At 63.6% G+C, this 113544-nt stretch carries 105 protein-coding genes, 1 tRNA gene and 1 pseudogene (2 of these 107 running past the window's edge); 50 read left to right on the top strand and 57 right to left on the bottom strand.

The window, feature by feature from the left end; genetic code table 11:
* Positions 1 to 139 carry the 5' end (the start) of a pyridoxamine 5'-phosphate oxidase gene (pdxH, locus tag LQ232_RS03135; RefSeq protein WP_230178896.1) on the bottom strand. The gene continues 512 nt to the left of window position 1, outside the view, so 139 of the gene's 651 nt are visible here — the first part of the coding sequence; the start codon lies at positions 137 to 139; the stop codon falls past the left edge of the window.
* A gap of 137 nt (positions 140 to 276) precedes the next feature.
* Between pdxH and LQ232_RS03130 the strand changes: the two genes are divergently transcribed.
* The 3 genes from LQ232_RS03130 to LQ232_RS03120 all read left to right on the top strand — a co-directional run bounded on the left by LQ232_RS03130 (position 277) and on the right by LQ232_RS03120 (position 2854).
* Entirely contained in the window at positions 277 to 912 is a 636-nt protein-coding gene (locus tag LQ232_RS03130) for an NTP transferase domain-containing protein (protein ID WP_230178893.1), read from the top strand.
* A gap of 229 nt (positions 913 to 1141) precedes the next feature.
* Entirely contained in the window at positions 1142 to 1822 is a 681-nt protein-coding gene (locus tag LQ232_RS03125) for a hypothetical protein (protein WP_230178892.1), read from the top strand.
* 330 nt (positions 1823 to 2152) lie between these two features.
* A complete protein-coding gene (locus LQ232_RS03120; RefSeq protein WP_230178891.1) occupies positions 2153 to 2854 on the top strand; it encodes a hypothetical protein in 702 nt (233 codons plus the stop codon).
* Between the two features lie 100 nt (positions 2855 to 2954).
* Here the strand turns inward: LQ232_RS03120 and LQ232_RS03115 are convergent, their stop codons facing one another.
* The 3 genes from LQ232_RS03115 to tyrS all read right to left on the bottom strand — a co-directional run bounded on the left by LQ232_RS03115 (position 2955) and on the right by tyrS (position 6571).
* On the bottom strand, positions 2955 to 4055 hold the full coding sequence (locus tag LQ232_RS03115) for an OmpW family outer membrane protein (RefSeq protein ID WP_230178890.1): 1101 nt from the start codon (positions 4053 to 4055) through the stop codon (positions 2955 to 2957).
* 177 nt (positions 4056 to 4232) lie between these two features.
* Positions 4233 to 5057, bottom strand: a complete 825-nt coding sequence (locus tag LQ232_RS03110; protein WP_230178889.1) for a PEP-CTERM sorting domain-containing protein — start codon at positions 5055 to 5057, stop codon at positions 4233 to 4235.
* A gap of 254 nt (positions 5058 to 5311) precedes the next feature.
* Positions 5312 to 6571 carry a tyrosine--tRNA ligase gene (gene tyrS / locus LQ232_RS03105; RefSeq protein ID WP_230178888.1) on the bottom strand — a complete coding sequence of 420 codons (1260 nt, stop codon included), beginning with the start codon at positions 6569 to 6571 and terminating at the stop codon, positions 5312 to 5314.
* A gap of 107 nt (positions 6572 to 6678) precedes the next feature.
* Here tyrS and LQ232_RS03100 point away from each other — a divergent pair, with 107 nt between their 5' ends.
* Together LQ232_RS03100 and LQ232_RS03095 are read left to right on the top strand one after the other, a co-directional pair.
* Positions 6679 to 8109 carry a M23 family metallopeptidase gene (locus LQ232_RS03100; protein ID WP_230178887.1) on the top strand — a complete coding sequence of 477 codons (1431 nt, stop codon included), beginning with the start codon at positions 6679 to 6681 and terminating at the stop codon, positions 8107 to 8109.
* Positions 8110 to 8116: 7 nt separating this feature from the next.
* Positions 8117 to 9235 carry an anhydro-N-acetylmuramic acid kinase gene (locus tag LQ232_RS03095; protein ID WP_230178886.1) on the top strand — a complete coding sequence of 373 codons (1119 nt, stop codon included), beginning with the start codon at positions 8117 to 8119 and terminating at the stop codon, positions 9233 to 9235.
* 9 nt (positions 9236 to 9244) lie between these two features.
* Here LQ232_RS03095 and erpA read toward each other — a convergent pair whose 3' ends face one another.
* The 6 genes from erpA to rplM form a co-directional block, all read right to left on the bottom strand.
* Positions 9245 to 9628: an iron-sulfur cluster insertion protein ErpA gene (erpA, locus tag LQ232_RS03090; protein ID WP_230178885.1), complete on the bottom strand. Its 384-nt coding sequence runs from the start codon at positions 9626 to 9628 to the stop codon at positions 9245 to 9247.
* A gap of 47 nt (positions 9629 to 9675) precedes the next feature.
* Positions 9676 to 10071, bottom strand: a complete 396-nt coding sequence (locus LQ232_RS03085) for a polymer-forming cytoskeletal protein (protein ID WP_230179708.1) — start codon at positions 10069 to 10071, stop codon at positions 9676 to 9678.
* A gap of 19 nt (positions 10072 to 10090) precedes the next feature.
* Positions 10091 to 10813, bottom strand: coding sequence for a DUF6776 family protein (locus tag LQ232_RS03080; protein WP_230178884.1), 723 nt, complete (start codon positions 10811 to 10813; stop codon positions 10091 to 10093).
* Positions 10813 to 11850: an N-acetyl-gamma-glutamyl-phosphate reductase gene (gene argC, locus LQ232_RS03075; protein ID WP_230178883.1), complete on the bottom strand. Its 1038-nt coding sequence runs from the start codon at positions 11848 to 11850 to the stop codon at positions 10813 to 10815. The genes LQ232_RS03080 and argC overlap by 1 nt, the downstream gene beginning before the upstream one ends.
* A 135-nt stretch (positions 11851 to 11985) precedes the next feature.
* Positions 11986 to 12378, bottom strand: a complete 393-nt coding sequence (gene rpsI / locus LQ232_RS03070; RefSeq protein WP_230178882.1) for a 30S ribosomal protein S9 — start codon at positions 12376 to 12378, stop codon at positions 11986 to 11988.
* A gap of 9 nt (positions 12379 to 12387) precedes the next feature.
* Positions 12388 to 12816 carry a 50S ribosomal protein L13 gene (rplM, locus tag LQ232_RS03065; RefSeq protein WP_230178881.1) on the bottom strand — a complete coding sequence of 143 codons (429 nt, stop codon included), beginning with the start codon at positions 12814 to 12816 and terminating at the stop codon, positions 12388 to 12390.
* A 329-nt stretch (positions 12817 to 13145) separates the two neighbouring features.
* Between rplM and LQ232_RS03060 the strand changes: the two genes are divergently transcribed.
* Positions 13146 to 13844, top strand: a complete 699-nt coding sequence (locus LQ232_RS03060) for a GNAT family N-acetyltransferase (RefSeq protein ID WP_230178873.1) — start codon at positions 13146 to 13148, stop codon at positions 13842 to 13844.
* A gap of 91 nt (positions 13845 to 13935) precedes the next feature.
* Positions 13936 to 14634, top strand: coding sequence for a DUF2726 domain-containing protein (locus LQ232_RS03055; RefSeq protein ID WP_230178871.1), 699 nt, complete (start codon positions 13936 to 13938; stop codon positions 14632 to 14634).
* 21 nt (positions 14635 to 14655) lie between these two features.
* Here LQ232_RS03055 and htpG read toward each other — a convergent pair whose 3' ends face one another.
* Positions 14656 to 16536 carry a molecular chaperone HtpG gene (gene htpG, locus LQ232_RS03050; protein ID WP_230178870.1) on the bottom strand — a complete coding sequence of 627 codons (1881 nt, stop codon included), beginning with the start codon at positions 16534 to 16536 and terminating at the stop codon, positions 14656 to 14658.
* A 172-nt stretch (positions 16537 to 16708) separates the two neighbouring features.
* On the opposite strand from htpG, the gene LQ232_RS03045 reads away from it, so the two are divergent.
* From LQ232_RS03045 to miaB, 9 genes are all read left to right on the top strand, one after another.
* On the top strand, positions 16709 to 20344 hold the full coding sequence (locus tag LQ232_RS03045) for a PAS domain S-box protein (protein WP_230178867.1): 3636 nt from the start codon (positions 16709 to 16711) through the stop codon (positions 20342 to 20344).
* A gap of 60 nt (positions 20345 to 20404) precedes the next feature.
* Positions 20405 to 20481: transfer RNA gene (locus tag LQ232_RS03040), tRNA-Met, on the top strand.
* A 680-nt stretch (positions 20482 to 21161) separates the two neighbouring features.
* Positions 21162 to 21659, top strand: coding sequence for a GAF domain-containing protein (locus LQ232_RS03035; RefSeq protein WP_230178865.1), 498 nt, complete (start codon positions 21162 to 21164; stop codon positions 21657 to 21659).
* Complete coding sequence (locus LQ232_RS03030) at positions 21649 to 22065, top strand: response regulator (RefSeq protein ID WP_230178859.1); 417 nt, start codon at positions 21649 to 21651, stop codon at positions 22063 to 22065. Before LQ232_RS03035 ends, LQ232_RS03030 begins: the two co-directional genes overlap by 11 nt.
* Entirely contained in the window at positions 22062 to 22763 is a 702-nt protein-coding gene (gene murU, locus LQ232_RS03025; protein ID WP_305878419.1) for an N-acetylmuramate alpha-1-phosphate uridylyltransferase MurU, read from the top strand. Before LQ232_RS03030 ends, murU begins: the two co-directional genes overlap by 4 nt.
* 267 nt (positions 22764 to 23030) lie before the next feature.
* The gene (locus LQ232_RS03020) at positions 23031 to 23858 is read left to right on the top strand and encodes a PEP-CTERM sorting domain-containing protein (protein WP_230178857.1); all 828 of its coding nucleotides are present in this window, start codon (positions 23031 to 23033) and stop codon (positions 23856 to 23858) included.
* Between the two features lie 195 nt (positions 23859 to 24053).
* Positions 24054 to 24872 (top strand): PEP-CTERM sorting domain-containing protein, encoded by an 819-nt coding sequence (locus tag LQ232_RS03015; protein WP_230178855.1) that lies wholly within the window; start codon positions 24054 to 24056, stop codon positions 24870 to 24872.
* A 178-nt stretch (positions 24873 to 25050) separates the two neighbouring features.
* Positions 25051 to 25440, top strand: a complete 390-nt coding sequence (locus LQ232_RS03010; RefSeq protein ID WP_230178852.1) for a hypothetical protein — start codon at positions 25051 to 25053, stop codon at positions 25438 to 25440.
* Between the two features lie 10 nt (positions 25441 to 25450).
* Positions 25451 to 26812: a tRNA (N6-isopentenyl adenosine(37)-C2)-methylthiotransferase MiaB gene (miaB, locus tag LQ232_RS03005; protein ID WP_230178844.1), complete on the top strand. Its 1362-nt coding sequence runs from the start codon at positions 25451 to 25453 to the stop codon at positions 26810 to 26812.
* A gap of 10 nt (positions 26813 to 26822) precedes the next feature.
* On the opposite strand, the gene LQ232_RS03000 is transcribed toward miaB, so the two are convergent.
* From LQ232_RS03000 to LQ232_RS02985, 4 genes are read right to left on the bottom strand one after another with little or no spacing between them, the layout of a single operon-like run.
* Entirely contained in the window at positions 26823 to 27095 is a 273-nt protein-coding gene (locus LQ232_RS03000; RefSeq protein ID WP_230178841.1) for a DUF4404 family protein, read from the bottom strand.
* A gap of 30 nt (positions 27096 to 27125) precedes the next feature.
* A complete protein-coding gene (bioF, locus tag LQ232_RS02995) occupies positions 27126 to 28358 on the bottom strand; it encodes an 8-amino-7-oxononanoate synthase (RefSeq protein WP_230178839.1) in 1233 nt (410 codons plus the stop codon).
* 29 nt (positions 28359 to 28387) lie between these two features.
* Positions 28388 to 29566 carry a PLP-dependent aminotransferase family protein gene (locus tag LQ232_RS02990; RefSeq protein WP_230178836.1) on the bottom strand — a complete coding sequence of 393 codons (1179 nt, stop codon included), beginning with the start codon at positions 29564 to 29566 and terminating at the stop codon, positions 28388 to 28390.
* Positions 29566 to 30504, bottom strand: a complete 939-nt coding sequence (locus tag LQ232_RS02985; protein WP_230178828.1) for a DMT family transporter — start codon at positions 30502 to 30504, stop codon at positions 29566 to 29568. Before LQ232_RS02985 ends, LQ232_RS02990 begins: the two co-directional genes overlap by 1 nt.
* Positions 30505 to 30601: 97 nt before the next feature.
* Here LQ232_RS02985 and LQ232_RS02980 point away from each other — a divergent pair, with 97 nt between their 5' ends.
* Positions 30602 to 32047, top strand: a complete 1446-nt coding sequence (locus LQ232_RS02980) for a PLP-dependent aminotransferase family protein (RefSeq protein ID WP_230178826.1) — start codon at positions 30602 to 30604, stop codon at positions 32045 to 32047.
* Positions 32048 to 32096: 49 nt separating this feature from the next.
* On the opposite strand, the gene LQ232_RS02975 is transcribed toward LQ232_RS02980, so the two are convergent.
* Positions 32097 to 33131 carry a nitronate monooxygenase family protein gene (locus LQ232_RS02975; protein WP_230178824.1) on the bottom strand — a complete coding sequence of 345 codons (1035 nt, stop codon included), beginning with the start codon at positions 33129 to 33131 and terminating at the stop codon, positions 32097 to 32099.
* Positions 33132 to 33275: 144 nt separating this feature from the next.
* Here LQ232_RS02975 and LQ232_RS02970 point away from each other — a divergent pair, with 144 nt between their 5' ends.
* Positions 33276 to 34922, top strand: a complete 1647-nt coding sequence (locus LQ232_RS02970) for a GMC oxidoreductase (protein ID WP_230178822.1) — start codon at positions 33276 to 33278, stop codon at positions 34920 to 34922.
* Here the strand turns inward: LQ232_RS02970 and LQ232_RS02965 are convergent.
* A complete protein-coding gene (locus LQ232_RS02965; RefSeq protein ID WP_230178820.1) occupies positions 34900 to 36387 on the bottom strand; it encodes a PLP-dependent aminotransferase family protein in 1488 nt (495 codons plus the stop codon). The genes LQ232_RS02970 and LQ232_RS02965 overlap by 23 nt on opposite strands.
* 121 nt (positions 36388 to 36508) lie before the next feature.
* Between LQ232_RS02965 and LQ232_RS02960 the strand changes: the two genes are divergently transcribed.
* On the top strand, positions 36509 to 37165 hold the full coding sequence (locus tag LQ232_RS02960) for a pyridoxamine 5'-phosphate oxidase family protein (protein WP_230178819.1): 657 nt from the start codon (positions 36509 to 36511) through the stop codon (positions 37163 to 37165).
* 9 nt (positions 37166 to 37174) lie between these two features.
* Here the strand turns inward: LQ232_RS02960 and bioD are convergent, their stop codons facing one another.
* The 5 genes from bioD to LQ232_RS02935 are packed head-to-tail and all read right to left on the bottom strand — an operon-like array spanning position 37175 to position 40564.
* Entirely contained in the window at positions 37175 to 37846 is a 672-nt protein-coding gene (gene bioD, locus LQ232_RS02955; RefSeq protein WP_230178817.1) for a dethiobiotin synthase, read from the bottom strand.
* A complete protein-coding gene (gene bioA / locus LQ232_RS02950) occupies positions 37843 to 39216 on the bottom strand; it encodes an adenosylmethionine--8-amino-7-oxononanoate transaminase (protein ID WP_230178815.1) in 1374 nt (457 codons plus the stop codon). The genes bioD and bioA overlap by 4 nt, the downstream gene beginning before the upstream one ends.
* A 19-nt stretch (positions 39217 to 39235) precedes the next feature.
* Positions 39236 to 39613 (bottom strand): 6-carboxytetrahydropterin synthase, encoded by a 378-nt coding sequence (locus LQ232_RS02945; RefSeq protein ID WP_230178813.1) that lies wholly within the window; start codon positions 39611 to 39613, stop codon positions 39236 to 39238.
* A 14-nt stretch (positions 39614 to 39627) separates the two neighbouring features.
* On the bottom strand, positions 39628 to 40290 hold the full coding sequence (gene queE / locus LQ232_RS02940) for a 7-carboxy-7-deazaguanine synthase (protein WP_230178811.1): 663 nt from the start codon (positions 40288 to 40290) through the stop codon (positions 39628 to 39630).
* A 4-nt stretch (positions 40291 to 40294) separates the two neighbouring features.
* Positions 40295 to 40564: a hypothetical protein gene (locus LQ232_RS02935; RefSeq protein WP_230178809.1), complete on the bottom strand. Its 270-nt coding sequence runs from the start codon at positions 40562 to 40564 to the stop codon at positions 40295 to 40297.
* A 49-nt stretch (positions 40565 to 40613) separates the two neighbouring features.
* On the opposite strand from LQ232_RS02935, the gene hemA reads away from it, so the two are divergent.
* The 7 genes from hemA to LQ232_RS02900 all read left to right on the top strand — a co-directional run bounded on the left by hemA (position 40614) and on the right by LQ232_RS02900 (position 46428).
* Positions 40614 to 41939 (top strand): glutamyl-tRNA reductase, encoded by a 1326-nt coding sequence (gene hemA / locus LQ232_RS02930; RefSeq protein ID WP_230178807.1) that lies wholly within the window; start codon positions 40614 to 40616, stop codon positions 41937 to 41939.
* A gap of 8 nt (positions 41940 to 41947) precedes the next feature.
* Complete coding sequence (prfA, locus tag LQ232_RS02925) at positions 41948 to 43048, top strand: peptide chain release factor 1 (RefSeq protein WP_230179706.1); 1101 nt, start codon at positions 41948 to 41950, stop codon at positions 43046 to 43048.
* Between the two features lie 31 nt (positions 43049 to 43079).
* Positions 43080 to 43871 (top strand): peptide chain release factor N(5)-glutamine methyltransferase, encoded by a 792-nt coding sequence (prmC, locus tag LQ232_RS02920; RefSeq protein WP_230179705.1) that lies wholly within the window; start codon positions 43080 to 43082, stop codon positions 43869 to 43871.
* Between the two features lie 104 nt (positions 43872 to 43975).
* A complete protein-coding gene (locus tag LQ232_RS02915; RefSeq protein ID WP_230178805.1) occupies positions 43976 to 44677 on the top strand; it encodes a hypothetical protein in 702 nt (233 codons plus the stop codon).
* 61 nt (positions 44678 to 44738) lie between these two features.
* Positions 44739 to 45056 (top strand): Grx4 family monothiol glutaredoxin, encoded by a 318-nt coding sequence (gene grxD, locus LQ232_RS02910; RefSeq protein ID WP_230178803.1) that lies wholly within the window; start codon positions 44739 to 44741, stop codon positions 45054 to 45056.
* A complete protein-coding gene (locus LQ232_RS02905; protein ID WP_230178801.1) occupies positions 45053 to 45631 on the top strand; it encodes a UbiX family flavin prenyltransferase in 579 nt (192 codons plus the stop codon). Before grxD ends, LQ232_RS02905 begins: the two co-directional genes overlap by 4 nt.
* A 74-nt stretch (positions 45632 to 45705) precedes the next feature.
* Positions 45706 to 46428 (top strand): superoxide dismutase, encoded by a 723-nt coding sequence (locus tag LQ232_RS02900; RefSeq protein ID WP_230178799.1) that lies wholly within the window; start codon positions 45706 to 45708, stop codon positions 46426 to 46428.
* A 21-nt stretch (positions 46429 to 46449) separates the two neighbouring features.
* On the opposite strand, the gene LQ232_RS02895 is transcribed toward LQ232_RS02900, so the two are convergent.
* Positions 46450 to 47106, bottom strand: coding sequence for a lytic transglycosylase domain-containing protein (locus LQ232_RS02895; RefSeq protein ID WP_230178797.1), 657 nt, complete (start codon positions 47104 to 47106; stop codon positions 46450 to 46452).
* A gap of 4 nt (positions 47107 to 47110) precedes the next feature.
* Positions 47111 to 48871: a proline--tRNA ligase gene (locus LQ232_RS02890; RefSeq protein WP_230178795.1), complete on the bottom strand. Its 1761-nt coding sequence runs from the start codon at positions 48869 to 48871 to the stop codon at positions 47111 to 47113.
* A 94-nt stretch (positions 48872 to 48965) separates the two neighbouring features.
* On the opposite strand from LQ232_RS02890, the gene LQ232_RS02885 reads away from it, so the two are divergent.
* Positions 48966 to 49589 (top strand): RNA pyrophosphohydrolase, encoded by a 624-nt coding sequence (locus LQ232_RS02885; RefSeq protein ID WP_230178793.1) that lies wholly within the window; start codon positions 48966 to 48968, stop codon positions 49587 to 49589.
* A 62-nt stretch (positions 49590 to 49651) separates the two neighbouring features.
* On the opposite strand, the gene LQ232_RS02880 is transcribed toward LQ232_RS02885, so the two are convergent.
* The 10 genes and pseudogenes from LQ232_RS02880 to LQ232_RS02835 form a co-directional block, all read right to left on the bottom strand.
* Positions 49652 to 50689 carry a putative solute-binding protein gene (locus LQ232_RS02880; protein ID WP_230178791.1) on the bottom strand — a complete coding sequence of 346 codons (1038 nt, stop codon included), beginning with the start codon at positions 50687 to 50689 and terminating at the stop codon, positions 49652 to 49654.
* Positions 50690 to 50862: 173 nt separating this feature from the next.
* Entirely contained in the window at positions 50863 to 51981 is a 1119-nt protein-coding gene (proB, locus tag LQ232_RS02875) for a glutamate 5-kinase (protein ID WP_230178790.1), read from the bottom strand.
* A gap of 384 nt (positions 51982 to 52365) precedes the next feature.
* Positions 52366 to 53341: pseudogene (gene cgtA, locus LQ232_RS02870) on the bottom strand (Obg family GTPase CgtA); the annotation flags it as partial.
* Positions 53342 to 53513: 172 nt separating this feature from the next.
* Entirely contained in the window at positions 53514 to 53771 is a 258-nt protein-coding gene (gene rpmA / locus LQ232_RS02865; RefSeq protein ID WP_230178788.1) for a 50S ribosomal protein L27, read from the bottom strand.
* A gap of 19 nt (positions 53772 to 53790) precedes the next feature.
* Positions 53791 to 54102 carry a 50S ribosomal protein L21 gene (gene rplU / locus LQ232_RS02860; protein WP_230178785.1) on the bottom strand — a complete coding sequence of 104 codons (312 nt, stop codon included), beginning with the start codon at positions 54100 to 54102 and terminating at the stop codon, positions 53791 to 53793.
* A gap of 136 nt (positions 54103 to 54238) precedes the next feature.
* The gene (locus LQ232_RS02855) at positions 54239 to 55594 is read right to left on the bottom strand and encodes a patatin-like phospholipase family protein (RefSeq protein WP_230178783.1); all 1356 of its coding nucleotides are present in this window, start codon (positions 55592 to 55594) and stop codon (positions 54239 to 54241) included.
* A gap of 51 nt (positions 55595 to 55645) precedes the next feature.
* Positions 55646 to 56578: an arginase gene (gene rocF / locus LQ232_RS02850; RefSeq protein WP_230178780.1), complete on the bottom strand. Its 933-nt coding sequence runs from the start codon at positions 56576 to 56578 to the stop codon at positions 55646 to 55648.
* A 35-nt stretch (positions 56579 to 56613) separates the two neighbouring features.
* Positions 56614 to 57519 carry a TIGR00730 family Rossman fold protein gene (locus LQ232_RS02845; protein ID WP_230178778.1) on the bottom strand — a complete coding sequence of 302 codons (906 nt, stop codon included), beginning with the start codon at positions 57517 to 57519 and terminating at the stop codon, positions 56614 to 56616.
* On the bottom strand, positions 57494 to 58294 hold the full coding sequence (locus LQ232_RS02840) for a HesA/MoeB/ThiF family protein (protein WP_230178776.1): 801 nt from the start codon (positions 58292 to 58294) through the stop codon (positions 57494 to 57496). Before LQ232_RS02840 ends, LQ232_RS02845 begins: the two co-directional genes overlap by 26 nt.
* Positions 58291 to 59733 carry a S41 family peptidase gene (locus LQ232_RS02835; RefSeq protein ID WP_230178775.1) on the bottom strand — a complete coding sequence of 481 codons (1443 nt, stop codon included), beginning with the start codon at positions 59731 to 59733 and terminating at the stop codon, positions 58291 to 58293. Before LQ232_RS02835 ends, LQ232_RS02840 begins: the two co-directional genes overlap by 4 nt.
* A gap of 262 nt (positions 59734 to 59995) precedes the next feature.
* Here LQ232_RS02835 and LQ232_RS02830 point away from each other — a divergent pair, with 262 nt between their 5' ends.
* Entirely contained in the window at positions 59996 to 62776 is a 2781-nt protein-coding gene (locus tag LQ232_RS02830; protein WP_230178772.1) for a CHASE domain-containing protein, read from the top strand.
* A 3-nt stretch (positions 62777 to 62779) separates the two neighbouring features.
* Here the strand turns inward: LQ232_RS02830 and LQ232_RS02825 are convergent, their stop codons facing one another.
* Positions 62780 to 64642 carry a nucleoside-diphosphate sugar epimerase/dehydratase gene (locus LQ232_RS02825; protein ID WP_230178770.1) on the bottom strand — a complete coding sequence of 621 codons (1863 nt, stop codon included), beginning with the start codon at positions 64640 to 64642 and terminating at the stop codon, positions 62780 to 62782.
* A gap of 52 nt (positions 64643 to 64694) precedes the next feature.
* Positions 64695 to 65912: a DNA polymerase IV gene (gene dinB / locus LQ232_RS02820; RefSeq protein WP_371820133.1), complete on the bottom strand. Its 1218-nt coding sequence runs from the start codon at positions 65910 to 65912 to the stop codon at positions 64695 to 64697.
* Positions 65913 to 65944: 32 nt separating this feature from the next.
* On the opposite strand from dinB, the gene LQ232_RS02815 reads away from it, so the two are divergent.
* A complete protein-coding gene (locus LQ232_RS02815; protein ID WP_230178752.1) occupies positions 65945 to 66559 on the top strand; it encodes a hemolysin III family protein in 615 nt (204 codons plus the stop codon).
* Positions 66560 to 66790: 231 nt separating this feature from the next.
* Positions 66791 to 67006, top strand: coding sequence for a cold-shock protein (locus tag LQ232_RS02810; protein ID WP_230178750.1), 216 nt, complete (start codon positions 66791 to 66793; stop codon positions 67004 to 67006).
* A gap of 45 nt (positions 67007 to 67051) precedes the next feature.
* Here the strand turns inward: LQ232_RS02810 and LQ232_RS02805 are convergent, their stop codons facing one another.
* Both LQ232_RS02805 and LQ232_RS02800 read right to left on the bottom strand, forming a co-directional pair.
* Positions 67052 to 68077 carry an STAS-like domain-containing protein gene (locus LQ232_RS02805; protein ID WP_230178748.1) on the bottom strand — a complete coding sequence of 342 codons (1026 nt, stop codon included), beginning with the start codon at positions 68075 to 68077 and terminating at the stop codon, positions 67052 to 67054.
* An 89-nt stretch (positions 68078 to 68166) separates the two neighbouring features.
* Positions 68167 to 68430, bottom strand: a complete 264-nt coding sequence (locus LQ232_RS02800) for a DUF1653 domain-containing protein (RefSeq protein WP_230178742.1) — start codon at positions 68428 to 68430, stop codon at positions 68167 to 68169.
* Between the two features lie 147 nt (positions 68431 to 68577).
* Between LQ232_RS02800 and LQ232_RS02795 the strand changes: the two genes are divergently transcribed.
* Positions 68578 to 70791 carry a hypothetical protein gene (locus LQ232_RS02795; RefSeq protein ID WP_230178740.1) on the top strand — a complete coding sequence of 738 codons (2214 nt, stop codon included), beginning with the start codon at positions 68578 to 68580 and terminating at the stop codon, positions 70789 to 70791.
* Between the two features lie 6 nt (positions 70792 to 70797).
* On the opposite strand, the gene LQ232_RS02790 is transcribed toward LQ232_RS02795, so the two are convergent.
* Both LQ232_RS02790 and LQ232_RS02785 read right to left on the bottom strand, forming a co-directional pair.
* Positions 70798 to 71883 carry a diguanylate cyclase gene (locus LQ232_RS02790; protein WP_230178738.1) on the bottom strand — a complete coding sequence of 362 codons (1086 nt, stop codon included), beginning with the start codon at positions 71881 to 71883 and terminating at the stop codon, positions 70798 to 70800.
* Between the two features lie 3 nt (positions 71884 to 71886).
* On the bottom strand, positions 71887 to 74736 hold the full coding sequence (locus LQ232_RS02785) for a GGDEF domain-containing phosphodiesterase (RefSeq protein ID WP_230178736.1): 2850 nt from the start codon (positions 74734 to 74736) through the stop codon (positions 71887 to 71889).
* Between the two features lie 178 nt (positions 74737 to 74914).
* Here LQ232_RS02785 and LQ232_RS02780 point away from each other — a divergent pair, with 178 nt between their 5' ends.
* Complete coding sequence (locus LQ232_RS02780; RefSeq protein WP_230178734.1) at positions 74915 to 75130, top strand: hypothetical protein; 216 nt, start codon at positions 74915 to 74917, stop codon at positions 75128 to 75130.
* Positions 75127 to 75672: a DUF1415 domain-containing protein gene (locus tag LQ232_RS02775; protein ID WP_230178732.1), complete on the top strand. Its 546-nt coding sequence runs from the start codon at positions 75127 to 75129 to the stop codon at positions 75670 to 75672. The genes LQ232_RS02780 and LQ232_RS02775 overlap by 4 nt, the downstream gene beginning before the upstream one ends.
* On the opposite strand, the gene arfB is transcribed toward LQ232_RS02775, so the two are convergent.
* Genes arfB through LQ232_RS02750 form a run of 5 tightly spaced genes read right to left on the bottom strand, consistent with a single transcriptional unit; the run spans position 75669 to position 83228 of the window.
* Positions 75669 to 76070 (bottom strand): alternative ribosome rescue aminoacyl-tRNA hydrolase ArfB, encoded by a 402-nt coding sequence (arfB, locus tag LQ232_RS02770; protein WP_230178730.1) that lies wholly within the window; start codon positions 76068 to 76070, stop codon positions 75669 to 75671. The two genes, LQ232_RS02775 and arfB, sit on opposite strands and share 4 nt — an antisense overlap.
* Before the next feature lie 7 nt (positions 76071 to 76077).
* The gene (locus tag LQ232_RS02765) at positions 76078 to 77007 is read right to left on the bottom strand and encodes a Tim44 domain-containing protein (RefSeq protein WP_230178728.1); all 930 of its coding nucleotides are present in this window, start codon (positions 77005 to 77007) and stop codon (positions 76078 to 76080) included.
* 17 nt (positions 77008 to 77024) lie between these two features.
* The gene (locus LQ232_RS02760; RefSeq protein ID WP_230178726.1) at positions 77025 to 78533 is read right to left on the bottom strand and encodes a hypothetical protein; all 1509 of its coding nucleotides are present in this window, start codon (positions 78531 to 78533) and stop codon (positions 77025 to 77027) included.
* A complete protein-coding gene (locus LQ232_RS02755; RefSeq protein ID WP_230178724.1) occupies positions 78530 to 79678 on the bottom strand; it encodes a GGDEF domain-containing protein in 1149 nt (382 codons plus the stop codon). The genes LQ232_RS02760 and LQ232_RS02755 overlap by 4 nt, the downstream gene beginning before the upstream one ends.
* The gene (locus LQ232_RS02750) at positions 79671 to 83228 is read right to left on the bottom strand and encodes an indolepyruvate ferredoxin oxidoreductase family protein (RefSeq protein ID WP_230178722.1); all 3558 of its coding nucleotides are present in this window, start codon (positions 83226 to 83228) and stop codon (positions 79671 to 79673) included. Before LQ232_RS02750 ends, LQ232_RS02755 begins: the two co-directional genes overlap by 8 nt.
* 271 nt (positions 83229 to 83499) lie before the next feature.
* On the opposite strand from LQ232_RS02750, the gene LQ232_RS02745 reads away from it, so the two are divergent.
* The 8 genes from LQ232_RS02745 to LQ232_RS02710 all read left to right on the top strand — a co-directional run bounded on the left by LQ232_RS02745 (position 83500) and on the right by LQ232_RS02710 (position 92023).
* Positions 83500 to 84216, top strand: a complete 717-nt coding sequence (locus LQ232_RS02745) for a TetR/AcrR family transcriptional regulator (RefSeq protein ID WP_230178720.1) — start codon at positions 83500 to 83502, stop codon at positions 84214 to 84216.
* Between the two features lie 3 nt (positions 84217 to 84219).
* Positions 84220 to 85824 carry a carboxyl transferase domain-containing protein gene (locus LQ232_RS02740; protein WP_230178718.1) on the top strand — a complete coding sequence of 535 codons (1605 nt, stop codon included), beginning with the start codon at positions 84220 to 84222 and terminating at the stop codon, positions 85822 to 85824.
* Positions 85825 to 85840: 16 nt separating this feature from the next.
* Positions 85841 to 86635: an enoyl-CoA hydratase/isomerase family protein gene (locus LQ232_RS02735; RefSeq protein ID WP_230178715.1), complete on the top strand. Its 795-nt coding sequence runs from the start codon at positions 85841 to 85843 to the stop codon at positions 86633 to 86635.
* Entirely contained in the window at positions 86635 to 88620 is a 1986-nt protein-coding gene (locus tag LQ232_RS02730; protein WP_230178713.1) for an acetyl/propionyl/methylcrotonyl-CoA carboxylase subunit alpha, read from the top strand. The genes LQ232_RS02735 and LQ232_RS02730 overlap by 1 nt, the downstream gene beginning before the upstream one ends.
* 12 nt (positions 88621 to 88632) lie before the next feature.
* Complete coding sequence (locus LQ232_RS02725; protein WP_230178711.1) at positions 88633 to 89565, top strand: hydroxymethylglutaryl-CoA lyase; 933 nt, start codon at positions 88633 to 88635, stop codon at positions 89563 to 89565.
* A 39-nt stretch (positions 89566 to 89604) separates the two neighbouring features.
* Positions 89605 to 90786: an isovaleryl-CoA dehydrogenase gene (locus LQ232_RS02720; protein WP_230178709.1), complete on the top strand. Its 1182-nt coding sequence runs from the start codon at positions 89605 to 89607 to the stop codon at positions 90784 to 90786.
* A gap of 82 nt (positions 90787 to 90868) precedes the next feature.
* Positions 90869 to 91705, top strand: a complete 837-nt coding sequence (locus LQ232_RS02715; RefSeq protein WP_230178707.1) for a PEP-CTERM sorting domain-containing protein — start codon at positions 90869 to 90871, stop codon at positions 91703 to 91705.
* Positions 91706 to 91708: 3 nt separating this feature from the next.
* The gene (locus tag LQ232_RS02710; RefSeq protein WP_230178704.1) at positions 91709 to 92023 is read left to right on the top strand and encodes a hypothetical protein; all 315 of its coding nucleotides are present in this window, start codon (positions 91709 to 91711) and stop codon (positions 92021 to 92023) included.
* Here LQ232_RS02710 and LQ232_RS02705 read toward each other — a convergent pair.
* The 4 genes from LQ232_RS02705 to LQ232_RS02690 form a co-directional block, all read right to left on the bottom strand.
* Positions 91940 to 93109, bottom strand: coding sequence for a poly(3-hydroxybutyrate) depolymerase (locus LQ232_RS02705; protein ID WP_230178702.1), 1170 nt, complete (start codon positions 93107 to 93109; stop codon positions 91940 to 91942). The genes LQ232_RS02710 and LQ232_RS02705 overlap by 84 nt on opposite strands.
* Positions 93110 to 93204: 95 nt before the next feature.
* Positions 93205 to 93810, bottom strand: coding sequence for a PEP-CTERM sorting domain-containing protein (locus LQ232_RS02700; RefSeq protein WP_230178692.1), 606 nt, complete (start codon positions 93808 to 93810; stop codon positions 93205 to 93207).
* 25 nt (positions 93811 to 93835) lie between these two features.
* Positions 93836 to 94417: a CHRD domain-containing protein gene (locus LQ232_RS02695; protein ID WP_230178690.1), complete on the bottom strand. Its 582-nt coding sequence runs from the start codon at positions 94415 to 94417 to the stop codon at positions 93836 to 93838.
* 75 nt (positions 94418 to 94492) lie between these two features.
* The gene (locus LQ232_RS02690; RefSeq protein WP_230178689.1) at positions 94493 to 95038 is read right to left on the bottom strand and encodes a hypothetical protein; all 546 of its coding nucleotides are present in this window, start codon (positions 95036 to 95038) and stop codon (positions 94493 to 94495) included.
* A gap of 148 nt (positions 95039 to 95186) precedes the next feature.
* Between LQ232_RS02690 and LQ232_RS02685 the strand changes: the two genes are divergently transcribed.
* Both LQ232_RS02685 and LQ232_RS02680 read left to right on the top strand, forming a co-directional pair.
* Positions 95187 to 96044: a DUF6502 family protein gene (locus tag LQ232_RS02685; protein ID WP_230178686.1), complete on the top strand. Its 858-nt coding sequence runs from the start codon at positions 95187 to 95189 to the stop codon at positions 96042 to 96044.
* Positions 96037 to 97008, top strand: coding sequence for a DUF5666 domain-containing protein (locus tag LQ232_RS02680; protein WP_230178684.1), 972 nt, complete (start codon positions 96037 to 96039; stop codon positions 97006 to 97008). Before LQ232_RS02685 ends, LQ232_RS02680 begins: the two co-directional genes overlap by 8 nt.
* 11 nt (positions 97009 to 97019) lie before the next feature.
* On the opposite strand, the gene LQ232_RS02675 is transcribed toward LQ232_RS02680, so the two are convergent.
* Both LQ232_RS02675 and LQ232_RS02670 read right to left on the bottom strand, forming a co-directional pair.
* A complete protein-coding gene (locus tag LQ232_RS02675) occupies positions 97020 to 97502 on the bottom strand; it encodes a DUF1854 domain-containing protein (protein WP_230178682.1) in 483 nt (160 codons plus the stop codon).
* On the bottom strand, positions 97499 to 99766 hold the full coding sequence (locus LQ232_RS02670) for an ABC transporter ATP-binding protein (RefSeq protein WP_230178680.1): 2268 nt from the start codon (positions 99764 to 99766) through the stop codon (positions 97499 to 97501). The genes LQ232_RS02675 and LQ232_RS02670 overlap by 4 nt, the downstream gene beginning before the upstream one ends.
* Positions 99767 to 99904: 138 nt before the next feature.
* On the opposite strand from LQ232_RS02670, the gene cphA (LQ232_RS02665) reads away from it, so the two are divergent.
* From cphA (LQ232_RS02665) to LQ232_RS02635, 7 genes are all read left to right on the top strand, one after another.
* Positions 99905 to 102112 (top strand): cyanophycin synthetase, encoded by a 2208-nt coding sequence (gene cphA / locus LQ232_RS02665; protein ID WP_230178678.1) that lies wholly within the window; start codon positions 99905 to 99907, stop codon positions 102110 to 102112.
* A 31-nt stretch (positions 102113 to 102143) separates the two neighbouring features.
* On the top strand, positions 102144 to 104720 hold the full coding sequence (gene cphA, locus LQ232_RS02660; protein WP_230178676.1) for a cyanophycin synthetase: 2577 nt from the start codon (positions 102144 to 102146) through the stop codon (positions 104718 to 104720).
* A 1-nt stretch (position 104721) separates the two neighbouring features.
* Entirely contained in the window at positions 104722 to 105051 is a 330-nt protein-coding gene (locus tag LQ232_RS02655) for a hypothetical protein (RefSeq protein ID WP_230178673.1), read from the top strand.
* Positions 105052 to 105145: 94 nt separating this feature from the next.
* Positions 105146 to 105445, top strand: coding sequence for a flagellar basal body protein (locus LQ232_RS02650; protein ID WP_230178671.1), 300 nt, complete (start codon positions 105146 to 105148; stop codon positions 105443 to 105445).
* A gap of 55 nt (positions 105446 to 105500) precedes the next feature.
* Positions 105501 to 106661, top strand: coding sequence for a class I SAM-dependent methyltransferase (locus LQ232_RS02645; RefSeq protein ID WP_230178669.1), 1161 nt, complete (start codon positions 105501 to 105503; stop codon positions 106659 to 106661).
* Between the two features lie 16 nt (positions 106662 to 106677).
* Positions 106678 to 106893 (top strand): oxidoreductase-like domain-containing protein, encoded by a 216-nt coding sequence (locus LQ232_RS02640; RefSeq protein WP_230178667.1) that lies wholly within the window; start codon positions 106678 to 106680, stop codon positions 106891 to 106893.
* Between the two features lie 690 nt (positions 106894 to 107583).
* A complete protein-coding gene (locus LQ232_RS02635; protein ID WP_230178666.1) occupies positions 107584 to 110430 on the top strand; it encodes a peptidoglycan-binding protein in 2847 nt (948 codons plus the stop codon).
* Positions 110431 to 110433: 3 nt separating this feature from the next.
* Here the strand turns inward: LQ232_RS02635 and LQ232_RS02630 are convergent, their stop codons facing one another.
* The 6 genes from LQ232_RS02630 to LQ232_RS02605 all read right to left on the bottom strand — a co-directional run.
* Positions 110434 to 110901, bottom strand: a complete 468-nt coding sequence (locus tag LQ232_RS02630) for a hypothetical protein (RefSeq protein WP_230178664.1) — start codon at positions 110899 to 110901, stop codon at positions 110434 to 110436.
* Between the two features lie 46 nt (positions 110902 to 110947).
* Positions 110948 to 112033, bottom strand: coding sequence for a phospholipase A (locus LQ232_RS02625; protein WP_230178661.1), 1086 nt, complete (start codon positions 112031 to 112033; stop codon positions 110948 to 110950).
* Positions 112034 to 112044: 11 nt separating this feature from the next.
* A complete protein-coding gene (locus tag LQ232_RS02620; protein ID WP_230178659.1) occupies positions 112045 to 112575 on the bottom strand; it encodes a hemerythrin domain-containing protein in 531 nt (176 codons plus the stop codon).
* A gap of 41 nt (positions 112576 to 112616) precedes the next feature.
* Positions 112617 to 112775, bottom strand: a complete 159-nt coding sequence (locus tag LQ232_RS02615; RefSeq protein WP_230178651.1) for a DUF3309 domain-containing protein — start codon at positions 112773 to 112775, stop codon at positions 112617 to 112619.
* An 11-nt stretch (positions 112776 to 112786) separates the two neighbouring features.
* The gene (locus LQ232_RS02610) at positions 112787 to 113005 is read right to left on the bottom strand and encodes a glycine zipper 2TM domain-containing protein (protein ID WP_230179704.1); all 219 of its coding nucleotides are present in this window, start codon (positions 113003 to 113005) and stop codon (positions 112787 to 112789) included.
* Between the two features lie 87 nt (positions 113006 to 113092).
* Positions 113093 to 113544: the 3' portion of a membrane integrity-associated transporter subunit PqiC gene (locus LQ232_RS02605; protein WP_230178648.1), read on the bottom strand. Its footprint extends 169 nt past the window's final position; the window shows 452 of its 621 coding nt (coding positions 170–621); the start codon falls outside the window, past its right edge; it ends in the stop codon at positions 113093 to 113095.

Below are 113544 nucleotides of genomic sequence, written 5' to 3'. Positions count from 1 at the left end.
CCGACAGCTTGGCCTGCACGGCGTCGTCAAACCATTGGTGAAATTGCGCCAGGGGATTGGTCTGCACATGCTCTTCGTCAAGGGCTGCACGTTCATAGCTCTGGCGCATCTGCGCCAAGTCGTGTGATGTTTTTTCCATCCATCAAGTATCGGCCAGTCTGCCCCTTGCGGCGAAGCAAAACGGCTTAAACCCGTCTGGGGTATTTGCCTAAGTAATGGTGCTCTGGTGCATTGCAGCAATTTGGCTCACACTTTGTTGCAAGTCCTTGCCGAACCATGAACCATCAGCCCACCCTCATCATCCTGGCCGAACCCACGCCCGCTGGCGCCGGGGTGCCGGGCACGGCCGGCCCATCAGCGGCCAACGGGCAGGCATTGGGGTTGTTCTCGGTCATGGACAGCACGGTTCGCCGCGGTTTGGCCAGCGGTCTGCCCATGGTCGTCGTGGCGCCCCCTGACATGGCCAGGCAAGCCCGCCAGCTGCTGCCGGGCAACGATGTGATCGAACTACCGGACATGCCCCCATCTCGGTCGCGCGCCGATCGGTTGGCCAGGGCAGTGGCGGCGGGGGTTGAGGCCAGCGCCAACGCCCCTGGTTGGCTGCTGCTTCCCGCCGACATGCCCATGCTGCAAGTGGACACCCTGCGCGCTGTGGCCAACGCCGTTGCGCTGTACACCGTGGTGTTTCCTCAATACCGCCACCGCCGAGGCCACCCCGTGGGCTTCTCGGCCGAGTTGTTCTCTGAACTCATCCGCCTGGACAGCGAGCGCGATCTGGCCCGCCTGACCGCCCGTTACCCCGCCATGGGCGTGGATGTGGACGACCCTGGCGTGCTGATGGCCCAAGACGCCCAAAGCGGCCTGGCGCAACTGCGCGTGCAATTGCATAGCACCAACTTGGCACCTCGCTGAGGCCTAGCAAGGCACCAGCAGCGCCCATGGCGCTCGCAAATGGTCGCAAAAAGCCCCAACTAGTGGAATCCCGAGGAACGACGGATGTTCCACGCTCCATGGTTTCCCTAGTTTTCCGGGCTTTCACCAAGCAAAGCCCCCCACTCACGGGGGGACCTCAATTCGGTGCTGCGGCACTATTCATTCACTAAATCTTGCAACCCGCAAGCACTTCCAAAGGAGCTACTAAATGAAACTGCGTTCCATCTCTTTCGCCGCCGCCACCCTCGTTCTGGCCGCTTCCGCCAATGCCTTGACCATTGACTGGACCAAGATGCAAGGCACGTCCAGGCTGGACTTCTCGGCCAACGCCATCAGCCTGTTCCAGGCTAACGGCGGCAAGCTGGTTGCATTGGGCAACACCACCCCCGTCGGCACCAGCGCCTGGAGCTTCTCGCTGCCCATCACCAGCATCGAAATCAACGGCTCCCTGAAGGTTGCTTCCGGTCAAGCCAGCGGTTCGGCTCTGGACATCGTCCGCCGCACCCTCGACGAAGACACTGGTGAAGTCATCACCTCGGGCATCGTTCTGGCCAACTTCAAGCTGGACTACATCGCCAAGAAGGTTCTGGCTGACGCGACACCTCGTGGTGGCGCAACTCAAGCCATGTTTGCTGTGTACGACTTCAACGTCGCCACGCCTTTGGCCTTGAAGTACAAGTTCCCCCTGACCGTGACTGGCCATGAAGTGCTGGACAAGATGATCCTGACTCCCGCCGCCGTGAACCTGTTCGCCTCGTCGCTGGGCCTGTCGGGCGATGCCGTTCTGAACTTGGTGGCCACCACCGACTTCGGCACGCTGACCCAAGACATCAGCACCAACGCTCGCAAGCCTGCCGTGTCGAAGACACCTTACGTCCCTGCTCCCTGAATTTCAACGATGGGGTTGGCCGAGTAGCTCCGTCGGTCAACTCGTCAAAGATTTTCATGCTGCAAAAAGGCTCCCAATTGGGAGCCTTTTTGCATTTTGCGTTTGATTGAATAAGCTTAGTTGCGCGAGGCGCCGGCAAAATCGGGAAATAGTGAAATCCCGTAGTCTCCCGCCCACTTACAACCACCTGGTTACCCCAATTTTTCACACTATCCAGGGGGGCGGACGCCTCGACCCCCTGTTTGCGGGGGGCATTGGAAAATTGCTTTGATGCAACATTGAGTCATCCAATCACTTGCATCAAGCAAGCTTGTTCACCAAGGAGCCAAAATGAAACTGCTGACCATCCGTTCTATCTCTTTCGCTGCCGCCACCCTCGCCATGGCCGCATCCGCCAACGCGTTGACCATCAACTGGAGCGGCCTGCAAGGCACCTCCACGTTGAACTTCTCGGCCGACGCCATCAGCCTGTTCAAGGCCAACGGCGGCAAGGTGGTTGCCCTGGGCAACACCACGCCCATCCTCGAAACCGGTGCCACCAGCGCTTGGTCGTTCAGCCTGCCCATCACCAGCATCACCATCACACCTTCGCTGAAGATTGGCGCCGGCCAAGCCAGCGGCTCGGCCTTGGACATCGTCCGTAAGACCTTGGATGAAGACACTGGCGCTGTGATCACCTCGGGCATCGTCCTGGCCAACTTTAAGCTGGACTACATTGGCCACCAAGTGTTGGCCGATGCCACCACCCACGGTGCCACCACCAAGCCCATGTTCGCGGTCTACGACTTCCACGTGGCCACGCCTCTGGCTTTGAAGTACAAGTTCCCCCTGAGCATCACCGGCCGCGAAGTGCTTGACCAGCTGAAGCTGACCCCCGCCGCCGTGGATCTGTTCGCCACGTCCCTGGGTTTGTCGGGCGATGCCGTGATCAACTTGGTTCGCAGCACGGACTTCGGTACCCTGACGCAAGAAATCGCAGTCAAGGTGCGCAAGCCTGCTGTGTCCAACACGCCTTACGTTCCTGCTCCTTGATTTGAATACAGAAGGCCTGCGCAAGTGGGCTGACTGATTCAAAGCCCAAAATAAAAAAGCTGCCATTTGGCAGCTTTTTTATTTTGGGCTTGGGTTTACTTTAGAAGTTGTACCCAACGCTCACCATCATCACATATGGGTCCAACGTTTGGGTTTGTTTCCGCGTGAACGTTCCCAGATTGGCACCGCCATTAACGCGATTTGCGGGATCAGAGTTACGGTAAGCCTTCATACCCACCAATTGAGTATTAAGAATACTACCGGCGCCGCCAAACTGCAATGACCGGATATTTTCCCCTAACTGCCCAGGCCAATACGTGAAAATAGGTGAGTTCCACGTAAAGTTCGTGTCGTAAGTGACAAGAGTAGTCTCCAACTTGGCTTTAAATTGGCCGAAATTGAAATTCAAATCCCACCGGTCATTAATGGCATATTTACCCCCCACCAACCACCCAAGGCCAAGAGAGCCTTTGCTTGAAACTTTTGTACGCCCGCCAGTCCAGCGCTCCAACTCTGACGTGGCATGCATATCATAGGGAAGCAAATAATTAGCCGACAACGAAACCGAAGGACGAAACTTGTCAGCCTTTTGGCCAAAATAGTAGTGCCCAAATACAAAAAAACCAAGTGTCTTAGCAGAGATAATCTTCCCTGCATTCTGAAAAGTACCAGCACCATAAATATCTGCTTCAAAAGGCAACGCCATCACAGGAACTTCGATCGCCCACTTGTGTTCCTCATCAAAATACATCCCAACGGTACCAACCATACCTGGCTTGGGATCAGAAACATTGGCTTTGACGTTATCAGGCAAACCAAGAACATCCACCCCTGTGCCATTGAAGAGCGTACCCTCCGTTGCCGTTCCATAAATGGTACTTACATCGCCATTTGAATTATCACACGCTGCGATACCACCAGTACAAACCCACCCGCGATCACCAGGCGTAAGAACTTGAGGCAAACCAGAAGCGCCAATAACCGCAGGACGCGACAACACCGGCCCACTGACATCTCTGGCGGCCTCTGATTTATTATTCATCTTGAACCCAAGCACACCAAACCGCGCAAATATATTGCGCGATGGCTCAATCTTGAGCTCCTTACCATACCGGTCGGTCGTAGTTTCAGCGCCGGCACTGGCCATGGCACCCAAGAAAATCAATCCAGCAACTGCACTCAAACGGAACGGCATTGTCATATTGTCTCCAGCGATGATAGGTTCTTTGGGGTCATGCCCCAATTATCGTCAATCGACCCAACCCTGATGTAAAAAACCGCTCTGTACCACAGAGCGGTTTTATGAGGGAAAGTTTTTATGCTTTCCCTGCCAAGTACTTCAAAGTCCTGGCGTTAAAGCGCAAGCAAGCGCTTTAACTTAGGCAGCGCGGCGGCGGCGAGCCACTGCGGCGATACCGGCCAAGCCCAGGCCCATCAACACGTAGGTCGAAGGCTCAGGGATAGGAGCAGGAGCCGTGAAAGTACCGGAAGCGTTGGTCGTGCCCCAGTTGGCCGTGCGCACCAAGGTGGCGACAGGGTCAGTGGCTGCAGTCGACAGACCCAGCGAAGTCAACACGGTGTCGGCCGTGGTGCCATTCATGCGCAGGCTGCCAGCCAAGCTACCGCTGGCCGTGCCGTTGGCCACACCACCAGCAACCGAAGTCACTTGGATGTTGCCGCCCGTGCCGCCCACGACGCCAGGAACGTCAGCCGTGAAGATGGCTTGCTTGCCGTAGCTGATCAGCGCGCCGGAGTCAGTACGCGAGTACAGGTTGGCGAAAATCGTGGAGTTGCTCAGGTTCACGTCGAAGTTAGCCATGAACACGCTGCGGGTGGTCGTGGTTTCGTCGTCGTTGAACGTCGTGCGGCGGATTTGAACCAACGAGTTCGCGGCTTGCAGCGAAGTCAGTGCGTCACCAGTGATGGTGGCGGTGTTGAACGACAGGCTCACGTTACCGGTGGCCTTGGTGTAGACCGCGGTGTTGGTGGCACCAGCGCCGGGCAGGCCGGTGATGGTGGGGATGGTGGCAGCAGTCACCACTGTCGAGCCAGAAGCGCTCAGAGCCGACAGAGCGTCAGCCGAGAAAGTCAGGCCGCCCGAACCGGAGACAACGCTCCAGGTGCCGGCATAAGGAGTCGCGCTAGCAGCACCGACAGCAACAAACGCGGCGGCAGCCACGATGCTCTTGAATGCAAATTTCATATTTATCTCCACACAAAAGCGGTCCCTTTTTTCGAAATCCAAAAATCTAGAGAGGCGTCCGCGTATTCCTCTTGTCGACTCACAGACTTTACCGATCTGTCTAGCTTAAGCATAAGGGCCTTTAGTCTGGGCAGACAACGGGACAGGTGCGAATTGCCCTCCTTTGGCGGTCAGGGAAACCCCCGGCCGAGCCTGTCGCCCCCCTGACTAGGGGTGGGGTTGACCCTAGAACCAGTGACAACCCTCGGCGGTATTCAAGCCAAAAACACCTTGGCGAACTTGCGCTTACCCACCTGGACCACAAAAGTTCCCTTGAGCAGCTTCAAAGTTTTGTCACCGACCACGCCGCCGTCCACCCTCACACCGCCCTGCTCGACCATCCGCATGGCCTCGCTGGTGGATGGGACCAAACCAGCCTGCTTGAGCAATGCGCCCACACCCAGCCCCGCGCCATCGGCAGGCAGCGCCAGATGAACCTCTGGGATGTCATCCGGCACACCGCCTTTAGATCGGTTCACAAAGTCAGCCAGTGCGCTTTCAGCGGCCTGCGCGCCGTGGAAGCGACTCACCACCTCCTGGGCCAGCAGCACCTTGGCATCCCGAGGATTGCGCCCGGCAGAGCATTCTGCTTTGAGCTGCGCGATGCTGGACAGCGGCGCAAAGCTCAGCAATTCAAAATAGGACCACATCAGTTCATCAGAGATGCTCATCAGCTTGCCAAACATGCTGTTGGCCGCCTCGCTGATGCCCACATAGTTGTTCTTGGACTTGGACATCTTTTCGACGCCGTCCAAGCCCACCAGCAAAGGCATGGTCAAGATGCACTGGGGCTCTTGCTCATACTCGGATTGCAGATGCCGCCCCATCAGGAGGTTGAATTTTTGGTCAGTGCCACCCAATTCCAGGTCGGACTTGAGGGCCACCGAGTCGTAGCCCTGCATCAAGGGGTACAGAAACTCATGCACGCTGATCGGTGTGTTCGCCTTGAACCGCTTGGTGAAATCGTCGCGCTCCATCATGCGGGCCACGGTGTAACGCGAGGCCAACTGGATCATGCCGCGCGCGCCCAAGGCGTCGCACCACTCGCTGTTCTGGCGGATTTCAGTGCGTTCGGGATCCAGCACCAGACTGGCCTGCTTGTAGTAAGTCTCGGCGTTGACCTTGACTTGCTCGGCGGTCAGAGGCGGACGGGTGCTGTTGCGGCCAGACGGATCGCCAATCAATGACGTGAAATCGCCTATCAAGAAAATGACCGTGTGGCCGATATCCTGGAGTTGACGCAATTTGTTGAGCACCACGGTGTGGCCCAGGTGGATGTCTGGCGCAGTGGGGTCCATGCCCAACTTGATGCGCAAAGGCACCTTGGTGGCCTCGGAGCGCGCCAGCTTTTTCACCCATTCGCCCTCCGGCAGGAGCTCATCGCAACCACGGCGAGTGATGGCCAAGGCCTCCATGACCCGGTCGGTCAGGGGATGAGAAAGCGATGCTTCAGGGGGTTTTTCAGGGGGCAGCATATTTACCGATGGGTGAAAATCTTACGGCAGGTGACAAGAGCGTGACAGCTATACTTGCTTTTCAGGGATTTTAGGGGACAGCCCCCTATGTAGCGGGAATTCGAGTTTTGGCTTCTAACAACGACCTGTTCACCACGCTGAAGTCTTTGCGCAGTTCCGCTCTTTCGGGCCTGCAAGCCACCCAGGATGCCCTGCACCAGCATCCTCGCCGCGTCGCCGCCGCTGTGCTGGCGCTGTTGGCGGGCTCCACCATGACGGCGTTCGGTGTCGCCCCGCTCACGGCGGCTCAACTCAATACCCCCCCCAGCATTTCGCAAATCAGCGAAGCCCTGCCCCTGCCAGATTTGGCCGGGCAAGTTGTGCAACTGGATGAACAGGGGCTGTCCCTGTACCGCAGCGATGTCTCGCGCGCCAGCGACACGGTCGACACCCTGCTTCAACGCCTGGGCGTCAGCGACCCGCAAGCAGCCGAGTTTTTGCGCACCGACCCCGTCGGGCAGACCTTGCTCTTGGGCCGCCCCGGGAAAATGATCAAAGTGGTCACCCTGCATGGCCGATTGATGGAGCTGGTGGCACGCAGCCCCGCGCATCAATCCGAGCAGTTGGACTCGCACTTCACCCGTCTGACGGTCAGCCGTGCCGACGACCACGCACCCTTGTCCGCCCACACCGAGCAAGCGCAGCTGCAGGCCAGCACGCAACTGGCCACGGGCACCATCTCATCCTCCCTGTTCGCGGCAGCCGATGAGGCGAACATCCCTGACTCGATCACCAACCAGGTCGCCGAAATCTTTGGCAGCGACATCGATTTCCGCCGCGAACTCCGCAAGGGTGACGCCTTCAGCGTGCTCTACGAAGCCCACACCGCCGATGGCGAGCCCATCACCTGGGGCGGCTCAGCCGGCCGGGTGCTGGCGGCCCGCTTCATCAACAAAGACAAAGTCCACAACGCGATCTGGTACCAAGAGGCCGGCCACAAGGGTGCCTACTTCGACATGACCGGCGTGAGCAAGACCCGCTCTTTCCTGGCTTCGCCCTTGGCGTTTTCTCGGGTCACCTCCGGTTTTTCCATGCGTTTTCACCCCATCTTGCAGCGCTGGAAGGCGCACCTGGGCGTGGACTACGGCGCCCCCAATGGCACGGCGGTGCGGTCGGTCGGCGATGGCCGGGTGAGCTTTGCCGGACGGCAAAATGGCTACGGCAACGTGATTCAACTGCAGCACTCCGGCGACCGGATGACCGTGTATGCACACTTGAGCCGAATCAACGTGAGCGTGGGGCAGACCGTGGCGCAAGGCCAGCTGATTGGTGCCGTGGGCGCCACTGGCTGGGCCACTGGGCCACACCTTCACTTCGAATTCAAGGTCAATGGCCGCCAAGTGGACCCGATTGCCATTGCCCGCTCATCCGAAAGCACGCAGCTGTCGCCCCAAGCCCTGGCTCAATTCAAGCAGATGGTGGTGAGCATTGCTCAAAGGCTTGACGCGGCCGAGCAGCAAAGCCTGGCAGGCGCCCAGTCCACGGCACGTTTCGAATAAACGTCGGATGAAACCTGCCCGCAGCGAGCTCTACATTGGCTTGATGTCGGGCACTTCGCTGGATGGCATTGATGGCGTCCTGATGGATTTGGGCTCGTCGCCACCATGGCGTTCGCTGGCCCATGCGCATCAACCATTCGACCCTGCCCTCAAGCGCACGCTGCTGGCCCTCAACACAGCCGGCCCGAATGAATTGCACGAAGCCGCCCTGGCCGCCCAAGACCTGGTGGCCAGTTGCGCGCAAGTCGTGAAGGCCGTCTGCGCCCGAGGCGGGGTCACACCCCAACAAGTGCGTGCCATCGGCGCCCATGGCCAGACTGTTCGCCACCGGCCAGAGCTGGGTTACACGCTGCAGCTCAATGCGCCGGCCCTGCTGGCTGAATTGACGGGCATTGACGTGGTCGCAGATTTCCGCAGCCGCGATGTTGCCGCCGGCGGACAAGGCGCCCCCCTGGTGCCAGCCTTTCACCAGGCCTTGTTTGAAAGCCCGAAAGACACGGTGGTGGTACTGAACGTGGGCGGCATGGCCAACCTCAGCATTTTGCGGTCCGGACAAGCTCCACTTGGTTTTGATTGCGGCCCAGGCAACGCCTTGATGGACGCCTGGTGCGAACAGCACACTGGCCAAGCTTATGACGAAGACGGCGCCTGGGGCGCCCAGGGCACGGCGGACCCAGCCGCCCTGGAGGTGGCGCTGTCAGACCCGTTCTTTGCCCTGCCGCCCCCCAAGAGCACTGGACGAGACCTGTTCAACGCCAGCTGGCTGCAGCAATGGCTGACCACCGCAAGCCTGACAAACTGCCCGGCGCAAGATGTTCAGGCCACCCTGTGCGAGTTGACTGCACGCAGCGCTGCACTGGCCACGCAGGCCTTTGCGCCCATGGCCACTCAATTGGTGGTGTGTGGAGGGGGGGCTCTCAACGGCGCACTGATGCAACGATTGCAAGCCAACTTGCCCGGCGTGGCCGTTCAGCCATCAGATGCCCGCGGCCTGCCTGTGATGCAGGTTGAAGCCGCCGCGTTCGCCTGGCTGGCCCACCGCCATGTTCGCCACCTGGCTGGCAATGTGCCGCAAGTGACGGGAGCCAAGGGCCCCAGAATCCTGGGCGCCCTCTATCCAGCTTGATCCGCCTGATCAGGCCGAGAAGCTGGAACCACAACCGCAAGTGGTGGTGGCATTGGGGTTGCGGATCACGAACTGAGCGCCTTCCAGGTCATCCTTGTAATCGATTTCGGCGCCCACCAGGTACTGCAGGCTCATGGCATCGATCAGCAAGGAAACGCCGTTCTTTTCCATGCGGGTGTCGTCTTCGTTCACGATCTCGTCGAATGTGAACCCATACTGGAAACCCGAGCATCCGCCACCTTGGACGAACACACGCAGCTTGAGGTCAGGGTTGCCCTCTTCGGCGACCAATTCCGCCACCTTGCCTGCCGCGCTGTCAGTGAAAACAATGGGGGCTGGGGGCACGTCGCCAGCCAGGGCTTCGGGGGCAGTGGTTTCAAGAACAGCGGTCATTGGGATTACTCCAGGTACAAATAAGAGGCGAAAGAGGCGAGCCTTGCTCAGCCGTTGTTCGACGCCAGCTTCAAAGCTGCGGGCTTGTCGTCAGATTTCAAGGGATGCAACTCACCATCGATGGTGGCGCCTTGGTGCATTTCCAGAGCCTCGTAGCGTACATCACCCACGATGCGCGCTTTGGGTTGAAGCTCCAGCAGGTCTTCAGCGATCACCGGACCGTTCACCGTGCCGTTGATGATGACATGGCCAGCCCTGACCTTGCCGGTGACCTTGGCTTTGTCACTGATGACCAAGAGGGAACGGCCTTCGCCTGTGCAGGTGATATTGCCCACGACCTCGCCATCGATGCGCAAACCATCGGCAAAGCGCAATTCGCCAGTGATGACGGTGCCTTCACCCACCAGGGTGCGGATAAGGGGGGTTTTCTTCCAACCAAACATCATGGGCATTCCTTCGTGATCACATCCGCAGGGATTGCGTGGCGACTTCCTTGCCATTGTCGTCAAGCACCCGCACCTGAACCTGCTTCACCACAGCATTGGCAGGGTATTGAACTGTGCCATCTACACGGCGATATTGTTTGAATTGCAAAGGCTGGCTCACCACAGGCCCTGGCTGAAGCCAAGGCTTGCCATCGAAGGTGCCCGACAGCAGCAGCTCGTAGCGCCCCTTGAACTCAGGCTGCACGCGCCCGCCATGCTGCATGACCAGCACCTGAAAGCGCAACTGCCCCTGGGCAGGCAAGTCGGCCTGCAGTCCACGAACAGACAGGCCTTCACTGGTGGAGGCCGGCAGCAAACGCTCGAAGAATCCAAGGTCATCCTTCAGGGCCTGGTTTTCAGACTCCAGGGCCTTGACCTGTTCCGTCAGGCGCATTTGGGTGGCCCGCTCGGCCTTGATGAGGCTGTCGGCGGCGTTCGCCAGCGACTGCGCGCGGTCACGCTCTTGGCGGGTGTCATCCAGTTGCTGGCGCACCTGCAACAGATCGTCGGATACCGGGCGAGCGCCGGGGTTCAAGCCGGCGATGTTGCGGCCGAACTCAAAGGCCCAAAGCCCGATCGCCCCCGAAAACCCCAGCACAAGCGCCGCCAGCACCCACCGCACGGGCCATGGCAAGTGACTGCGCACCGACATGCGCGGCGCGCTGATGGACAGGCGCCGCCTGATCAGCCGCCAGCGCATCAGGGCAGGACCGGCACGTGGGTCAGCCCCAGGTGTTCTTCCAGGCCACACATCAGGTTCATGCACTGCACGGCCTGGCCCGACGCGCCCTTGGTGAGGTTGTCTTCCACCACCAGCACCATGACCGTGTCGGGCAAGGGGCGGTGCACTGCGATGCGCACGGTGTTGCTCGCGCGCACGCTGCGGGTCTCGGGCGCGCTGCCAGCCGGCAACACGTCCACGAAACGCTCACCTTGGTAGAAGGACTCGTACAAAGCCTGCAGATCGGCCGCCTGGCCTTCGCTGTTGAGGCGTGCGTACAAGGTCGAATGGATACCGCGGATCAATGGCAGCAGGTGCGGCACAAACAGGCAGTTCACGCTGTCGTCGCCCGCGATGATGCGCAATTGCTGGTTGATCTCCGGACCGTGCCGGTGGCCTTTGACGCCATAGGCCTTGAAGTTGTCGCTGGCCTCGGCCATCAATGTGTGGACCTCGGCCTTGCGCCCTGCCCCAGACACGCCCGATGCGCAGTTGGCGATCAAGTGCGTGGGGTCGATCAGCTTGTGCTTGAGCAGGGGTGCATAACCCAGCTGCACTGAGGTGGGATAGCAGCCTGGGTTGCCAATGATGCGGGCCTTCTTGATGGCCTCGCGGTTGATTTCGGGCAGGCCATACACCGCCTCGGCCAGCAGATCGGGGCAGCTGTGCGCCATGCCATACCACTGCTCAAACTCGGCCAGGTTTTGCAGGCGGAAATCAGCCGCCAGGTCGATCACCTTGACACCGGCAGCCAGCAGCTCGCGCGCTTGCGCCATGGCCACACCATGCGGCGTGGCGAAAAACACCACGTCGCACTCCGACAGCTTCGCTTCGTCCGGCGTCACAAAGGGCAGATCGACATGGCCGCGCAGGCTGGGGTACATGTCGGACACCGGCATGCCCGCTTCCTTGCGGCTGGTGATGGCCTGGATCTGGACCTGGGGATGCTGCGACAGCAGGCGCAGCAATTCGACGCCCGTGTAGCCCGTGCCACCGACGATGCCGACCTTGATCATGATGATTCCTTTGATGCCTGGAGCGAGAAGCTCGCCATTCTAGGGTGAATGAAAAAAAACCCGCCACAGTTGCCTGGGCGGGTTTTTCTTGTCAGACAAGCCTGCCCCAACAGCAGCAGGCTCTGACCAATCGGATCAGCGCTTGCTGAATTGCTTCCGGCGACGAGCACCGTGCAGACCGACCTTTTTACGTTCGACTTCGCGAGCATCGCGGGTCACGAAGCCGGCGCGGCTCAAGTCAGGCTTGAGTGCTGCGTCGAAATCGATCAGAGCACGGGTCACGCCGTGGCGCACAGCGCCGGCTTGACCAGACTCGCCGCCACCCTTGACGCTGACCTTGATGTCGAAAGCTTCGACATTGTTGGTCAGGAACAGAGGTTGCTTGACGATCATGATCGAGGTTTGACGGCCGAAGTAGTCTTCGACAGGCTTACCGTTGACGATGATCTGGCCGGTGCCCTTCTTGATGAAGACGCGGGCGATGGACGACTTGCGACGTCCGGTGCCATAGTTCCAATTACCGATCATGGCCGCTCCTTAGATTTCCAGGGGCTTCGGGCTTTGCGCGGCGTGCGGATGAGCACTGCCTGCGTAAACCTTCAGCTTCTTGATCATGGCATAGCCCAGGGGGCCCTTGGGCAGCATGCCCTTGACTGCCTTTTCAATGGCACGACCAGGATGCTTGGCTTGCATGTCCTTGAACGTGGTGGCGTGGATACCGCCGGGGTGACCCGAATGGCGGTAGTACACCTTGTCAGTGGCCTTGTTGCCAGTGACACGAATCTTGTCCGAGTTGACGATGATGATGAAGTCACCGGTGTCAACGTGTGGCGTGTAAATGGCTTTGTGCTTTCCGCGCAGACGGAGAGCGACTTCGCTGGCCACTCGTCCTAACACCTTGTCGGTGGCGTCGATCACAAACCACTCGTGCGTCACTTCGGCCGGCTTGGCGCTGAAGGTATTCATGAATTTTCCTAAGTGGTGAAACTGACTGACTGTCATCATTGGTGCCACTTCTTGGAAAATTGTGGTGGCCTCTCAGACAACGCCGCTGTTCTATAAAACGTCTATAGACAATAGCTGGATTTGAGCAATCCATCCCCGGCAGTCAAGTCGGGAACCCGAAATTCTACTTCGATAACCACTCTTAGCGCAATAGCGAGGTAAAACCTTGTTTCACGGACGCATCCCTGCCTTGCCAACCCCGGGCCCTGCCCCTACCATGGTGTTAACCCTCGATCGAGGGTGGGGGTGACAACCGGTTGCCTCCGCCACGGCCAGGAAGGGGTCACACAATGACCGCTCAAAAGTCTGAATCATCATCGTCGCTGGACAAGTTTGGACTGGCCCACCCGACAGGTGGCACGCCGGACAAACACTCACGCGCTGATTTGATCCATCACTGGGTGCCGATTCGCGATCTGAAGCCCCACCACCGGCGGCGAATCCTTGACCATCTGCTCTCGCTGAACGAGCACGATCGCTACCTGCGCTTTGGCTTTCTGGCACCCCTGGAGCAATTGTCCAGGTATGTGGCCTCCATTGATTTCCGCCGCGACGAGGTGTTCGGCATTTTCAGCCGGCGCCTGCAGCTTCTGGCCGTGGCCCACCTGGCGGCCATGCCCCGCGGGCATGTGCGGGGATCGGCCATGGAATTTGGCGTGTCGGTGCTGCCCGAAGGCCGAGGCAAGGGGCTTGGCCTGCGGCTGTTCCAGCACGCAATCACCCATGCCCGCAATCGAGGGGCCAGCCACCTGGTCATCCATGCTCTGACCGAAAATGCGCCCATGCTGCGCATTGCCACCAAAGCGGGCGCCACGGTCGAACAGTTTGGCCAGGACACTGAGGGTTGGCTGAAGTTACCCAAGGACACGGTGGCCACCCATTTGGAAAGCTCCTTGCAATCCATGGCGGCCGAGGCCATTTACCGGGTCAAATATTGGACGGCACATTTCAGCGATTGGCTGAGGATGCTGGTGTCTTCCGCGTCGTGAAAACGGGCTCCCGCGTTCGAGCGCCCCTTTCTTGGGGGTTGGAACATCGGCAAAACTGAGTACTATTACCACCACTTATTCAAGGGGTAGTATGCAGTTGGATCCGTTGCTGATAGGCGTCATGGTGCTGGCCGCGACCGCGGGTGTGCTGCTGGGCGTCGTCTCGCAACGTCGCCGCCCGGCCAGCCAACGCGAGTGGCCACGGCGCTGGAACCTCAACGCCCGCCCCATATTTACCACCGACGAGCGCATCCTGTTCAAGGAACTGCGCGCGGCCCTGCCCAACCACGTCGTGCTGGCCAAGTTGAATCTGCTGCGCTTTTGTCAAGCGGCCGATGAGTTCGAAGCCCGGAGCTGGTATGACCGGCTGCACACCTTGCACGTGTCGTTCGCGGTCTGCACGCCCAACGGGAGCGTGGTGTCGGTGATCGACATCGAATCGCCCAACAAGGCGTCATCGGCACGATCGCAGCGCATGAAGGAGGCCGTGCTGGAGGCTTGCCGCGTGCGCTATGTGCGCTGCCGCCCAGGGCAATGGCCGCACCAGGCCCTGATCGCGGCGTGGGCGCTGGGCCACAGCCAGATTGGGCCCGCACCCAACACGATCAGCGATTCACTGCACGATGCCAATGACGAGGTAGCGCGCAAGTTGCGCCAGCGCCGCGCCGAGCGGGCCGCGCGCTGGGCCGAGTCCAGCTTTGCACAGGACTCGTTCTTTGCGTTTGACAGCCGCCTGGAGGGAAGCCTTCACACGGAGCCGACGCCGCTTCAGGTGTCTGGCAAACGGTGAAAGCCCCCGCCCATCAGGCCATCACGCGGCCAAGAGGGCGTTGACCCGGCGCACATAAGCCGCCGGATCGTCCAGGTGCCCACCTTCGGCCAGCATGGCCTGGTCGAACACGATGTGGGCCAAATCATCGAATTGCTCGCTGGTGTCGAGCTTCTTGAGCAAGGCATGTTCGGGGTTCACCTCGAGCACGGGCAAGCTGGTCGGCGCCTCCTGCCCTGCTTGCTTGAGCAAACGGGCCAGGTGCCCACTGATGTCACCTTCTTCCACGACCAGACACGCGGGTGAATCCACCAGGCGGGTGGTCACGCGCACGTCCTTGGCCTTGTCCTTCAGAGCGGTTTTCAGGCGCTCGAGCAAAGGCTTGAAGGCGGTCGCGGCTTCTTCGGCCTTCTTCTTTTCTTCCTCGTCTTGCAGTGTGCCCAGATCGACGGCGCCCTTGGCCACGCTTTGCAGTGGCTTGCCTTCGAACTCGAAAAGGTGGGAGAGCATCCACTCGTCAACGCGGTCGACCAGCAGCAAGACTTCGATGCCCTTCTTGCGGAAGATCTCCAGTTGCGGGCTGCTCTTGGCGCCGGCCAAGGTTTCGGCGGCCAGCACGTAGATGGCGGCCTGGCCTTCCTTCATGCGGCTGACGTAGTCAGCCAGCGACACGCCTTCGTCGGCGTGCGTGGAGGCAAAGCGGAAGAGCTTGGCCAAGCGTTCGCGGTTGGCGAAGTCTTCACCAATGCCTTCCTTCAAGACCGAACCGAATTCTTTCCAGAAGCTCGCGTACTGGTCTTTCTTGGCCTGGTCTTCGTTGTTCGCCAGGTCCTCCAGCATCGACAACACACGCTTGGTGCAGCCTTCGCGGATGACCTTGACGTCGCGGCTTTCCTGCAGGATTTCGCGGCTGACATTCAAAGGCAAGTCGGCGCTGTCGACCACGCCCTTGATGAAGCGCAAGTAGGACGGCAGCAGGGCTTCTGCGTCGTCCATGATGAAGACGCGCTTGACGTAGAGCTTAAGGCCACCGCGCTTCTCGCGGTTCCACAGGTCGTGCGGGGCGTGGGCAGGCACGTAGAGCAGCTGAGTGTATTCGCTGCGGCCTTCAACGCGGTTGTGCGTGTAGGCCAATGGTGCCTGGCTGTCATGGCTGATCTGCTTGTAGAACTCCTGGTATTGCTCTTCGGTAATCTCGCTCTTGGAGCGCGTCCACAGGGCGGCGGCCTGATTGACGGTGTCCCACTCGTCCTTGAGGACTTGCTCTTGTTTTTCCTGGTCCCATTCTTCCTTTTGCATCAGGATGGGCAGGGAGATGTGGTCCGAGTATTTATTGATGATGCTGCGCAGTTTCCAGCTGGACAGGAACTCGTCTTCGCCTTCGCGCAGGTGCAGGATCACGTCGGTGCCACGGGAGGGCTTGTCGATGGCTTCGACTTCGAAGTCGCCAGCGCCTTCGCTGGTCCAGCGCACGCCTTCGGAAGGCGAGGCGCCAGCACGGCGGGTTTCGACGGTGAGGCGGTCGGCCACGATGAAGCCGCTGTAAAAGCCCACGCCGAACTGTCCGATCAGTTGCGAATCTTTTTGCTGATCGCCTGATAGCTTGCCCATGAACTCCTTGGTGCCGCTCTTGGCGATGGTGCCCAGGTGGTCAATGGCCTCTTGCGAGCTCATGCCGATGCCGTTGTCGCGGATCGTGATGGTGCGGGCAGCTTTGTCGACCAGCACGCGCACTTCCAGGTTGGGCGCGTCCTCGTACAGGCCGCTGTTGTCCAGAGCTTCAAAACGGAGCTTGTCGCAGGCGTCAGACGCATTGGAAATCAACTCGCGCAGGAAGATTTCCTTGTTGGAATACAGCGAATGGGTGACCAGGTGCAGCAATTGCTTGACCTCGGCCTGGAATGAAAGCGTTGTTTTGTCCATGGTCTATTTTTAATGTGGGCAACAAAGAAGCCCAGAAGATAAGGCAGCCGCCGCGGATTTCAAGGCCCCACGCCGCAAATCATCGTCATGTGCGATGACTTCGGGCCATGGAACAATGAGACGAATGACGGGTAGGTCGCCCGGGTAAAAAATGCCAGGCAACTGATTAACCATGTCACTTCGATTTCTAGACGGCGGTGGCGCCATGGGCGCCTTGATCCGAAACCGGGATTGGGCAAGCACCCCTCTGGGCCGGCCGGCCGACTGGCCGCAACCACTCAAGACCATCGTGGGCGTCATGCTGGGGGCCAACCAGGCCATGTTCGCGGCCTGGGGGCCACAGCAGGTCATGTTCTACAACGACCTGTACGCCGACATTCTGGGCGGCCACCACCCTGCAGCATTGGGGCGCCCCTTCGCCGAGGTCTGGTACGACATCATTGATGAAGTTGGCCCCATCATGGCGAAGGCCTACGCTGGCGTGCCCACGTCGATGGACGACATCGAACTGACCATGCTGCGCCATGGCCGCGCCGAAGAAACCCACTTCTCGTTTTTCTACACCCCGCTGCGCGATGAAAACGGCGAGGTTCAAGGCGTTTTCTGCGCCTGCAACGAGATCACCGCCCAGGTTTTTGCGGAACGTGAGCGGGTGGCCGAACTGCAGCGCTTCCGCGGCTTGTTCGAGCAATCACCCAGCTTTGTGGCGGTGCTGCGGGGGCCTGAGCACGTCTTCGAGCTGGCCAATCCGGCTTACCTGAAAATCGTTTCGCGCCAGGACATTGTGGGCAAAACGGTGTTGCAGGCCCTGCCCGAAGTCGCCGAGCAAGGCTTCGTGAGCTTGCTGGACGAGGTGTACCGCAGCGGCAAGCCCTTCCTGGGCCGGGCGGTGCCGGTGCTCCTGTCCAGCCAACCTGGCATGCCCCCCGAGCGCCGTTTCCTTGACTTTGTCTATCAACCCATCCACGACAAGCCAGGCCTGGTCAGCGGCATTTTTGTGGAGGGCGTAGACGTGACCGCCACGCACGAGGCGGCCCAGGCACTGGCGGCCTCGAACGACCAATTGGCCCGGGCGCAAGCGGCCGGCGGCGTGGGTATTTTCACCTTGGACCTGATCCGGAACGTGCTGACGGTGACACCAGAGATGTGCCGCATTTTTGGCCTGCCCGAGCAATCGACCATGGCGCCAGAAATCGTCGAGCAACTGGTCATCGCTGAGGACGCGGAAAGGGTGTCGAGCCTGGCCACGCGCGCCCGCGGCGATCTGCCCCTGAAAACCGAATACCGCATACGCCGCCCGGACAACGGCCAGATCCGCTGGATCGCCCGATCCGCCGAGTTCCAGTGTGACGAGCAAGGACGGCGCGTTCGATTAGTGGGCGTGGTCCAGGACGTGACCGAGCGCCACCAAGCTGAACAGGTTCTGCGCGAAAGCGAAGAAAAATTCCGCACCTTTGCCCAGGTGATGCCCAACCACGTGTGGACCTCGCCACCCAGCGGCGAGCTGGACTGGTTCAACGAGCAAACCCTGGCTTACAGCGGTTTGGACCACGATCAACTGGCTGGCGAGGGTTGGGCGCGGATCGTGCACCCTGACGACCTGCAACGCGCCAGCCTGGCGTGGATGCAAGCCTTGTCCAGCGGCCAGATCTACGAGATCGAGTTCCGCATCCGCCGCGCCGATGGCGCCTACCGCTGGCACCTGGTGCGCGCCCACCCGATCCGGTCTGTGGATGGGGCCATTACCCGCTGGATCGGCACCAACACCGACATCGAAGACCAGCGACTGGCGCGCGAAGCGCTGCTGGCCATGAACGCCACCCTGGAGCAACGCATCGAGGAACGCACCGCAGAGCGCGACCGCGTCTGGCGCAACTCTCAGGATTTGCTGGTCGTGGTGAGCGGCGACGGTATCTTCCGCGACGTCAACCCGGCATGGACACGCATCCTGGGCTTCAGCCGCGAAGAGATCATGGGACAGCACGTGGCCGGCCTGATCCACCCGGACGACCAGGAAGCCACACGCAATGCCCTGAGCTACGCCACCCACGATGTGCTGACCCAGTTCGAAAACCGCTTCAAGCACAAGGATGGCGGCCACCGGTGGTTCTCATGGACGGCGTCACCCGACAGCAATGGCCTGGTCTATGGCAACGGCCGCCACATCACCGCCGAGAAGGAAGCCGAAGCCGCACTGGAGCGCACCCAAGACGCCCTGCGCCAGGCGCAGAAAATGGAGGCCATCGGGCAGTTGACGGGCGGCATCGCGCACGATTTCAACAACGTGTTGCAGGTCATTGGCGGCAACTTGCAACTGCTGCGAGAAGCCACACGGCACGATGAATCCCTGCAACGCCGTGTCGAGGCCGCCGTGGCGGGCGTGGACCGGGGCGCCAAACTGGCTTTGCACCTGCTGGCGTTCGCACGCAAACAGCCCCTCGCACCCGACGTGCTCAACATCGGCCTTCGACTACCGGACCTGGATGACATGTTGCGGCGAGTGCTGGGCGATGCCATCGAGTTGAAAACCAACATCGGCCCCCGCCTTTGGAACATCTTTGCCGACCCGCACGGCCTGGAAAACGTTTTGCTCAACTTGGCCATCAATGCACGTGATGCCATGGGCGGCGCGGGCAGACTGACCCTGGAAGTCGACAACGTGAGCCTGGGGGATGACCATGCCCAGGACCCCTTGGATGCACAGCCTGGCCAATACGTGATGATCGCCGTGTCGGACACCGGCAGTGGCATGCCTCCGGACGTCCTGGAGCGCGTTTTCGAGCCATTCTTCACCACCAAGGCGGAGGGCCACGGCACGGGCTTGGGCCTGAGCATGGTCTACGGCTTCATCAAACAAAGCGGAGGCCATGTCAAGATCGACAGTGACGTGGGCCAAGGCACCACCGTCAAACTCTACCTTCCACGCTCACATGAGATCCAGGAAACCATGTTGCCCGAATTCAGCGGCCCCGTGACCGGCGGGGATGAAACCATCCTGGTGGTCGAAGACGACGCGCAGGTGCGGGAAACCGTGGTGGCGCTCTTGTCGGAGCTGGGCTACTCCGTCCTGAAATCGTCGGACGCCACCAGCGCCCTGTCGATCCTGCAAAGCGGCGTGCCGATTGACCTGCTGTTCACCGACGTCGTCATGCCCGGCACCTTGCGCAGCCCCGAGTTGGCCCAACTGGCCCGCGAGTTGCATCCCGACATCGAAGTGCTGTTCACCTCGGGCTACACCGAAGATGCCATCGTGCATGGTGGCCGGCTTGACCCTGGCGTGGCCTTGTTGAGCAAGCCTTATCGCCGCGAAGACCTGGCCCGCAAGATTCGGCACATGTTCGTGAACCGCAAGTTCGCCGCCACCCTCAAAGCGCACGTCAAGGCCAACCGCGCTGAAAACTTGGCTGCAAACATCGCCAAATCCGAGGCCGCGACAAGCTCTGGCAGCGCCCCTGCAGGCCTGCGCATCCTGGTGGTCGAGGATGAAGAGGATTCCTTGCGTTCCTTGCTGGAGATTTTCGAGTTGTCGGGCTACGCGGCCGTCGGGGCGCCATCCGCAGAACACGCACTTGAACTGCTGGACAAGGCCAAGTTCGATGTGCTGATGACCGACATCAGCCTGCCCGGCATGTCTGGACGAGAGTTCGCCGCCCTGGCCCGCGAGCGCCAACCCTTGAAAGTGATCTTCGCCAGCGGCTACGGCCCGCGCAAGGATGAACTCGTGGACGCGGTCTGGCTGCAAAAGCCATTTGACTTCGATGTGCTGTTCGCCCTGCTGGAAGAACTGGCTCGGCGCTGCCCACCTTAACAACATCACGAATAATTTTTTGATAGCGCCAGAAATCCGGCGTATAATCTTGGGCTCAGTGGCGCTTTAGCTCAGTCGGTTAGAGCGATGGAATCATAATCCACAGGTCCGCGGTTCGAATCCGTGAAGCGCCACCAAACGAATTTGGTACCAAGGCAAGTTCCCCGACAAGGGGTGCAAACCTTGGCATCACTTGAAAGCCCCTCTAAGGGGCTTTTTTCTTTGGCGGACTCAACCTCCTGGGTGTTGCCGCCGGCCACGCCCCGCCAGACACTGCCCCATCGTCATCTCACCTGATGGAGGCCACATGTTGCGGTATCTATGTCTGCTCTTTGCCTTGATCGCGCTGCCCACGGCATTGTTCGCTCAGGTGTGCTGCCCCAGCGGGTGCGTCCAGGATGGCAACAAGTGTGTGACCACGGGCCCCTCGCCGGTGCCGTGCCACAGGGTGGCTTGCCAACCCCCTCCGCCGCCAAGACCCAGCACCGACAGGTATCCGCCTGGGACCGTTGCCGTCCCCATCCTTCCGGCCCCCAGAAGCTCCGGCATGTGTTGCGATCCAACCCGCCGTCCTGGCGGCAGTTACTCACAGACTTGCCGTGACTACGAAATGCGTTGCCACTATGAGAATCAGCTGCTGGCAACTTGCAAGGACCGCCGAGGACGTGATGTGCGCACGGCCTTGCCCAATGTGTCCACCTGCAAAAGGATCGAAAACGAGAACGGTCAAATGAAGTGCCGAAAGCGTTCACCTCGCCCACCTGCGGCCTGCATGTGAGCACCGCCGATTGGTACACGCCTGGGTATCATTCCAGGCATGAAAGCCGCGCCCATCCCTGAACATGACCAGCAGCGCCTGCAAGCCTTGCGCGAGTTGCTGATCCTCGACACGCCGGCGGAAGAGCGCTTTGACAAGCTGGTGGCCTTTGCCGCTGGCGAATTCGACGTGCCAATCGCCTTGATCTCGCTGGTGGATGAAAACCGCCAGTGGTTCAAAGCCAAGGTGGGGCTGGCGGTGTGCGAGACGTCGCGCGAGATTTCCTTTTGCGGGCATGCCTTGGAATCAAGCGATTTTTTGATCGTTCCTGACACGCTCGCGGACGAACGCTTCAATGACAACCCCCTGGTCACCGGCGCGCCCTTCATCCGGTTTTATGTGGGGGCGCCGCTCGTGCTGCCCTCGGGCCACGTCGCCGGCACCCTGTGCCTGATCGACCAGAAGCCACGCCAGTTGGACCCGCTCGACCTGTCCATTTTGGGCGCGCTGCGCGACTTGGCATTGCACGAGTTGGCCGGAGAGCGCCGTGGCATCTGACCGCAGCGCCAAGCGCTTTTCCATCCTGCTGGTCGAGCCTTATTCGGTGGTGCGCAGCACCGTCATCTCGGTCGCCCGCGGCCTGGACATCGTCGACATCCACGAAGCCCCCAGCATTGACGCCGCAGCCCCCTTGCTGCGTGCCCGCGCCTTCGACGGCTTCGTGATTGCCCTGGGCAACGAGGGGGCCGGGTTGGCCCTGATCCGCCTCATCCGTGATGGGGGCACGTCCAGCCCCAGCACGGCGGCGGTGGCCGTCACCACCGAGCGCGTGGACCCGGAAAGCATCGCGGCGTTCAAGAAACTGGACGTCAAACGCGTGCTGCTCAAGCCCTTCAAGGTAAAAACGATTTTGGAAACCATCACCGCCTTCGCGCAACCCATCCGGCACACCGAACCCTCATGACTTTGCCCGCCCTGATCCTGGCCGCCGGACGTGGCGAGCGCATGCGCCCGTTGACTGACCACACCCCCAAGCCCTTGATCAAGGTGCGGGGCAAACCTTTGATTGAATGGCACCTTGAAGCCCTGGCCCGCGATGGCGTGCGCGAGGTGGTGATCAACACCGCCTGGCTGGAGGAGCAGTTCCCAGCCGCCCTGGGTGATGGCTCACGGTGGGGCTTGCAACTCCGCTATTCCATGGAAGGCCGCGACCACGGCGGCGCACTTGAAACCGCCGGCGGCATGGCCAAGGCCCTGCCCCTGCTGGGCGACGTCTTCTGGGTGCTGGCGGGTGATGTTTTCGCCCCGGACTTCACTTTCAACGACCAAACAGCGCAGCGCTTTGCCCACGGCAAGGATTGGGCGCACCTGTGGATGGTCGGCAACCCGCCGCACAACCCCAGCGGCGACTTTGCCCTGTCACCCGAAGGTCGGGTGCTGCGCAAAGACCAGGCACCCCCGGCAACACCGTGCTGGACCTACTCCACCATTGGCCTTTACCGCGCCGCGATGGTGGACGGCGTGATGGTAGGCAGCCGGGCAGCGCTTCGCCCTTGCCTGGAAAGGGCCATTGACCAAGGGAGCTTGAGCGCGGAAATCCATGACGGCCAATGGGTTGATGTAGGTACGCCTGCACGGCTGGCCGAGTTGAACATGGCCTAAGGGGTTGGCTTTCGCCCTTGTCAAGTGCAGAAAATGCCTCGTATTGCGCAGAATCACGCATTTTTTTGTTTCCAAATGCCACAACGTGACTTTCTGCACCGAGGAAAATTAAGTAGTTCCCCTAGCAAACGGTTACACAATCGGTAGAACCCTATAGGCGCCACTTCGACAGATCGATAGAGTGCAACGGTCGATGAGGTACGCCGGTCGCCTTTTTGACGTTGAGGAATCTTCGAAAAAAGACCGTATTCACAGTGGAGAAATTAAATGAAATTTGCATTGAAAACCTTGGTGGCCACGGCTGCATTTGTGGCTGCTGGCGTCGCTAGCGCTACTCCTTACGCTGGCACCTGGAGCGTTGTCTCCGGCACGGGCGGCCTGACTTTCTCGGCTGACGCTCTGTCGGCTCTGAGCGCTTCTGGCTCCAGCGTGATCACCGCTGCAACCATCCCCACCATCGCTGGCCTGCCCAACGCTGGTGCCGCCAACACGGCCGTGTACACCAAGGCCACGGGCAACGTCAGCCTGACTTTCAGCGATGCCACCATCACCGGTGACGCACTGACCTCGCTGCAAGCCGCCAACTCGCTGGTGCAAATCCGCCGCACGACGTTCAACGACGACGAAACCACGACCACCCGCAGCGTGTTCATGGGCGACTTCGACGTCAACCTGAGCAACTCCACGATTTTCGCCAATCTGTACTCGCGCACTGACGCTGGTGCTCTGGTGAGCTACGGCAAGCAAGCCATCTTCACGGCTGACGTTCCTGGCGTTGTTGGCGGCACGGGCGGCAACATCGAAGTCACCAGCGTTGCTCCCGATGGCACCGCCACTGGCAATGCCAGCGGCAGCCTGGCTGGCAGCCTGCGCATGAACGCTGGCACGGCTGACACCATCCTGACGGCCCTGGGCCTGTCGACCTCGGCCACTGACCCGGTCGCCATCCTGGTGCGCACCGCCAACTGGGGCACGACCCAAGCTGGTGGCGTGTTCACTGCTCCTCCCGCAGTGCCTGAGCCATCGACCTACGCCCTGTTGGGTGCAGGCCTGCTGGCCGTTGGCGCCATGGCTCGTCGCCGCAAGGCTGCCTGATTGGCATTGAATCCGGTTTCGGCCGGGTTCTGAGCATGCAAAGCCGTCCTGGCGCCAGGACGGCTTTTTTCATGCCGAAAACACGCTACTAACCCTGTCAGGGGAAGCCTTACGCCCATGGCGCCCGAGTGTCCCTAGAATGGCACCATCGCCGAGGGTTCAGTAGCCTCGACAACCTTAAACGGAGCCTTACACATGAAGTTCGCATCTAAAAGCATCCTCGCCGTCGCCGCTTTCATGGCCGCTGGCGCCGCCAGCGCCGCCTCCGGCTACGTCTGGAACGCAGGCACCGGCACGGGTGGCTTGACCTTCTCCGCTGACGCGCTGTCGGCCCTGAGCGCCTCTGGCTCCACCATCGTCACGGCCGCCACCATCCCCACCATCACCGGCCTGCCCGGTGCTGGCGCCGCCAATACCGCGATCTACAACAAGTCCACGGGCAATGTCAGCCTGGCCTTCAACAACGCCACTGGTGTGGGCGACACGTTGACCTCGCTGCAAGCCGCCAACTCGCTGGTGCAGATCCGCCGCACGACGTTCAACGACGACGAAACCACGACCACCCGCAGCGTGTTCATGGGCAATTTCGACGTCAACCTGACCAACTCCACCATCTTCGCCAACCTGTACTCGCGCACCGACTCCGGCGCCCTGGTCAGCTACGGCAAGCAAGCGATCTTCACGGCCGACGTTCCTGGTGTCGTGGGTGGCACCGGTGGCAACATCGTGGTTGATGGCGTCTCGGGTGGCATTGCCACCGGCCATGCCAGCGGCAGCCTGGCAGGCAGCCTGCGCATGAACGGCACCACGGCCAACACCGTGCTGTCGGCCCTGGGCTTGTCCACCGCCGCCACTGACCCTGTGGCCACCCTGGTCCGCACGGCCAATTGGGGCACCACCAGCGCCTCGGGCACCTTCACGGCCCCGGCTGTTCCCGAACCCTCCACCTATGCCATGATGGGCATGGGCTTGCTCGGCATCGCTGCCATGCGCCGCCGCCTGACCAAGGGCTGATATCCTCTCCCTCAAAGAGCCGCCCACCCGGGCGGCTTTTTTTCGTCCAGAGGAAACAAGTTGCTGCCCTCCAGGCTAACCCTGCGCCATCATCCAAGCGCCCAAGACGTATTCCCACCACCGCCAGCCAGCGTCGCTGTAAAATCAGGGTCTCATTCACAGCCCCTGGATCTAAACCATGCCCCGCTGTCTGTTGACGGCCTCGGTCGCCTTGACCCTGGCCGTTCCCGTTTTGGCATCTGCACAAATGCAGATCCATCGCAATTTCCCAGCCAACGCCTTGCGCGGCGAACTGGTCGTCGGCATACCGCCCGAGATCAAGCTCAATGGCAAGGATGCGCGCCTGTCACCGGGCTCCCGCATCCGTGGGACCAACCAGATGCTCCTGATGTCTGGCGCCATCACTGGTGAAAAGCTGATCGTCAATTACACGGTCGAGCAATACGGCCTGGTGCAAGACGTGTGGGTGCTGCGCCCTGAGGAAATCAAGAAGCTGTGGCCCAAGACCCCGCTGGAGGCCGCCACGTGGTCCTTCGATCCCATTGGACAGACCTGGACCAAGCCCTGAGTAGTTTCCCATGAGCAACCCCGCCACCCCCACCAAAGCAAGCAAGAAGGTCTACATCAAGACCTACGGCTGCCAGATGAACGAGTACGACTCGGGCAAGATGTCCGACGTCATGAACGCCGCCCAGGGCTATGAGCCCACCAATGACCCCGAGCAGGCCGACCTGATCCTGTTCAACACCTGCTCGATCCGCGAGAAGGCGCAAGAGAAGGTCTTTTCCGACCTGGGCCGCGTCAAGCACTTGAAAGAGCGTGGCGTGATGATCGGCGTGGGCGGTTGCGTGGCCAGCCAGGAAGGCGCGGCCATCATCGAGCGCGCGCCTTACGTGGACGTGGTGTTCGGCCCGCAAACGTTGCACCGCCTGCCCGCCATGCTGGACAAGCGCCTCAGCTCGCGCCGCCCGCAGGTGGACATCAGCTTCCCCGAGATCGAGAAGTTCGACCACCTCCCGCCACCACGCAAGGAGGGCGCTTCGGCCTTCGTGTCGATCATGGAAGGCTGCTCCAAGTACTGCAGCTATTGCGTGGTGCCCTACACGCGCGGCGAAGAAGTCTCGCGCCCGTTTGAAGATGTGCTGACCGAAGTGGCCGACCTGGCCGACCAAGGCGTGAAAGAGATCACGCTGCTGGGCCAGAACGTGAACGGCTATCGCGGCACCATGGGCGGCACCGCCGAGATTGCCGATTTCGCGACCTTGCTGGAATACGTGGCCGAGATGCCCGGCGTGGAGCGCATCCGCTACACCACCAGCCACCCCAACGAGTTCTCACAGCGCCTGATCGACGTCTATGGGAAGACCGACAAGCTGGTGAACCACGTGCACCTGCCCGTGCAGCATGGCTCGGACCGCATCCTGATGGCGATGAAGCGCGGCTACACCTCGCTGGAATTCAAGAGCACGATCCGCAAACTGCGCGCCGTGCGTCCCACCATCAGCTTGTCATCGGATTTCATCGTCGGCTTCCCGGGTGAGACCGACGAGGACTTCGACAAGATGATGAAGCTGGTGCACGACCTGGAGTTCGATGCCTCGTTCAGCTTCATCTTCAGCGCGCGGCCCGGCACGCCAGCCGCCAACCTGGAAGACACCACACCGCAGGATGTGAAGCTCAAGCGTTTGCAGCACCTGCAAGGCGTACTGGACACGCACGTGACGCGATTCAGCGAAGCGCTGGTGGGCAAGACGCAGCGCATCCTGGTGGAAGGCCCGAGCCGCAAAGATGCCACCGAGTTGATGGGCCGCACCGAGTGCAACCGCATCGTCAATTTCCCCGGTGGCCCGAACATGGACCGCCTGATCGGTCAGTTGATCGACGTGACCATCACCCAGGCTTATCCGCACTCGTTGCGGGCCGAAGTGCTGGTGGCCTGAACAGGCCTGCTCAAATCCCCATCTTGCCCAGCGTGTCCATGACGTCGCGCAGGGTGGTGGACAGATAGGGGTGCTCGGCCGAGAAACGGGCATCGATGGCCTGCGTGCGCTCGTTGAGGCTGGAGACCAGGTCGTCTTCGGGTTGTTCGTTCGCGGCCAGGGCGGACTGGATGTCGCGGTCCAGTGACTTGAGCAACTGCTGGAGTTCGGGATCGAGCTTGCCGCCCGACTCCAGTTCGCGTTGCAATTGCGCCATCGCGGTTTTCAGCTTGTTGGTGTCCATGGTCAAACTCCTTGTTCAAGCCATCGTAGCTCAGACTGCCTCGGACAGGGCCTTGCAAAGTGCGTCAACGTGCTCCAAGGTGTGCGCTGCCGACAAGGATATCCGCAAGCGGGCGGTGCCGGAAGGCACGGTGGGCGGACGGATGGCGGGCACCCACAAGCCCTGCCGGTCCAGGTGGTCCATCACTGCCAGCGCGTCGGCGTTGCTGCCAATGATCAAGGGCTGAATCGCGGTCTCGGAGGGCAGCAGACGCCAGGCCGGCTGCAGCTTCAAGCCTGTGCGCAAGCGGTGCCGCAACTGGGCCAGGTGCTCGCGACGCCCGCCCTCTTCCTGAATCACGCGCAGACCGGCCCGCACAGCCTCGGTCAGCATGGCCGGTGCGGCCGTGGCGAACATGTAGGTGCGCGCCCTTTGCACCAACCAGTCGACCAGGGTAGGCTCGCCCGCCACGAAGGCACCTGCCACGCCCGCAGCCTTGCCCAGCGTGGCCATGTAGATCAAGCGGTGCAAACGGCCCTGCCACCCGGGTTGGATGCCACCGCGCCCGGCGATGCCCCAGTGCGCCAGAGTGCCCTCGCCATGCTCACCGAGGACGCCAAAGCCATGGGCATCGTCGACCATCAGCCAGGCATCGTGGCGCTCGCACAAGGCCAGCAAGGCGGGGATGTCGGCGATGTTGCCATCCATGCTGAACACCGCGTCGGTGAGCACCAATTTGCGCCGGGCGGTGCTGGCCTGCAAGGCCGCGTCCAATGCGGCCAGGTCACCATGGGGCACCACCTGCACATCGGCCCGCGACAAACGTGCGCCGTCGATCAGGCAGGCATGGTTCAAGGCATCGGAGAAGACCGCATCGCCACGGCCCACCAGCGCGGGGATGACGCCCACATTGGCCATGTAACCGGACACGAAAGACACGGCGCGCGGCAGGCCTACCATGGCCGCCAACTCCAGCTCCAGCGCCTCATGCGATGGGCTGTGGCCACACACCGAGGGCGAGGCCGTGGCACCCACGCCATAGCGCGCCGCGGCCTGCTGTGCGGCCAGGATCAAGGCCGGATGTTGTGACAAACCGAGGTAGTCGTTGCTGCCAAAGGACAGGCGCGACTGGCCATTGATCAGGTAGGTGGTGCCGCGCACATGCTCCTGGTCGGGCAACAAATCGGCAGGTGGCAAGAGGGGCGAGACCTCGCGGCGCTGGCGCAGCAAATGCGCTTGCGCCAGCTCGGCCAACTCGGGGGCAAAGAGGGGCGAAGAAGACATCGTGCAAGCGTACCAGCCCGCACGGTGCTTCAGACCAGGCAGCGGGCCAGGCGCGCCACCGCTTCACCGATCTGCGCCGGTGACAAGGTGACGAACGACAGGCGCATGGTGTTGGCAGGCGCCGGCGCATGGCCGGCGTAGAACGAGGCGCCCGGCACATACGCCACGCCCGCTTCCACCGCCAGCGGCAAGCGCTGCAAGGTGTCAATGTGGCCGGGGCGGCAGGTCACCCAGAAAAACATGCCACCCTGCGGCAGTTGCCAGGTGCAGCCTGGGGGCAGGCATCGGCTCAAAGCCGCCGCCATGGCATCGCGTTGGGCGCGGTAACGGGCACGCACCGTGTCCAGGTGGGCCTCCAGGTCAAAGCCTGACTCCAACAACTGCACGATGATGCGCTGATTGAGCACTGGCGTGTGCAGGTCGCTGGCCTGCTTGGCCTGCAAAAACTTGGCCCGCAAGGCCTGGGTGCCGGGATGATCACCGCTGGGTGTGACGATGTAGCCCACGCGCAAGCCCGGCGCCAGCACCTTGGAGAAAGACCCCAGGTAGATCACTTGTTCGGGCGCATGCGTGGCCAAGGGCGGCGGTGGCGGTTGGTCGAACCACAACTCGCCATAGGGGTTGTCTTCCACCACGGGCATGTTGCTTCGCTCGGCTTGCAAGGCGATCTCGCGGCGGCGCGCATCGCCGATGCAATGCCCGCTGGGGTTCTGGAAGCTGGGCACCAGATAAGCCAGGCGCGCCGACAAAGTCTTTGGCAAAGGTCCCAAGGCATCGGCGGCCCAGGGCTGGAACACAGGCCCATACGGTGCAAAGGCTTGCAAGGCCCCCAGGTAAGTGGGTTGCTCGACCAACACGGGCGAGCCCTCGTCCAGCATCACCTTGCCCACCAGATCCAGCCCCTGCTGCGAACCGGTGGTGATCAACACTTGCGACGCATCCACCCGCCACCCGCCCTGAGACAAACGCCGCGCAATCCACTCCCGTAAAGGCGGCAGGCCTTCGGTGGTGGCGTATTGCAAGGCCGCCGCGCCTTGGGTGGACAGCACCTGATCGCAGGCCACCTGGATGGCTTCGATCGGAAATGATTCGGGCGCGGGCAGGCCACCGGCCATCGACAGCACACCCGGCCGCTCCGTGACCTTGAGGATCTCGCGGATGGCCGATGAATTCATGCGCTGAGTGCGCTGGGCCAAAGTGAAGGTCATCAGTTCATCTCCCGTCGGGCCGCACGCTGGCCCCAGATCACCACCAGCAGCACGGCGCCGGCCACCAGCCACGTCGAGGCATCGACCACCTCCCGCAGCACCAGCACCGACAAGGCGATGGACGTGAATGGCTGCATCAACTGCAACTGGCTGACCCGCATCGGATCACGGGCCAGGGCGGCGTACCAGGCGAAGAATCCCAACCACGTGGAGATGAGCGCGACATACGCCAGCGCCGCCCAAGCTTGCCAGCTCACGGCCTGAGTGGGCCAGGCCCATGCCGTGGCCGGCAAGGTGATGGGCAAGGCCGCCACCAAGGCCCATGAAATGGCCTGAGGCGCGGGCATCTGCCGGGACAGCGCAGCCCCAGCCACGTAGGCCAACGACGCCCCCAGCATCGACACGATCAGCCAGGCATCGGCCGTCACCCAATGCCCCGAGCCATGTGAGCGCGCCACCCCCAGTGCGAAACCCAGCACCAGCGCCGTGCCCATGGCCCCTGCCAGCCAAAAGCCCCATCCGGGTTTTTGCCCCAGCCACCACGAGGCCAGCGCTGCGGTGCACAAAGGCAGCAAGCCCACGATGACCGCCGCGTGCGCCGAAGGCACCACCCGCACGGCCCAGCCCATGCACAAAGGGAAGATCAGCACCGCGCCCACCACCACGCAGGCCACCAACGGCCACTGGCCCTTCACCGGGCGGGGCGCACGCACAGCCCAGAGATAGGCCATGGCCAACAAACCGGCGATGGCCCCACGCGCCACGGCGACGAACAATGGCGGCAGCTGGGGCAGATCGACCGAACCGTTGGCCAATCGCGTCATGGGGATGGTCATGGCGAACAACAGCACCGCCAGAGCACCCAGCCAGCGTGGTGACACGGTGGGCCAGGCGAACCACGAGGTGGGGCGGACAGGGACTTGCAAGGTGGTGTTCATCTATGGCACTCTAGACCAGACACCAACACATGACCAACACACAAGGCCAGCTCATTGAACAATCTGTGCTGGTCAGGCCACCAACACATCGGCGAACATGACCACGCACCTGACCCGCGATAGCGCCCTCACCCTGACCGAGCAACTGGTGGCCCGTTTTGCCCAGCGAATCCGCCAGCACCTGCTGGCCCCGGGCTCACGCCTGCCCTCTGTTCGCGATTGCGCCAAGACCCATGGTGTCAGCCCCTACACCGTGGTCGCGGCCTACGACCAATTGCTGGCCCAAGGCCTGATCGAATCGCATCGCCAGCGCGGTTTCTTCGTGCGCCAGGCGCAGGGTGGGGCCAAGACCGGCAGCCCACCACGGGCCGCCAAAGCGCCCCACCCATTTCAGCCCAGCACGCCGATCGACGCCACCACGCTCATCAAGGGCATGTTCCACGAACCCGGCAGCCACCCCATGCCGGGCCTGGGCACCTTGCCACCGGCCTGGCTGGACGCGGCCATGCTGGGCGCCGCCTTGCGCAAAGTCACCCAGGGTGATCGCCTGCTGCCGCTCACCCTGCACTACGGTGAGCCCGCGGGCGATGCGCGGTTTCGCGAGGCCGTGTCCCGCAAGCTTGGTGAGTTCGGGATGAAGACCGATGCCGGCCAGATCATCAGCACCGTGGGGGCCACGCACGCGCTGGACGTGGTGTCGCGCACCTTGCTGCAGGCCGGTGATGCGGTGCTGGTGGACGACCCGGGCTGGGCCATTGAATTTGCGCGGCTGGCGCAGATGGGCATGCGCGTGCTGCCCGTGCCCCGCGGCCCCGATGGCCCTGACCTGGCCGTGCTGGACGCCCTGTGCAAAGCCCACCGCCCCAAGTTGTACGTGACCGTGTCGGTGCTGCACAACCCCACCAGCGCCCTGCTATCGCCCGGCCATGCACACCAGGTGTTGCGCCTGGCCGAAGCGCACGACTTCCACATCCTGGAGGACGACATCTACGCCTACCTGGCGCCCGGCCATGCCACCCGCCTGTGCGTGCTGGACGAGTTGCGCCGCACGATCTCGGTGGGCAGCTTTTCAAAGATCCTGACGCCCAGTTGGCGCGTGGGCTACATCGCCGCGCCCGCTCACCTGGTGGACCGCATCATCAACACCAAGCTGCTGACCACGCTGACCACGCCGCCCATCCTGGAGCAAGCGCTGGCGCTGTGCTTGGAGCAAGGCCAGCTGCGCCGCCACAGCGAACGCGTCATCCAGCAGCTGGACGTGGCCCGCGCGCGCTGCCTGCAACTGGCCCGGCAATCGGGTTGCCATTTCGCGGCCCAGCCGCAAGGCCTGTTCGGCTGGATGGACGTGGGTGTGGACACGGAGCGGCTGACCTTGCCCATGTTGGATGCCGGCTGGCTGATCGCGCCTGGCGCCTTGTTCCACGCACAGCGGCAGGCCAGCACCCTCATGCGCATCAACTTCGCTAGTTCGCAGGACGCGCGGTTCTGGAAAGCGCTGGTGACTGCCCGCAAGCAGGCGCAATCACCAGTCCGGGCTCAGTAAGAACGCGTCGTCAGTCAGCGCTTGAGCACCCTGGCCCGTCGCTGAAAAATCAGCGCTGTTGCCACCGGGCGTTGATGGTGTCTTCGGCTTGCCTCATCACCCGCTCGATGATGTCAGCCACCGCTGCCACATCGTGCACCAGGCCTTGCGACTGGCCGATCAATTGAACACCCTCCCGGTGGTCGCCCTGGTGGATGGCTTTGCGCATGGCCAAGGTGGCCGCACCAAAGTAGGCCACCTTGATGGCGCCCACCAGCCCATGGCGCAAGGCATCTCGCATCAATGGCCACAAGGGCGTTTTGAGCTCGCGCGCGGCCCGCCACGACCGCACGATGACCAACCCCGGGCTCAGACGGCGCGTGGTGTACTTCCGGCCCCCTGGCGTGTGCATGACGCGGCAGGGAAAGGTGTCGAAGTTGGACGAGTAAATGGTGTCCTCGGCCGGCTTGTCAATGATCAATTGCTTGGTGGCCGCGTGCACCACGCTCTCACGCGAGGCGGCAAAGCGGGTGCCCATGGCCACCGCGTCCGCGCCCAGCGCCAGCGCCGCCACCAGGCCCCGGCCATCGGCAAAGCCACCAGCGGCGATGATGGGCAAGTCGGTCATGTCGCGCACCGCGGGCACCAGCACCAGCGAGGTCACCGCCCCACCATGCGCAGCGGCTTCGTGGCCGGTCACGATCAGGCCATCCACCCCCGCGTCGATGGCGGACCTGGCGTGCTTTTCGTTGGACACGGTGGCGATGACCTTGCCGCCATAGGCGTGTGCGCCCTTCACCACCCAGTCGGCGCGCCCCATCGACACGTTGATGACCGGCACGCGCTCTTGCAAGGCCACGCGCGCGCACTCGGTGGCGCCTGGCAACAACAGGCTGCAGCCCACGCCAAAGGGCTTGTCCGTCAAGGCGCGCACCTGCTGGATGGCCCGGCGGCACTCGTCGACCGACAAGCCGCCCGAAGCCAGGATGCCCAAGCCACCGGCATTGCTCACGGCGGCCACCAACTCGGGCACGGCCACGTAAGTCATGCCAGGCAGGACGATGGGGTGCTCAATGCCCAGGAGTGTGGTGATGCGGGTCTTCATGATTGCGGCACGCAGTGTAGTGCCAGGCAAACGGTGAGCGGGGATCCCCGGTTCAAGGGGCGGGCACCCAACCCAAGGGAATGCACTGTCCGGGCCTCCACACACCAGCCTCAAGAATCGACCAGTCTTGTGGAGAGTTGAGTCATGTTGTCACGTCGTCGTTTTCTGGGCCACACGGCCTTGCAGGCCGCCAGCGCACTGGGCCTGTCCGGTTTTTCATTGAATGGGCAGGCGGCGTCCAGCCGGGTGTTCAGCGAGTCGCTGGCTCAACCGCGCGCGGCGCTGGGCAGCCTGGGTCGCGTGCCCGCCATCGTCATCGGCACCGGCTATGGGGGCGCTGTCACCGCCTTGCGCCTTGCTGAAGCCGGCGTGCCCGTGGTCATGCTCGAGATGGGCCAGTTGTGGACCCAGTCCGCCGCCGATGGCAGCATCTTCACCAAGACCTTGTCGCCCGATGGTCGATCGATGTGGTTCAAGGACCGCACCGAAGCGCCGCTCAAGACTTTCCTCGGCCTGGACGTGATCAACAAGCGGATCCCGCGCTATGCCGGCGTGCTGGACCGCGTCAACTTTGACGAGATGTCGGTCTATGTGGGCCGGGGTGTGGGTGGCGGCTCGCTGGTCAATGGCGCGATGGCCGTGACCCCGCCACGCGGCTACTTCGAGCAGATGTTGCCCGAGGTCAATGCCGACGAGATGTACGCCAGGTACTACCCGCTGGCCAATGGTTTGCTGGGCGCCAACCACGTCGACCCCAGCTGGTTCGAGAAGGCCGAGTGCTACCGCTTCGCCCGCGTGTCGCGCGATCAGGCGCATCAAACCGGCTTGAAGACCGTGTTCGTGCCCAGCGTCTACGACTTCAAGTACATGGCCGCTGAACAAGCCAAACAAGTGCCCCGCTCAGCGCTGGCGCAAGAGGTGATCTACGGCAACAACGCGGGCAAGCTCAGCCTGGACAAGACCTACCTGGCCGATGCCGTGGGCACGGGCCGCGTCACCATCTACACGCTGCAGCAGGTGCGCCGCATCGAGCAACAAGCGAATGGCGACTACCTGCTGAGCGTGCGCGCCATCGATGCTTACGGCAACGTGCTGGCCGATGTGCAGGTGTCCTGCGGCCATTTGTTCCTGGGGGCCGGCAGCCTGGGCACGACTGAGCTGTTGCTGCGCGCCCGCGAGACCGGTACCCTGCCCCGATTGAACAGCGCTGTGGGCGAAGGCTGGGGCCACAACGGCAATGTGATGGCGGCGCGTGCCAATCACCTCTGGAACCCCACCGGCGCTATCCAGTCCACCATGCCCGCCATGGGCATCAACGATTGGGACAACCCGGTCAACCCCGTGTTTGCCGAGATCACGCCCCTGCCCACGGGCTTTGAGAACTGGGTCAGCATGTACCTGGCCATCACGCGCAACCCCGAGCGCGGCCGCTTTGTCTACGACCCGGCCACCGACTCAGCCCGCCTGAAGTGGACACGCGCGCAAAACGCCACCACGGTCAACGCGGCCAAGTCACTGCTCGACCGCATCAACCGCAAGCAAGGCACCATTTACCGCACCGATCTGTTTGGGGGCGGCAAAGTGTTTGCCGACGATTTTTGCTACCACCCGCTGGGCGGCTGCGTGCTGGGCAAAGCCACCGACAACATCGGCCGCGTCAAGGGCTACGAGCGGCTGTATGTGACCGACAGCGCCTTGATTCCAGGCTCAATCGGCGTCAACCCCTTCGTGACCATCACGGCCCTGGCCGAGCGCAACGTGGAGCGGATCATCGCGCAAGACCTGCGGTGATGGCGCGGACCAGCTGCCGCACGCGGGCGTCCATCTGCTCAGCCGGGGTGTTGGCGTAGCCCAGGACCAAGCCGTTGTGGGGCAACCCACCCATGCCATAGGCCGACAAGGGGCGGGGGCTGAGCCCCTTCTTCATGGCGGCCTCCGCCGCGTCGACATCATGGATGTGCGGCGGCAAGGTCAACACCAAGTGCAGGCCGCAAGCCCCGCCCAGCACCTCGCCAGGCCAAGGCCAGTGGCGCGACAAGGCCTCGCGCAAGGCCGTCTGACGCTGCGCATACAAGGGCCGCATCTTGCGCAGGTGCTTGGTGAAGTGCCCTTCGTTGATGAAGGCGGCCAGCGCGGTTTGCTCTGCGGTCAGGCCACGCCTGACCAGATCGCCCAGCGCGCCCTGCAAGCGATCTGACACGTTGGCGGGCACCACCATGAAGCCCAGGCGCAAAGCCGGGAACATCGACTTACTGAAGGTGCCCAGGTAGACCACCGGCGCCTGCGGCACCAGCCCTTGCATCGCGGCCAAGGGCGGGCCATCGTGGCGAAACTCGCTGTCGTAGTCGTCTTCAAGAATCCAGGCGCCTGCAGCCTGGGCCTGCTCGATCAAGGCAAGGCGGCGGGCCAAGGGCATCACCGAGCCCAAGGGGTACTGGTGCGATGGCGTGGTGTAGATCAGGCGCGGAGGCTGCCTGCGCCACAGCATCGGGCTGGGTGCCAGGCCTTGCTCGTCCATCGGCACGGGCACCACCTTCAGCCCAGCGGCCTGGCAAGCCACGCGCGCCCCGCCATAGCCCGGATGCTCAATCCAGGCACGCTGCCCCACATCGGCCAGGGCCACCGCGCAAAGACTCAGGCTGTCCTGCGTGCCATCGGTCACGATGACTTGGTCGACCGTGCAGACCACACCCCGCGCAGCCCTCACATAGGTGGCGATGGCTTGGCGCAATTCCAGCTCGCCCATGGCGGGACGGTAGCTGAGCAGGCTGGGGCTTTGCTCACGCCAGGCCGCATTCAGCAGGCGACGCCATGTGCGCATGGGGAACTCATCAAGCGCGGGAATCCCAGGCATGAAGGGCAACAGGTCCTGTTCGACCGTGCGGCGGCGATTGAAAGCTTGCACACGGTTGGACAAAGCGGGCAACGGAGTTGCTGCCGCGGCCGATGAGACCCCTGACACCGCATGGCCGCTGGCCACCGCGCGCCGGTCTCGCAACGCCGCCACCACGGTGCCTTGGCGACTGGCCTGCACGTAACCTTCGGCCGCCAATTGCTCATAGGCGTGGATGACACTGTTGCGCGCCACGCCCAGGTCATGGGCCAGCACACGGCTGGCGGGCAAGGCGCTGCCCGCGGGCAAACGGCCATCCAGAACAGCCAGGCGCAGCAACTCGTACAAACGCCGTTGCAAAGGCACCGTGTGGCGCTTGGCGCGCAGCGAGCGCCGGTCCAGCAAAAGGGTCAGGTCGGTCATGGGCGGGCTTGTTTTTAGAGCCGATTCGTGGCCCCATCATTTTGCATGTTTATGGATCTTTTCATGGGTCCATGTTCTGCCTATCGTTCAGGCTCTTTCACCACACAGCGACCACAACACCATGAGTGCCACTTCTGCACCGCCCCCCACCGAACGCAGCCGGGTTCGCCGCGCCGAAGACCGGGGCCACTACGACCGCGCCACCATCCACGCCATCATCGACGCCGCCTACTTGTGCCATGTGTCTTTCGTGGACGAGCGCGGGCCGCTGTGCCTGCCCACCGCCGTCTGGCGCGTGGACGACCATGTGCTGATCCACGGCTCCAATGGCAGCAAGATGATGAAGTCACTGGCCCAGGGAACGCCGGCCTGCGTGGCCATCACGCACCTGGACGGCCTGGTGATGGCGCGCTCCGCGTTCTCGCACTCCATGAACTTCAGGTCAGTGGTGATCCACGGCGCGTTCGAAGCCGTGCCCGACGCGGACAAAGCCGAGGTCTTGGACCGCTTGATGGACCACCTCGCACCGGGCCGCCGCCACGAGGCGCGCCCGCCTGACCGCAACGAGCTGGCCGCGACCACCGTGCTGCGCATGCCCTTGTTCGAAGCCGCGGCCAAGATCCGCGCCTGGGGCCCGAAGGACAAGGACGGGGACCTCGCACTGCCTGTGTGGGCCGGCGTGTTGCCCCTCCGTCAAACCCGGCTCCCGCCCTTGGCCGAACCCGGGTGCCCGGCAGAGACCCCGGCCTATGTGCAGCAGTGGGCGACCCACGCTTGACAGATTGGCTCAGGGCAAGTCGATGGTCAGCCTCGCGGCGTCCACCTGCGGCGCCCAGCCCCAGTCGGCCAGCAACGGCGCCTGCAGCCTTTGTCGCAAGGTGTCCACGTTGGCGTCTTGCCCGATCATGCTGGGGTCGATGCGGTTGGCCACCCAACCGGCCAGCGTGAGCCCGCGTGCCAGGATGGCCTCTTGCGTCAACAAGGCATGGTTCAGGCAACCCAGGCGCACGCCCACCACCAAGATCACCGGCAAGTGCAACAGAACGGCCAGGTCTGCGCTGGTGGATGAGCGTGCGTTGGATTCCAGCAGCGGCACGATGAAGCCGCCCGCACCTTCCACCACCACGGCCTGCGCTTGCTGCCTCAAGGCATGGAAGCACGCGGCGATGTGCTCGATGTCGATGTCCACGCCCTCGGCCCGCGCGGCAATGTGCGGCGACGACGGCTGGTTCAGCAAGTAGGGGTTGTCGTACAAGGCGGGCACCTGCACGCTTGACGCCGCCCGCAGCGCGAGCACATCCTCGTTGGCCCACCGGCCATCGATCAACTCGGTGCCAGCGGCCACGGGCTTCATGCCAATGACGCGCGCATACCGGCGCTGCAGGGCATGCAGCAAAGCGCAGCTGACGCGGGTCTTGCCCACGCCGGTGTCGGTGCCGGTCACGAAGAAGGCCGTCATGCCAGGCGCTCAGCCGTGGCCGCGGACGAGGCCGCCGCCGGTGTTTGGGCCAGCACCTGGTCCAGTGTGCGCAAGGTGCAGTCCACCAAATGACGCATGTCGGTCTCCGCCAGCACATAAGGCGGCATGAAATAAAGCGAATTGCCAATGGGCCGCAACAGCACCCCGGCGTCCAGGGCCAGCTGGTGAAAACGCGCGGCAAAGGTGGCATCGTTCGTGTCGATGTCCCACGCCCAGATCATGCCGATGTGGCGGTGCGCCGTCACACGGGGATGGCGCGTGATGGGCTCGGCCAGCGCGGACAAGCTGGCGGCCATCACGCGGTTGCGGGCTAGCACATCCTCGTTGGCAAAGGTGTCCAGCACCGCCAGGGCCGCACGACAGGCCAAAGGGTTGCCGGTGTACGAGTGCGAATGCAGAAAACCATGCGCCGTGAGGTCATCCCAGAAGGCAGCGTAAACCTCGTCCGTGGTCAGCACGGCCGACAAGGGCAGCACACCGCCGGTCAGTCCCTTGCTCAGACAGATGAAATCAGGGCGGATGGCGCGGCCTTCGGCATCGAGTGCCTGCTGGTGCGCGAACATCGTGCCGGTGCGGCCAAAGCCCACCGCGATCTCGTCGCAGATCAAATGGACCTGATGCTGATCGCACAAGGCGCGCGCCGCGCTCAAATAGGCGGGCGAGTACATGCCCATGCCGGCTGCCCCCTGCACCAGCGGCTCAAGGATCAAGGCGGCCACGGAAGCGTGGTGCTCAGCGAGGTAATCGGCCAAGGCCTTCATGCAGGCCGCCGTGTGTTCGTCGGCAGAGACACCCGCCGCTGCATGGCGCAGATCGGGTGAGGGCAAGGTGGCACTCAAACGCAGCAAGGGTGCGTAGGCTTCGCGGAACAGGGGGATGTCGGTCACCGACAAGGCGCCGGCGGTTTCGCCGTGGTAGCCCCCTTGCAAGCCGATGAAGCGGTGCTTTCCGGGCAGGCCACGGTTGCGCCAGCTGTGCGCGCTCATCTTCAAGGCGATCTCGGTGGCGCTGGCGCCGTCGCTGGCGTAGAAGGCATGGCCCAGACCAGTCAAGGCGCCCAGTCGCTCTGACAACTCAACCACTGGCGCGTGGGTCAAGCCTGCCAGCATGGTGTGGTCCAGCTGCTTGAGTTGATCGGTGATGGCATCCACGATGGGCGCAAAGCCATGGCCAAACAGGTTGACCCACCACGAGCTCACGGCATCCAGGATGCGGTGGCCCTGGTCGTCGATCAGCCAAGGGCCCTCACCCCGAACAATGGCCCGCGGTGGGTGCGCCTCATGGCCCTTCATCTGGGTGCACGGGTGCCACACGGCCCGGCGGCTGCGCTCGGCCAGGTCGCTGGCCATGGGCAAAGGCTTGGCCACCTCAGGCCTGTGGGCGGAAGACGCAGCGGTCACCCGCGGCCCGCGACACGCACACCATGCTCACCGTGACCTGGGCGATGCGTGCATTCACCTGCTCAAAGATGAACACGCACAGGTTTTCCAAGGTGGGCGCCCCCAGGCCGGGCACCTCGTCCAGAAGGTGGTGGTCCAGTTGGCTGCGCACTTCGGCCAGCGTGGCGCGCAGCAGGGACAAGTCCATCACCATGCCGGTGTCGGGCAACCGAGGGCCCTTCACGGCGACCTCGGCGGTGTAGGTGTGCCCGTGGATGCGGCGGCTGCCCGCGGCTTCTTCAGGCGACACATGGCGCTTGAGCGTGTGGGCCGCGTCGAAGGTGAAAGTCTGGCTCAGTTCAAACATGCAATTCATACCAATCAACGGATGCCCAGGGTCTTGTGGGTCTGCACGCTGAGCATCCAGCGCGGGTTGTCCAGGCACCATTGCACGGCCCATTCCATGGCCGAGCGCCGCGCCATGGGCTGCGCGCTGTCCATGGCCTGCACCCGGCGCTGCTCGAAGTCCAGGGCTTCCATGGCCTTCAGGTCCGCGGTGCTGAACCCGCTTTGGGGCACGACCACTTTAAGCTCATGCCCGCTTTTTTGCACCAAGGTCGATCCGGCCTTGGGGCTCACGCAGATCCAGTCCAGGCCGGCAGGCGCGGCGATCGTGCCATTGGTCTCGACCGCGATCATGAAACCTTGCGCGTGCAGGGCGTCGATCAATTCGGCATCGACTTGCAGCAAGGGCTCGCCCCCCGTCAGCACCACGAAACGGCGGTCATCGGCCGCCTCGGCGCCGACGGGCCAGAACGATGCAATGCGCTCGGCCAACTGCACGGCGGTGGCGAACTTGCCGCCGCCCAAGCCATCGGTGCCCACGAACTCGGTGTCGCAAAACTGGCAAATGGCCTGCTCACGGTCAGCCTCGCGGCCCGTCCACAGGTTGCAACCCGCAAAGCGGCAAAACACCGCTGGGCGTCCGGCGTGCGTGCCCTCGCCTTGCAGGGTGTAGAACATTTCCTTGATGCTGTAGCTCATGGTCTCAACGCAATCCTGTCCACCAGACGGTGAGGCTCGACGCCAGCACCAAGGCAGCGTACGTGGCCATGGCGCCGTCGCGCCCCAACACAATCAGTCCGGCAATCAGCACCAGGGCATTGACCCCGGCCACCCATTTCACCTGCCGCGCAAAGCCGGCCGGCTTGAGGGCGCGCCACCACACCAGGCGCGCCAAAGCGGGCAACAGCAGCGCCATGCCCAATGCTGGCAGGAAAAAATTCACCATGTGGATCAAAGCATCCAGAAAGCCCATTGAACGCCTTTGCAACATCAAAAAACCCTCGATTTTATAATCCCCTGATATGACCGTCCTCACCCTGGGTTTGAACCACACCACCGCCGCCGTCGATTTGCGGGGTCGGTTCGCGTTTGCCGTCGATCAGCTGGCCCCGGCGTTGAAGGTTTTGCACACCCGTTTGACGGGCGCCCCGCAGTTGGCCGCCCAGCCCGAAGTGGCCCTGCTGTCCACTTGCAACCGCACCGAGCTGTATTGCGCTTTGGGTGGCCATTGGGGTGGCCGCGCCAGCGCCTTGCAGCACACCGCCGTTGACTGGCTGGCCAACACCGGCGGCGTGGGCCACGACGAGCTGATGCGCCACACCTATGTGCTGGAAGGCGGCGCCGCGGCCCGCCATGCCTTCCGCGTGGCCAGCGGGCTCGATTCCATGGTGCTGGGCGAACCCCAGATCCTGGGCCAGATGAAGCAAGCGGTGCGCGAGGCCGATGCCGCCGGCACCCTGGGCACCACCCTGCACCAGTTGTTCCAGCGCTCCTTCGCCGTGGCCAAGGAGGTGCGCACATCCACCGAAATTGGCGCCCACTCCATCAGCATGGCCGCCGCCGCCGTGCGCTTGGCCAGCCAGCTGTTTGAAGACCTGGGCAAGACCAAGATCCTGTTTGTGGGCGCTGGCGAAATGATCGAACTCACCGCAACGCACTTCGCAGGGCGCGCGCCGCGCAGCATGGCCGTGGCCAACCGCACCCTGGAGCGCGGCGAAAAACTTGCCAACCACCTGGGCGCCCAGGCCCTGCGCCTGGCTGACTTGCCCGATCGCCTGCACGAGTTCGACATCGTCGTCTCCTGCACCGCCAGCTCCTTGCCCATCATCGGCCTGGGCGCCGTCGAACGCGCCCTCAAGGCCCGCAAACGCCGCCCCATCTTCATGGTGGACCTGGCCGTGCCCCGCGACATCGAACCCGAAGTGGCCCAACTGGACGACGTCTACCTGTACACCGTCGACGACCTGAGCGCCCTGGTGCAGACCGCCAGCGAGAAGCGCCTGGCCGCCGTCACCCAGGCCGAAGCCATCATCGAAACCGGCGTGCAAGGCTTTGTGCACTGGCTGGACCAACGCAGCACCGTGCCCCTGATCCAGGCGCTCAATTCACAAGCCGACGCCTGGCGCGCCACCGAGATTGCCCGCGCGCGCAAGCTGATCGCCAAAGGCGAGGACATCGAAGCCGTGCTCGACACACTTTCAAGAGGATTGACCCAAAAAATGCTGCATGGCGCCATGGCCGAACTGCACAGTGCCGACACCCAGCAACGGCCCCAGGTGGCCGCCTCGCTGGCGCGCCTGTTTTTGCGTGGCGATGTGAGCCCCCTCAAGAAAGACCCGCAGTCGTGAGCGGCGGCCTGGCCCCCTCGCTGGCATCCTCACTCGAACGCCTGGCCCTGCGCCTTCGTGAGCTGGATGCAGCCCTGTCCGACCCCGCGGTTGCCGCCGACAACAAGCGCTACCGCGAACTCTCGCGCGAGCACGCCGAAGTCAGCGGTGTGTGCAACATGGCCCAACGCCACGCCCAGCGCACCTCCGATCTGGAAGCCGCCCGCCAGATGCTGATCGAATCGGCCAACGACGCCGACATGCGCGCCATGGCCCAGGAAGAAATCACCCAGGCCGAAGCCGACATCGCCAGCGTCGAAGCCGAACTGCAAACCGCCCTGTTGCCCAAGGACCCCGACGACGCCCGCAACGCCTTCGTCGAAATCCGTGCCGGCACCGGCGGCGACGAATCCGCCCTGTTCGCCGGCGACCTGACGCGCATGTACACCCGCTTCGCCGAGCGCCAGGGCTGGCGCTGCGAGGTCATGTCGGCCAACGAATCCGACCTGGGCGGCTACAAGGAAATCGTGCTGCGCTTTGAAGGCGCCAACGTCTACGGTCAGCTCAAGTTCGAATCCGGCGGCCACCGCGTGCAGCGCGTGCCCGCTACCGAAACGCAAGGCCGCATCCACACCAGCGCGTGCACCGTGGCCGTGCTGCCCGAGCCCGACGAAGCCGAAGAGATCACCATCAACCCGGCCGACCTGCGCATCGACACCTACCGGGCCAGCGGCGCTGGCGGCCAGCACATCAACAAGACGGACTCGGCCGTGCGCGTGACGCACATCCCCACCGGCATCGTCGCCGAATGCCAGGACGACCGCAGCCAGCACCGCAACAAGGCCAAGGCGCTGGCCGTGCTCAGCGCCCGCATCAACGACCGCGAACGCAGCGAGCGACAGGCCAAAGAAGCGGCCACCCGCAAGGGTCTGGTAGGCACCGGTGACCGGTCTGACCGCATTCGCACCTACAACTTCCCGCAGGGCCGCTTCACCGACCACCGCATCAACCTGACGCTCTACAAGCTCCTGGCCATCATGGAGGGCGATCTGGACGACGTCATCAAAGCCCTGGTCACCGCCCAGGCCGCCGAGCAACTGGCCGAGCTGGAAGCCGCCACCGGTGTCTGAACCCCTGCCCCCCCTCACCGTGGCCGAGGCCATGCAGCAAGCCCGCGACCTCGGCGTGGACCGCTTGGACGCCCAGATCCTGCTGAGCACCGCCCTGCAGCGCCCCCGCAGCTGGCTCCTGGCCCATGAGCTGGACGCCTTGCCCCATGAGCAAGCCAGCCGGTTCGCGGCCTGGCTGCAGCGCCGCGCCCAGGGTGAACCCCTGGCTTACCTGGTGGGCGACAAGGAGTTTTACGGCCTGACCTTGCGCGTCAGCCCCGACGTGCTCATCCCCCGGCCCGACACCGAAACCCTGGTCGACTGGGCCCTGGAACTCATCCCCGCCCAGCCCGGCTTCAGCGTGCTGGACCTGGGCACCGGCAGTGGCGCCATCGCGCTGGCTTTGCAGCACCAGCGCCCCCAAGCCCGAATCACCGCCGTGGACGCCAGCCAAGCCGCCCTGGCGGTTGCGCAAACCAATGCCTCGCGGCTGGGCCTGCCCGTGAACTTCCTGCATGGTTCGTGGTTCGAGCCTGTGGCCGAAGCGCGATTCGGCCTCATCGTCAGCAACCCACCCTACATCGCCGAAAACGACAAGCACCTTGATGCACTTGGTTTTGAGCCAAAGCAAGCACTCACATCAGGTTTGGATGGGCTGGATGATCTGCGCCTGATCATCGCCCAAGCCCCCCTTCATCTTCAGCCGGGCGGCTGGCTTGTGCTGGAACACGGCCACGACCAGGCTGCTGGCGTGGCAGGCCTGCTAGAGGCCCATGGCTTCGGGCAAATCAGCACCCGTTTTGACCTTGGCGGCAACCCTAGGTGCACAGGCGGGAAGGCTTAGCAAAATCACGTCACCTTGTAAATTGGTGGTACGAACGCTAACAACTCTATTCCACAAACCGACCCGAGCGGCGTAGCATCAAATCGTTCTTCAGGAGCTTTGTGATGTTCCGACAAGCCGCCGCCCCGCACCCACTTCGCCGTTACCTTTTCGCCGCCTGCACCCTGGCAGCCTCGGTTGCGCACGCGCAAATGGTGCCCCAGCCGCAGCACTTGCTGCGCTCGGCCACGGCGGCTGACCAAGGCAAGGGCCTGAGCCTGAACGGACAGCAATTCTGGCCCCACTGGGAAGGCCGCATTGGCGTCGTTGTGGACCGCGCCTACGACCCCCTCAAAGACTCATTCGTGCTCGCGCAGCCCGTGCCTGCCAGCGGCCTGAGCATGCGCAGCGCCCATGTGCTGTCTGACTATTACTTTTCGGGTGGCTTTCGCGCCACGGTCGGCTTGGTGCGTGGCGCGGTCACCCAGTCCTCCTGGTCCGATGGCACCGACGACACCATTGGCAGCGGCCTGAACCTCAGCCTCCAGCGCATCGACAACCTGAACCTGGGCGATGCCCGGGGCCAATCTTTCGAGGGCGAAAACCGCACCCTGCCCTACGTGGGTGCCGGCTACGCCGCCAGCCTGGGCTCGCCCGGCAGCGAGAGCATGTGGCGTTTCAATGCCGATCTGGGCCTGATTTCGGTCAACTCGAACAATATTGGCCGCATTTCGCGCGCGCTTCAAGGCGAAGCCGGGCTGGATGAAATCGTGCGTGATCTGCGCCTGCGCCCTGTGATCAAGGTCTCTGTGCGCTACGCCTTCTGAATGGGCCCAGGCCTGATATAAACAGGCCCTTGTTCCCAAATTCAGCCGAGCGCAAATTCCCATGAGTGACGTTCAACAACGCATTGACTCCCTGGTCAAAGGCCACCGTGTGGTGCTGTTCATGAAGGGCACCGCCCAATTCCCGCAGTGCGGTTTTTCCGGCCGCGCCATCCAGATCCTCAAAGCCTGCGGTGTCACCGACCTGCAAACCGTCAACGTCCTGGAAGACGATGGCATCCGCCAAGGCATCAAGGATTACGCCAACTGGCCCACCATCCCGCAGCTGTACGTGGGTGGCGAGTTCATTGGTGGCTCGGACATCATGATGGAGATGTACCAAGCCGGTGAGCTGCAACAGGTCTTGACCGCAGGTCAGTGAATCCTCCCAGCGCAGTCCGCCGGCTGATCATTGGCATCACCGGCGCCAGCGGTGCCGTCTACGGCGTGCGCCTGCTTGAGCGTGCGCGGGCGCTGGGGGTTCAAACCCACCTGATTGCCACGCCCGCAGGCATCCTGAACGTGCACCACGAATTGGGCCTGGACCGGTCCGCCCTTGAGTCGCTGGCCACCCAGGCCCACGCTCCTGGCGACATCGGCGCCTGCATTGCCAGCGGCAGCTTCAGCACCGACGCCATGATCGTGGCGCCCTGTTCCATGAAAACGCTGGCCGCGGTGGCCCACGGACTGGGCGACAACCTGCTGACCCGAGCCGCCGACGTCACCTTGAAAGAGCGTCGGCGCCTGATCCTGATGGTGCGCGAAACGCCCTTCAACCTGGCTCACTTGCGCAACATGACCTGTGTGACCGAGATGGGCGGCATCATCTTTCCGCCCTTGCCAGCGTTCTACCACCGCCCACAAAGCATTGACGAGTTGGTCAATGACACCGTTGAGCGCGTCTTGAGCAGCGCCGGCATCGCCAGTGCGCAACCCCAAGAATGGCAAGGCCTATAGAGCAACAACGCCAGTATTGACGCACCTCTGTTTTTCCGCATGATGGGACCCCATCACACCCGGAGGAAGCCTCAATGACCCATGACCCCTCACGCCGGCAACTGCTGGCCGCCACCGCCGCCGCGCTGGCCAGCACACCGCTGTGGTCCCATGCCGCGGACAACAAAAGCGACAAAACAGCAGCGCCCCGCTTCACCTTGCCGGCCCTGCCTTGGGATGCCGCCGCGCTGGGCCCGGTGATCTCGGCCAGCACCATCGCCCAACACCATGGCAAGCACCACGCCGCTTACGTGGACAACCTGAACAGGTTGCTGAGCAACTCCACCCTGGTGGACGCCGACAGCCTGGTGGAAATCATCCAGCGCAGCGCGCGCAATGAAGGTCGGCGCACCATCTTCAACAATGCCGCGCAAGTCTGGAACCACACGTTTTATTGGCAAAGCCTGCGCCCCAAAGGTGGCGGCACACCGCCTGCCGAACTGGCCAAGCGCATCGATGCCGATTTTGGCTCGCTGACCGCCCTGCGCGAAGCCACCCTGACCGCCTCCACCGAGCAGTTCGGCGCGGGCTGGGTCTGGCTGGTGCTGGACAAGAGCCAGAAAAAGCTGGCCGTCGTCAAGACCGGCAACGCCGACACGCCTCTGACGCAAGAAAACCTGGTGCCTCTGGCCACCATCGACGTCTGGGAACACGCCTACTACCTGGACTACCAGTCACGCCGCAAGAATTACGCCGCGGCCGTGTTCGACAAACTGCTGAATTGGGATTTTGTGGCGGCCAATCTGGCAAAGGCTTGATGAGCCGCCTCGCCTTACGCGTCAGGGGCGCAGGGCCACCATCTGTGGCTTGGCTTGCTCAGGCAGCTTCCACTGGCGCACGGCCGCGAACACGGCGTTGGGGTATTCTGGCCGGCCGCGGCTGCCGTTGTAGCGGCCCAGTGCCAGGTACAGGTCACCACGCTCACGGTCCAGGTAATGGCGCAGGATGATGCAACCAAAACGCAGGTTGGTTTGCATGTGGAACAGGCTGGCCGGATCGCCCGTGCCGATCAGGCGCGACCAGAAGGGCATGACCTGCATGTACCCACGCGCGCCCACCGACGAGATCGCGTATTTGCGGAAACCACTCTCGACCTGGATCAGGCCCAGCACCAAGGAGGGGTCCAGCCCGGCGCGCTTGGCTTCGTACCAAACCGTCTGCAGGAATTCGCGGCGCACCTGCTCTTCGGGCTTGCGCTTCTTCAGGCGCAGACTCGCTGCATCAGCCCAGCGGTCGAACTCGTATTTTTGCGTTTGATCGGCGAACACCAGCATGGGTGGCGCCGATTGGGCCGCGGCAGCCGACAGGGCTGTGCGCACGGCATCGGCCAATGGCTCTTCGGCTTGGGCACCCGCCCAGGCGGCCTGGGACAACAAGCAAGAGGCCACCCCCACCCAACACCACCGCACCAACACCGAACGACCGCCTGCCTTCATCCCATCACACCTTCACGCGCGCCTTGACCCAGGCCGCCACATCCGCCACGGCCACCTTGGTGGCCTCCTTGTCCTGACGCCCCTGGTACTCGGCAATGCCGTCCTTGAGGCCCTTGTCGCCCAGCACCACGCGGTGCGGCACACCGATCAGCTCCCAGTCCGCGAACATCGCGCCAGGGCGCTCGCCACGGTCGTCCAGGATCACGTCGATGCCCGAGGCTGCCAGGTCATCGTGCAACCGGTCAGCAGCCGCCTTGACATCGACCGAACGGTCATAGCCGATGGGACAGATCACCACGGTGAACGGGGCGATCGAATCGGGCCAGATGATGCCGCGCTCATCGTGCTTTTGCTCGATGGCCGCGCCCAGGATGCGGGTCACGCCAATGCCGTAGCAGCCCATCTCAAAGTGCTTGGGGCGGCCATCTTCGTCCAGGAAGGTGGCGTTCATCGCCTTGGAGTATTTGGTGCCCAGGTAGAACACATGGCCCACTTCGATGCCGCGCTGGATGGCCAGCACGCCCTGGCCGTCCGGGCTCGGGTCGCCTTCGACCACGTTGCGCAGGTCGGTCACCAAGTCGGGCTCCGGCAGGTCACGGCCCCAGTTCACGCCCTTCAGGTGGAAGCCTTCGTCGTTGGCGCCACACACGAAATCGGCCATGTTGGCCACCGTTCGGTCGGCCACCACCTTGACCGGCTTGAGCAACTGCACCGGGCCCAGGTAACCGGGCTTGCAGCCAAAGTGCTCCACGATTTCTTTTTCCGTGGCGAAGCGGAAGCCAGCCTTCAAACCTTGGCCGTCCGCCAGCTCGATCTTGCCAGCCTTGACTTCGTTCAACTCGTGGTCGCCACGCACCAGCAGCAGCCAGACGGTGGATTTGATGATCTCGCCCGCCTCGTTGGTCTCGTCAGTGGCCAGCACCAGCGACTTGACGGTCTGCTCCAGCGGCAAGCCCAAAAACGCTGCCACATCGGCACAAGTGCTTTTGCCTGGCGTGGCCACTTTTTCAAGGGCTGCGGACGCGGCACCGCGAGCAGCGATCAGTGCCACGCCTTCGGCCAGCTCGATGTTGGCCGCGTAATCGCTGCTTGGGCAGTAGACGATGGCGTCCTCGCCGGTTTCGGCAATGACCTGGAACTCGTGCGAACGGTCGCCACCGATGGCGCCAGTGTCGGCGGCCACGGCTCGGTATTGAAGACCCAAGCGGTCGAAGATGCGGCTGTAGGCGGCAAACATGGTGTCGTAGCTTTTACCAGCGGAGGCGACATCCCGATCGAAGGAATAAGCATCCTTCATCGTGAATTCGCGGCCGCGCATCACGCCAAAACGCGGGCGGCGCTCATCGCGGAACTTGGTTTGCACATGGTAGAAGTTCTTGGGCAGTTGGCGGTAACTGCGCAGCTCTTGCCGGGCGATGTCCGTGACAACTTCCTCGGAAGTGGGCTGGATGATGAAGTCGCGGCCATGGCGGTCCTTCACGCGCAGCAGTTCAGGGCCCATCTTGTCGAAGCGGCCAGTCTCTTGCCACAGCTCGGCCGGTTGCACCACGGGCATCAACAGTTCAACCGCACCAGCGCGGGTCATCTCTTCACGGATGATGCCCTCCACCTTGCGTATGGTGCGCAAGCCCAGGGGCATGTAGTTGTAAAGACCGGCGCCCAGCTTCTTGATGAACCCGGCACGCATCATCAGCTTGTGGCTGACGATCTCTGCATCGGTCGGGGCTTCTTTGAGTGTGGAGATGAAGAACTGGGAAGCTTGCATGGGTATGAAAAATGCACCGTTGTCTAGGGACTCGCGCTTGCGTTTCAACCGAGCGGTGCAATAATGAAATCAGTTGAAAAATTCGGAGTTGATTATGCTCGACCGTGAAGGCTTTCGCCCCAACGTCGGCATCATCCTGCTCAATCATCGGAACCAGGTTTTTTGGGGCAAACGCATTCGCACCCATTCCTGGCAGTTTCCGCAAGGCGGCATCAAGCATGGCGAGTCGCCTGAGCAGGCGATGTTCCGCGAGCTCCACGAAGAAGTGGGCTTGCTGCCCGACCACGTGCGCATCGTTGCGCGCACCCGCGATTGGCTGCGCTATGAGGTGCCCAATCACTTCATCCGCAAGGATGCACGAGGCCACTACAAAGGCCAAAAGCAGATCTGGTTCTTGTTGCAGCTCATGGGCCGTGACACGGACATGAACTTGCGCGCCTCAAACCATCCCGAGTTTGACGCTTGGCGTTGGCATGACTATTGGATTCCGCTTGAAACCGTGATCGAGTTCAAGCGCGACGTCTACCAATTGGCCTTGTCCGAATTGGCCCGTTTCCTGCCCAAATCACAGGGCCAACAACCCAACCGCTACTTGCGGGCGAACATGCGCGGTGCACACCGGCTTGATGAGCTTCATGCGGACGTGGATGGATCAGAAAACTCCGGCTCCTTGGGCGGGCCGGATGACACGATCATCGTCAACGGCACACACCGCTGACTTCTGCGCCAAATCGGTGCTTGGACCATCATGCTGGCCCAAGCACCGGCTGATCAACCGACTCAGTCGATTTCAGTCTTGCTGGCGCACTCGGCGTCAGATGGATTCACATCGCAACGTGCGCGCTTGATGATGTTCAGGCCGCGCTTGTTGTAGATGCCTTCTTTGGCGATCTCGATGCGGGCTTCGCGGAACATCTGCACGTACTTGGGAATGTTTTCTGGAGGCAGGTCCACCCACATCGAAGCAGGGATGCCCTTCTCGGCCACCTCGATGAAGTGCAAGGCGCGGTCAAACTGCGACAGCCAGTAAAGGCGTGACTTCTCGCCAAAGCCTTCAGGGAACTTGCTCTTGTTCAGCACGATCTGCACCGTGGGAATCAGGACCGGCAAGCGACCGATGCCACCGGTGGTGCCAATGCCCTTGTAAAGCTCGAAGGGCTTGTAGGCCACCGCGGGCAAGGTCACCATGTCAACCGACCCGTTGTTGAACTTGGGACCAATGTTGGTCACGTCGGCGGACACAGGCTGTGCGCCGATGCGGCCAATCATCACGCCCTGGGCCTTGTCGTAGTCAAAGGCCGCGATCTTTTTGCCGGACAGGGCTTCGACCGAATTGATCTTGCGGTCACGCACGATGGGGTAAGCCGCGCCCAGGGGGAACAGGCCGCCGACTTCGTAGTTGCCTTCCACCATCAGCTTGGCCGCCTGAGGCGTGCTGAACACCTGGATGACCTTGCGCACGACGTCGTAGCTGGCCTTGATGTCGATCTTGCCGTTGCGCACGATGGTGGTGGCGCCAATGCTGTCCAGCGAGCCGGAGATGGCGTTGAAAGGCCGCGTCCGCAACGTTGTCGCGATCACTGCATCACATTGGCCGGAACGGAAATCTTCAATCGCGACGCGTTCATCGACGTAGCCCTTGATGTCCATCTCGACGCCGTTTTTCTGCATCGCCAGGACGTAGTCCATGGCCGATGAGGTGACGTCGCCAGACTTGCCAGCCACGTCCCAAACGCAGACCAATGACTTGGCCATGACGGGGCTGGCCACACAGGTTGCCACTGCCATTGCCGCAGCGGCCTTTGTCCATGATTTCATTTTCATCTGAGTCCTTTGATTTCCTGACATTGATGTCTCCACGCTTTGTGGATATCCGCACCACCAAATGGTTCCACATTGTTCATCAATAACAACGAGGACCCTGATTCAACGCGGAATTGACACCCATGACAGACAGGGGGAACCCGTAGCCCCCACTTAAAGGGGATCGGTCAGACCAGGACCAGGTTGTCGCGGTGGATCATTTCGGGCTCGCTGGTGAAACCCAGCAAGGCTTCGAACTCGGTGGAAGGCTTGCGCGCAATGCGTCGGGCCTCGCTGCTGGCATAGTTGGCCAGGCCACGTGCCACGTCTTGACCTTGGGCATTGCGGACAGCGATGACATCGCCGCGGTGGAACTCGCCCACCACTTCGGTCATGCCGATGGGCAACAGGCTCTTGCCTTCGTCGCGCAACTTGGTCACCGCGCCATCGTCGATGATGACCGCGCCTCGCAGTTGCAGGTGGTCGGCCATCCACTGCTTGCGGGCAGCGACCTTGGCCGTGGTGGCCACGAACAAGGTGCCAATGGACTCGCCCTGCGACAGGCGCACCAGCACATCGGTCTCGCGGCCCCAGGCCACCACCGTGTTGGCGCCACTGCCCGCCGCGCGCTTGGCCGCCAGCACCTTGGTGATCATGCCGCCACGGCCAATGCTGGACCCTGCCCCGCCCGCCATCTGCTCCAGCGCCGGATCACCCGCGGTGGCCACATCGATGAAGCGGGCGTTGGCATCCTTGCGCGGGTCGGCGCTGTACAGGCCTTTTTGATCGGTCAGGATGACCAGGGCATCGGCCTCGACCAGGTTGGCGACCAGCGCTCCCAGGGTGTCGTTGTCGCCGAACTTGATCTCGTCAGTGACGACCGTGTCGTTCTCATTGATGACCGGCACCACGCGGTGCGACAACAGCGTCAGCAAGGTGGAACGGGCATTGAGATAACGCTCGCGGTCGGCCAGGTCAGCGTGCGTGAGCAGCACCTGCGCGCTGCCCAGGCCATGCTCGCTGAGCTTGGTCTCGTACATCTGTGCCAAGCCCATCTGGCCCACGGCCGCTGCGGCTTGCAATTCGTGCAGCTCTTTGGGGCGCGTGGCCCAGCCCAGGCGCTTCATGCCCTCGGCGATCGCGCCGCTGGACACCATGATGACCTCGCGCCCATCCTGCGCCAGGGCGGCCAGTTGGCGGCACCAGGTGCCGATGGCTTCGGCGTCAATGCCGCGGCCTTCGTTGGTCACCAGGCTGGAGCCCACCTTGACCACGATGCGGCGGGCGTTTTTCAGGACGTCATTCATGGTTCAAGGCGCGGTGTGAGAGGAGGAGGGATCAGCGGAAGCGAGGATCGTCGACGTCGGGCACATAGGCCTCGGGAGCCTCGGCGGTTTTCTTGGCGCTGGCTTTTTTGGCGGCTGCTTTCTTGGCAACGACCTTCTTGGCAGCAACCTTTTTCGCGGCCACCTTGTTGGCAGGCGCCTTCTTCGCGGCGGTTGCTTTTTTGGCGGCTGCTTTCTTGGCGGACACCTTCTTGGCGGGCACCAGCGATTCAAGGTCAGGCAAGTCCATCACCGTGAGGGCGGTTGGCAGGCTCAGCGGGGCATCCTCTTCGGTGAAGTCGAAGCGGATGTCGCGGTCTTCATGGTGCTCTTGCAGGCTGGCCACGAATTCATAGATCTTCAGGGCCAGGTGTTCGCACCCTTCGTGGCTCAAGGCCGAGATCTCGAAGACCGGGCCCTTCCACTTGTAGCGCTTGATGAAATCGGCCACGCGTTGGGCGCGCTCTTCAGGCGGGACCACGTCCAGCTTGTTGAGCACCATCCAGCGCGGCTTGTCGGCCAGCGCCTTGTCGTATTTTTTCAACTCGTTGACGATGGCCTTGGCCTGCTTGACCGGATCCACCTCGTCATCGAAGGGGGCCATGTCCACCACGTGCAGCAGCACGCGGGTGCGCTGCAGGTGGCGCAGGAACAAGTGCCCTAAGCCAGCCCCTTCGGAGGCCCCTTCGATCAGGCCCGGGATGTCGGCCATGACGAAGCTTTTCTCGGGGCCCACGCGCACGACGCCCAGGTTGGGGTGCAACGTGGTGAAGGGGTAGTCGGCGATCTTGGGGCGGGCGTTGGACACAGCCGTGATCAGCGTGGATTTGCCGGCGTTGGGCATGCCCAGCAAGCCGACATCGGCCAGCACGCGCAACTCCAGCTTGATCTTCAGGCTCTCGCCAGGCCAGCCGGGCGTTTTCTTTTTGGGTGCGCGGTTGGTGGCGGTCTTGAAGCGCAGGTTGCCAAAGCCGCCATCTCCGCCCTTGCACAGCAGGTAGATCTCGCCATGCTCGATCATCTCCTTGATGACCTCGCCGGTTTCGAAGTTGCGGATGATGGTGCCCACTGGCATGCGCAGGGTGATGTCCGGGCCGGCGGCACCGAAGCAGTCCGCGCCACGGCCTTGCTCACCATTGCGGGCAAAGTGCTTGCGGGCGTAGCGGTAGTCGATCAGCGTGTTGATGTTGCGGTCGGCTTGCACGTAGATGTGCCCGCCGCGCCCGCCATCGCCGCCATCGGGGCCGCCAAAGGGGATGAACTTCTCACGGCGGAAACTCGCGGCACCGCTGCCGCCATCGCCTGCGGCCACTTCAATCGTGGCTTCATCGACAAATCTCATGGGGCGTGTGTCCTTGTGTTGCCGTCGCGACCGGATCAAACCCGGTGATTATCGACATGGTTGCCGGCCGCCTTGGCCGCCGGCGAAAAACGCAAAAGCCCCGGCGAGCCGGGGCCTTGTTTTGAAAGCCCGCCAGCAGCCAGACCCGAAGGCCAAGCCGCCGATGAGGCGATCAGACTGGCGTGATGACCACTGTCTTGCGGTTCAAAGAACCCTTGACAGTGAAAGACACGGTGCCATCGACCAGCGCGAACAGGGTGTGATCGCGGCCCATGCCAACATTGGTACCAGCGTGGAAGCGGGTGCCGCGTTGGCGGACGATGATGGAACCAGCCGAAACGAGTTGGCTACCGAAAGCCTTCACGCCGAGCATTTTTGGTTGGGAGTCGCGGCCGTTCCGCGTGGAACCGCCGCCCTTTTTCTGTGCCATGGATCTGCTCCTTGGTGGGTTAAGCGTTCACAGAGCTGATTTGCAGCTCGGTGTAGTTCTGACGATGGCCTTGGCGCTTTTGATAGTGCTTACGACGACGCATCTTGAAGATGCGCACTTTGTCGTGACGGCCTTGCGAGAGAACAGTTGCTTTGACGGTTGCGCCAGCCACCAAGGGCGTGCCGATCTTCATTTCAGCGCCGATTCCGACTGCCAAAACTTGGTCGATCACGATCTCTTGGCCAACGTCCGCAGTAATCTGTTCTACTTTGATCTTTTCGCCAGCAGCAACTTTGTATTGCTTGCCGCCGGTTTTTATGACCGCGTACATAGGGAGACCTTTCAAATATCTGATGCCCGCCTCTCAAAAACAAAAACACGGCGATCAGATCGGAAAAAATCCCGGGTCTTCTACACGTGCCGCATTGCTGCAAATCTTGAAAAGAGGGCGACGAATCTCCGCACACTCAAAGTGCGAAGCTCTCGATACTACCACGGGGCCGGCCGTGTTTGCAAGCATCAACCCCGGCCGCCCTGCTTTCCAGGGAGTCGGCGGTGTGGATGATCGGACTGCTTCCCTCGCCCATCCCCTGGCTGAATGGGTCCAGGCCCTCACCGGGCGCCGAGCCATCTTTGGGGGCGCCCCAGCCGAAAAAGGCGGTCACCTCATCGCGTTTGGCCAGGGCGTCGGTGAAGCCAAGGTGGATCAACTCGCGGGTGAATGAGGACTCGAACAGCAGGTAGCTGGCCAGCGCAGAGCCCCGGGCGGTCTTGCCCCGACCGTAGACGCCGACGGCGCGCAGCATGCCGCGCACGGCGGGCGGCAACGCCCAGAGGTGGCGGGCGGCGATGTCGTCGATGCGCTGGCTGGGGGCGATCACCAGGACATCGACCGGGCGCAGCGACGAGCGCTCACGCGCCTCAGGCGACAAGAGACTCAAGGTGCTGTTGACGCGTTTCATGCGCTCGATGTCCACCGCCAGGGCGTCCAGGAAAATGCTGGACATGGCGTGACCAGCGATCTGCGCCAGGTTGGGATACTCAAGGATGGCATCGCGCGGCGCGGGCGGCTCGTGCAGGCGCCCAGCCCCAATCACCAGGATGCGGTCGGCACCAAGGTGGATGGCCGGCGACATGGGTGCGGCCTGGCGCATGGAGCCATCGCCAAAATAATGAGGCCGGCCATTGACCGACAACTGCACGGCCGGGAACACGAATGGGATGGCGCTGGACGCCATCAGGTGCTCAATGGACAGGCTATCGCGCACGCTGATGCGTTGCGAGCGGTCCCAGGAGGCCACGGGTTCGGCGCAATCGTAGAAGGTGACGTGCTCGCCGGTGGTGTAGCTGGACGCGGAGATCGCCACCGCGTGCAGATGCCCTTCCTCCATGAGCTTGGGCAACCGGTCGATCTTGAACAGATCTGGCAGCAGTTCGCGCAGAGGTTCGTTGTCCAGCAGAGAGCGCGGGCGCGCCCGGCGCCAGCGGGCCAGGGCCCAACCCAGCGAAAACAGCGTCAACCATTGGGCGCCACTGCGGATGATGCCCAATGAGTCGGAGTGGTAGACCTGCTCGGATTTGAAATCGCGCCAGACCTCGACCATGGCGCGCACCGCCAGTTCGAAGTGGTCGGCACGGCAGGCCAGGGCCATGCCATTGAGCGCGCCGGCCGAGGTGCCAGAGATGATCTGAAAGGGATTGCCGCGCTGCTTTTCGCCACTGTCGCGGCGGATCAGCATCATGGCTTGAAGCACCCCGACCTGGTAGGCGGCGCGGGCGCCACCGCCAGTGAGGACCAAAGCTGTTTTTCCGGGCAGGCTCATATGGCACTTATCGGCACGAAACCGTCAGATCTGAGTCGGAAAATACCCTCATCAGCTGCGCAAGCGCATGAGGGTGGATTTGCCGAACAGGCTTTCGACCAGGTCAACGACCAGTTCGGCCGTTCGGTTTTGCAAGTCTCGGGCCGGGTTCAGCTCCATCACATCCAGGGATGAGAGGCGGCCGGTGTCGGCGATCATTTCCATGCAAAGCTGGGCCTCGCGGTAGGTGGGACCACCGCGCACGGCCGTGCCCACGCCGGGAGCGATGTCCGGGTCGAGGAAGTCAACATCGAAACTGACGTGCAGGTGTGTGCGCTCGTCGACACCCATCAGGGCCTGCTGCATGACGGCGCGCATGCCATGCTCATCCAGGTGGCGCATGTCGAAGACTTCCAGGCCCTGGGCATGCACGAACTGGCGCTCTTGATCGTCAACGCTGCGCACGCCGATGAGGCGGAGTTCGTCGCGCGCCAGGGCTGGCTGCGGCAAACCGGCTGCGGACAGGTGCACCAAATCATCTGGCCCCAAGCCGAACAACACGGCCACGGGCATGCCATGAAGGTTGCCACTGGGTGTGATGTCACTGGTATTGAAGTCCGCATGGGCGTCCAGCCAGATGACCCGAAGGTGTTGCCCGGTGGCGCGGCAATGCGCGGCCACGGCGCCGATCGAACCCATGGCCAGGCAGTGGTCCCCACCCAGCAGCATGGGCATTTCGCTTGCGGCCAAGGCGGCGGACACGGCGTTGAAAACCTGCTGGTTCCAGGCCAGCACCTCTTTCAGGTGGCGGTGGCCATTGACCGGTGGCTGCCAGGGATTGGTCGGCCCTGTCAGGTTGCCCGCATCGTTGACGGTCAAACCCAGGCGGGTCAGGGCTTCGGGCAAGCCGGCCACGCGAAGGGCTTCCGGCCCCAGGCCGGCACCACGCATGCTGGCGCCCACGTCGGTGGGGGCGCCTATCAATCTGAGGGTGCTGTGGTTCATGCGGGCCCCTTATGCTGATGGTGTGGGCGGCGACGTCACCAGCCGCAGGCGGAATCCTCGTCTGGCCGGCCCAGGCCATAGACCTGCTGCAGTGTTTCCCAGGCCTCTTCGGCGGTTTCAACATAGCGGAACAGGTGCACATCGCCCGGGCTGATCATGCCGGTGTCCACCAGGTGATCGATGTTGATGAGCTTGGTCCAGAACTCGCGCCCGAACAGCAGCACGGGGCGCTTGCGGCATTTGCCGGTCTGCATCAGGGTGAGCGCTTCGAACAGCTCGTCCAGGGTGCCAAAGCCGCCAGGGAAGCACACCAGGGCCACCGAACGCATCAGGAAGTGCATTTTGCGCAGGGCAAAGTAATGGAACTGGAAGCAAAGGCGGGGCGTGATGTAGGGGTTGGGCTCTTGCTCGTGGGGCAGCACGATGTTCAGGCCGATGCTTTTGCCACCCACCTCGAAGGCGCCGCGGTTGCCCGCTTCCATGATGCCGGGGCCGCCACCGGTGACCACGTAGATCGGTGTCTGCAATTGGGCCGAATGTGTCGTGACCAGGGTGGCGAACTTGCGCGCCTCTTCGTAGTAGTGGGACATGTCCACGTGACGGCGGGCCTGCCGCACGGCCACTTCGCGCTCGGAGCCGTCGGGCAGGGCCTCAGCATCGGCCAGGCGTGAACGGGCTTCGTCGGCCGGCAGGATGCGGGCACTGCCAAACATCACGATGGTGGATTTGATGCCCTCCTCGCGCTGAACCATCTCGGGTTTGAGCAGTTCGAGCTGCATGCGCACGGGGCGCAGGTCAGGGTTGAGCAGGAATTCCGGATCTGCAAAAGCCAGGTCGTAGCTGCTGTCAGCCCCGGCGTAGAGCGAGGGCTTGGCGGCGTTGCGCGCATCCTGAACCGCTGTGGGGAAATTGCGTTCAAGCAGTTCTTTGGGGTTGTTCATGTTGTTCAGTGCCTTGGGGTCCACACACTGGGCACGCCGGCTCGCGGCGCGCCCTCAATTCAGTCCATCGCCAATTGCGGCCATCGAGCATCAGCAAGCGGCCCGCCAGCGAGGAGTGCGCCTCATGCTCGTGCAAGCCGGCCAGCAATTTGAGCGCTTCGCCCGCCTGCATCACGCCCAGCATGCCCACCACGGGCGCGAAAATTCCGAGGGTGGCGCAGCGCGTTTCGGGCGGCGCTTGGTCGGGCGGAAAAAGGCAGGCGTAGCAGGGCGAGCCCGGTGCGCGGGGATCGAAGACGCTGATCTGGCCGTCAAAGCGCACCGCAGCGGCCGAGACAAGCGGCACCCCAGCAGCAACACAAGCCCGGTTGATCAACTGGCGGATGGCGAAGTGGTCGGTGCAATCCAGCACGACATCCGCCCGGGGAACCCATTGCGCCAGCAGCGCGGCATCGGCGGCCTGGGGCACGGCGTGAACATGCACTTGCGGGTTGAGTTGCACCAGCCCCTGGGTGGCCGACGCCACCTTGGTCTGGCCCACACGCTCGGTGGTGTGCACGATCTGGCGCTGCAGATTGGTCAGGTCAACGGTGTCCGGGTCGATCACCGTGATCCGCCCCACGCCAGCGCTGGCCAAGTACATCAGCGCTGGCGCCCCCAGACCGCCCGCCCCGATGACCAGGGCGTGGGCGTTCAAGAGATGCGTCTGTGCCTCTTCCGACCACTCATCCAGCAAGAGATGGCGGCTGTAGCGCAGGCGTTGGTCGTCGTTCACTGCGCCTTGGTGTCCTCGGGCTTGCGCTCGGTCATGGTTTTGGAGACGACCACCGGCTTGCCCTTGAGCTGGCTGAGGGCCTGCTGCAATTGGAAGTCTTCGGCACTGCCGAACTCGGGCAGGGGCTTGGGGGGATCGTTCTTCTTGGCGGAAGCCTCTTCCAGCTTCTTCATGGCTTCTTCACGCGCTTTTTCGCGGGCTGCGTCTTTGGACTCGGCACCCTGCCCGCTGGCAATGTGCTTTTCCAGGTCGGCTTCACGCATGCGCAGGGCGCTGAACAGATTGCCTTCGGCGGTTTCGTCCAGCATGACGTCAGGGACGATGCCCTTGGCCTGGATGGAGCGACCGCTCGGGGTGTAGTAGCGCGCCGTGGTGATCTTGAGCGCTGTGTCGGCCGTCAGCTGGCGCACGGTCTGGACCGAGCCCTTGCCGAAGGTCTGTGCGCCCATGATGGTGGCGCGCTTGTGGTCTTGCAGGGCGCCCGACACGATCTCGCTGGCCGAGGCCGAGCCTTCGTTGACCAGCACCACCAGTGGCACGTTTTTGATGGCGGCAGGCAGTTTGGCCAAGGGATCGGCACCCAGGCGGCGGGTGTAGTCCTCGGGGCGGGCCTTGAAGATGGCCTTGGACTCGGGGATCTGGCCGTTGGTGGACACCACCGTCACGTCCTTGGGCAAGAAAGCGGCCGACACCGCGATGGCGCCTTCCAGCAAGCCGCCCGGGTCGTTGCGCAGGTCGAGCACCAGGCCCTTCATCTTGGGGTCGTCCTTGAAGAGTTTGTCGACCTTGGCGACGAAGTCTTCGACCGTGCGATCCTGGAATTGGGTGACGCGAACCCAGCCGTAGCCGGGCTCAACGATCTTGGCCCGCACGCTTTGCACGCGGATTTCTTCACGGGTGATGGTGACCGGGAAGCTGCGGTTTTCAAGCTTGCGGAAAATGGTCAGGACCACTTTGGTCTGGGGCTCGCCGCGCATGCGCTTGACGGCCTGGTCCATGGTCAGGCCCTTGACGAAGGTGTCGTCGATCTTGGTGATCAAATCACCGCTCTTCAGGCCAGCGCGGAAGGCGGGCGAGCCTTCGATCGGCGAGACGACCTTGACCAGGCCATCTTCCATGCCGATTTCGATGCCGACGCCCACGAATTTGCCCGTGGTGCCTTCGCGGAACTCCTTGAAAGTGGTCTTGTCGAAATAAGTGGAGTGCGGGTCCAGGCCCGAGACCATGCCGCCGATGGCATCGCTGATGAGCTTTTTCTCATCGACCGGCTCGACATAATCGGTTTTGATCATGCCGAACACGGCGGCCAGCTGCTGCATCTCTTCGAGCGGCAACGGGGCCACTGTATTGCGGGCGGTGGCCTGGAACTGCATGGTGGTCAAACCGCCGGCCAGCACACCCAGTGCCACCCAGCCCGCAATCTTGAATTTGGAAGTCATGGCCAATGGTGCCTTTTCGAACCCGCAACGAACCCAGCGATGCCACCTGAAACCCTCAGATGGCGAAATGTTTTTCCAGTATAGGACCGCCCAACGCAGGACAAAGTTCAATAAGGCCAGAACTTGGCCTCTGTATGGGGCTTTGCACCGTTTAGTCGCGAGAAGCTGACGCTCCCCCCCGGATCTCCCCCTTCACGCCTTGGGGACAATGGGTGCTATCGTGCGCCAAAAAATCCACTCACCGCGACTCGGAAGGACGTCCATGCGCCAGGCTTTAGCCCCCACCTCGCCGTGGACTCGGGGTTTCATCACCTGGCTGGTCTACACCGCGGCGGGTGTTCTGGCCCTGGGGCTGGCCTCGCCGCAAGACCATGTGGAGCCGCTGTACCTGTCGGCGGGATTTGGCTTGGCCTGCGTTCTGGGCTGGGGAAAAGCCATGGTGCTGCCGGTGGGCCTGGGCTCGGCCACCGTGCTCACCATCGCGCACTGGCAAGCGCAAGATCCTGTCGGTTTCTGGCCATTCCTGACGCTGGCGGTGGTCACTTGCCTGGGCGGCGCCTTGCAGGCCTGGGTGGCCGCGCGCTGGTCAGGGCCTGGGGCGGACGAAGGATTGCCCTTGGAAAAACCCCTCGACATCGGGCGATTTTTGTTGGTGGCGGGGCCTGTGGCCTGCCTCGTCAACGCCGGCATGTCGGTTCCCGCGATGGTCGCTCTGGGCATTTTGCCGGCCTCGCAAGCCCCCCAAACCGCCTTGTCCTGGTGGGCCGGCGACACCTTGGGCGTGCTGATTGGCACACCCATGATGCTGACCCTGGTGGGCCGACCGGTCGATTTGTGGCGAGCCCGCCGCTTGATCGTGGGCGTGCCGCTGCTGGTGACCACCTTGCTGCTGGGATTGACCATCCATCAGGTGCAGTTGTGGGAAGAAGAACGTGCCCAGGCCGTGTTCGACCACGATGTGGAGGCCGTGACCAATGCTGTGAACTTGCGGCTCAACGGCTACCTGAGCGCCCTGGAGGCCCTGCATGGCCTGTACATCGCATCATCCGAGGTCAGCCGGCAGGAATTCAAGTTGGCCAGCACCCATTGGCTGAAAACGCTGAGCGGCATCCAGGCCATGGGCTGGACCGAACGTTTGACCTTGGACCAGATTCCCAGTTTTGAAGGACGCCAGCACGCCGAAGGCCTGCCCCAGTACCAGGTCCACGACACGCGCGCGCACCTCGTCCCCAAAGGGCCCGAAGTGGCCGCCATCCGCTTTTTGGAGCCCATGGCCGGCAATGAGAAGGCGCTGGGCTACAACTCCCTGTCCAGCCCCGCCGCCAAAGACGCCTTCGAGCAGTCACGCCGCGAAGACCGGCCCGTTGCCACCAAGGGGCTTGAGTTGGCGCAGGAGTCAGGCCAGCAAACAGGCGTGGTGGTTTACAGGGCGATCTACCAAGGCCAGCCCTACACCCCGCAAGCCCGCGTCCGCAGTACCCGAGGGGCGGTGTTTCTGGCGCTGCGCATGGACGACATGATCAAGGCAATGACCCACGGGCTGCCCTCGTACCTGAGCGCGTGCCTGATGGACGCCAGCCATGCGTCCCAGGCTTTCCTGGGTGGGGCGCCCCAATGTGCCCGCGGTGTGAAGGAGCTTAGGCAAGCCTATCAAACAGTCATTCCCATCGAATTCGCGGGCCGCCAATGGCAACTGGTGACCTGGGCCCATGCGCCGGTGCCCGTGGTTGCCGGGCTTGCCTGGTCCTGGCTCCTGGCCATTGGCGGTGTTGTGCTCGCCGCGGCGCTGGGTGCCTTGTTGCTGGTCATCACCGGACACACGAGGCGGGTGGAAGCCGCGATGGACGTGGCGCGGCGACAAAAGGCGGCAGCTGAAGCCGCCAACCGGTCCAAGAGCGAATTCCTGTCACGCATGAGCCATGAGCTGCGCACCCCGCTGAACGCCGTGCTGGGTTTCGCGCAGGTGATGGACCTGGACCGGCAGTCCCCGCTGGCGCCATCGCAATCCCAGCGGCTGCAACAAATCCAGCAGGCAGGCTGGCATTTGCTGGACATGATCGATGACGTGCTGGACTTGTCCCGAATTGACACCGGCATGCTCAAGTTGAACACCGAGGCGGTGCCCATCAACGAGGCCGTTGTGGCCGCGATGGAAATGGTCCGTGAGCTGGCCCAGAAGCAGCAGGTCCGTTTGCTGGACCCGGAACCCGCGCCCGCCGGCTGGGGCGTGCAGGCCGACGCGATCCGCCTGCGGCAGATCCTGATCAACTTGCTCAGCAACGCCATCAAGTACAACCGCCCGGAGGGCTCGGTGAAAGTGTCCATGGGCATGGCATCGCTGCCGGACCAGCCAGAATGCATCAGCGTGACCGTGGAGGACACCGGGCTGGGCTTGAGCCCTGAACAACTGAGCCAACTGTTCCAACCCTTCAACCGCCTGGGCCGCGAACGGGTGGCCCCCGATGGCGCGGGCATTGGCCTGGTGATCAGCCAGCACCTGGCCCAACTGATGGGCGGCCAACTGGACGTGGTCAGCCAAGAAAACAAGGGGTCGTCCTTCACCTTGACCTTGCCGGCCGTCAAGCTGCTCATGCCCAAGCCCATGGCACCACCGGCGCCAGCCCCCACCAGCGTCATCACCAAGGTCAACCAGCCCGTGCGGCATGTGCTGTATGTCGAGGACAACCACGTGAACAGCGAAGTCGTGCGTGGCGCACTGGCGTCGCGCGGGTGGATCAAGCTGACCGTGGCCCCCACGATCGAGGAAGGCCTGGCCGTGCTGCACGACCGCGTCACCGGGCCCGCGCCCGACCTGGTCTTGCTGGATGTGCACCTGCCCGACGCCTCGGGCATCGAATTCCTCAAGCTGATGAAGGCCAACCCGCAGACGGCGGCCACGCCGGTGATCATGATCTCGGCCGATGCCATGCCCGAACAGGTGGATGCCGCCCTGTCAGCAGGGGCCTATTGCTACCTGACCAAGCCCGTGCAGTTGCCCGCTTTGTTGGTGCACGTGGACGATCTGCTGGCCACGCACACCTGAGCATCACCGGGGCTGGTACTCCGGCACCAGGCCATGCAGGCGCTGGCGCAAGGTGCTGGGCACGCTGGCCGATTCGTCCTGGGCCAAGGCCAGCAGGCGCTCGATCCAGTCGGCGGGCAATTCGCCACGCAATTGGGCCAGGCGCAACCGGGGGTGCGGCGTGGCCAGCGAGGTGTCGGCGTCGGCCAGCAATTCTTCGAACAATTTCTCGCCGGGGCGCAGGCCGCTGAACACGATGGGAATCTCGGCCTCGGTGTGGCCGGACAGCAGGATCATTTCGCGCGCCAGGTCAGCAATGCGCACCGCCGCCCCCATGTCCATCACGAAAACCTGGCCCGATTCGGCCAGCACCGCCGCCTGCAGCACCAGTTGCGCCGCCTCGGGGATGGTCATGAAATAGCGAGTGATGTCGGGGTGCGTGACCGTGACCGGCCCGCCCTTGGCGATCTGCTCCTTGAACTTGGGGATCACGCTGCCACTGGAGCCCAGCACATTGCCAAAGCGCACGGCCATGTAGCGCGTGCCGGGCATCTGGGCGGCCCAGTGCGACACCACCATCTCGGCCGCGCGCTTGGTGGCGCCCATCACATTGGTCGGGTTGACGGCCTTGTCGGTGGAGATGAGCACGAAGCGCTTGACGCCGCATTCACCCGCCGCCTGCGCCACCTGGTAGGTGCCCAGCGTGTTGTTGCGCAGGGCGATCCAGGCGTTGTCGTCTTCCATCAAGGGCACGTGCTTGTAAGCCGCCGCGTGGAAGACCAGGTCGGGCCTGTGCGCGTTCATCACGCGGCGCAGTTCGGGCAAGTCTTTCACATCGCCCACCAGACGTACCAGCGGCACACGCGGAAAGCGCTCGCTCAAGTCCTGCTCGATGTTGTACAGCGCGAATTCGCTCAGCTCGAACAGCACCAGCCGGCTGGGCCCAAAACGCGCGATCTGGCGGCACAGCTCGGAGCCGATTGAGCCGCCCGCGCCTGTCACCATCACAGTCTGGCCACTGATCAGGGCCGACAGCGCGGACTCGTCCAGCTTGACGGGTTCGCGGCCCAGCAGGTCGTCAGGTTCGATGTCGCGCACGCGGTCGATGCGCGAGCCGCCTTCGCGAAGCTCATCGGCGCTGGGCACGGTCAACACGGGCAGGCCTGTTGCGGCGGCCATGTCGAGGGCGCGCTTGCGTTGAGCCCCTGTGGCGGAGGGCATGGCCAGAACCAGGTGGGTCACGTCGTCAAGCGTGCCTTCGTCCTTGAGCTTGTCCAGGCCGCCCCACACGGTGACGCCGGCCATGCGGGCCCCATGCTTGCGCGGGTCGTCATCGAGCAAGCCGAGCACGGTCCAGCCCCGGTGCTGGATGCCCGCGATCAGCAATTTGGCCGCCGCGCCCGCGCCCAACACGAGGGCCCGGCGCCCGGTGGCATCGCCACCCTGGCGCCGCGCTCGCGATTGCTCGCTGAGCATGCGCACCAACATGCGCGCCAATGACCAGGTCACCAGGACCATGAAAGGGTGCAAAGCCAGCACAGCGCGAGGAATCTCCACCAATTGCGCCATCAACACCACCACCGCGCTCGCCAGGCCACCGCCCAGGCAGACCCAACCCAGCCGCGTGATCTCGTTGAAGCTGGTGTAGCGCCAAGCCGCGCGCGGCACGCCCAGTGCCCAGGACACAGCGCTGTAGACCGCAATCACGCCGAACAGCACCACCGTGTCGTAAGCGGGGCGTTCGTGCAGCCAGCGCTCGACCCCCATGCGGAACAGGTAGGTGGCGTGCCAGGCCAGCACGATCAAGCCAGCGTCGATCAAAAGGACGGCCGCCTGGCGGTGTGGGCGCAGAACGTGGGCGATGCGGTCGAGTCGGTTCCAGATCATGGTGGGCAAGGCAAAGGGCCGCGATGGCCTAACCCTCCATTGTGCGCTGGGTTCATGGCTCGTTCCAGTCGAACAGCGGCAAGGTGTATTCGAGCGGCCGCTCCGTGACGCCGGATGCCGCCTCCAAGGCGGGCAGATCTTCCAGCTTGCACAAGGCCCCGGCGCGCACCCCCAGCAAACGCAGGCGCTGGTCCAGCGGCACCTTCTTCAGGCAGCGGCCGGCCCACAGGCGGATGTCGCGGGCGTCGGCCGTGTGGGCGGGCAAGGTGATCTCGCGCGTGGCGATCTTGAAGTCGGTGTAGCGCAGCTTGACGCCAATCGTCTTGGCCACATAACCCTTGCGGAGCAGATCGCCCGCCAGCTTTTCGCACAGGCGCGTGAAGATCTCGCCCAGCGCCTCACGGTCGTCGCGGGCGTGCAGATCGCGCTCAAAGGTCGTCTCGCGGCTGATGGATTTGGGCTCGCGCCAGGTCACCACCATGCGGTCATCGCGGCCATGCGCGGCCTCGTGCAACCAAGCCCCGTAATTGGCCCCGAACTGCTCGATCAGCCAAGCGGGTTGGGCCGCGGCCAGGTCGCCAATGGTGTGGATGCCCAAGGCTTCGAGGCGGGCCGAAGATTTGGGGCCAATGCCGTTGATGCGCTTGGCGGGCAAAGGCCAGATGCGCGTGGGGATGTCTTCCTCGGTCAACACCGTGAGGCCATTGGGCTTTTCCAGGTCTGAGCACAGCTTGGACAATAGCTTGTTGGGCGTCACGCCCACCGAACAACTCAGGCCCGTGGCCTCGCGCACCCGGTCCTTGATGCGCTGAGCCAAGGCGCGCACGCCGCCATGGGGATCATCACCCACGGCATCGTGCACGCCGGGCAAAGCATTCAGGTCGATGTAGATCTCATCGACACCCCGGTCTTCAATCACTGGCGCGATCTCGGCCACGGCGGCCTTGAAGCGACGTGAGTAGTGCCTGTATTGCTCGAAATCAACCGGCAGCAGCACGGCCTGGGGCGCCAGCACCGCCGCTTTCATCATGCCCATGGCCGAATGCACGCCCAGGGCGCGCGCCTCGTAGGTGGCGGTGGTGACCACGCCCCGGCCGGCATAGTCGCGCAGCACTGAAAAGCGGCGCGTGCCATCGTCCTGCATGACAGGTTGGTGACGCTGACCACCCCCGATCACCACGGGCTGCCCCCGCAATTCGGGGTAGCGCAGCAGCTCCACGGAGGCGTAAAACGCGTCCATGTCCAGGTGGGCCACCCAAGAGCGTGTCATCATCAACGTCACATCAAACAGGGCTTGCTGTCATGTACCACGGGGAACGATTCAACAGTGCCACCCACTTGCTGGGGCTGGCTTTGGCCGTGGCTGGCTCGGCCGTGTTGGTCGCCCAGGCACTGCAAGCAGGCGATGCCTTGAAGATCGTCAGCTTCAGCATCTTTGGCCTGACGATGGTGCTGCTGTACGCGGCCTCGGCGATGTACCACAGCATCCGCGGCGCCAGCAAGGAGCGCTGGGCCAAGGTCGACCATTGCGCCATCTACCTGCTCATCGCCGGCACCTACACCCCCTTCACCCTGGTCACCTTGCACGGCACGCTGGGCTGGTCGCTGTTCGCCTTTGTGTGGACGCTGGCCGCCATCGGCATCTGCAAGGAGCTGTGGTGGGGCCGTGACACTGTGCCTTCGGTGCCACTGTATGTGCTGATGGGCTGGTGCGGCGTGGCGGCCGCCGTGCCCTTGATGGATGGTCTGCAAGATGGTGGCTGGCATTGGCTGGTGGCGGGCGGGCTGCTCTATACCGTGGGCATCATTTTCTACGTGATCGACAAGCGCATGCGGCACGCCCATGGCATCTGGCACCTGTTCGTGCTGGGTGGCACCGCCAGCCACTATTTCACCGTGCTGAAATTCGTGGCGTGACATTTTGGTGCAATGCAGGTACATTAAGCCCACAGACATGCACAAGACCGTTTCCTCAAGGTCTTCGTTTTCTACCGCCACGCACGCTGAACTTGTTCAACGCTGCCGACACGGTCCAGGTTTCAACTCCCGGTTTGACGTTTCTTGAGTGTTTCTGCCGCACAGGTTTTGCCCAAAGCAAGCTTGCGCGGATTCTTAATCTTTTCAATCACTCTACAAGGAACAACATCCATGAGTACGACACAAACTGGCACCGTGAAATGGTTTGACGACGGCAAGGGCTTTGGCTTCATCGCTCCTGAAGATGGCAGCAAGGACCTGTTCGCCCACTTCAGCGAAATCCGCAGCGAAGGCGGCTTCCGCAGCCTGCAAGAAAACCAACGCGTGGAATTCGAAGTCAAGCAAGGCCAAAAGGGCCCCCAAGCTTCGAACATTCGCCCGCTGTAATCAGCGCGCGGTGATCGCACCAAAAAGCGGCTCAGGCCGCTTTTTTCATGCCTGGCCGGAAATCGTCGCGTGGACCAGGTTGGCCACTTTGGGCGACATGTTCTCGGCCACCAGTTCCAGCTCAGGATGCTGGCCCGCGAACACGCGGAACAATTCGTCGGCAAAACTGTGGCCAATGTCGGACACGCCACTGAAGTCGATCCGGGCATGGCTGAATTGCTGCAACCTTGACGCCGCACGGCGGGCTTGCGAGCGCGAATCCAAGGCGGTGTTGGTCGACAGCAGCAGGCGCAAAGGCACGCGGGTGCGGTCAAACGCGATGCCCTGGCGGTCGATGCTCCACACGTTCAAGACCGAATCCAAAGTGCGTTCGGTGTCCAGCGCAATGGACGCGTAAACCGACGTGCCCTGGCGGGCCAAGGGCTTGCCGCAATGCCAGCCGCCACCGTCCCAGCCACGGCGCTGGAAGTTCGAGCCATTGGCATGCACCTCGAACACATCGGCCAACTGGGCCGAGAAGAACAGGCCTCGGCCGGTGTGCCGGTCAGGCTGGCTGGTGAGTTTGCCTTTGCTGAGCTCCAGCATGGCGTGCTGCGCATCGTCGATGGCGAATGACTCGCGGATGCGGTCGAACAGGCCCCGGCCATCATCGGACACCAGCAGCTGCACGTGGTTGGGCGTCTGGCGCAAAGACACGGTGACGGTGGTGCCGCCGCTGTGGTCAATCGCGTTGTTCAGGATCTCGTTGAAGACGTGCTGGGCCATGCGCTGCACCTGCGGCGGCAACACAAAGTTGGGCATGAAGTCGCGCTCCCAAGGCACGTCTTCGACCAGGCCTTGCAAAGGGTAGCTCGTCACCACTTGGCGAAACGACCCCGGACGGTACACGGGGCGGGAGGTACTGCCCTCTTTGACCAACCAACCGGCGTCCACCAATCGCGCCACGGCTTTGCGCGCGGCAGGCCTGCTGGCCTGCACGCGCTCGGCGACGTGGGCGATCAGGTCGTGGGGATGGCGAACCACGGCGGCGGTGATCCAGCCCATCATGTGGTGAAGGTTGAGGCGTGACATGGTCGGCATCCTTTTCAGCTGACCTCAGTATCTGGCCCCGCCCCAAAAACTTAAACGCTGAATTGACCGGCGCAATGCCCGCTATTCCATCAATGCAGGGCGCCGTCGTGGCCCGCATCCACCCATTCAAAACGAGGTTGCTCTACCCCATCGATGGCGATGCGGCCAGTGAACATGGCATAGGGCCGCACCCACAAAGCGCCTTCACCATACAGGGGCCGGTAGACCACCAAGGCCTCCAGCGTCTCGCTGTGGCGGGCCACGCCATAGACCTGATAGCGCTCACCTTTGTAGTGGCGGTAGATGCCCAGCTTGAGGGTGGGCAATGGCAGCACAGGACGTTCTTCACTCATGACTTGGTTCCTTGAATGGCGTGGGTGATGATGCCCCCTAATGTGAACCAGCCTCATCCCTAAGGTATGGGGAAGCACAGAGCACACCACAGTCCTAGAGTCGCCACAAGCCTTGATACAAGGTGCATCAACTCAGGAGTGCGGACCATGAACACCTCGGACAACACCCATCCCATCGACATTGTCGTGCAGGCCGAACTGCCCGACGATACGGCCTCGCACGGCAAGACCAGCGCGGTCGCTTATGTCTTCAGCTCGGAGGCCGCCTTGCTGGCCAGCGCCCCCTTGACCGAGAAGGGCGAGGCCCGTCTGAAGTTCACGGCCGCGGCCACCGCCACCAGCCTGCGTGTGCTGGTGGGGCCCGCCACCACCGAGAAATTGCCCAGCTTTGACGAGCTGATTCGCCGGGGTGCGCTGGAGCAGCACCTGCGCTACAACCCGCGTCAACCGGTGTTGCAGGCGCGCTTCAAAGTCTTTCCTGATATCTGGCATTGCTGGTGGCGCAGTGCCTGCTTTGTGAAAGGCAACTTGATCAAGCGCGTGCAGATTGGGGGCACCTGGGAAAACTTCCCGGTGTGCAACGCCACGGTCGAGATCTACGAAGTGGACCCCTTGTTCATCATCATCCCCAAGCTGCCCGATCTGGTCATCGAGCGCATCCGCGAGTTGATCGTCAAGCCACGGCCTTTCCCGGAGCCTCGGCCTGAGATCGGCCCGTCGGCCCCCTTGGTGCGCATGGCCCAGTCCGAGCACCGGCTGGATGCCGAAGGGGCGCGCCTGCTGACACAGCTGAGCGATGCCACCGAGTTGCGCTACGTGGCCAAGGTGGGCAGCCGCCTGCAGTTTCAGCAAGCCTTGATCCAGAACCCGATCCTGATCCGCCCCCTGCTGTGCTACTTCTACCCACGCTTCGTGACCAAGCAGCGCGTGGGCACCGCGCACACCGACGAGTGCGGCCACTTCAGCACCTTGTTCTTCCAAGGCTGCCTGAACCACGACACGCCCGACCTGTACTTCAAGGCCACGCAAAAGCTGTTCGGCTTTTTCGACGTGTCGATCTACGCGCCCACGCCCATCGCCTGCCATACCTGGTGGGACTACCAGTGCGGCACCGAGGTCACGCTGTACACCAACAGCCCCTTGGCCCACACCTGCTCGCCCTGCCCGCCCGTGGTCGGCCCCGAGGGCCATGGCCGTTGGGTGGCCTTCCTGGCCATTGGCGGCACGCCCTTGAGCAAGATATACGGCACCAGCAAAGAGCTGCGCGACACCAAGCCACCCGCTGAAGTGGCGGCCAAGCTGGGCCTGACGGAGGCGGGGCAGCCTTGGGGCAGTTTGCTGCGCCCGCGCCTGTTGTTCTCGAACGAGCTGGAAGCCCTGGGCGTGCGCTACTACCAGGTCTCATGGCGACGCGGCACCAGTGGCAGCTTCGTGGCGCTCAAGGATGGCATCCAGCACTACTACCGGCACGAGGTCAGCACCCCCACTGGCGATGTGCCGGCGTGGACGCCTTACACCTTGGGGCCGGCCCCCGTGGCCGATGGCAGCGGAAGCTTCGTGCCCGACCTGACCAAGATCCCCTATGCCTCGGTGGCGCCTGAAGGCGTGTGGGACACCCCACCCAGTGCGGGTGAAATCGTGGAACACCTGAGCAGTGCCAAGTTCCCGACCAATGCCTTTGCACCCGGCCTGGTCTTTCACGAAGACGGCACGACCGTGTCGGGCACCACCGATGAAAGCGACCACTACCAGCTCAAGGTGGACCTGTTCGATGCACAAGGCCAGCCCATCAACGTCGGGGCACTGGACATCAAGTACGTGGTGCCTGATGTGCCCGACTTGAGCGGCACAATCTACACCACCGATGCCGCACCGCTGGGCCTCGTGTCGGGCAACAGCATGGTCATCACCTTGCATGTGGACAACAACCGCTGCTTCGCGTCCATCGGCGCCCCATCGATCGGGGCGACGCTGGCCGATCCGTGCTGCGGCGTGCTCATCTCGGAGCCCGCAGACAACGTGGCCATGCCCTACACCGCTTACCACCCGCACGGCTTTGCGCAGTACAGCTTCAGCGTCGTGCGTGGCACTCAAGCGGTGGTCAGCCGGAACTCGTCGGTGGATGACCCGGGCACGCTGGTCAACGAGGACACCGGAGGCGGCACCGCGGTCGAGACCGTGAACAACCTCATGACGCTGAACCCGGCCCCGGGCTGCAGCAGCATGGACTGCGTGGTGGCGGGCTTCAGTGAGAACCTGTACGTGGACTCGATGGCCACGGACGGTTGGGGTTCCGAGCTGGGCTACGACGCCAGCGACGTGCGGGCCTTCGTGCTGTCCACCGTGGCCCTGCCGAGCTGAACCGGGTCAGGCCCGCAGCAGCACATCCTCGGTGGCCAATTCAACCCGGTTGCGGCCTCCGTGCTTGCCCCGGTACAGGGCCTTGTCGGCACGGGCAATGGCCTGATCGATGGGCTCGTCAAGGTGCAGGTTGCTGATGCCGAAGGTCATGGTCACGTTCAAAGGGCCGTCCTTTCCAGGCACCCGAAGCGCGGCAATGGCTTCGCGCAGGCGGTTGGCCACCAGCTCCGCGCCGGGCGAGGCGGTCTCGGGCAGAAGCAGCAGAAACTCTTCACCGCCCCAGCGCGCGGCGTGGTCCACCTCGCGCACACCGGAGCGCAGGATCTTGGCCACCGCCTTGAGCACATCGTCACCGGCCTCGTGGCCATGGGTGTCATTCACGGTCTTGAAGTGGTCCACGTCACACAGGATGAAGGACAAGGGCCGTCCATCGCGGCGCTGCTTGACGGCTTCGGCCACGGAGGTGTCCAGCACGCTGCGGCGATTGCGCAGGCGGGTCAACGGATCGGTGGTGGCCATCTCGCGCAGCTGTTGCTCGCTTTGTAGCACGAAGCGGTAGTACATCCCTGCCAGCAGGACCAGGATGGTCAAGGCCGTGACCACGGTGAAGTAGTGCAGGCCATTGAGCACGGAGCGGTCAAGCTCGAACAAGGGCGCGGCATCGCGGCGCGCAACGTCCAGCCAAAGGTACAGGGCCATCAAACCGACCACGACCGGGACCTTGCCGCGCCACAAAGGCAAGGTGCTGACCACCATCACGGGCGGTACGCACATGATGTAGATGTGAAAGCCGCTGTCCCAACCGACGTAGAAGACGGCCAGCACGGCATGCCCGACCACCTCGGTGGTGATCAGCATCCACGCCCAGTTCACGCGGTGGCGCCAGGCCAAGCCAAAGGTGAGCACGTAGCACAGGATGCTGCCCACGTTGATCACGGCCATGTCCTTGATGCCATTGAGGTGGAACAGCACCAGGAAAGCCAGGTGCGTGAAACCGCACATCACGGACACACCCAACATCATCTTGCGAAAGAGTTCGGCGCTGGTGTTCTGATCGGATGGGGTGGGCGAGGCCAACACTTGGTTGTCCATGTTTCAGCCCCCCTTTCCGTCGCGTGTCCACTGCGCCAGCATGACCACGAAATCGGCCAAAGGCACCGGCTTGCTGTAGTGGAAGCCTTGGGCCAGATGGCAGCCCCAGGCCCCCAGGTGGTCGCGTTGCAAGGCAGTCTCCACGCCTTCGGCCACCACTTCCATGCGCAGGCTGCGGGCCAGGGTCACGATGGCCTTGGCCAGCACGGCACTGTCGCGGTCGGTGGTCAGCTCGCGGATGAAAGAGCGGTCGATTTTCAAGGTATCCACGGGGAAGCGGGTCAGGTAAGACAGGGCCGAGTAGCCCGTGCCGAAGTCATCGATGGCGATGGTGAACCCCATGCCATGCAAGGCCTCCAACATGGATCGGATGTCCACGCGGTCATTGAGAAGCAGACTTTCGGTGATCTCCAACTCGATCCACTCGGCCAGGCAGCCAGTGTCCTCCAGGGCGCGAGCCACCGTGGCCACCAGGTCGCCCGAGTAAAACTGGCGGGGCGACAGGTTGACCGCGATCTTCAGCGGCTCGCCATGCTGGTCGTGCCATTGGCGGGCCACGGTGCACGCCGTGCGCAAGGCCCATTCGCCCATGTCGATGATCAGGCCCGTGTCTTCGGCAATGCCGATGAAGCGATCTGGGGGCACCAGGCCGCGCTCAGGATGGCGCCAGCGCATCAGGGCTTCAGCGCCCACCACGCGGCCAGATGAGAGCTCGACCTTGGGTTGGTAGAACAGCTCAAGTTCGTTGCGCTCAATGGCTTTGCGCAGATCACCTTCGATCTTCAGGCGCTCGAGCGCCGTGGCCGTCAACTCGCGGGCGTAGAACTGGAAGTTGTCACGGCCGCAGTTCTTGGCGTGGTACATGGCTGCGTCGGCGTGGGCCATCAGCTCGTTCACCTCGGTGCCGTCGGCAGGGAACATGGCGATGCCCGCGCTGGCGGTCACGAAAATCTCGGTGTCGTTCAGCGCCACCGAGACTTCGAAGACATGCTTGATGCGGCTGGCCACCACGTCCAGGTCGGACGGCTGGCGGATCTGCGGCACGATGATGGCGAACTCGTCGCCGCCCAAGCGGGCCACGGTGTCGTACTCGCGCAGGGCCTGGGACAGGCGCCCCGCCACCGCTTTGAGCAAGTTGTCGCCAGCACCAGTGCCGAGCGAATCATTGATCTTCTGGAAGTGGTCGATGTCCAGCAGCACCACGCCCACACTGCCCCCTTGCCGACCAGCGTCAGCAATGGCCAGTTTCAAGCGGTCATGCAGCAGTGCGCGATTGGGCAGGTTGGTCAGCGGATCGTAGAACTCCAGCTGGTGGGTCTGCCGCTGCAGGGCTTTCAGGTCGGTCACATCCTGAGTGACGCCCAGGGCCCGCACGGCCCGCCCGTCCTGGCCATATTCCAGGCGCACCCAGCTGTGGGTCTCGCGGTGGCTGCCGTCCGGCAGGATGAGGCTGTGCTCGTAACTGAGCTCGCCCAGGCGTTTGGCAAAGGCATCCTGGTACAGCTGGAAGGTCGAAGCGCGCTCATCCGGCAGCATGATGGCCTGGAACTCCTCCAATGTGAGGTCGCCGGAGTTCGACAGGCCCAGCACATCCAGCCCCACGCGGCTGATCGACGACCGGCGGCTGACGTAATCCCATTCCCAATGGCAGATGCGCGCAATGCGTTGGGCATCTTCAAGGCGGCGTTCAGTGGCCTCCAAGGCCGAGATGTCACGGCCAATCGACAGCACGCTGACCACCTGGCCAGCGCTGTCGCGCTCGGGCACGATGCGCAAGTGGACGGTGCGATCGCGCCGGTCCCGGTCCTTCAAGCGGTAAGTGAATTCTTGCAGTTCGCCCGTGCTGAGGGCCAGCGCCAAGGTCTGCTCGTAATCACGCGCCTGGGGAGCGTCGACATGCTCGCTGGGGCGCGCGCCGATCAGGGCCTCGCGGGGTTGGCCCAGCCACTTGACCAAGGCCTCGTTCACATACACCCGGCGGCAATCGCGGTCGTAGCGAGCGATGTTGTCAGGGGTGTTTTCAACCAGGACACGGTACTCTTGCTCGCGCGCGCGCAGCCGCTCGTCGGCCAGTGCGCGCTCGGTGAAATCTTGCGAAACCGCGAAGAAGGTCTTGGGCTTGCCCTTGACGGTGTAAGCGATTTCCGCCTGCAGGTGCAGGTGGCGCACCTCGCCATTGACCACCACGGTGTAGTCGTACTGAACCGAGCTGTCGCGGTTCAGGATGGCGGTTTCGTACAGCTTTTTGATGCGCCGGGCTTCATCTTCGGAGTGAAGGGCCAGCAGTTCTTCGGTGGTGGGCGCCCAACCTGGCTGGCGGCCCATCAGGCGGCAAGCATGGTCAGACATGCGTGACTTGTTGCTGGCCAGGTCCAACTCCCAAAACCCGATCTTGGCCAGCTCTTCGGCCTTTTCAAGTTTGGCCTGCAACTCCTTGTGCGCGGTGATGTCATGGCACACCGACATCACGCCAACCACACAACCGCCCGCATCCCGCTCGGGAACCAACCTCACCTGGCACCAACGCACGGTGCCATCGGGCAGGCCCCACTCCATTTCGAAGCCGGCTGCGGTGCCCAGACGAAGCACGTTGTGCAGGCGTTCGGTGTAGGCCTTGGCGTCAAAGACGAAGGGCAGCTCCTGCGGCATGGCCCCCACGATGGTGTCCAGGGGCTGGCCCGACACGAAGACCAGCGTGGCGTTGGCGTAGACGCAGCGCAGGGTGGCATCGTGGCGCATGATCGCGTCCGGCGAGGCATCCACCAACTGTTTGAACAGCGCCTGGTGCTCCGACAGGCTTCGCCGCAGCATCGACTCCACCGTCATCGGGCCGCCCCGCGAGAACGCACGCACCACTCAAGCTCGAAGGCCTGCTCAGCGGTTTTGCAGCGGTTCAAAAAGGGGCTCATGGCAGGCGATCCGGATCGGATACTTGGTCGGCAGCGTTGATGAGGTTTCGGCCCTGGGCCATCAAACTTAAATGCGCCCAGCCCGAACCTGGGAAAATGCGCAGCCTTCTACCGGAAACCTCATGAACCACGCCCTTGCCCGCACCTGGTGCCGCCGCCTTTTCCCCTGGTTGAGCCTGACCCTCCTGCCGGGTTGCGCCGTGGTGGGCGCCGCCGCCACTGTGGCGGGCACGGCCGTGTCCGTGGCCGGCACCGTGGTGGGCACCGCCGTGTCGGTGACCGGCAAGGTGATCGAGAAAACCGTGGACGTCGCCACATCCGACGACGCGCAACCATGAACAAATTCACACACGATGACGTGATCGCCGCCACCCGCCTTTGGCTGGACAAGGCAGTGATCGGCCTGAACCTGTGCCCATTTGCCAAGGCCGTGCAGATCAAGCGGCAGATCCGGTATGTGGTGAGCGACGCCACCACCGAGGAAGCCTTGCTGGCCGACCTGCTGCACGAATTGGAGTTTTTGCAAAAAGCCGACCCGGAAGAGGTAGAGACCACCCTGCTGATCCACCCGGGTGTGCTGACGGACTTCCTGGACTACAACGATTTTCTGGAAGTGGCAGATGCCGCCGTGGGCGAACTCGACCTGGAAGGCGAGTTGCAAGTGGCCAGTTTTCACCCCGACTACCAGTTCGCGGGCAGCGATGCGGACGACATCGACAACTTCAGCAACCGATCACCCTACCCCACCTTGCACCTGCTGCGCGAAAGCAGCATCGACAAGGCGGTGGAGGCCTTTCCGGATGCGGCCAACATCTATGAGCACAACATCGAGACCCTGCGTGCGCTGGGCCACGAAGGCTGGAAAAAACTCTTTACCTAGTCGGTCACCCGGCCACGGGATGACTTGATCTGCGAGCGCTGGCTCTTGCCTTCCAGGCGGCGCTGCTTGGCACCATAGCTTGGCTGGGTCGCCTTGCGAAACCGCGGAGGCCGGGCCACGCTGTCCACCAGCTCGGCCAGGCGCCGCAAGGCTTCGATGCGGTTTTGCTCCTGACTGCGGTATTCCTGGGCTTTGATCACCAGCACGCCATCGGCGCTGATGCGGCGGTCGCTCAGGGCCAGCAGGCGCTCTTTGTGCTCGTCGTTCAAGGCTGACGAGGCGCGAATGTCAAAGCGCAAGTGGATCGCGCTGGACACCTTGTTGACATTTTGGCCACCCGCACCTTGCGCGCGGATGGCCCGAAGCTCGATCTCTTCGTCGGGGATGGGCACGTGCATGGAGCAATCAGGCGGTTTGCGCGATCCCAGCGATGGCCCACTCGCCGCTGCCAGCCCTGGCCTTGGCCAAGTGCCAGATCTCATCGAAGGTCGTGGTCGGCGCGTCTTTCTCTTCGCGGATCAGCCCATGGAAACGCACGCTGACGATCTGGCGATCAGCCTCATCGGCAAAATCCAGGACCTCGGCGTTCAGTTGGACCACATCGGTCACCTGGGGTGCGTTGCCACGGTCTTGCAACTCCAGCTTGAAGACGGCGAACATCTCGGGCGTGGAGAACTGGCGGAGGTCTTCCAGGTTGGCGGCATCGTTGGCGGCCTGCATGCGGATGAAGATCAGCTTGGCGATGCGTTCAAAGGCGGGCGCATCAAAGCCTGGGGGCAGGCTGGACGCCGTGCCTGCGGCCACCGAGGCAAAGCTGGGGCCGCTGAGCATGCCATCGCTCACGCCCTGAGGCGCGGACAGGTCACGGCTCATGGGTTGGGTGGGCGGCGCGGTGGGGCGACCGAAATCGTTGGGTGACAGGCGCGGACCGCCACTGGCTGCTGGCGCTGGCGACGAGTTGGAGAAGCGCTGCATGACCCAGCGGATGGCGAAGAAGGCCACGGCGGCCAACAACGCCATCATGATCATGTTGCCAAAAGCGGCGCCCATACCCAGATGGCTCATCAGGGCTGCGATGCCCAGGCCTGCGGCCAAGCCAGCGATCGGGCCCATCCAGTTGCGCTTGGGCGCCACGGTGGGCGGCACGGCCTGACCACCAGGGGCCACGGCGGGCTGGGCAGGTTGCTGCGCGGGCGAGGTGGGTGTTTGGCGCGCGGGCATCTGACGCTTCAAGCCAGACGAGCTGCCACCCCCAAGGCGCTTGGCCTCGACGTGTTGCGCCACGAAGGTCAGGCTGAGCACAGCCATGAACACGCTCAACAGGATCTTTTTCAATTCAATTCTCCAGAAATTCAACGGGCCGGCACACCGAATGCGAGGCCCCACGCCAATTCAAACACGGGGCTGTCGAGCCCGCCTTTCAAGGCGCGAATGCGACCGACGCCCAAGTGGGCCCTACTTTGGGGTCCCAAGTCCAAATTCAACCTGAGCATGGGTTGCACGACGGCACCGCCCTCGGTGTCCACACCACCGCCGCCCGCGGCCCCAGCCAGCAACTCGGCGCCGACGGACCACCTGCCAGCGAAAACCGGCGATTGCACGCCCGCGCCCACCAAACCCACAGAATACGCGCCCGCGTCGCCATTGAACGCGCTGTGGGCCTGTCCTGTTAAGTAAAGAAGTTCGGTCAGGGAGCGGCGCAACACCAACCCCACTGATTGCATGGATTTATCGGGGCCTGTCTTTCGCGCTGCACCATCCACGTGCTCCAGGGCCAGGTTCCATTCCATGCCTTCAATCCAGGAGCGTGGCGACAGGCGGCCCAGGGCGGCGGGCGCGTTGGACGGGTGATCGAGGTCCCACCCGATCGAAGCTTGCGCATAGCGTGCCCGGAAAGCGCCCTGTGGCGCGTTCACGGTGCCGCCTTCCAGCGACACAAAAAAATCGCGGCTCAGGTGCAGGCTGATGGAAATGCCGGCCTTGGCCAGCAGGCCGCCATCGGTGGGCACGGCGCCGCCACCCCCTAAGCCCAAAGCCGTCCTGGCCCCCACGGCCAAGGGGGTGCCTTTGATGGGTTGCTCAAATCCCAGGTTGGCCAGGATCTCGGCGTAACCGCCAGCGCCGCCGCCAGCAGCCCCGGCCGCCTCCATGCCCCAATAAACGTTGGGATGCAGCCAATGGTCGAGCCGAAACCCAGCCAGGCCAATGCGTTGCTGGCGCCCATCGCCACGCGGTTCACCGACCGCGCCCGAGATGCTGATGCGGTCAAAACCCATGCCTCCACGGCCCCAGATCGAAGAGCTTTTGCCCACAGCCGAGGGCAAGGTGTAGATGAAATCGCCATCCACGGCCATCACCAGGCCCGCCTGGTTGGATCGGATCTCACCGTTGGGGAAGCGCACGCTGGACGCTGACAGGCCTGCCCACACCCCCGGTCCGTCAGCAGGCCCGCTCAAGCGCCACAGCAGGTCGAGGTGCGGGCGCAACATCAGGCCGCCACCCACCGGTGCACCACCGCCACCACCGCCACCCGCAAACAGGCCGACCTCGAGACGCACACGGCTGGCCAGCGGCAGCCGGTAGGCCAACTCAGCCCCGCCGACAAAGAAGCCACCCCGGTGGCCGGTGGCCCCGCCATACACCGCGGGCCCGCCCAACCAACCCGGGGCGAACTCCATCAGGTAGCTGCCGCCCAGCAAACCCATGGCCTCATCCCCGGGCAGCGTGATGGTTTCGAAACCCAATCGGGTGGACACGGGCAAAGCGCGCGCACCGTCCGATGGTCGGGTCTGAGCCTGCGCCCCGGCGATGCCCAACAGGCACCACACACCAAGCCCCCAGAAGCTGATTTTTTGAGTCATCCCTCCATTGTGGCCGACAGGGCAGGCACGACATCGGCCCAGATCACAGTGCGGTTGCGGCCGGTTTGCTTGGCGCTGTAGAGCGCCTTGTCGGCCCGCTCGATGCAGGCCGACAGGTTTTCGCCGGGTTGGTATGCGCTCAAGCCGGCTGAGAAGGAAGGATGCAGGGCCAGGTGGTCTTGGGCCATGGTCACGTTCTTCAAGGAATCGCGCAGCCGCTGGATGCTCCGCTCCGCGTCCTGGGCGGTCGTGCCCACCAGCACGAGCATGAACTCCTCGCCGCCCCAGCGCGCCAGCACATCGGTTTCGCGGGTCATGCCAGCCGCGTGGTTGGCGAAATTGCGCAGCACTTCGTCGCCCACGTTGTGGCCATGCGTGTCGTTGATCTGCTTGAAGAAGTCGATGTCCAGGATCGCCAGGCAGAAATCATGGCCCGACGAACGGGACAGCCGCCGCTGGTGCTCGTCCAGCACCGCCATCATGTGGCGGCGGTTGTACAGGCCGGTCAGCTCGTCCCGGGTGGCCAGCACCTGGATGCGGTCCAGGGCCTGCGTCAGCTCTTCCTGCTTGGCGCGCAGGCGCATGCGCAGGTTGCTGAGTTGCGCCGTCAAAAGCGAGATGGTGGGCACCGATGCCACCACGATGGCAAAGTGCACCGACTCCAGCGCCACGGGGTAGCCCACCACATCGGTCACCGTCTTGTAGACCATGGCCACGCCCGTGAGCCCCACGGCGTAGGTGCCTGCGATCTGGGCATCGCGGGCCTTGAGGTTGAAGATGCCAAACACCAGCACCAGCGTGAGCAGCATCATCGTGGCACCGTGAAAGACCCCGGTGATGGTGTAGGCAGCCACGATCCAGGTCAGGGCAGCCAGGATCTGCGGCAAGGTCAAGGAGGGTTCGGTAAAACGCTTGTTCAGTCCACTGCGCAGCAGGGCGTACCAAACCAACACATTCAAGATGATCAAGCAGGATAGGACAGCTGCCTCGTTGGCGCGCATCAAGCCCTGCCGTGAAGCAAAGCCCATGATGCCAATGCACAGCACATAGACCGTGGCGGCCATCAGAGAACGGGTGATGCGCAACCGCTGCTTGGATTCGGTGCCAAGCAGCACCGTCAGAAGTCGCTGAATCAAGTCAGGCATCGTCCCCTGCCTGCTGAGTCAACTTCGCCCACCGGGCCTTGGCCTTGTCCATGCTCGCTTGCTTGATGTGGCCGTAGCCTCGGATGTCTTCGGGAACGCGGGCCAAGGCCAGCGCCGACTCGACATTGTCCATGTTCAAGGCGTTCAGCAGAGCGCCGATGCCCTGGCGATATCGTGCAATCCAACCGCGTTCCTCCAGGCGTTCTTGCGTGCGTCCAAATGGGTCGAAAGCCGTGCCGCGCACAACCTTGAGCGGTGCCAAGGCCTTGAACGCCAGCTTCATCCACGGGCCAAATCGTTGTTTGGTGGGCAAACCCTGGAGATCGGTCTTGCCCATGAAAGGCGGCGCCAGATGGTAAGAGAGCTGGTAGTTTCCTTCGAACTCCTGGGCCACTTTGTCGTGAAACCGACGATCGATCAGCAAACGTGCCACTTCGTACTCATCTTTGTAGGCCATGAGCTTGAACAATTGGCGGGCCACCACATCGGTCAGTTTGGTCGACCCCAATTTTTGCTCTGCCGCACGCACCTGGTTGACGAAAGCCAGGTAATCACCGGCATAGGCGGCGCTTTGGTAGTCGGTCAAAAATTGCACACGGGTCTGGATCAGGGCGTCGAGGTTGGTTGCGGTCTTGCGGACGATGTGGACAGGCTGGGCTGGCAAGGCCAGCGATTGCACGGCAGCCAGATCGTGGGCGGCGCGGCAGCCCCATTCAAAGGCCGCCTTGTTGTTGTCCACCTGCACGGCGTTCAACTCGATGGCGCGCAGCAGCGCGGCCCGGCTCAAGGGCACCCAGCCCTTTTGCCAGGCGTAACCCAGCATCAAGGGGTTGGCGTAGATGGTGTCGCCCAGCAACTGGGTGGCCAACTGGTTGGCATCCAGCCTGGACACCTGGCCTGCCAGCGCGGCCTGGTCGATGACCTCATCGCAATGGCCCGCCGGGAACTGCCAGTTGGTGTCGCGCACAAAAGCGGCCGTGGGCGTACCGTGGGTGTTGAGCGCCACGTGGGTGCGCTGGGCATGCATGGTGGCCAGGGTGCTGGCGTTGGCCGTGACGATGGGGTCGCAACCGATCACCAGGTCGGCCGCCGCCGTGGGCACGCGCGTGGTGTGGATGGCGTCCATGCTGTCGGCGATCTGGATGTGGCTCCAGGTGGCGCCGCCCTTCTGCGCCAGGCCCGCCGAATCCTGCGTGACGATGCCCTTGCCTTCGATGTGCGCGGCCACGCCCAGCAACTGCCCGATGGTGATCACGCCCGTGCCGCCAATGCCGGCGACGATGATGCCGTAAGCCTCGTGGGCCAAGGGGATCTTGGGTTCGGGCAGGCCGGGTAGCGCGAAAGGATCAATGCGTTGCTGGCTTTTGGCCGGTGACTTGAGCTGGCCGCCACTCACCGTCACGAAGCTGGGGCAAAAGCCCTTCACGCACGACATGTCGTGGTTGCAGGTGCTCTGGTTGATGTGGCGTTTGCGGCCGAACTCGGTGTCCACCGGCTCCACGCTCAGGCAATTGGACTGGGTGGAACAATCGCCGCAGCCCTCGCACACCAGCTCGTTGACGACGACGCGCTCGGTCACGGCCGGCATGGTGCCGCGTTTGCGGCGGCGGCGCTTTTCGGTGGCACAGGTCTGGTCGTAGATGATGACGCTGCAGCCGGGCACTTCGCGCATCAGGCGCTGCACGGCGTCGAGGTCATCTCGGTGATGCACGGTGGTGTCGGGCGCCAGGTTGGACACGGCCAGGTACTTCTCAGGTTCATCAGTGACGATGGCGATGCGCGAGACACCTTCGGCTTCCAGCTCACGACTCATCTCGGGCACACGCAGGGTGCCGTCCACGGGCTGGCCACCAGTCATGGCCACGGCATCGTTGAACAGGATCTTGTAGGTGATGTTGACCTTGGCTGCGATGCTCTGGCGCACAGCCAGCAGGCCCGAGTGGAAGTAGGTGCCATCGCCCAGGTTGGCGAACACATGCTTCTCGTCAGTGAAAGGCGCCTGGCCCACCCAGGTCACGCCCTCACCGCCCATCTGCGTGAAGGTGGTGGTGCTGCGGTCCATCCAGACCACCATGTAGTGGCAGCCGATGCCGGCCGTGGCGCGTGAGCCGTCGGGCACTTTGGTCGAGGTGTTGTGGGGGCAGCCGCTGCAGAACCAGGGCGCACGATCGGCGCTGGCCTTGGGCACGACCACAGGGGCCTGCTCCTTGGCCTCGATCAGCGCCAACCGCTGCGCGATGCGCTCACGCAGGTCGCGGCCCACGGTGTCCAGCATGCCCAGCTTGTCCAGGCGTTGCGCGATGGCCTTGGCGATCAGCGATGGGTTCAGGTCGGCCTTGGCGCGCAGCAACCAGTTGGAGGCCGGGTTGGACATGGACCACTCGCCACCGCTGTGGTCACCCAGCGTTTCGTTGAACTTGCCCAGCACGTTCGGGCGCACATCCTCGCGCCAGTTGTAGAGCTCTTCCTTGAGCTGGTATTCGATGACCTGGCGCTTTTCTTCGATCACCAGGATCTCTTGCAAGCCCGTGGCGAACTCACGCGTGGCACCGGCCTCCAGGGGCCAGACCACGGTCACCTTGTGCACGCGGATGCCAATCTGGGCGCAGGTCACTTCGTCCAAGCCCAGGTCGTGCAGGGCCTGGCGCATGTCGTTGTAGGCCTTGCCGCTGGCGATCAGTCCCAGGCGCGCGTGCTTCGAATCGATCACGGTGCGGTTCAGGCGGTTGGCGCGCACATAGGCCAGCGCGGCATACCACTTGTAGTCCATCAGCCGGGCTTCCTGCTCCAGCGGCGAATCGGGCCAGCGGATGTGCAGGCCACCGGGCGGCATGGCGAAGTCTTCGGGCAAGAGGATCTGCACGCGGTCGGGTTCAACCGACACGCTGCTGGACGATTCGACCACTTCCTGGATGACCTTCATGCCAGCCCACAGGCCCGAAAAGCGGCTCATGGCGTAGGCATGCAATCCCAGGTCCAGGATTTCTTGAGCGCTGCTCGGAAAAAACACCGGCAGACCGCAGGCCTTGAAAATGTGATCGCTTTGGTGCGCCACCGACGAGCTTTTGGCCACGTGGTCGTCACCCGCCACGGCGATCACGCCCCCGTGCCGGGCGGTGCCAGCCATGTTGGCGTGTTTGAACACATCCGAGCAGCGGTCCACCCCCGGGCCCTTGCCGTACCAAAGGCCAAAGACGCCGTCAAACTTCCGGTGCTCGGGGTACAGATCGAGCTGCTGCGTGCCCCACACGGCGGTGGCGCCCAGCTCTTCGTTCACCCCGGGTTGAAACACCACATGGTGCGCCTTCAGGTGCTCTTTGGCATTCCACAAGGCCTGGTCGTAGCCGCCCAGCGGAGAACCGCGGTAACCACTGATGAAGCCTGCGGTGTTCAGGCCCGCCGCCACATCTCTGGTGCGCTGCAGCATGGGCAAGCGCACCAGCGCCTGCACACCGCTCATGAAGGCAGTCCCATGTTCGATGGCGTACTTGTCGTCCAGCGTGAGCGACGCCAGGGCCTTGAGAACCGAATCGGGCAGTGGAGCGTTCATCACGAACTCCTCGCAGCCACATGCTGCAGAACCAGTGTAGAGATCTTGGCCCGGGCCGTCATCTCTTGAAGTGCCGAATAGTCCGCACCCCAGGCCTCAATCTTTGGCCTTGAAAACAATCTGGGGATGCCTTGGCGCCCGCACCACCCGGGATTACCCGGCGCGTTTCAAGCGCTGTTGCATTTCGCGTCTTCGGTGGTGTTTGTCTTGAAAAATTTTCCAATGTGAGTCGACATCGGTCAATAATTGAGTCGCACTCAATTATTTGATCATGTCAGCACTGCAACGCGTGGCCCCTCGTCGTGTGAAATCCCAGCTCCGTGTCACAGAGTTGCTGGCCGCTGCGCGCAAGGTCTTTTCTGAACAGGGCTTTCACCGCGCCACCACGGCCCAGATCGCCGAGGCCGCGGGCGTGTCCGAGGCCACCGTGTTCACCTACTTTCCGGGCAAACGCGAGCTGTGCATCCAGGTCATCAAAGATTGGTACGACGAGATCAGCACCGAGCTGGAACGCGAAGTGCCGCGCCTGCCTGGCGTGTACGCCAAACTCAGCCACGTGGTGCGCCAGCACCTGTGCACCCTGCTGGCCGACGGCTCGGGCATGTGCGCCCTGGTGCTGGGCGAGGGCCGCAGCAGCGCGCCAGAGCTGGCCGAAGTCATCACCGATTGCAAACGCCGATACACCGCCCCGCTGATGGATTGCCTGGCCCAGGCCGTGGCCGACGGCGAGGTGCGCCAGGACATGCCCCTGCGCCTGATGCGCGACCTGGTCTATGGCTCGATGGAGCACGTGCTGTGGGATTCGATCACCGCGCACAAGTGCCCGCCGATCGACGACACGGCCGAGCAACTGACTGGCCTGATCTGGAGCGCGCTGATGCCACGCGAGGCCTCGCTCGAGGCCCTGGCGCGCTTTCGCGATGAGGTGAACGCGGCCTTGAAACAACTGGACAGTCAACGCGCCCTCAAGAAGCGCGCGAGGAAGTGAACCATGCCTTTTGAATCCCTGATCAGCCCGCGCTCGGACGAGTTCAAGTCCAATGCCCAGGCCATGCAAGTGCTGCTTGACGACCTGGACTCGCAACTGGCACGCATCGCCCTGGGCGGTGGCGAAGGCCCGCGCGCCAAGCACGTGGCCCGAGGCAAGTTGTTGCCCCGCGACCGGGTCGAACTTCTGCTGGACCCAGGCACGCCCTTCCTGGAGATCGCCCCACTGGCTGGCCTGAACATGCACGACAACGATGCACCCTGCGCGGGCGTGATCGCGGGCATTGGCCGGGTGTCTGGTGTCGAATGCGTGATCGTGTGCAATGACGCCACCGTGAAGGGCGGCACCTACTACCCCATCTCGGTCAAGAAGCACCTGCGCGCGCAGGAAATCGCGCAGCAGAACCGCCTGCCCTGCATTTACCTGGTCGACAGCGGCGGCGCCAACCTGCCCAACCAGGACGAGGTCTTCCCTGACCGCGAGCATTTTGGCCGCATCTTCTTCAACCAGGCCAACATGAGCGCGCAAGGCATCCCGCAGATCGCCGTGGTGATGGGCTCGTGCACCGCAGGCGGTGCCTACGTGCCCGCCATGAGCGACGAGGCCATCATCGTCAAGAACCAGGGCACCATCTTTTTGGGCGGCCCGCCGTTGGTGAAAGCCGCCACGGGCGAGGTCGTCAGCGTGGAAGACCTGGGCGGTGGCGACGTGCACACGCGTTTGTCGGGCGTGGCCGACCAACTCGCCAACGACGATGCCCACGCGCTGGCCCTCGCGCGCCGCAGCGTGGCGCAGATCAACTGGCGCAAGACGCCTTCACAGGCCTGCATCGCACCGCGGCCCCCGCGCTTTGCGGCCGACGAGCTCAACGGCATCATCCCCACCGACACGCGCAAGCCCTTCGACGTGCGCGAGGTGATTGCCCGCGTCGTGGATGACTCCGAGTTCGACGAGTTCAAGCCTCGCTACGGCAGCACGCTGGTCACAGGCTTTGCGCACATCGACGGCATGCCCGTGGGCATCGTGGCCAACAACGGCATTTTGTTTTCTGAAAGCGCCAACAAGGGCGCGCATTTCATCGAGCTGTGCTGCCAGCGCAAGATCCCGCTGGTGTTTTTGCAGAACATCACCGGCTTCATGGTGGGGCGCAAGTACGAGAATGAGGGCATCGCCCGCGCGGGCGCCAAGATGGTGACGGCCGTGGCCTGCGCCGCTGTTCCCAAGTTCACCGTCATCATCGGCGGCTCGTTTGGCGCCGGCAACTACGGCATGTGCGGCCGGGCCTACAGTCCGCGGTTCCTGTGGATGTGGCCCAACGCACGCATCAGCGTGATGGGTGGCGAGCAGGCCGCCGGCGTGTTGGCCACCGTCAAGCGCGATGGCATCGAGGGCAAAGGCGGCCAATGGAGTGCGGAAGAAGAAGCTGCCTTCAAGGCCCCCATCCGCGAGCAATACGAGCAACAAGGTCACCCCTACTACGCCTCGGCCCGCCTGTGGGACGATGGCGTGATCCGCCCGGCGGACACACGGCGCGTGCTGTCCCTGGGCCTGAGTGCCAGCCTGAACGCGCCGATTGGCGACACACGCTTTGGCGTGTTCCGCATGTGAGCCCAAGGAGCACCCCATGAACCCGCCCACCCTCGACATTCAACACAACGGCCACGTGGCCCAGGTCTGGCTCAACCGCCCAGACATCCGCAATGCCTTCAACGACCAGACCATCCAGGAGTTGACGCACGCGTTTCAATCGATTGGCCTGGACCAGAACGTGCGCGCCATCGTCCTCGGCGCCCACGGCAAGGCCTTCAGCGCCGGCGGCGATCTGAATTGGATGCGCGCCATGGCCGATTACTCCTGGGCCGAGAACCACGCCGATGCCTCGCATTTGGCCGGCATGCTCTGGGCCATTGCCAACTGCCCTGTGCCGGTGATCGCGCGTGTGCAAGGCGACTGCTACGGCGGTGGTGTGGGCCTGGTCGCGGCCTGCGACATGGCTGTGGCGGCGGACAGCGCGGGCTTTTGCCTCTCCGAGGTCAAGCTGGGGCTGATCCCCGCCACCATCGCGCCCTATGTCATCCGCGCCATCGGAGAACGCTCCGCCCACCGCTACTTCGTGACGGCCGAGCGCATGAACGCGCAGCGCGCTCAGGCCCTGGGCCTGGTGCAAGAGGTGTGCGCGGTCGATGCGCTTGACACCGTGGTTGACGGGCTCTTGCACGCCATCGTGGCCAATGGACCGCACGCCGTGCGGGCCAGCAAACGGCTGATCCGCGAGACCGCCGGGTTGCCGCTCACCGCGGGCCTGCGCGACCAGACCGCGCGCACCATCGCCGACATCCGGGCCAGCGACGAAGGCAAGGCCGGGGTGAACGCATTCCTGCACAAGACCACGCCACCGTGGCAGGGCAAGGCCAACTGATGTTCAATAAGATCCTCATCGCCAACCGCGGAGAAATCGCCTGCCGCGTCGCCGCCACCGCGCGCCGCCTGGGCGTGCGCACCGTGGCCGTCTACTCCGATGCGGACGCCAACGCGGCCCATGTGCACGCCTGCGATGAAGCGGTGCGCATCGGCCCCGCTTCACCCCGCGAGAGCTACCTGCTTGGCGAGCGCATCCTGGCCGCCGCGCAAGCCACAGGCGCGCAAGCCATCCACCCCGGCTACGGCTTCCTGAGCGAGAACGCGGGCTTCGCAAAAGCCTGTGTCGATGCCGGCTTGGTGTTCATTGGCCCGCCTGCCTCCAGCATCGCGGCCATGGGCAGCAAGTCTGCCGCCAAAGCCTTGATGGAAAGCGCTGGCGTGCCCCTGGTGCCGGGCTACCACGGCGACTGCCAGGAAAGCACTTTCCTGCAAGCCGAGGCCGACTTCATCGGCTACCCCGTGCTGATCAAAGCCAGCGCGGGCGGTGGCGGCAAAGGCATGCGCACGGTGCAGCGAAGCGAGGATTTCTCGGCCGCCCTCGCCTCCTGCCAGCGCGAAGCCACCGCCAGTTTCGGTGATGACCGCGTGCTGGTCGAGCGCTACGTCACGCGGCCCCGCCACATCGAGATCCAGGTGTTCGGCGACAGCCACGGCAACTACGTTCACCTGTTCGAGCGCGATTGCTCGGTGCAACGCCGCCACCAGAAAGTGCTGGAAGAAGCCCCCGCCCCTGGCATGAGCCCCGAGCGCCGTGCCGAGATGGGTGCCGCTGCCATCGCCGCCGCGCGCAGCGTGGGCTATGTGGGCGCGGGCACGGTGGAGTTCATTGTTGAGCAGGGTGGCAGCTTCTATTTCATGGAGATGAACACGCGCCTGCAGGTTGAGCACCCCGTGACCGAAGCCATCACGGGCCTGGACCTGGTGGAGTGGCAGCTGCGCGTGGCCTCGGGCGAGCCCCTGCCATTGACGCAAGATCAACTGGCCATCAAGGGCCACGCCATCGAAGCACGCATCTGCGCCGAGAACCCCCTGCAGCAATTCCTGCCCGCCACCGGCCCCTTGCGCACCTATCGGCTGCCGACATCGTCCAGCTTCAGCGCCAGCCCCGTGCGCGTGGACAGCGGCGTGCGTGAAGGCGATGAAATCTCGCCCCACTACGACTCGATGATCGCCAAGCTCATCGTGTGGGGCCCTACGCGCGACCAAGCCCTGGCCCGGCTGGACGCCGCCCTGGGCGACCTGCACATCTCCGGGCTGCACACCAATGTGGCGTTCGTGCAGCGCATCATCCGCACCCTATCATTTCAACAGGCCGACCTGGACACGGCCCTGATTGAACGCGAGCAGGCCGCGCTGTTCTCGCCAACACCCTTGGCACCCTTGCTGGCGGTGGCCGGCCTGGCAGCCCGCCTGTTGAACGACGAGGCCAGCAGCGTCACCGCCGACCCGTGGTCGCAGCGCGATGGCTGGCGCTTGCATGGCGCCGCGCGCCGGGCATGGCCGCTGATGCTGGACGGGTCACCGATCACCGCCTGGTTGACCTGCCAGTGTGGTGGGCCATACCTGCTTCAGTGCGGAGAACTGCACGCCTCGTTTGAAGCCAAAGCATTGGCCCCCGACCGGTTTGACGTCACCTTGGCCGGGCAACGCCTGACCCTGGCCGTCTACCGCGACCGCGATCACTTCGAGGTCTTCGCCCCATATGGCCAGGCCAAAGTCAACCTGATCGACCCCTTGGCCCAGGCCAGCACCGCACATGCTGGCGGGCGCCTGACCGCCCTCATGCCCGGCCGCGTGGTGGCCCTCCTGGTGAAGGTGGGCGACACCGTCAAGGCAGGCGACGCGCTGGCCGTGACCGAAGCCATGAAAATGGAACACACCATGACCGCGCCGCGTGACGGCGTGGTGTCCGAACTGCTGTGCGCCCCGGGCGACCAGGTGCCCGAAGGCGCCGAGTTGCTGCGCCTGGCCGAAAAACCTTGAGAAGAACAAGCCATGCTGCCCCAACACGTCACCCTCGTTGAAGTCGGCCCACGCGATGGCCTGCAGAACGAAGCACAAACCGTCAGCGCCGCCGACAAGGTCGAGCTGGTGCACCGTCTGCAGCAGGCAGGCCTGACGCAGATCGAAGTCACCAGCTTTGTGAGCCCCAAGTGGGTGCCGCAGATGGGCGACAACGCCGAGGTCATGGCCGGCATCCAGCGCCAGGCCGGTGTGCGCTATTCGGTGCTCACGCCCAACATGAAGGGCTTTGAGGGCGCCCTGGCGGCCAAAGCCGACGAGGTCGTGATCTTCGCCGCCGCCAGCGAGGCCTTCAGCCAGCGCAACATCAATTGCTCCATCGCCGAATCCATCGAACGCTTCAGGCCCGTGGTCGAGGCCGCGCACGCGAACGGCATGAAAGTACGCTCGGCCGTGTCTTGCGCGCTGGGCTGCCCGTATCAGGGCGAGGTCAGCCTGGACCAGGTCGACGAGGTGGTGCAGCGTTTGCTGGGCATCGGCGCCGACCACATCGGCATCGCCGACACCATTGGCGTGGGCACGGCAGGGCGCGTGCAGGCCGTGATGGAACGCGCGCTCAAGCGCGTGCCCATCGACGAGCTGAGCGGCCATTTTCACGACACCTACGGCCAGGCCCTGACCAACATCCACGCGTGCCTGCAACTGGGCATCCACACCTTTGACAGCAGCATCGCCGGCCTGGGCGGCTGCCCTTACGCCAAGGGCGCCACCGGTAATGTGGCCACCGAGGATGTGGTCTACCTGCTGCACGGCCTGGGCATCAGCACCGGCTTGAACCTGGATTGGCTGGTCGATGCCGGCGCCTTCATTTCCAACGTGCTGGGCCGCAAACCGGTCTCGCGCGTGAGCAATGCCTTGCTCGCCAAAAGAGCAGCGCAACACCAAGCGGCCCAGACCGCGGCCTGAGCGGGCCAGCCCACCACCACCTCACCGAGGAGACACACCATGCACGACCTGCCCGGACTCGACCACCAACTGGGTGACGACATCAACGCCCTGCGCGACACCGTGCGCCATTTCGCGCAGACCGAGATCGCCCCGCGCGCGGCCAGCATCGACCGCGAAGACCAGTTCCCCATGGACCTGTGGCGCAAGCTGGGCGGCCTGGGTGTGCTGGGCATCACCGCCTCGGAAGAGTACGGCGGCGCCAGCATGGGCTACCTGGCCCACATGGTGGCCATGGAAGAGATCAGCCGCGCCTCGGCCTCGGTGGCCTTGAGCTATGGCGCCCACTCCAACCTGTGCGTCAATCAGATCCACCGCACCGGCACCGCGCTGCAAAAGCGCAAGTACCTGCCCAAGCTGATCAGCGGTGAGCACGTTGGCGCGCTGGCCATGAGCGAGCCGGGCGCGGGCTCCGACGTGGTCAGCATGAAGCTGCGCGCTGAACTCAAAGGCGACCACTACCTGCTCAACGGCACCAAGATGTGGATCACCAATGGGCCCGATGCCGACACCCTGGTCGTCTATGCCAAGACCGAGCCTGAGCGCCACGCGCAAGGCATCACCGCCTTCATCATCGAGAAGGGCATGCCCGGTTTCAGCATCGCGCAGAAGCTGGACAAGCTGGGCATGCGCGGCTCGAACACGGGCGAGCTGGTGTTCGACAACGTGCGCGTGCCGGTCGAGAACGTGCTGGGCCAGGTCAATGGCGGCGTGAAGGTGCTGATGAGCGGGCTGGACTACGAGCGCGCGGTGCTCTCGGGCGGGCCCTTGGGCATCATGCAGGCGGTGATGGACAACGTGGTGCCCTACATCCACGAGCGCAAGCAGTTCGGCCAGGCCATTGGCGAGTTCCAGTTGATCCAGGGCAAGGTGGCCGACCTGTACACCACCCTGCAAGCCGGGCGTTCGTTTGCCTACACCGTGGCCAAGAACCTGGATGCCCTGGGCCCGGACCACGCGCGCCAGGTGCGCAAGGATTGCGCCTCGTTGATCCTCTGGTGTGCCGAGAAAGCCACCTGGATGGCGGGCGAAGGCATCCAGATCTTTGGTGGCAACGGCTACATCAACGAGTACCCCTTGGGGCGGCTGTGGCGCGATGCCAAGCTGTACGAGATTGGCGCGGGCACGTCGGAGATCCGGCGCATGCTGATTGGGCGCGAGCTGTTCACAGAAACCATTTGATTCAACAGCCCGATGCAAGCTCCCTAGAATCTGATGGGCGGGTCCCACGACTGGCCTCCATCCATCAAACCAGGGAATCACCATGTCACTTTTCAAGACTTCATTCATCGCGAGCGCACTGGCCTTGTCATGGTCGGTCATGTCGGCCCAGGCCGCGGTCAGCAGCAACACCTCCTTGACCAACATCCAGATCACGGTCGAGGATCTGAACACTGGGGATCTGGTGCTGCCATCTTTCAGCATCACGGATTCACCACGCGGCACTCTGCTCCACCTCGCCCTGAGCGCTGCTCCGGACTACTACACCTACTATGGTGACGACTGGACCGGAGAGGACTGGTTGACAACCCCGATGAGCCTGACCGTCAATGCCCCCAAGTCGACGGCCACGGCCTCGGTCGGCGTCGACTTCCTGAGCGCATCCGGCTTGGCGTTCACCAATGGCGGAACCTTCATCGCCTACTCAGCGGCACCTGACTACCAGGGCGACGATTTCACACTCAGTGCCCACACCAGCGTCCGCATCAAGGCTCTGGCCTCTGTTCAATTCAGCCTGGATGCCCGCCAGCCAACGCCCGGCATCCAGCAAGTTGGCTCAGATGAAGTCTCGGGCAGTGCGGGCATCTCCCTGGTTGGCAGTGATGGCCCATTCTTGGAGGAGCGTTTCGGCTTGGAATACACATTCCTAAAACACCATGATGCGGTCAGCTACGGGGGCTCTCGATGGCTGGAAGTCGAACTCACCAATGATTCCGACCATGCCATCCATGGCCAGTTCTCTGTGTTTGCCCACGCGCTTGGCGCCCTCGCCACCACGGTTCCCGAACCGTCAGACCTGGCGCTGACGTTGGCAGGATTGGGTGTGCTGGGCGGATGGGCTCGCCGCAAGGCCCTCACCTCGGCGACCTCCAGCACCTGAGGCATGCCAGACAGCCACGACCCCATCGTCATCCTCGCCGCCGGCCGCACGCCCATTGGAGGATTCCAGGGCGCGCTCTATTCGCTGAGCGGTCCCGCACTCGGGGGCGTGGCCATCGCTGGCGCCTTGGCCAAGGCGGGTGTGCCGGGCGGGTCCGTGGACGAAGCATTGTGCTGCACGCAACATTTTTCGCCCGCGTGGGGTTTTAAAGGCTGCTTGGCGGACCGGCGATCCTCACCGCGCCTTCAACAGATCATCCACCATCGCCTTCACCGCCTTCATCTGCGGCGCCGATTGCTTGGCAAAGTTGGGGGCTGATGGGTTCAGTGCCGCGAACTTCTCGGTGTAGCCCCAGAAGTCCCAACACCCTTTGGGGTTGAACCGGTAGGGATCCGTGGGCGCACGGCCACGGGGATCGCTGGGTTTGACCTGCGGGTACAGCACCACGACGTGGCCGGCCTCGGCCCAACGGTTGTAGCCCGTGTCCCTCACGAACTGCAGGCCGAACTTCTGGCCCCCCACTTTGAAGTTCTGCCCTTGCTCGCACCCATGGAAGGCCACGTGCAGGCGGCAATGCGCGCCAGTCTGCTCGCAGGCCTTGGGCACATAGACCCAACCCGTGCTGTCCAGGCTGCTGAACACCTTCTTGTCATCGTAGGTGGTCTGCTTGAATTGCTTCAATGCCCCTTCGTCAAAGGTGCCCGCCTGCCAGTCAGGGTTGCCGGGGTAGAGCCACTTCAACAACTCACCAGCCGCGTCCAGGTTGCACTGGGTCAGGAAAGGCGTGTGGGTCAGGCTGCACGCCTGGCTGGCCAGCGGGCTGGGAAAACCATGCCCGGCCTCGGCATTCGCCTCACGTCGGATCTGCGCCAAAGGCACGCCCAGGCGCTCGTAAAACTTTTGCGCCGCGGTGACCAACCGAGAGTCCACCACATGGTCTTTCTCGCCCGAAAACAACCAGACGCGGTGGCCTTTGAGGTGGAAGGTGTCATCAATGGCATGGGCTTCGGCATTGCCCGCCACGGCGTTCTGGCTGAACAGCAGGTACACGTCAGGATTGAAGACCTGGCAACCGCCCCCAAACGCGTGCATCAATTGCAGCGCGAAGTTCTGTTCGGCCGGGCACGAACAGTTGAACATGGCCGTGGACACGCTGCCCCGCGAACAACCATAGGGGCCGCCAGCCAACACCGCCGCGCCCGACAAGGAGGCAGAGTAGGCCACCTGGAACTGCCCGGCCATGTAGGCGCCGGACGACAGGCCCGACACGGTGACCGAATCACGCTGCAAGCCCAGCGAGGGTAGCCGCGTCAAGACATCGGCCTGGACTGCGGACACCGCCAGGCCGACGAGCATGGACGCCAGCAAGCGGGGTGGAAGAGACAACGCGAAGTGAGCCGGCATGGGGGCACTCCCTGGGCTTGATTTGAAATTTGCTGCAACGCAGCATTTCGTGCAGCTTAACGCCCCCAGGCCGACAATGCAAAGGAAGCCCCTGATCAGGAAGACTGGCGTCGCCCGTACACGGCCACGGTGGCCAATCCCAAGGCCATGGACAGGAGCGTGCCTGGCTCCGGCACTTCAGAGACCGTGATCAGGGAACGGCTCCGGGTCGAGGGGCCAAACCTCCATTCACTCGCGATGAAGCTGTCCACGTACCCCACTGCGCCAAACTCGGTTTCGGGGGCCGCCCCGATCATGCCGAAATAGCCGTGGAAGACAGGATAGTCAGCCTTGCGCTCACCATCTGGTGAAACCGTGATGTACACGCCTTGAAAAGTGGAAGGGTCGTTGTCAACGCCGGTATGGCCGACTTTGAATGCCAGCAACAGTTCCTGAAAAGACTTCAACGGGGACGCGAAATCACGGATGTCGGCGTTGCCTGAGAACGTCAGGAAAGCCTGGCTTATTTCCCCCGGACTCCAGGCTGAGATCAGACCATCCTGGTCGAGGTCGACGCCCTCAAGCGTCAAATTGAGCTCACCGCCCCCAATGAACCCGTCTTGATGCAACAGATAAGGCGCGGCCTGCACCAACGACGATGCGGCCAAAGCCGCGATGCACGCCAACGCTGGCAGACTGTGCTTGAACATGATTTTTTTCATACATGACTCCTTGGATGGGTTGGATTCATCGACGGCGTGGGTAAACACTGGCCAGACCTAACAGCCCCACCAGCATCAGGATCGGCGTTTGAGGCTCGGGCACCGCGGCCGCGAAATTGCCGCGCAATTCGCCCCCGGGAAACGCCGAGGTGTGCAGGTTGAAGTAAGCCGTTCCGTCGCCCAGGGTCTGGCCCAACGCCTGGAAGGCCGAACTCGCCGTCCCGCCATGCGTGCTGACAAAGGACCCGCTCCAGTTGCTCAACTGACTCAGGTCGAAAGTGTGGTCGTAGCTGCCGGCCGTGGCCCCTATGGGAAAGTCGGAGAACACCAGCGCCACTGCGGCATTGCCTGCGTTGGGCAAGGCGGTGCAGCAATGGATGTGGGCCATCGTGGCCGAACCGCTCAGGCCGGCAAAGCTGGCTTGCACGCGCATGCTCAAGCTGTGCTCGTCCAGCGTCACGGTGGTCGAACCTGTGCCTCGCGAAAGGTTGCCAGGCGATTCGCTGGCACCCAACAGCTGCGCGGTGTACGCCACACTGTGTGCGGCCGCGGGCAAAGCCGCGCTCAAGCCGAGCAGACTGGCTGCGATGAGGTGACTGGGTTTCATGGTTTTCTCCTTGGGTTTTGAAAAATGAAAGGTGATGGCCCGCGATCCACGCGCTGCGGGCCCAAGCGCTTGAATTCAAGCCAGGGGGCGTTGGTAGATCTGCAACATGCGGGGCCTGATCCACCGCAGGACGCACAGTCCGCACAAGATCAGCAAACCAAGAAACATCACGGCGAAGCCCGACAGGCTGATGACCCTGGCCAGGGGTTTGGCCAAGCCCAGGAAGCCCGCATAAAGCCATGAGGCGCCGCTGATCGCCGCCATCACCGCGGCCAGGTTGGCCGCGCGCCCCGCATCGGCGGGCGGCTTGCTCACCGCCGTGAAAAAGAAGCGGTGCAGTAAATGGCCATTGAAGGTGAGCAACAAAGCCACCAACACTTTGGCCACCAACTTGGGCCGAGCGGCAATCACCGCCAGGTCAAAACCCGTGTCGATCCAGATGATCAGCAAGCCGGTGATCCACAACATGCCCAACATGCCCGCGACCAATTGGCCGCCGGTGCGCAGCAAGGCCAGATCGACGCGCCGCCCCTTGAACAGCGACAGGTCGGCAAAGGCGATGCCGATGGCCGCGCCTACCACGCTCAGCACGTGCAGCATCAACAAGAACATGCGTTCCATTTCCATGGCTTCTTCCCCAGGTCATCCACCAACCAACTGCATCAAATGTGCGTTCTGCACATTTCACGCTCAAGCTTAATTGCATTTGCTTGCAAAAATGTGCATTTCGCACATTTACAATGAAACCTGTCTTCCACTTGGTCGCCTCATGTCAGAGCAGGATCCGAGCAACGCCGTCCCCGCCGCCCTCAGCGCCTTGCTGCTGCCTTTGGCACGGCTGGCGGTCTCGCAGGGCGTGCCTTTAGCGGTGGCCGAGGCGGCTTTGAAACGAGCTTTTGTGAGCGCCGCGCGCGATGCCCTCGTGGAGGCCGGCCTGCCCGAGCACCGCTTGGTCAGCCGCATCAGCACCACCACCGGTCTGAATCGACGCGAAGTCACCCGGCTCACGCAAAGCGAGCCGAGCCAGCAAAAGCCGGTCGCCGTCTCATCGGCCGGCGAGGTGTTCACCCGTTGGGTGACCGACAAGAGTTTGCGCACCAGGCAAGGCACGGCCAAGGCGCTGGCGCGCGTGGGCCCGGCCCCCAGCTTTGAAGCCTTGGCCCGCTCCGTCACGCAAGACGTGCATCCGCGCAGCCTCCTGGACGAGTTGTGCCGCCTGGGCATCGCCCAACTTAACCCGCAGAGCGACACCGTCAGCCTGCTGCGCGACGCCTTCGTGCCAGGTGATGACCAGCAACACATGCTGGCCTTCCTGGCCGACAACGTGGGCGACCACTTGAACGGCGCAGTGTCCAACGTGATCGGCCAGGGCGAGCCGCCCCACTTCGACCAAGCCGTGTTCGCCGACGAACTGTCAAGTGAATCGATGGCCCTGGTGCGGCAGTTCGTGTCCAGCCAGTGGCAGCGCCTGCTGAACGAAGCCGTGCCCTTGCTGGAGCAGTGCATCGAGAACGACCGACAGGCCGAGCGCCAGCAGGACCAGCGCGTCCGCATTGGCTTGTACAGCTATGTCGACGACATGGCGACCCCAAAAAATGAATCCAGGACGAGGAAAGACCATGAATAAAGCCGCCAAGAAGGCTTGCATCGCACTTTGTTCAGGCATCCTGCTGGCCGCCTGGCTCACCGGGTGCGGCGGCGGCGATGAATCCACCGCTGGCGTGGGCAGCGGCGGCACCGGGTCTTACTCCGGCGGCCCCATCACCGGCTTTGGCTCCATCGTGGTCAATGGCATCCATTTCGACCAGACCACGGCTCAGGTGACCGATGCGGACAACCAACCCCGGGCAGCGTCCGAACTCAAGCTGGGCATGGTGGTTCAGCTGCAAGGCTCGCCGGTGCGCACGCAGGCGGGACGGCAAGTGGCCACCGCGGAGCTCATCCAGTTGAGCAGTGAATTGCTGGGGCCGGTGGACGCGATTGGGGCCAACAGCCTGACCGTCATGGGGCAGACCGTGCTGGTGGACAGCCGCACGCACTTCTCGGCTGATCTGCCGGCAGGGCTGGCCAGCCTGGTGGCGTCCGATGTGGTCGAGGTCTACGGCTTTCACGATGCCGCCAGCGAAAGTTACGTGGCCACGCGCGTTGAAAAGCGCGATGCCCTGATGGTGCAGCACTACGTGGTCAAGGGTGTGCTCAAGAACCTGGACCTGGGCACGGGCTACTGCTCGATCGGCGCCCAGACGCTGGCCTATGCCTGGCAAAGCCCGCCGCCCGGACTGGCGAACGGCCGCGTCGCGCGCGCCCTCATCAATGTGTCGACCCTACCCATGGGCAGCGTCTGGACCGCCCAGTCGATGACCTTGAACACGCCATTGGTGGCCAACCGCGACGACGCCACGGTCGACGGCTTGGTGACCAACCTGAGTCCCGGCAACCACCGCCTTTTCAGCGTCAACGGCATCGCCGTGGATGCCGTCAGCGCCAGCTGCGCGGTGTGCTCCACCCTGCACCTTGGCGACCACCTGAAGGTCAAGGGGCGACTGGTGGATTCGGTCTTGGTGGCCAGCGAGATCGGCTTGTCGAACTGAGCTCGCTCAGGTCAAAGAAACCGTTCCAACAGGCGCCGCGACGCCGTGTCCAGCGCCATGCGATCGCGCACCGCGAACTGCACGCCGTGGCTGCTGGTGATCAGCAAAGCGCCGCCCGCCAGCCGGCGGATGTCGTCTTCGCTCTTGAGCACGAAAATGGCCGGGCCCCGGTCGGTGGTCACCGCCCAACTGCTGGGCGTGCCAAAGGTGGAGACGGCTTTCAGGCGCTCGATCACGGGCGTGAACTCGCGCAAGGCCAGCTCTTCCAGCAGCAGTTGCCGCGCCTCTTCAGGCAGGGCGCTCAGCCGGGCGATCCAGACCAATTCATGGCCATGCGTGTCGACCAAGGACAGGCCCTCATCAGGTGCCGCGATGGGGAAGGCCCGCACCGGCGTGACGCCATCGTGGCGAACACCCTTTGCATCGATCAGGACCAGCCGACCGAAGTTGTCACGGCCCAGCGTGAACGTCATCATCGTGGTGTCGCCGCTCATGCCTGATGCTCCTTCTCGGCCTGTTGCTCCTTGCGGGCCTGGGCCTCGTACAAGCGCCAGTAAGCGCCTTGCCTGGCCATCAGCTCGTCGTGCGGCCCCACCTCGACCACGCGGCCGCGGTCCATCACCACCAGGCGGTCTGCCTTGCGCAGCGTGGACAAGCGGTGGGCAATGGCGATGGTGGTGCGGCCCTGCACCAGGTTGTCCAGCGCCTTCTGGATCTCTTTTTCCGTCTCGGTGTCCACCGACGAGGTGGCCTCGTCCAGGATCAGGATGCGCGGGTCGATCAACAGCGCCCGCGCGATCGAGATGCGCTGGCGTTCACCGCCCGACAGTCCTTGACCGCGCTCACCCACCAGCGAGTCATAGCCCTGCGGCAGGCGCAGGATGAACTCGTGCGCGTGCGCCGCCCGTGCCGCGGCCACGATCTCGGCGCGGGTGGCATCGGGCTTGCCGTAAGCGATGTTCTCGGCGATGGTGCCGAAGAAGAGGAAAGGCTCTTGCAGCACCAGGCCGATGTGGCGCCGGAAGTCGGCCACGCCCACGCGGCGGATGTCGGTGCCATCGATGCGGATGGCGCCTTCGCTCACGTCATAGAAGCGGCAGATCAGGTTGACCAGGGTGCTCTTGCCGGAGCCGCTGTGGCCCACCAGGCCGATCATCTCGCCGGGCTGGATGTCCAGGTTCAGACCGCGGATCACGGCGCGGCTGCCATAGCGAAAGCCGATGCCCTCCATCTGCAAACGGCCTTGCACCGTCGGCAGCGCCACCGGGTTGGTGGGCTCGGGCACGTTCGAGACATGGTCCAGGATGTCGAAGATGCGCTTGGCGCCAGCCGCCGCTTTCTGCGTGACCGAGACGATGCGGCTCATCGAATCCAGCCGGCCGTAAAAGCGCCCGATGTAGGCGATGAAGGCCGTGAGCACACCCACCGTGATCTGCTGGTGCGAGACCAGCCAGATGCCAAAGGCCCACACCACCAGCAGCCCGATCTCGGTCATCAGCGACACCGTGGGCGAGAACAGCGACCAGGTCTTGTTGAGCTTGTCGTTGATCTCCAGGTTGTGCCAGTTGGCGTCCTTGAAGCGCTTGGCCTCACGCTGCTCTTGCGCAAAGGCCTTGACCACGCGGATGCCGGGGATGGTGTCGGCCAGCACATTGGTGACCTCGCCCCAGACGCGGTCGATCTTCTCGAAGCCGGTGCGCAGGCGGTCGCGCACCAGGTGGATCAGCCAGGCGATGAAGGGCAGCGGCAGCAAGGTGACCAGGGCCAGCCAGGGGTTGATCGAGAACAGGATGATCGCCGTCATGGTGATCATCAGCACGTCGGTGGCGAAGTCGAGCGCGTGCAGCGAGAGGAAGACGCTGATGCGGTCGGTCTCGGAGCCGATGCGCGACATCAGGTCGCCCGTTCGCTTGGTGCCGAAGTATTCCAGCGACAGGTTCAGCAGGTGCTCGAAGGTGCTGGTCCGCAGATCGGCGCTGATGCGCTCGGACACCAGGGCCAGCACATAGGTGCGCGCCCAGCCCAGGCTCCAGGCCAGCAGGGCCGAGATCAGCAAGCCGCCCAGCAAGGCGGCCACGTACCAGGTGTCGATGGTCTGGCCGCTCTGGAAGGGGATCAGCACCTTGTCCATCAGCGGGATGCTGAGGTAGGGCGGGACCAGGGTGGCGGCGGTGGAGGCCAGGGTCAGGGCAAAACCCAGGGCCAGCTTGCCCTGGTAGGGCCGCGCAAAGCGCCACAGGCGCAGCAGCACCCAGGTCGAGGGTGGCTCGTCGGCGCTGCGGTCGCAGGCGGGGCAATCTTCACTGTCGGGCGGCAGCGGGGCATGACAAGTGGGGCACAGAGGCAAGCCGTCGTCGTCCAGGGCCGCAGGGGTGCCAGCCTTCAGTTGCGCCTGCTGGCGGTCAAAAAATGTCTGGAAACCTTGAGCCGCCACACCCACGGCCATGGTGAAGTGCCAATGGGCCAGGCGTTGCCGCGCGTCGTGCAGTTCCAGCGTGCCGACGCCGGCGTGGTCAAAATGCCGCAAAGCCAGCCCCTCGGCCAGGGGCCAGGCGCGCCAAACGCCTTCAGGCTCGTCCTGGGAGAGCAGGCGGCGGTCGGTCAGCACCAGAACACCCTCGGAAAACCGCAAACGCGGGTCCAGGTCAACCACCAGGGTGGCTAGAACGTTCTCTTCTTTTGCAAGCTGGGCCTGCAGGCCTACCTGAGCGTGTTTGGCCAGGGCCCCGCGAGCGTCAACAGGATGATGATGTTGCATTTTGATTTCGTAGCGCAATCGCGGATTCTCGCCGAATCGGTGCCACTTGCGGCCAGGGTTGCTGTGATCAGCCCCGGTGTCCTCAAGCACAATCCCGGGTCGCGCGCCGCCTGAACGGTCGCCAGAACGCACAAGAACATGACAAGAATGGACGACATCAAACTGCTGCGCATCAATTACCTGCGTGGCCCCAATGTCTGGACCTACCGCCCCGTGCTGGAAGTCTGGCTGGACTTGGGTTTGCTGGAAGATCACCCCTCCAACCTGTTGCCGGGCTTCAACGACCGTCTGGTGGCGCAGTTGCCGGCCTTGATCGAGCACCACTGCGGCGTCGGCGAGCGCGGTGGCTTCCTGGAGCGCCTGAAAGAAGGCACCTGGGCCGGACACGTGCTGGAACACGTGGTGATCGAGTTGCTGAACCTGGCCGGCATGCCCACCGGCTTTGGCCAGACGCGCAGCACCTCGAAGCGTGGCATTTACCGCATGGTGTTCCGTGCGCGTGAAGAGCACGTGGCCCGCACCGCCCTGGCCGAAGGCCACCGCCTGCTGATGGCCGCCATCAACGACCAGCCTTTTGACGTGGCCGCCACCGTGGCCAAGGTGCGCGACCAGGTGGACGACTGCTACCTGGGCCCCAGCACCGCCTGCATCGTCTCGGCCGCCACCGACCGGCGCATTCCCCACATCCGCCTGAATGAAGGTAACCTGGTGCAGCTGGGCTATGGCGCCCGCCAGCGCCGCATCTGGACGGCCGAAACTGACCTGACCAGTGCCATCGCCGAAGGCATCGCCAGCGACAAGGACCTCACCAAGAGCTTGCTCAAGTCCTGTGGCGTGCCCGTGCCCGAGGGCGAAGTGGTGGACAGCCCCACCGCCGCCTGGGAAGCAGCGCAAGACATCGGCCTGCCTGTGGTGGTCAAGCCCAGTGATGGCAACCACGGCCGGGGCGTGGCCCTGGACCTGAAAACCCAGGCCGAGGTCGAGGCCGCGTTTGAAGTGGCCGACAAGCACGGCAGCGAAGTCCTGGTCGAGAAATTCATCCGTGGCCACGAGCACCGCCTGCTGGTGGTGGGCGGCAAGGTGGTCGCGGCTGCCCGGGGTGAAGCCGCCTGGGTGACGGGCGATGGCCGCTCAACCGTCATGCAACTGATCGACGCGCAGCTGAACACCGACCCGCGCCGTGGTCTGAACGAAGACTTCCCGCTCAACGTCATCAAGCCTTTGGAAGACGAGGCCGTGTTGCTCGACCTGCAGCGCCAGGGCCTCACCATCGACGCCATCCCTGACCCCGGCCGCCAGGTGCTGATCCAGCGCAATGGCAATGTCGCCCTCGATTGCACGGACGATGTCCACCCCGAAGTCGAGCACGCCGTCACCTTGGCAGCGCGGGTCATTGGCCTGGACATCGCGGGCGTTGACGTGGTGGCCCAGGACATTTCCCGCCCCTTGAAATCGCAAGGCGGTGCCATTGTGGAAGTGAACGCCGGCCCTGGCCTGTTGATGCACCTCAAACCGGCCGAGGGCTCGCCCCGCCCGGTGGGCCGCGCCATCGTTGACCACCTCTTCCCCGAAGACGACGACGGCCGCATCGCCATCGTGGGCATCACTGGCTCGCAGGGCACTAGCACCTTGGCGCGCCTGATCACCTGGCTGATCCATTTGAGCGGCAAGTACGTGGGCCTGGCCTGCCGCGATGGCCTGTTCCTGGACCGCCGCCACGTCGAGCGCCAGGACGCTGCCCATTGGGACGCCGGCCACCGCCTGCTGATGAACCGGTCGGTGCAGGCCGCCGTGTTCGAGACCGGCGCCCGCGCCATCCTGCGTGATGGCCTGCCCTACGACCGTTGCCAGGTGGGCGTGGTCACCGACCTGGAAGGCGCGTCCGAGTTGGCCGAATTCGACATCGGCGAATCCGACCAACTGGTCAAGGTGCTGCGCACCCAGGTGGACGTGGTGCTGCCCGAAGGGGCCGCCGTGCTCAATGCCAACGACGAGCGCATCGCGGCCATGGCCGCCCTGTGCGACGGCCAGGCCGTGCTCTACGCCGAAGACCCGCAACTGGCCACCATCGTGCAGCACCGCGCACAGGGTGGCCGCGCCGTGTTCATGCGCCAGGGCATGGTGGTGCTGGCCAACGGCGCCTTTGAGAACACCTTAAGCGAGTTGAGCAGCCTGACGCTGCGCCAGGGCCGCGGCACACCCGTGTCGTCCGACACCCTGCTGGCCGCTGTGGCCGCTGCCTGGGCACTGGACATCAAACCCGACCTGATCACCGCGGGCATTGAAACCTTCGACGCCGACCTGTCGCCGGCCCGCCCTACGCTGGGTTTCACCTACGCCCGCTGAAGAAGCAAAGTACAAGAAAAGAGACACGCTGATGGACGTTTCCCGCATCCGGGCACTGAGGGGTCCCAACCTCTGGAGCCGACACACGGCCGTGGAGGCGATCGTGGCCTGCACCGAGGCTGAGCGATCGATCGTCAACCTGCCCGGCTTCGAGGCGCGCGTGCGCGCCCTGTTCCCGGCCATTGGCGCGCTGCAACACCGGGGCGCCAACACCAAGGTGTCGCTGGCCCACGTGTTGGAAACCGCCGCACTGGCCTTGCAGGCCCAGGCCGGATGCCCGGTCACTTTCAGCTGCACGGCCGTCACGGTCGAACCCGGCGTGTACCAGGCGGTGGTCGAGTACTCCGAAGAAGCCGTGGGCCGGCTGGCCTTCGAGCTGGCGCAAGCCTTGGTCAACGCCGCCTTGAACGGCACCGATTTCGACGTGGACGCGGCCATCACGCAATTGCGCGAACTGGACGAAAGCGAGCGCCTAGGCCCCAGCACCGGCGCCATCGTGGAAGCGGCTGCCGCGCGCGGCATCCCCTGGCGACGCTTGACGCAAGGCAGCTTGGTGCAGTTCGGCTGGGGCTCGCGCCAGCGCCGCATCCAGGCCGCCGAAGTTGATGCCACCAGCGCCGTGGCAGAGTCCATTGCCCAAGACAAGGACCTGAGCAAGAAGCTGCTGCACGCGGCCGGCGTGCCCGTGCCCATGGGGCGCCCGGTGCAATCGCTCGACCGAGCCTGGGCCGTGGCGCAAGAGATTGGCCTGCCCGTGGTCGTCAAGCCGCAAGATGGCAATCAGGGCAAGGGCGTGACGGTCAACATCGTCAGTCGCGATCACCTCGACATCGCTTACAAAGCCGCTGCCGAGTATGGCGAAGTCATGGTCGAAAAGTACCTGCCCGGCGACGACTTCCGGCTGCTGGTCGTGGGCGACCGCCTCGTGGCCGCCGCCCGCCGCGACCCGCCCCAAGTGATCGGCGATGGCGTGCACACCGTGCGCCAACTGGTCGACATCGTCAACCAGGACCCCAAACGCGGCGAAGGCCACGCCACCTCGCTCACCAAGATCCGCTTCGACGAGATCGCCGTGGCGCGCCTGGACGTGCAAGGTCTCCAGCCCGATTCGGTGCCCGACAAGGGCCGCCGCGTCATCCTGCGCAACAACGCCAACCTCAGCACTGGCGGTACGGCCACCGACGTGACCGACGACGTGCACCCTGAAGTGGCCGCCCGCGCCGTGGCCGCCGCGCAGATGGTGGGCCTGCACATCTGCGGTGTCGACGTGGTCTGCGAGACCGTGCTCAAGCCGTTGGAAGAACAGCACGGCGGCATCGTGGAAGTGAACGCCGCGCCGGGCCTGCGCATGCACCTCACACCGTCCTTCGGCAAGGGCCGGCAAGTGGGCGAAGCCATGGTGGCCAACCTCTTCGGCCCGGGCGACGATGGCCGCATCCCGGTCGTGGCCGTCACGGGCACCAATGGCAAGACCACCACGGCCCGCCTGATCGCACACCTGCTGGCCTCGACCGGCCTGCGCGTGGGCATGACCAACACCGACGGCGTCTATGTGGAAGGCCGCCAGATCGACAGCGGCGACTGCAGCGGCCCCAAGAGCGCCCGCAATGTGCTGATGCACCCGGATGTGGATGCCGCCGTGTTCGAGACCGCCCGTGGCGGCGTGCTGCGCGAAGGCCTGGGCTTTGACCGCTGCCAGGTGGCCGTGGTCACCAACATCGGCTCGGGCGACCACCTGGGCCTGAACTACATCACCACGGTCGAAGACCTGGCGGTGCTCAAGCGCGTGATCGTGCAGAACGTCGCGCGGGATGGCTATGCGGTGCTCAACGCCGCCGACCCCAATGTGTCGGCCATGGCCAGCAAGGCCGTGAGCGAGATCATTTTCTTCGCGCAGGACCACCACCACCCCATCATGGCCACGCACCGCGCGCAGAACAAGCGCACCGTGTTCGTCGATGGCGACGCGATCGTCGCTGCGCAAGGCGCCTGGCGCGAGCGCATCCCGCTGCGCGACATCCCCATCACCCGCAACGGCACGATCGGCTTCCAGGTCGAGAACGTGCTGGCCGCCGTGGCCGCAGCCTGGGGCGTGGGCCTGGACTGGGACGCCGTGCGCAGTGGCCTGGCCAGCTTCGTGAACGACGCAGACAACGCGCCTGGTCGCTTCAATGTGATGGACTACAAGGGCGCCACCGTGATCGCCGACTACGGCCACAACCCGGACGCCATGCGCGCCCTGGTCTCGGCCGTGGAAGGCATCCCGGCCAAGCGCCGATCCGTGGTGATCAGCGGCGCCGGCGACCGCCGCGACGACGACATCCGCGAGCAGACCGCCATCCTGGGCGATGCCTTTGACGACGTGCTGCTGTTTCAGGACGCTTGCCAGCGCGGCCGCGTCGACGGCGAAGTGCTCGCCCTGCTGCGCGATGGCCTCAAAGATGCCCAACGCACGCGCAACATCGACGAAATCCGTGGCGAGTTCGTGGCCATCGACACGGCCCTGCACCGTTTGTCTCCGGGGGATCTGTGCCTGATATTGGTGGATCAGGTGGAAGAGGCACTGGCACACTTGGCCAAACGCGTCGCCGAATCCACACCTTCCTGAGATGAACCACCTGCGCCTGAAAGCCCTGAGCCTTGCCCTGCCCCTGGCCGCCCTGCTGGGCTGCGCCACGGTGCAGGTGACCCCGGTGGCCACGGGCAGCGGCGAAGCCGCTTACGAGCTGGCAGGCACCAGCATCGCGCAGCTGGAAGCCGAGGCCCAGCGCCTGTGCCCTCATGGCTACGATGTGCGGCGCCAGGCGCACAACTACCAGCGCATGGCCAACGACCAGCTCTACCCTGTGCGACTGTGGGACCGCATCACCGGCAACCTCAACACACCCACCAACAACAAGGCGCAGATGGCCGTGGTGTGCAAAGCGCCCCCGCCATGAACAATTCCCGCCCTGGCCACTTATCGGCCAGCGCGGTCTGCGGATAAGACCTACATTTCATTGACAGCTTGTGTCATTGATCTTGAGGTTCTCCATGAACGCAGTCTCATCGATCGGCCGATCCGGCATGACCGCAGCCCTCCAGCAACTGGACAGCTCGGCCCACAACATCGCCAACAGCCAGACGTCGAATTTCAAACGCGAGGTCGTCAACCAACGCGAATTGCCCAACGGCGGCGTGGCGACCACCATCGAACAGACCCAGACCATCGGGCATGACCTGGCCGCCGACATCGTGCAGCAGATCTCGTCCACCTATTCCTTCCAGGCCAACCTGCACACCGTGCGCACCCAGCAGGACATGATGGGCATGCTGATCAACCTGCAGGCCTGAAGGCGCTGCGGCCGCCGCAGCAGCCCCCTGACTTACACTCATTGGGAAAGCCCCAATGAGTCTCACCACACCATCCCCCTCCGCACTCGATGCGCCCTTCCCCTTGGTCCACTGGACCGAGGCCGAGCAGGATCAGTCCGCCCGCTGGCGCTCTGAAAGCGCCACGCCCCCGCCCAAACGCGTGGTGCTGGCCGACGACCGCATGAGCGCCGACACCGCTTACCGTCTGGCCTGCGAAGGCACCGGCCTGCTGTGGCGGGGCGATTACCAGAACGCCCGGCACCTGGTGCAGGCCTTGGCGCGCCGCGCCGACCGCAAGACGCGCAAGACTTCAGCCACGCCCGCCGAGGCCTTCAACCTGCACCGCCAGGCCCAGGCCCAGCGCGCACGCGTGCTGGGCTCGGTGTTGATCCCCTTGAACGCCGACCACACCATCCCGCTGCGCCGCGCGCCTGATGCGCAGCAGGCGTGTGTGGAGGCTTATGGCCCCGGCAGCGAAGCCAGCGTGGTCTCTTTGCGCGAACTGCTGGGCCTGATCGGTGCACACGAGTGGCGCAAGAAGGGGGTCGAGATCCCTTTTTTGAAAGACCGCATCCACCCCCATTACGGCGTGTTCTCACCAGTGCGGGGCGAGTACATCGACCTGCTGGCCAAGGCGCCGTTGCCCTCCAACACTGCCCTGGCCTTTGACATCGGCACAGGCACGGGTGTGATCGCCGCCGTGTTGGCCCGCCGTGGTGTGGACCGCGTGATTGGCACTGACCAGGATCCGCGCGCGCTGACTTGCGCACGCGAGAACATCGATCGACTGGGCTTGTCCGCCAAGGTGGACATCATGCAAGCGGACCTGTTTCCCGAAGGCAAAGCACCGCTGATTGTCTGCAACCCGCCTTGGGTGCCGGCCCGCCCCAGCTCGCCCATCGAGCACGCGGTGTATGACCCGGACAGCCGCATGCTGAAGGGTTTTTTGACCGGCTTGGCGGCGCACCTGGAACCGGGTGGTGAGGGGTGGTTGATCATGTCGGACCTGGCCGAGTACCTGGGCCTGCGCGCGCAAGGCGAATTGCAGGCGGCCATGGAAGGTGCAGGCTTGCGTGTCATCGGCCGGCTGGAGGTGAAGCCTCGCCACCCCAAGGCCACCGACGACAGCGATCCCTTGCACGTGGCCCGGCAGGCCGAGCTGACTTCGTTGTGGCGCCTCGGGGTTCGCGCCTGAATCGACGTTGACGTTCATGGACTTTCCGCTCACTGACCTGGCTTCGGCCCAGCGCATGTTTGCGGCCCTGCAAGCGCAGGCCCAGGCACGTGGTGTTGAGTTGCGCCCGCCTCCGCCCGAACCCACCAGTTGTTGTGGGCGTGGCTGCAACGGCTGCGTGTGGGAAGGCTTCTTTGCGGCCGCCGCCTATTGGCGCGATGAGGCGCTGCTCATCCTCGACGACTCTTTCTGAGTGGCTTTGTCCGCTGAGGGTTGATCGCTTTATCTGGTAGCGCGGGGCGCGGGCTGGTGCGGTCTCCGGCAGGGCTTCAGCTTGGTGGCCCCGCTGGTAGCGGGACTGCCTTGCGATGCTCATGCCGAGGTGGGGCCGTGGAACTCGTTTCGCGGCCTTTGGCCGCTGCACTCAAACAACCACGGCCAGTCAGATGACGATGCACGCTGTCGCGTGCCCACCTCGGCACTCCGCTTCTCAGCACCAAGCCAGTCGCCCCGCCGGAGACCGACCCAGCCCTTTGTTCGCCCCGCTGGTGGCACGCCACGGCTGCATTTCGTGCTACGCCACCAGCTGGGCGATCAGGGATGAGGCAGAGGTGGGCGGGGCGACTTCGGGGGCGTCGAGGAGCGCAGGCCGCGGCGGGTTGCCCCTCGCGCAGCGAGGGGTCGGCGAGGACTGTCTGAGCTGGCCGCAGGCCAGCGAGTTCCGCAGCCGCCCGCCGTGGCCGAGCACCGAGCGCAGTCCGCCGCTACGCGGTGGACCGCCACCATAGGAGCCCTGCCCGCCTCCGCCGAATCCCCCACGCCGCGCTGTCCGACAAAGCACCCCAACAAGCACCAAACCCCCTAGCTTGCAACCACACCCTAGGGATGGCACCCCCACCCTCCCTGTTGAAAAATGAGTCACTCCACTCACAAGGGCAGGATCATGGGCAGTTTATTGGTCAGGGGCAGTCAAGGCACAGACGTCAAACGCCTGCGTCAACAATTGGCCAAAGAGCTGGGCCCCGACGGCGCCGACTACAGCAAGCTGGCCTCCGGCCAGGACTTCGACGCCGACCTGGAAGCCGCCGTGCGCCGCTGGCAATCGGGCACCGGCCTGATCGCCGATGGCGTGGTCGGCCCGCGCTGCCAGTCCTTGCTGGGCCTGGTCACCTTGCCCCCCTTGGCCATCGCCCTGGACAACGACGCCGTGCGGCGCCTGTTCCCCGCCACCAAACCCTCCAACATCGCGCGCTACCTGCCCTATGTGGCCGCCGCCCTGCAGGCCATGGGCCTGAACGACCGCAGCATGATCTGCGCAGCCCTGGGCACCATCCGCGCTGAAAGCGAAGGCTTCCTGCCCATCTCCGAGTTCCCCTCGCAGTTCAACACCAAGCCCGGCATGGCACCCTTCAGCGCCTACGACGGGCGCAAGGCCCTGGGCAACACCCAACCCGGCGATGGCGCCAAGTTCAAGGGGCGCGGTTTCATCCAGCTGACCGGCCGTGCCAACTACACCCAGTACGGCACCGAGCTTGGCATCGACCTGACCAGCAACCCTGACCTGGCCAATGCCCCCGAAGTGGCCGCCATGCTGCTGGCCACCTTCCTGGCCCACCGCGCCGACGCCATGCGCGCCGCCCTGGCCGAAGGCAAGTACCTGGCCGCCCGAAAGATGGTCAACGGCGGCTCCCACGGCCTGGACCGCTTCAAGAACGTGTTCGACCTGGCCAAGCAGGTGTGGCCCATCCCCGAGCCCAAGGTGGGCGTCAGCACCGCCGCCCGCAAACGCGCCGCTGCCCCCCTCAAGAAAAACCGCCCCCTCACCGTCGCCAAAGACCCGGCCGACCTGCGCGACCGCTTCTACATGCCGCCGCCCGTGAGCCTGCCCGGCGAGTTCCCCGACTCCAGCGACATCAAGCGCTTCTTGTCCACTTACACCAAGGCCGGCCTGATCCTCGACCAGGGCCAGGAAGGCGCGTGCACTGGCTTTGGCCTGGCGTGCACGGTCAACTACCTGCGCTGGCGCAAGCAGCAAATGCCCAAAGTGCTGGAGTCCGTGAGCGCGGCCATGCTCTACAGCTTCGCCCGCCGCTACGACGAGTACGAAGGCGAGAACTACGAAGGCTCCAGTTGCCGGGGTGCCATCAAGGGCTGGTTCCACAACGGCGTTTGCCTGGACACCGACTGGCCCCACCGCGACCACGATCCCGTCCAACCCAAGTACGGCTACGCCCAACGCGCCGCGCAGAACACCCTGGGCGTCTACTACCGCATCGAGGTCAAGTGCATCACCGACCTGCAGGCCGCGATCCGCGAAGTGGGCGCCATCTTCGTGTCCAGCACCACGCACGAAGGCTGGAACCAGATCACCAACAAGGCCCGTGCACCCACCGGCCATGCCAGCCTGCCCGTGATCCCCTACGACGGCCACCCTTCTGAAGTCGATGGGCACGCCTACGCGCTGGTCGGCTTCAACGAGCAGGGCTTCGTGCTGCAGAACTCTTGGGGACCCACCTGGGGCGCGGGCGGCTTTGCCGTGCTCACCTATGCCGACTGGCTGGCCAACGGCATGGACGCCTGGGTGGTGGCCCTGGGCGTGTCGGGCGTGATGGTGGGGGGCATGACCACGGCCGCCGCCAGCCAGACCCGCACCGCCAGCGCCGACCCGGCCAATTGGTGGGACGAGCGCCGCGCCTACCAGCACAGCATCGTGATGGGCAACGACGGCCGCGTGCGCCGCTACCTGACCGAAGACGAGGTCAGCCGCACTTTGTTGCACCAGGCCTCGGTGCTGCCCGACACCTGGTTCCGCAGCCAGCCCGGCAAGACCAAGCGCCTGGTGATCTACGCGCATGGCGGCCTCAACAGCGAGGCCGATGCCATCAAGCGCGCCCGCGCCCTCGGCCGCTTTTTCGTGGGCAATGGCTGCTACCCGCTGTTCCTGGCCTGGAAGACCGGCCTGGTGGAAAGCATCGGCAACATCATCCAGGAAGCCCACCGTCAGCAAGCGCCGATGGCTGCTGGCGTGGGTGAATGGATCACCGACCGCACCGACCTGCTGATCGAAAAATCCATCGGCCGCCCCTTGGTCAAGCCCGTGTGGAGCGAGATGAAGGAGAACGCCGAGCTGGCCTTCAACACCACGCGAGGCGGCGACCTGCTGATCACGGCCTTGCAAAAGCTGATGAGCACCTGGGGCGATGACCTGGAGATCCACCTGGTGGGCCACTCGGCCGGCTCAATCATCCTGGGCCACATGCTGGATCTGGTGGCCAAGCGCGGCTTGGTCGATCAGGTTTCGTCCATCCAGCTCTGGGCCCCGGCCTGCACCGTGCAGTTCGCCAACCAGCACTACGCGCCGCATGCCGACCTGATGAAAAAACTGCACCTTCAGGTGCTGTCTGACCGCAATGAGCGCGATGACAACGTGGTGGCCATTTACCGCAAATCGCTGCTGTACCTCGTGTCGAACGCGCTCGAAACCGACCTGCGCACACCCATCCTGGGCATGGAGAACGTGTTCAACCCCGACTACCGGGGCTGGGATGGCTCATCAAGCACGGCCGAGTCCCTGCGCAATTGGCGGCAGGCGGCGGCCAATGCGGGCTTGGTGGCGGGCGAGCGGCTGGTGGTGGTGGACCAGGACAAGATCACCGTGGCCAAGCCGGACCGCCAGGCCAAGGCGGCCCATGGCACGTTTGACAACGATGTGGAGGTTGTCAGCCGGGCGATTCAGCGCATCAGCGGCGGTGCGCTGAAAACGCCAGTGGATGACTTGAGGGGGTTTTGAAGTCTAGGTCGAGTAAGACGCGTCGTCCACCTGAACGTCGTGCTCCAGGATGACCGCGCCCAGATGCCCCTCGGGCGGGCGGCCAAAGAAGGGGCCACCTGGTTCCGAGAACAAATACACATCTGACTGCAAGGCCCCGCAATGTGGGCAATGGTTGGTCAAACGGCTGACGCCATCGTCGCTGGGCACATCCACACGCAGGTTGGGCGCGAGCAGCAAGAGCGCATCGGTCAATTCGGTGGGTGGGTTGGAGATGCCGTACACATAGGTGCGGCTCTCGCCCGATTCACCCAGGTCGACCACATCGGCCGCGACCACGGCGTGCACCTGGGTCAGGGCATGGCACTTCCAGCAAGTGGCTGTGGAGGTGCGCATGTGGATGGGGGCCACCAGGCGCAAGGAGGCGGCATCCGCTGACTTGGGGGCCGCGCCTTGGCCGGAGTTTTTCTTCAGGCTATGGGGAGTGCTCATCCAATCGATCCCTTGAAGAGTGAAGACTCCACGCTAACACGTCTTCTCAGAATTTAAAGATGGTCAACCCCAGACTCAAGCTGGTCTGTTTGAAGTTGTAGTCCAGCAAGGTTTCGCCATAGCCCTGGAAGAGCTGGGCATACCAGCGCAATCCATCGGGCCGATCGCGGAACACCGGGTAGGAATAGTCAAACTGCACCGAGCCCTTGCCCGAGAACGAGGGCCGCCAGGCCACTGCCGCGGTGGACCGGCCAGGCGTCCACATCATCTGCAATTCGGCGCGCTTGAGGTAATCCTGGATGTCGGGGTTGTCGTCGCCCACCGAGTTGTCGGTCTTCAGCCGGTGCTCCAGCCGCAGATTGAACATCAGGTCGCGCCGCTCCAGGCCCACCTGGGCGTACACCCGGTTCCAGCTGCGTGACAGCGGGTCAGGCTGGCCATTGGATTGGTGGACGATGCCGGCCTGCGTCATGCGCCATTTCCAGCCCAGCGGCATGTTTTGCCAGGAGGCGGGCGTGGGCACCACGTAGATGACTTCAGGCTGGTAATCGGTGCTGCGGAATGGCGCCGATTGGTCGCGGTTCCACAGTTGCCACATCGACTGCTGCGTGTAGGCCACCCACAGGTCGGCCCCCGGCAGCAGGGCGTTCTCCCAGACCTTGCTGCGCAGAGAAACCTGGATCTTGGCCTCGCCATTTTGATAGCGGGGTAAGTTGCTGGCCTGGGCGCGGGTCGGGCTGCTGGGATTGCGGTTCACGCTCGCCATGCTGTGCAGCGGCATGAAAAAATTGGGGCGGTAGCTGGTGTAGTTGAAGGTGCCGCGCTTGTCGGCCTGGTCCAGCTCCCAGTAGCGGGACATGAAGCTGTTCTCGGACTGCTGGGTGGTGGCGGGCGTGGCGGCCTGGCTGACGGGCACGGCCTCGGGGGTGCCCGGCGTCGCAGCGGGTGACGCCGGCAAGGTCACCATGGCCTCGCGCCCGGCCAGCCTGTCATAGCAGGCGAGGCGGGCGCTGGCTTCCGGCAAGCCCAGGCATTCCTTCAGGTCAAGGGGGGCCTGGGCGAAGGCGGGGGCGACAAGCCCCACGCCAAAGGCCAACAGGGAAGAACGGAGGGTGTGGTGTTGGGTAGGCATGCGCGATTGGATCACGCTGCCACTTCGGCACCAAGCTCTGACATCAATTCTTCCTTGCGGGCGGCCAAGGCGTCGCCCAATTGGTGCAGGTCCAGGTGGGACCGCTTGACCTTGGGGAACAGCTCTTCTTCTTCCTCCGTGGCGTGGTGGTCGATGTACTCGCCCAGCACGGTCACCTTCGCGTCATACAGGTCTTCGGAGGGCTCCATGTCCTGGATCTGCGCGATCAGGTCCTTGGCGCTGGCATGCTCCACCACCGCTTCCTTCAGCAAGTCCTCGGCTTTGGTGGCCTCACCTGCGGCGGGATAGAAGATCTCTTCTTCGATCTTGGCGTGCACGGTCAGCAGCAAGCAGATGTGCTCGGCCAAAGCCTGCTTCTCTTCTTCGCTGCTGTCAGCCTTGACCAACTTCTCATAGTCCTTGAACAACTTCTTGACTTCCTTGTGGTCGGCGGTCAGCAGTTGCACGGCATCGGGCGTGGTTTTGGCTTTGGTCTTGGCGGCCGGAGTCTTGGCCGCGGTTTTTTTGGCGGTGGTTGGCATGTTGCTTCCTTGAGTTAATGATGGATGTCAGACAACGATGGTCAAAGTCGGCCCATCAGCATCAGCACGATCAGCACGACCAGGATCAAACCCAGGCCGCCACTTGGGCCGTAACCCCAGCTGCGGCTGTGTCCCCAAGCAGGGATGGCGCCAACGAGCATCAACAGCACAACGATCAACAGAATGGTTCCCAAGCTCATGATGGCTCTCCTTATTTCTTGATTTGATTGCCGATGACGCCGCCGACGGCAGCTCCACCGATGGTTCCACCAGCACTGCCGCCAGTGAGCACGGCGCCCGCCGCAGCGCCTACGCCTGCGCCAACGGCGGTGTTGCGGTCACGGGTCGACATGTCGCTGCAAGCGCCCAGGCCAACCAGCGCAAGCGCGGTGGTGACGGTGCACGCTAAGCGAACAGACTTCTGTCGCATGGGGTTCATGGCACTTCTCCTTGTTGGGGGTAACACCCTGTTGTTGGCAAACAGAGTGCCCAATCGGGCCATGCCACTAAATAAATGTCAGCGCACGGTGCTGGCCACGTCTTGCGCCACCTGATCAAGCAGCTGACTCATGGCGGCCGCCTGCCCCACGGGCGTGTCTGGCGACACCGGTGTGCTGGACGAGCCGCCGCCCACGTGAACCGGGGTGGGTGTGCTGCCGGGCCCCGTGATGCGCCAACTGATGTCCGCGCGCAATTGGCCGGCACTGCGCACGTAGTCGAGCGGTGCGATGTTGACGATCAACACTTGCCCGGTGGGCATGGAAGGGCAGTGCGAATCGCACACCGTCCAGCTCGGCAAAGCTTGCCGCAAAAGCAGAGCCAGCTGATTGGTCAGCCCCACCTCCAGGCGCTCGGCCCACGCGGTATTGGGCCATTCGGCCAGTGTGCTGTCGGCGTTTCGGTAACGCACGGCATCGGTCTGCAGGTACTCGGGAATGTTGACGCGGCGCAGCGTGAGGAAGCGGGGAG

Source organism: Aquabacterium sp. CECT 9606, assembly GCF_918741295.1.
Classification (GTDB): domain Bacteria; phylum Pseudomonadota; class Gammaproteobacteria; order Burkholderiales; family Burkholderiaceae_C; genus Aquabacterium.
The sequence above is the reverse complement of the archived record's forward strand: the minus strand, read 5'-3'. Positions and strand labels throughout refer to the sequence as shown.

Excerpts from the sequence above, each read along its gene's own strand:
- LQ232_RS02670 (WP_230178680.1), bottom strand. The coding sequence starts at position 99,766 with ATGCAACATCATCATCCTGTTGACGCTCGCGGGGCCCTGGCCAAACAC.
- LQ232_RS03015 (WP_230178855.1), top strand. The coding sequence starts at position 24,054 with ATGAAGTTCGCATCTAAAAGCATCCTCGCCGTCGCCGCTTTCATGGCC.
- LQ232_RS02790 (WP_230178738.1), bottom strand. The coding sequence starts at position 71,883 with ATGGACAACCAAGTGTTGGCCTCGCCCACCCCATCCGATCAGAACACC.
- LQ232_RS02990 (WP_230178836.1), bottom strand. The coding sequence starts at position 29,566 with ATGACCTTCACTTTGGCCCAGCGCACTCAGCGCATGAATTCATCGGCC.
- LQ232_RS03085 (WP_230179708.1), bottom strand. The coding sequence starts at position 10,071 with ATGTTTGGTTGGAAGAAAACCCCCCTTATCCGCACCCTGGTGGGTGAA.
- rpmA (WP_230178788.1), bottom strand. The coding sequence starts at position 53,771 with ATGGCACAGAAAAAGGGCGGCGGTTCCACGCGGAACGGCCGCGACTCC.
- LQ232_RS02700 (WP_230178692.1), bottom strand. The coding sequence starts at position 93,810 with ATGAAAAAAATCATGTTCAAGCACAGTCTGCCAGCGTTGGCGTGCATC.
- bioD (WP_230178817.1), bottom strand. The coding sequence starts at position 37,846 with ATGACGGCCTTCTTCGTGACCGGCACCGACACCGGCGTGGGCAAGACC.
- cphA (WP_230178676.1), top strand. The coding sequence starts at position 102,144 with ATGGACGTTTCCCGCATCCGGGCACTGAGGGGTCCCAACCTCTGGAGC.
- cphA (WP_230178678.1), top strand. The coding sequence starts at position 99,905 with ATGACAAGAATGGACGACATCAAACTGCTGCGCATCAATTACCTGCGT.
- LQ232_RS02630 (WP_230178664.1), bottom strand. The coding sequence starts at position 110,901 with ATGAGCACTCCCCATAGCCTGAAGAAAAACTCCGGCCAAGGCGCGGCC.
- LQ232_RS02885 (WP_230178793.1), top strand. The coding sequence starts at position 48,966 with ATGCTCGACCGTGAAGGCTTTCGCCCCAACGTCGGCATCATCCTGCTC.
- LQ232_RS02640 (WP_230178667.1), top strand. The coding sequence starts at position 106,678 with ATGGACTTTCCGCTCACTGACCTGGCTTCGGCCCAGCGCATGTTTGCG.
- LQ232_RS02615 (WP_230178651.1), bottom strand. The coding sequence starts at position 112,775 with ATGAGCTTGGGAACCATTCTGTTGATCGTTGTGCTGTTGATGCTCGTT.
- hemA (WP_230178807.1), top strand. The coding sequence starts at position 40,614 with ATGACCGTCCTCACCCTGGGTTTGAACCACACCACCGCCGCCGTCGAT.
- LQ232_RS02740 (WP_230178718.1), top strand. The coding sequence starts at position 84,220 with ATGCCTTTTGAATCCCTGATCAGCCCGCGCTCGGACGAGTTCAAGTCC.
- LQ232_RS02750 (WP_230178722.1), bottom strand. The coding sequence starts at position 83,228 with ATGAACGCTCCACTGCCCGATTCGGTTCTCAAGGCCCTGGCGTCGCTC.
- LQ232_RS02680 (WP_230178684.1), top strand. The coding sequence starts at position 96,037 with ATGAATAAAGCCGCCAAGAAGGCTTGCATCGCACTTTGTTCAGGCATC.
- LQ232_RS02945 (WP_230178813.1), bottom strand. The coding sequence starts at position 39,613 with ATGTTTGAACTGAGCCAGACTTTCACCTTCGACGCGGCCCACACGCTC.
- arfB (WP_230178730.1), bottom strand. The coding sequence starts at position 76,070 with ATGCACGTGCCCATCCCCGACGAAGAGATCGAGCTTCGGGCCATCCGC.
- bioA (WP_230178815.1), bottom strand. The coding sequence starts at position 39,216 with ATGGCCAGCGACCTGGCCGAGCGCAGCCGCCGGGCCGTGTGGCACCCG.
- LQ232_RS03095 (WP_230178886.1), top strand. The coding sequence starts at position 8,117 with ATGAAACCTGCCCGCAGCGAGCTCTACATTGGCTTGATGTCGGGCACT.
- LQ232_RS02755 (WP_230178724.1), bottom strand. The coding sequence starts at position 79,678 with ATGCCTGACTTGATTCAGCGACTTCTGACGGTGCTGCTTGGCACCGAA.
- argC (WP_230178883.1), bottom strand. The coding sequence starts at position 11,850 with ATGATCAAGGTCGGCATCGTCGGTGGCACGGGCTACACGGGCGTCGAA.
- LQ232_RS02935 (WP_230178809.1), bottom strand. The coding sequence starts at position 40,564 with ATGGGCTTTCTGGATGCTTTGATCCACATGGTGAATTTTTTCCTGCCA.
- LQ232_RS03035 (WP_230178865.1), top strand. The coding sequence starts at position 21,162 with ATGAAAGCCGCGCCCATCCCTGAACATGACCAGCAGCGCCTGCAAGCC.
- LQ232_RS02895 (WP_230178797.1), bottom strand. The coding sequence starts at position 47,106 with ATGAAGGCAGGCGGTCGTTCGGTGTTGGTGCGGTGGTGTTGGGTGGGG.
- LQ232_RS02695 (WP_230178690.1), bottom strand. The coding sequence starts at position 94,417 with ATGAAACCCAGTCACCTCATCGCAGCCAGTCTGCTCGGCTTGAGCGCG.
- LQ232_RS03120 (WP_230178891.1), top strand. The coding sequence starts at position 2,153 with ATGAAACTGCTGACCATCCGTTCTATCTCTTTCGCTGCCGCCACCCTC.
- LQ232_RS02635 (WP_230178666.1), top strand. The coding sequence starts at position 107,584 with ATGGGCAGTTTATTGGTCAGGGGCAGTCAAGGCACAGACGTCAAACGC.
- LQ232_RS03060 (WP_230178873.1), top strand. The coding sequence starts at position 13,146 with ATGACCGCTCAAAAGTCTGAATCATCATCGTCGCTGGACAAGTTTGGA.
- LQ232_RS02975 (WP_230178824.1), bottom strand. The coding sequence starts at position 33,131 with ATGAAGACCCGCATCACCACACTCCTGGGCATTGAGCACCCCATCGTC.
- htpG (WP_230178870.1), bottom strand. The coding sequence starts at position 16,536 with ATGGACAAAACAACGCTTTCATTCCAGGCCGAGGTCAAGCAATTGCTG.
- LQ232_RS02980 (WP_230178826.1), top strand. The coding sequence starts at position 30,602 with ATGACCACGCACCTGACCCGCGATAGCGCCCTCACCCTGACCGAGCAA.
- LQ232_RS02775 (WP_230178732.1), top strand. The coding sequence starts at position 75,127 with ATGAACAAATTCACACACGATGACGTGATCGCCGCCACCCGCCTTTGG.
- LQ232_RS03115 (WP_230178890.1), bottom strand. The coding sequence starts at position 4,055 with ATGACAATGCCGTTCCGTTTGAGTGCAGTTGCTGGATTGATTTTCTTG.
- LQ232_RS02985 (WP_230178828.1), bottom strand. The coding sequence starts at position 30,504 with ATGAACACCACCTTGCAAGTCCCTGTCCGCCCCACCTCGTGGTTCGCC.
- LQ232_RS02795 (WP_230178740.1), top strand. The coding sequence starts at position 68,578 with ATGAACACCTCGGACAACACCCATCCCATCGACATTGTCGTGCAGGCC.
- LQ232_RS03110 (WP_230178889.1), bottom strand. The coding sequence starts at position 5,057 with ATGAAATTTGCATTCAAGAGCATCGTGGCTGCCGCCGCGTTTGTTGCT.
- LQ232_RS02745 (WP_230178720.1), top strand. The coding sequence starts at position 83,500 with ATGTCAGCACTGCAACGCGTGGCCCCTCGTCGTGTGAAATCCCAGCTC.
- LQ232_RS02780 (WP_230178734.1), top strand. The coding sequence starts at position 74,915 with ATGAACCACGCCCTTGCCCGCACCTGGTGCCGCCGCCTTTTCCCCTGG.
- tyrS (WP_230178888.1), bottom strand. The coding sequence starts at position 6,571 with ATGCTGCCCCCTGAAAAACCCCCTGAAGCATCGCTTTCTCATCCCCTG.
- LQ232_RS03080 (WP_230178884.1), bottom strand. The coding sequence starts at position 10,813 with ATGCGCTGGCGGCTGATCAGGCGGCGCCTGTCCATCAGCGCGCCGCGC.
- LQ232_RS03055 (WP_230178871.1), top strand. The coding sequence starts at position 13,936 with ATGCAGTTGGATCCGTTGCTGATAGGCGTCATGGTGCTGGCCGCGACC.
- LQ232_RS02690 (WP_230178689.1), bottom strand. The coding sequence starts at position 95,038 with ATGGAACGCATGTTCTTGTTGATGCTGCACGTGCTGAGCGTGGTAGGC.
- LQ232_RS02800 (WP_230178742.1), bottom strand. The coding sequence starts at position 68,430 with ATGAGTGAAGAACGTCCTGTGCTGCCATTGCCCACCCTCAAGCTGGGC.
- LQ232_RS02960 (WP_230178819.1), top strand. The coding sequence starts at position 36,509 with ATGAGTGCCACTTCTGCACCGCCCCCCACCGAACGCAGCCGGGTTCGC.
- rplM (WP_230178881.1), bottom strand. The coding sequence starts at position 12,816 with ATGAATACCTTCAGCGCCAAGCCGGCCGAAGTGACGCACGAGTGGTTT.
- LQ232_RS02685 (WP_230178686.1), top strand. The coding sequence starts at position 95,187 with ATGTCAGAGCAGGATCCGAGCAACGCCGTCCCCGCCGCCCTCAGCGCC.
- LQ232_RS03130 (WP_230178893.1), top strand. The coding sequence starts at position 277 with ATGAACCATCAGCCCACCCTCATCATCCTGGCCGAACCCACGCCCGCT.
- LQ232_RS02710 (WP_230178704.1), top strand. The coding sequence starts at position 91,709 with ATGCCAGACAGCCACGACCCCATCGTCATCCTCGCCGCCGGCCGCACG.
- miaB (WP_230178844.1), top strand. The coding sequence starts at position 25,451 with ATGAGCAACCCCGCCACCCCCACCAAAGCAAGCAAGAAGGTCTACATC.
- LQ232_RS02620 (WP_230178659.1), bottom strand. The coding sequence starts at position 112,575 with ATGCCAACCACCGCCAAAAAAACCGCGGCCAAGACTCCGGCCGCCAAG.
- LQ232_RS02915 (WP_230178805.1), top strand. The coding sequence starts at position 43,976 with ATGTTCCGACAAGCCGCCGCCCCGCACCCACTTCGCCGTTACCTTTTC.
- LQ232_RS03125 (WP_230178892.1), top strand. The coding sequence starts at position 1,142 with ATGAAACTGCGTTCCATCTCTTTCGCCGCCGCCACCCTCGTTCTGGCC.
- LQ232_RS02805 (WP_230178748.1), bottom strand. The coding sequence starts at position 68,077 with ATGTCACGCCTCAACCTTCACCACATGATGGGCTGGATCACCGCCGCC.
- LQ232_RS02855 (WP_230178783.1), bottom strand. The coding sequence starts at position 55,594 with ATGAGCCTGCCCGGAAAAACAGCTTTGGTCCTCACTGGCGGTGGCGCC.
- rocF (WP_230178780.1), bottom strand. The coding sequence starts at position 56,578 with ATGAACCACAGCACCCTCAGATTGATAGGCGCCCCCACCGACGTGGGC.
- rplU (WP_230178785.1), bottom strand. The coding sequence starts at position 54,102 with ATGTACGCGGTCATAAAAACCGGCGGCAAGCAATACAAAGTTGCTGCT.
- LQ232_RS02815 (WP_230178752.1), top strand. The coding sequence starts at position 65,945 with ATGTACCACGGGGAACGATTCAACAGTGCCACCCACTTGCTGGGGCTG.
- LQ232_RS02725 (WP_230178711.1), top strand. The coding sequence starts at position 88,633 with ATGCTGCCCCAACACGTCACCCTCGTTGAAGTCGGCCCACGCGATGGC.
- LQ232_RS02825 (WP_230178770.1), bottom strand. The coding sequence starts at position 64,642 with ATGATCTGGAACCGACTCGACCGCATCGCCCACGTTCTGCGCCCACAC.
- LQ232_RS02655 (WP_230178673.1), top strand. The coding sequence starts at position 104,722 with ATGAACCACCTGCGCCTGAAAGCCCTGAGCCTTGCCCTGCCCCTGGCC.
- LQ232_RS02625 (WP_230178661.1), bottom strand. The coding sequence starts at position 112,033 with ATGCCTACCCAACACCACACCCTCCGTTCTTCCCTGTTGGCCTTTGGC.
- LQ232_RS02650 (WP_230178671.1), top strand. The coding sequence starts at position 105,146 with ATGAACGCAGTCTCATCGATCGGCCGATCCGGCATGACCGCAGCCCTC.
- murU (WP_305878419.1), top strand. The coding sequence starts at position 22,062 with ATGACTTTGCCCGCCCTGATCCTGGCCGCCGGACGTGGCGAGCGCATG.
- LQ232_RS03010 (WP_230178852.1), top strand. The coding sequence starts at position 25,051 with ATGCCCCGCTGTCTGTTGACGGCCTCGGTCGCCTTGACCCTGGCCGTT.
- LQ232_RS02835 (WP_230178775.1), bottom strand. The coding sequence starts at position 59,733 with ATGACTTCCAAATTCAAGATTGCGGGCTGGGTGGCACTGGGTGTGCTG.
- LQ232_RS02645 (WP_230178669.1), top strand. The coding sequence starts at position 105,501 with ATGAGTCTCACCACACCATCCCCCTCCGCACTCGATGCGCCCTTCCCC.
- LQ232_RS03000 (WP_230178841.1), bottom strand. The coding sequence starts at position 27,095 with ATGGACACCAACAAGCTGAAAACCGCGATGGCGCAATTGCAACGCGAA.
- LQ232_RS02880 (WP_230178791.1), bottom strand. The coding sequence starts at position 50,689 with ATGAAATCATGGACAAAGGCCGCTGCGGCAATGGCAGTGGCAACCTGT.
- LQ232_RS02715 (WP_230178707.1), top strand. The coding sequence starts at position 90,869 with ATGTCACTTTTCAAGACTTCATTCATCGCGAGCGCACTGGCCTTGTCA.
- erpA (WP_230178885.1), bottom strand. The coding sequence starts at position 9,628 with ATGACCGCTGTTCTTGAAACCACTGCCCCCGAAGCCCTGGCTGGCGAC.
- rpsI (WP_230178882.1), bottom strand. The coding sequence starts at position 12,378 with ATGATCGGTAATTGGAACTATGGCACCGGACGTCGCAAGTCGTCCATC.
- prmC (WP_230179705.1), top strand. The coding sequence starts at position 43,080 with ATGCAGCAAGCCCGCGACCTCGGCGTGGACCGCTTGGACGCCCAGATC.
- LQ232_RS02900 (WP_230178799.1), top strand. The coding sequence starts at position 45,706 with ATGACCCATGACCCCTCACGCCGGCAACTGCTGGCCGCCACCGCCGCC.
- queE (WP_230178811.1), bottom strand. The coding sequence starts at position 40,290 with ATGAGCTACAGCATCAAGGAAATGTTCTACACCCTGCAAGGCGAGGGC.
- LQ232_RS02830 (WP_230178772.1), top strand. The coding sequence starts at position 59,996 with ATGCGCCAGGCTTTAGCCCCCACCTCGCCGTGGACTCGGGGTTTCATC.
- LQ232_RS02845 (WP_230178778.1), bottom strand. The coding sequence starts at position 57,519 with ATGAACAACCCCAAAGAACTGCTTGAACGCAATTTCCCCACAGCGGTT.
- LQ232_RS02735 (WP_230178715.1), top strand. The coding sequence starts at position 85,841 with ATGAACCCGCCCACCCTCGACATTCAACACAACGGCCACGTGGCCCAG.
- LQ232_RS03020 (WP_230178857.1), top strand. The coding sequence starts at position 23,031 with ATGAAATTTGCATTGAAAACCTTGGTGGCCACGGCTGCATTTGTGGCT.
- LQ232_RS02970 (WP_230178822.1), top strand. The coding sequence starts at position 33,276 with ATGTTGTCACGTCGTCGTTTTCTGGGCCACACGGCCTTGCAGGCCGCC.
- grxD (WP_230178803.1), top strand. The coding sequence starts at position 44,739 with ATGAGTGACGTTCAACAACGCATTGACTCCCTGGTCAAAGGCCACCGT.
- LQ232_RS02705 (WP_230178702.1), bottom strand. The coding sequence starts at position 93,109 with ATGCCGGCTCACTTCGCGTTGTCTCTTCCACCCCGCTTGCTGGCGTCC.
- LQ232_RS02760 (WP_230178726.1), bottom strand. The coding sequence starts at position 78,533 with ATGACTCAAAAAATCAGCTTCTGGGGGCTTGGTGTGTGGTGCCTGTTG.
- LQ232_RS02675 (WP_230178682.1), bottom strand. The coding sequence starts at position 97,502 with ATGAGCGGCGACACCACGATGATGACGTTCACGCTGGGCCGTGACAAC.
- LQ232_RS02610 (WP_230179704.1), bottom strand. The coding sequence starts at position 113,005 with ATGCGACAGAAGTCTGTTCGCTTAGCGTGCACCGTCACCACCGCGCTT.
- bioF (WP_230178839.1), bottom strand. The coding sequence starts at position 28,358 with ATGTCTTCTTCGCCCCTCTTTGCCCCCGAGTTGGCCGAGCTGGCGCAA.
- LQ232_RS02720 (WP_230178709.1), top strand. The coding sequence starts at position 89,605 with ATGCACGACCTGCCCGGACTCGACCACCAACTGGGTGACGACATCAAC.
- LQ232_RS02730 (WP_230178713.1), top strand. The coding sequence starts at position 86,635 with ATGTTCAATAAGATCCTCATCGCCAACCGCGGAGAAATCGCCTGCCGC.
- LQ232_RS02810 (WP_230178750.1), top strand. The coding sequence starts at position 66,791 with ATGAGTACGACACAAACTGGCACCGTGAAATGGTTTGACGACGGCAAG.
- proB (WP_230178790.1), bottom strand. The coding sequence starts at position 51,981 with ATGAATGACGTCCTGAAAAACGCCCGCCGCATCGTGGTCAAGGTGGGC.
- LQ232_RS02965 (WP_230178820.1), bottom strand. The coding sequence starts at position 36,387 with ATGACCGACCTGACCCTTTTGCTGGACCGGCGCTCGCTGCGCGCCAAG.
- LQ232_RS02890 (WP_230178795.1), bottom strand. The coding sequence starts at position 48,871 with ATGCAAGCTTCCCAGTTCTTCATCTCCACACTCAAAGAAGCCCCGACC.
- LQ232_RS03045 (WP_230178867.1), top strand. The coding sequence starts at position 16,709 with ATGTCACTTCGATTTCTAGACGGCGGTGGCGCCATGGGCGCCTTGATC.
- dinB (WP_371820133.1), bottom strand. The coding sequence starts at position 65,912 with ATGACACGCTCTTGGGTGGCCCACCTGGACATGGACGCGTTTTACGCC.